Here is an 84,425-nt window from a genome sequence, read left to right as displayed (position 1 = left end):
CGCCCAGTTCCTGATCGACGAGGCCAAGCGTGGCCGCAAGAAGCCGATGGCCGGCTTCATCGCGGGCCGCACCGCGCCTCCGGGCCGCCGCATGGGCCATGCCGGCGCGATCGTCTCGGGCGGCCAGGGCGGCGCCGAAGACAAGATCGCGGCGATGGAAGCCGCCGGCATCCGCGTCTCCCCCAGCCCCTCGCTGCTCGGCGAGACGCTGCTGGAAGCGCTGAAGGGCTAAACTGCAACGGTAGCGCTCCTATATAGGTGGGGATGGGAGCGCTAACACGAACGGAAGCATGATCATGGGCTATGAAGGCCTCGACTTCGACGACATCGCCGGCGGTGTGAGCCCCGGCTTCGTCGAGACCCTGTACCGGCGCTACAAGAGCGATCCGGCCTCTGTCGAACCGAGCTGGCGTGCCTGGTTCGAGGGTCTCGAATCCACGGCCTCCGGCCCCAGCTGGCGGCGCGCCAACTGGCCGCTGACCGAAACCGACGCGCTGACGGCCGGGCTCGACCCCACCCAGATGGAGCCCGCGCCGAAGCCCGCCAAGGGCGGCGCGCCCGCAAAGCCGGCGACCCCCGCCGCCTCCACGGCGGACGTGACCAAGGCCGCGGAAGATTCGATCCGCGCGATGATGCTGATTCGCACCTACCGGGTGCGCGGCCATCTCGCCGCCAATCTCGATCCGCTGGGCCTCGCCCGCCAGAACCTGCCCGCCGACCTGACGCCGGAATATCACGGCTTCTCGGGCGCAGACCTCGATCGCCCGATCTATCTGGGCGGCGCGCTCGGCCTGCAGCACGGCACGGTGCGCGAGATCGTCGCGATCCTCCAGGCCAATTACTGCGGCAATGTCGGCCTCGAATATATGCACATCGCGGACGTGGAGGAGCGCCGATTCCTCCAGGACCGGATGGAAGGCAAGGACAAGGCGATCACCTTCACGCCTGACGGCAAGAAGGCGATCCTGTCCAAGGTGATCGAAGCCGAGCAGTGGGAAAAATTCCTCGGCAAGAAATATGTCGGCACCAAGCGGTTCGGCCTCGACGGCGGCGAATCGATGATCCCGGCGATGGAAGCGATCATCAAATATGGCGGCCAGCAGGGCGTGCGCGAGATCGTGTACGGCATGGCCCATCGCGGCCGCCTGAACATGCTCGCCAACGTCATGGAAAAGCCGTTCCGGGTGATCTTCCATGAGTTCGGCGGCGGTTCGGCCAACCCGGACGACGTCGCCGGTTCGGGTGACGTGAAGTACCACCTCGGCACCTCCACCGATCGCCAGTTCGACGGCATCAGCGTCCATATGTCGCTGGTCGCCAACCCGTCGCACCTCGAGGCGGCCGATCCGGTCGTGCTCGGTAAGGCGCGCGCGCTGCAGACGATCCGCGGCGACCTGGAAAAGCACGAGCAGGTGCTGCCGGTGCTGATCCACGGTGACGCGGCCTTCGCCGGCCAGGGCATCGTGTGGGAGACGCTCGGCTTCTCCGGCATCCGCGGCTACAATACCGGCGGCTGCATCCACTTCGTCATCAACAACCAGGTCGGCTTTACGACGAGCCCGCAGTTCGCGCGCTCCTCGCCCTATCCGTCGGACGTCGCCAAGGGCGTCCAGGCGCCGATCCTGCACGTCAACGGCGACGATCCCGAAGCCGTGACCTTCGCCTGCAAGGTAGCGATCGAGTTCCGCCAGGCCTTCCACCGCGACATCGTGATCGACATGTGGTGCTATCGCCGCTTCGGCCACAATGAAGGCGACGAGCCCGGCTTCACCCAGCCGCTGATGTACCAGAAGATCCGCCAGCACCCCGGTGTGAGCAGCATCTATGGCCAAAAGCTGATCGCCGAGGGCGTGGTCGACCAGGGCTTCATCGACGAGAAGACCAACCAGTTCAACACGCTGCTCGAAGGCGAGTTCGAAGCGGGCAAGACCTATCTGCCGAACAAGGCGGACTGGTTCGCCGGCCGCTGGTCGGGCCTGGGCGCGCCGTCCGACGGCGAGGGCGCGCGTCGCAACGTCGAGACCGGCATCGAGAAGAAGCTGTTCGACAGCATCGGCCGCACGCTGACTACGGTCCCGGAGGATCTCGAGATCCACAAGACCCTCGGCCGCGTGCTCGATGCCAAGCGCGAGATGTTCAAGTCGGGCGTCAATTTCGATTGGGCGACCGGCGAGGCACTGGCGTTCGGCTCGCTGCTCTCGGAAGGCTATACGGTTCGCCTGTCCGGCCAGGATTCGGGCCGCGGCACCTTCTCGCAGCGCCATGCCGTCTGGGTCGACCAGAAGACCGAGGCCAAGTACGTGCCGCTCACCACGGTGCCGCATGGCAGCTTCGAGGTGCTCGATTCGCCGCTCAGCGAATATGGCGTGCTCGGCTTCGAATATGGCTATGCGCTGGCGGACCCGAAGGCGCTGGTGCTGTGGGAAGCGCAGTTCGGCGACTTCGTGAACGGCGCGCAGATCATGATCGATCAGTTCATCGCGTCGGGCGAGTCCAAGTGGCTCCGCGCCAACGGCCTGGTGATGCTGCTGCCGCACGGCTATGAAGGCCAGGGCCCCGAGCACAGCTCGGCGCGTCCGGAGCGCTTCCTCCAGCTCTGCGCGCAGGATAACATGCAGGTGGTGAACATCACCACGCCGGCCAACTATTTCCACCTGCTGCGCCGGCAGATGCACCGCAACTTCCGCAAGCCGCTGATCCAGATGACGCCCAAGTCGCTGCTCCGCCACAAGCTGGCGGTCTCCAGCGCCGAGGAATTCCTGGGCGACAGCCACTTCAAGCGCATCCTGTCGGACCCGAACGCGCCCGCGGATACCGAGGTGAAGCGCCTCGTGCTCTGCACCGGCAAGGTCGCCTACGACCTGATCGAGGCGCGAGATGCGGCCAGCGACCAGAACACCGCGATCGTCCGGATCGAGCAGCTCTACCCGTTCCCGGGCGAGCCGCTGACCGAGCGGCTGAAGCGCATGACCAACCTCGAAGAGGTGGTGTGGGCCCAGGAAGAGCCGAAGAACAACGGCTACTGGTTCTTCGTCGAGCCGCTGATCGAGCAGTGCCTCATCGATGCAGGCACGAAGGTACAGCGTCCGCGCTATGCCGGTCGCGCCGCGGCGGCATCGCCCGCCACCGGCCTGATGAAGCGCCACACCGCAGAGCAGGGCGCGCTCGTTGCCGACGCGCTCGGCCATAATGTCCGCGAAGAAATCCGCCGCACCCGGAAAGGTTGAAAATGGCCACCGAAGTCAAAGTCCCTGTACTGGGCGAATCGATCACCGAAGCCACCGTCGGTGAATGGCTGAAGAATCCGGGCGATCCCGTCCGCGCCGACGAGCCGATCGCCAGCCTCGAGACCGACAAGGTCTCGGTCGAAGTCCCCTCGCCGGTCGCCGGCGTGATGGGCGAGCAGATCGTCAAGGTCGGCGATACCGTCGAAGTGGGTGCGGTGATCGCGATCATTGCGGGTGAAGGTGCTGCGGCCGCTCCGGCTGCAGCCCCCGCCGCGGCTGCTCCGGCCGCCGCCCCGGCACCGGCGCCCGCCGCTGCCCCGTCAGCCGATGCCGCCGCGCTGTCGCCGTCGGTGCGCCGTGCGGTGCTCGAAACGGGCGTCGATCCCTCGACCGTGCAGGGCACCGGCAAGGATGGCCGCCTGACCAAGGACGACGTGATCGCCGCCGCCAGCAGCAAGCCTGCCGCTGCCCCGGCGCCGGCCGCTGCCCCGGCAGCCGCTCCGGCTTCGACCGGCGGTCGCAAGGAAGAGCGCGTGCGGATGACCCGCCTGCGCCAGACCGTCGCCAAGCGCCTCAAGGAAGCGCAGAACACCGCCGCCATGCTCACCACGTTCAACGACGTGGACATGACCGCGGTGATCGAGGCGCGCGCCAAGTACAAGGACCTGTTCGAGAAGAAGCACGGCGTCCGCCTCGGCTTCATGGGCTTCTTCGTGAAGGCCGCCTGCATGGCGCTGAAGGACATCCCCGGCGTCAACGGCTCGATCGAGGGCGACGAGATCGTCTACCACGATTATTGCGACATCTCGGTCGCGGTGTCGGCCCCGCAGGGCCTGGTCGTGCCGGTGATCCGCGACGCGCAGGACCTGTCGGTCGCCGGCATCGAGAAGACGATCGGCGATTTCGGCAAGCGCGCCAAGGACGGCACGCTGAAGATGGACGAGATGAAGGGCGGTACCTTCACCATCTCCAACGGCGGCGTGTTCGGCTCGCTGATGTCGACCCCGATCATCAACCCGCCGCAGTCGGCCGTGCTGGGCCTGCACCGCATCGAGGAGCGCCCGGTCGTGCGTGACGGCCAGGTCGTCGTCCGCCCGATGATGTACCTCGCACTCAGCTACGATCACCGCCTGATCGACGGCCGCGAGGCGGTGACCTTCCTCGTCGCGATCAAGAACGCGATCGAGGATCCGACCCGCCTGCTGATCGACCTGTAAGAATGGGATTGCCGATCGTGTCTCCTTCACGCCTGAAGCCCGCGCGCATCGAAGAGGTCAAGATCGGCAATTTTCGTTCTCTTCAAAAGGTGCAGTTCAAGGACATTACGCCCTTGACTGCACTGCTGGGGGCGAACGGCAGCGGCAAGTCTACTTTCTTCGATGTATTTGCATTTCTTTCGGATTGCTTTTCCGAAGGCCTCCGCCGCGCGGTAGATAAGCGCGGTAAATTTTCGGATCTGCGGAGCAGGGGACAAAAAGGTCCGATCACGTTTGAACTTGCTTACCGCGAAGGCGGCCGCCTTGATGGTAAAGAACCAAGCTTGGTTCGTTATCATCTTGAGATAGATGACATTGACGGGAAACCCGTAATTGCATCTGAGTGGATGCACTGGAAACGAGGCAGCTGGGGCAAACCCTTCCGGTTTCTGGATTACAAATTTGGCTCCGGATCTGTGGTCTCTGGCGAGCTCCCGGAACAGCATGATAAAAAAATCGAACTCCCGCTGGCTGGTCCGGATGTTTTAGCGGTTAGCACGTTGGGCCAGCTGGCGGATAATCCGCGCGTCAAGTCTTTGCGTGACTTCATTGTAGGCTGGCACCTTTCCTACTTGTCGGCTGGAGACACTCGAGTGGTGCCGGAGGCTGGGCCACAAGAGCATCTTTCGCGCAACGGGAACAATCTAGCCAACGTAATTCAGTTTCTCGGCGAGCGTCATCCCGACCGCCTAGAGCGCATCTTTGGCACATTGCGCCGGCGTATTCCTAAACTCGAATCCGTGAACCCGGTGGCACTGCCTACGGGGCATTTGCTGCTGACAGTCAAAGATGCCCCCTTCGAGGAGGGGGTGCAGGCGCGGTACGTATCGGATGGTACACTGAAGATGCTCGCGTACTTGATCCAATTGCACGATCCAGCGCCGCCACCCTTTCTGGGTATCGAAGAACCCGAAAATTTCTTGCATCCGAAGCTTCTCTACGAACTTGCGGAAGAATGCGAAGTCGCATCTGCGCAAATGCAGATGGTGGTGACGACCCATTCCCCATTCTTCATTGATGCACTTGAACCCAAACAGGTCTGGGCCTTACGACGGAATGAGCGCGGCTATACCGAAGCTATCCGTGCTGCCGACATGAGCGGCGTTTCGCACCAAATAACTGCAGGCGCAAAGCTTGGACAGCTGTGGCTGGAGGGCTACTTCGAGGCAGGCAACCCTTGAGCCGCGAGATACATATTCATGTCGAAGAACCGTCGATGGAGGCCTTCCTAAGAGATTTCCTCCCCCGTGTTCTACCGAATACTGCATTATGGCGTCCGATCAACCACGGCTCCAAACCCCAACTGCTGAAAGAGTTGCCAAAGCGCTTACGTGGCTATGCGAGTACGCCACCTGCCTTTCGCCCGCTCGCGCTGGTTCTGATTGATCGCGACGAAGACGACTGCAACGCATTGAAAGCGCAGCTTGCAGCAGCCGCTCAAGAAGCCGGTTTGATACATAAGTCTCAGGCAGACGGAGTCGAATTCGACGTCGTCAATCGCATTGTTGTTGAGGAACTCGAAGCTTGGTATTTCGGCGACGCAATTGCCACAGCTGCGGCTTGGCCTGGGGTTAAGCCGACCTTTGCAAATTCGGCCCGCTATAGAAACCCAGATGCGATAAAGGGCGGTACGCATGAAGCTTTCCTGCGGGTGCTGCATGGCGCCGGACATTGGAAAGATCAGACGCGTCTTCCGAAGGTTGAGAGCGCGCGGCGAATGGCCGCCCATATGGATCCCGCGCGAAACTCTTCCCGCAGTTTCCAACATTTCCTGTCCGGCCTGAATGCGCTGGTCGAGCTTACTTAGGAAAGACAAAATGGCTGAATATGATTTCGACGTCCTGATCATCGGTTCCGGCCCCGGCGGCTATGTCGCGGCGATCCGCGCGGCGCAGCTGGGCCTCAAGACCGGCTGCGTCGAAGCCCGTGAGACGCTGGGCGGCACCTGCCTCAACGTCGGCTGCATTCCCTCCAAGGCGCTGCTGAACGCGTCCGAGCTGTTCCACGAAGCCGCCTCGGGCGCGCTCGCCAAGCATGGCGTCAAGCTGGGCAGTGTCGAACTCGACCTGCCGGCGATGATGGCCGACAAGGACAAGGCCGTGAAGGGCCTGACCGGCGGCATCGAATTCCTGTTCAAGAAGAACAAGGTGGAGTGGGTGAAGGGCCTCGGCACCTTCATCGACGCGCACACCGTGCAGGTGGGCGAGCGCACCGTCACCGCCAAGAACATCGTGATCGCCACCGGCTCGTCGGTCACCCCGCTGCCGGGCGTCACGATCGACCAGAAGGTCGTCGTCGACTCCACCGGCGCGATCGCGCTGGAGAAGGTGCCGGCGAACATGGTCGTCATCGGCGGCGGCGTGATCGGGCTCGAGCTCGGCTCGGTCTGGCAGCGCCTCGGCGCCAAGGTGACCGTGGTCGAGTATCTCGACCAGCTGCTCCCCGGCATGGACGGTGAAGTCCGCAAGGAAGCCGCCAAGATCTTCAAGAAGCAGGGCATGGAGATCAAGCTCTCCACCAAGGTGACCGGCGTTGCCGTCAATGGCGACAAGGCGGCCGTCACCGTCGAGCCCGCCGCCGGCGGCACGCCTGAGACGCTCGAAGCCGATGTCGTGCTCGTCGCGATCGGCCGCCGTCCGAACACCGAGGGCCTGGGCCTCGACAAGATCGGCCTCGCCACCAACCAGCGCGGCCAGATCGAGACCGATCACAGCTTCCGCACCGCCGTGGACGGCGTGTGGGCGATCGGCGACGTGATCCCCGGCCCGATGCTCGCGCACAAGGCCGAGGACGAGGGCATCGCAGTGGCCGAGAACATCGCAGGGCTCACCGGCATCGTGAACCACGCGGTGATCCCGAGCGTGGTCTACACCCACCCCGAAATCGCCGGCGTCGGCCTCACCGAGGAGCAGGCGCGCGAAAAGGGCGAGGTGAAGGTCGGCAAGTTCCCGATGGCGGGCAACAGCCGCGCCAAGGCGATCGACGACACCACCGGCTGGGTGAAGGTGATCGCCGACGCCAAGACCGATCGCGTGCTCGGCGCCTGGATCATCACCGCGCCGGCCGGCACGATGATCGCCCAGGTCGCGCAGGCGATGGAATTCGGCGCGACGTCCGAAGACATCGCCTATACCTGCCATGCCCACCCGACGCATTCCGAGGCGATCAAGGAAGCGGCGATGGGCGTGCTGGGGAAGCCGATTCACATCTGAGGAGTCACGAGTCCCCCTCACCCTTCCGCCGCTTCGCGGCTCCCTCCCTCTCCCACAGGGGGAGAGGGAGCGGGGATCGAAACTCCCTCTCCCCCTGTGGGAGAGGGAAGGGGCCCGCCGCCGAGGGCGGTGGGAAGGGTGAGGGGGACATCCTCGACGCAAAACGCCGCCGGTCTCCCGGCGGCGTTTTGCTGTTCGGAGCCCCAGAACCGCGCTAACGCCCTTCCATGCAGCACAACCTCGGCACCCATGACGCAATCCTTCTCGGCGCGGGCGCGGCGGGGATGTTCTGCGCCGCCACGGCGGGCCAGCGTGGCCGCCGGGTGCTGCTGCTCGACCATGCCGAGGCGCCGGGCAAGAAGATCCTGATCTCGGGCGGCGGGCGGTGCAACTTCACCAATCTCGGCACCGCGCCCGATCGCTACCTCTCCGCCAACCCGCATTTCGCCAAGTCGGCGCTCGGCCGCTACACCGCGCAGGACTTTCTCGCGCTGGTCGAACGGCACGGCATCGCCTGGCACGAGAAGACGCTGGGCCAGCTGTTCTGCGACGGCTCGGCGCGGCAGATCGTCGACATGCTGCTCGGCGAATGCGCAATGGGCGGCGTGCCCCTCCAGCTCGGCGCCAGCATCACCGCCGTCGACCATGCCGATGGCCGCTTCCGGGTGACCACCAGCAAGGGCGTGGCCGAGGCCCCCGCCCTCGTCATCGCCACGGGCGGCCCGGCCATCCCCAAGCTCGGCGCGACCGGCTTCGCCTATGACCTCGCCCGCCGCTTCGGCCTCAAGGTGGTCGAGCCGCGCCCCGCGCTCGTCCCCCTTACCCTCGGGCCCGATCAGGCGCTGTTCCGCGATCTCTCCGGCGTCTCCACCCCCGTGGCCGCCAGCGCCGGCAAGGCAAGCTTCCGCGAGGCGGCGCTGTTCACCCATCGCGGCCTCTCCGGCCCTGCGATCCTCCAGGTCTCCTCCTATTGGAGGCATGGCGAGCAGATCGCGATCGACTTCCTGCCCGAGCAGCCCAAGGGCTGGCTGCGCGAGGCCAAGCGCAGCGAACCCCGCCTGGGGCTGCGCAGCCTGCTCAACCGCCAGCTGCCCGAGCGGCTTGCCACCACCCTGGCCGAACGCATTGCCCTGCCTAGCGAGCTCGGCAATTGCCGCGATGCGCTGCTGGAACAGGCCGAGGCGCAGCTCGCCGGCTGGCGCTTTACCCCCAACGGCACCGAGGGCTTCGCCAAGGCGGAGGTGACCGTGGGTGGCATCAGCACCGCCGATCTCTCCTCGCGGACCATGGAAGCGCGCCGCGTGCCCGGCCTCTACGCAATCGGCGAGGCGGTGGACGTCACCGGCTGGCTGGGCGGCTACAATTTCCAATGGGCCTGGGCCAGCGGCTGGGCGGTAGCACAAGCGCTTTGAACCGCATTGTTGCCCGGCGGCAACGCCGGTTCGGGGAAAATCCGGGTCTGCGCTTTTCGTTTGCGCACGCCGCCCACGTTGCTTCAAAGTTCATGAAGGCTTCCAGCTATCACGCTGGAGCTAGGGGGTCTTCTGAGTCAAATGAGGGTTCGTTGCGTGTCTGCGGTCGCCGCGGCGATCTGCCCCGGAACCGTGCTGGCGCAACCGCTGCCCACCACCCAGCCTGAAGCCACCCACGCGACCACCACGCAACAAGGCGTGATCGTCTATGGCCCCGAATTCTTCAGCGCCACGGCCCTGGCCACCGCGCTGGAGGTGGTACAGCGGCTGCCCGGCTTCGCGCTCGACGTCGGCAATGGCGACGCGCGCGGCCTGGCCGGCAACACCGGCAACGTGCTGATAGACGGGAAGCCCCCCGCCTCCAAGACCGACGGCCTGGGCGAAATTCTGCGTCGTATCACCGTTGCCAGCATCGCCCGGATCGAGCTGATCCGCGGCGGCGCGCCGGGCATCGACATGCAGGGCCGCGCGGTGATCGCGAACATCATCCTGAAACGGACGGCATCGACCGAGAAGCTGATCGACCTTCAGGGCTATGCCTATCGCGACGGCTATATCGGCCCCGACCTGACGATGCAGTACACCCATCGCAACGGCGATGCGCGCGAGGAAATATCCATCGAAGGGGTCAGCGATCGAACCCCCGGCACCGCCTATGGCACACGCACGCGCCGCGACGCCGCCGGCAGCCTGCTTCTGCGCCAGAAGCTCGATCTGTGGGACCATGTCCGCAATCTCGTCGCTCGCGGGCTCTTGCAGCGCCGGGCCGGCGGCGGCCTGCTGACCGTCAATGGCCGCATCGACTATCTGGACTATCCCACCAGCCAGGCCACGACGCTGCTCGCCGGCCAAGGCAATGACGGCCGCAACGAAGACCTGACCCGGCAGTGGAAGGCTGAACTCGGCGCCAACTGGACCCGCACGCTCGGTGCGAAGGGCGAGGTGGAACTGATTGCCCTGCAACGGCTGGGGCAGCTGCGCTATACGTCCTCCGCCGTCTCGGGCGATTTCTTCGCCGGCTTTGGTTCCCGATCGAAAAGCGGCGAATCGATCGTCCGCCCGATCCTGCGCTATAAGCTCAATCCGGCATTGTCGCTCGAAGGCGGCGGGGAAATTGCATACAACTTCCTCGACAACCGTACCGACTATAGCGAACAGGGCGTGCCGGTGGCGCTGCCGGATGCCAAAGTATTCGTGAACGAAGTGCGGGGAGAATTGTTCGGTCTGGCCCGCTGGCAACCGATACGCAGGCTGACGATCGAAGCGGGGATGCGGGCGGAAGTTTCGCGCATCGCCGCCAATGGCGATACCCCACGCAGCCGTTCCTTCTTCTACCCCAAGCCGCGCGTGCAGCTTACTTGGCGCCCCGGCCAGCGCGACCAGGTGCGGCTACGCATCGAACGCACCGTTAGCCAGCTTGATTTCAACGATTTCGTCGCCGCGACCGAGAACAACCTGGGGACGGTGCGCGCCGGCAATGGCGGGCTGGTGCCCGAACGGGCACTGACACTGGAGGCGGTGTACGAACACCGTTTCTGGGGCAAAGGGGCGCTGGAACTGAGTGCCAAGCACGAAGCCACGCGCGACGTGATCGATTACATCCCGCTGCCCGACGGGTTCGATGCCGCTGGCAATATCGGCAAGGGCACCCGCGACACGCTTTCGAGCAACCTGACGCTGCCGTTCGACAAGATCGGCATCCGCAACGCACGCCTGCGCGCCAACGCCGCGGTCGTGCGCTCGCGCGTCACCGATCCGCTGACCCGCGAACGCCGCCGCTATGCCAACGAGATTCCGGTAACCTGCAGCGCAACGTTCAGCCACGACATCTTCGGCGGCCACTTCACCTATGGCGCCCATGCCAGCTGCGGCAGCCGCCCCTATCACCTCTATCGCATCGCGGAATATCGCACGACCGAGATCGAACCCCTGTTCGAAATCTTCGGCCAATGGAAGCCGAACAAAAAGCTGACGCTCCGGCTGGACCTGGGCAATATCAACAACGCCGCCCGCATCTATGATCGCGATATCTATGCGGGCCCGCGCAATCGCACGCCACTGCTGTATCGAGAGCGTCGCGAGCAGCGGAGGGGACAGTATCTCTATTTCCAGATCCGTCGCCTGTTCTGAAGGGGAGGACTCACTCCCCGCCGTCGCCGCCACCACCTCGTTGCGTGTAGGTGATGCGGATACGGACCCAGCTGCCGACCATCGCCTTGCCATTGAGCTGCGGCGGCTTGACCAGGAACTGGAATGCCGACTGTCGCACCGCACCGGCATAGCCCGAACCGCGCGGAAATTCGCCGAGTTCCTGGCAATCCGTCACCTGGAAGCGCGAAATGGTGCGGCAAGCGATCTCGCCCCAGCCATCCCGACCCTGTGCCCGCTGGGGCAGATAGGGCGAAAGCTGCGCCTGGGTCGGCCGGCGATACCATTCCGCGGCATAGAGCGTTTCGCCATGCGGCCCGGTGCCCGCCCGCGGCGTATCCCCCGCACTGCCGCCGCCGCTCGACGCGACGGTCTCCGCATCGCCTTCGTCGCCCGCCTTGGACGCCGTCGCGCGCGACACATCGGACGCAGCATAGTCCGAACGGCTCAGTTGGAGAAAGCTCGGCGGCCCGTTGGCAACCGGCGGTAGAACCGGCGGCGGCGGGGTATCGGCGGTCGGTGGCTGCTTCGGGGCCTCGGCGCGGGCACCGGCAGGCTTCCGTGCGCGCTCCTGCGCCTTTTCCGCCTCCGGCTGGGAAGAATCCCTTCCGTCCGAAGCTTCGATACCGAACACGACCGTCTTCGGCTTCTCCTTCGGCGTGACCTTGGGCGCCATCCACAGCAGCATCAACGCGATGAGCAGCTCGATCGCCAGCGCCAGCAGAATGGCCGTGCCACGCCCACGCAGCGAAACGCGCAGCCGGCGCGCGGGCGAGGCAGACGTAATCGATGACATCGATGCGGGACCGGACACTCAGACAGGGGGCGAACAGGGGGAATCCCGCATCGCCGCGCAGACGCCCTACACAGCGTTGCAAGAACGGCAAGAGCTGGGCAAAACCATGTCGTGATTTGCGCAGGCACACGAAATTTGTCGCGGCGTTTGGCATAGGTGCGTTGCAGCCGAACCCGCCAGAAAAGCCGCCGGTTGAGAAGCTAGCTGTTTGGTCCCAGCATGGGATGGTGCAGATTTGTCGCCGTCGCAGCGGACGGCGCTATGGGCCAGATTCTTCGCGGCAGCGCCAAGACCACGCACGCCATTCGACGCGAGCGACAGCGATCACAAGCTTCGGTCGCGAGCACGCCCCAGCGCAGCGTCATCACCGCCTGGATGCGGCTGACCCGCGCCAGGCCCTTGGCGAGGCGCAGCCCGGCGAGCATCTGCTTGGCCTGGTGGATGATGATGAACAGCAGCTCGTCATGCCGGTCCGACAGCGGATGCTGGGCGGCGAGCAGCTGGTCGAGGGCGAGATAGCGCCCATAGGTCATGCCTTCGGTCATGGCCGCGACGCTAGCAGCGGGGCGGGAAACGGCAATGGGGGAGGGTTGCAACTTCAGGAATGATCGTAAAGAATTGCGCGTTCACGAAAGTTCTGTGCCGATCGCGGTTGGCATGGCAATGGTTCTATGTAAATAAAAAGGGGCTAGTCGAGTTTTTCCTAGACCAGCCCAAGCTAAGCTCGATGAGCCTACTGGTTGTTGCCTGTCAAAAAATACAGGAAATTGGCGCTTCTTCGACCACGGCATCAGGGTGGCTGCCGGTTTTTGCGTCTTGGATATCAACCGAGCAAAATTTTGGGCTAGATGCAAGTGCCTCTTGAGTAATTAGATAAGATTTTCCCGCTTCCGGCGTAAAAGTAAATACGCGCGTGCAGGTGTGCCAGTTGTCCGTAAAGCCAGAAGCGTATCCGACGGAACCTTTCTTCAGTGTCGTTGCTATGAAGGTCAATGGTTTGCCGGCCTCTACGTTCACGATCTTTTCTTTGGTGTTTCCACCTATGCCGGCATTATAAATGATTAGCCTTTTCGTGTTTTTGCAAGTAGGGCCTTCCTTGATGCCGTAATATTGTGCATCGCCGTCGCCAAATATTGTCAAGCGTAAATTGCCCTTCGGGAATTTAACGTATGCAATTTGTTTGGCTCCTGCTGGAACTTCATATTTTGCTCTACTCAGGCCGTCATCTGAAAGCGCCGTGAGCATGAATAAGGCTGGCGCGCAAATCATTATCCTTTTCAAATCAACTTCCCCCGTTGAAATGTGCTCTTTCCAATCAATCGTCTGACTCGGCAGATAGCTTGCTAAGCAGTCGCTTCTAATCGACGGTAAGCTATGATGCCCGAAAAGTGCAAGGTGCTCATAGGAACTCAAGCTCAATCGAAGACTTTGGCGGAGGTCATTGACCGCTTCTGAGTGAGTGATGGCTCGTCTCACGGATCACACCGTCGCGGAAGGGATGGCTGCTTTGCCGAACCGATGGCTCGGAACCGTTACCGCTATCACCACCCATCGCCCTACCAACGTCCCCTTTCCCTCCCCCCAAACCCGCGCTAAGGCCCCTCGCGAATCTTCGCATTCGCAGCACCCCGACGGTGCGCCCGCGCGGCCTATAATGGGCTGCGTCCACCGAGCGCCCGGCGGACCAGATCAGGGAAAGGACCCCGCGCCTCATGACCGCCATCGGCAACGATACGCTCGGCACGCGTGACTCGCTCACCGTCGCCGGCAAGACCTACAGCTTCTACTCGCTCCCCAAGGCGGCGGCGAAGCTCGGCGACGTCAGCCGCCTGCCCTTCTCGATGAAGGTGCTGCTGGAGAACATGCTCCGCTTCGACGACGGCGTGACCGTCACCCCCGAGGACGCCCAGGCGATCGTCGACTGGCAGCAGAACCCCAAGGCCCCCAGCCGCGAGATCCAGTATCGCCCCGCGCGCGTGCTGATGCAGGACTTCACCGGCGTGCCCTGCGTGGTCGATCTTGCCGCGATGCGCGACGCGATCACCAAGCTCGGCGGCGACGCGGCCAAGATCAACCCGCAGGTGCCGGTGCACCTGGTGATCGACCACTCGGTGATGGTCGACGAGTTCGGCACGCCCCAGGCCTTCGAAGACAACGTCAAGCTCGAATATGAGCGCAATGCCGAGCGTTACGAGTTCCTCAAGTGGGGCTCCAAGGCGCTCAACAACTTCTCGGTGGTCCCGCCGGGCACCGGCATCTGCCACCAGGTGAACCTGGAATATATCGCCCAGTCGATCTGGTCGTCGCAGGCGCCCGATGGCGCGACGATCGCCTATCCGGATACGCTGGTCGGCACCGATAGCCACACGACGATGGTCAACGGCCTGGGCGTGCTCGGCTGGGGCGTGGGCGGCATCGAGGCGGAAGCCGCGATGCTCGGCCAGCCGGTGTCGATGCTGATCCCCGAAGTCGTCGGCTTCAAGCTCACCGGCAAGCTGCCGGAAGGCATCACCGCGACCGATCTGGTGCTCACCGTCACCCAGATGCTGCGCGCCAAGGGCGTCGTCGGCCGCTTCGTCGAGTTCTACGGCCCCGGCCTGCACGCGATGACGCTCGCCGACCGCGCGACCATCGCCAACATGGCGCCGGAATATGGCGCGACCTGCGGCTTCTTCCCGATCGACGACAAGACGCTCGATTACATGCGCCTCACCGGCCGCAGCGAAGAGAATGTCGCGCTGGTGGAGGCCTATGCCAAGGCGCAGGGCATGTGGCACGACGTCAGCGGCCCCGAGCCGATCTTCACCGACACGCTCGAGCTCGACATGTCGACGGTGCGTCCGTCGCTCGCGGGTCCCAAGCGTCCGCAGGACCGCGTCAGCCTCGACAGCGTCGACGAAGTGTTCAACGGCGACCTGACCAAGGTGTACAAGAAGGAGCAGCCCGCGCGCGTGAGCGTCGAGGGTCGCGACCATGACATCGGCGACGGCGACGTCGTGATCGCCGCGATCACCAGCTGCACCAACACCTCGAACCCGTCGGTGCTGATCGCCGCCGGCCTCGTCGCCCGCAAGGCGCGCGCGCTGGGCCTGACCCGCAAGCCGTGGGTGAAGACCTCGCTGGCGCCGGGCTCGCAGGTCGTGACCGATTACCTCAACAAGGCGGGCCTCACCGAGGATCTCGACGCGATCGGCTTCAACCTGGTCGGCTATGGCTGCACCACCTGCATCGGCAATTCGGGTCCGCTCGCCGAGCCGATCAGCCAGGCGATCAACGGCAACGACATCGTCGCCGCCTCGGTGCTGTCGGGCAACCGCAACTTCGAGGGCCGCGTCTCGCCGGACGTCCGCGCCAACTTCCTCGCCTCGCCGCCGCTCGTCGTCGCCTATGCGCTGAAGGGCACGGTGACCGAGGACATGTACGAGACTCCGATCGGCCAGGGCACCAACGGCCCGGTCTTCCTCAAGGACATCTGGCCCTCGAACGAGGAAATCCAGGGCCTGATCACGGCGAACATCGACGACGAGATGTTCCGTTCGCGCTACGGCAACGTCTATCTGGGCGACAGCCACTGGCAGGGGATCAGCGTCACCGTGTCGGACACGTACGCCTGGCCGACGAGCTCGACCTATATCCACAACCCGCCCTATTTCGAGGGCATGTCGATGACCCCGGCGCCGGTGCAGGACATCGTCGACGCCAAGCCGCTGGCGATCCTGGGCGATTCGATCACCACCGATCACATCTCGCCCGCCGGCAGCATCAAGGCGGATTCGCCCGCCGGCGCGTTCCTCCAGTCGCACCAGGTCGCCAAGAAGGACTTCAACAGCTATGGCGCGCGCCGCGGCAACGATGAAGTCATGGTCCGCGGCACCTTCGCCAACATCCGCATCAAGAACGAGATGGTGCCGGGCGTCGAAGGCGGCATGACCAAGTATGCCGGCGAGGTGATGCCGATCTACGACGCCGCGATGCGCCATAAGGCCGACGGCACCGCGCTCGTCATCGTTGCGGGCAAGGAATATGGCACCGGCTCGTCGCGCGACTGGGCAGCGAAGGGCACCAACCTGCTCGGCGTCCGTGCGGTGATCACCGAGAGCTTCGAGCGCATCCACCGCTCGAACCTGGTCGGCATGGGCGTGCTGCCGCTGCAGTTCGCCGAGGGCGTGACCCGCGAGACGCTGAAGCTGGACGGATCGGAAACCTTCACCATCACCGGCGTCGCGGGCCTCCGCCCGCGCCAGGACGTGGAAGTGAAGCTCACCCGCGCCGATGGCTCGTCGGAAACCTTCCTCACCCGTTGCCGGATCGATACCGTCAACGAGCTGGAATATTTCCTCAACGGCGGCATCCTCCACTACGTGCTGCGCAAGCTCGCGGCCTGATTTTCCTTTCCAGGGGCCGGCGACACTCCGTAATCGGGCTGTCGCCGGCCCCTTTTTCGTGTCTGGCGACTCCGTCGACATCGCCACGATGCAGGCTTGTTCGGCGTTTCATTCAATCTGGACGCTTTTACCCGCAGGAACATCCCTTGTGCCGTGCACAATTTGTCTTGACGGCAAGCATTCCCTCCAGCACTTTGGTTAACGTTGATTAACTTAGGGCAGTGATCGACGTCCATCATCGGCCAACAGGGGGTTCTGATGAAATCCAATACTATGAAGCTGCTGCTTAGCGGCGCGATGGCGCTTGCCTGCACCACAGCACTTTCTGCACCTGCCGCCGCGCAGACCAAGATCATCCTCAACGACATCGGCGGCGTTACCGGATCGCCGGCGGAACTCGGATTCAAGATCGCCGCGAGCTATTGGGAAAGCGTGCTCACCAACAATGTGACGCTGCATTTCGATGTCGGCTTCTCGGCGCTCCCGCCAGGCGTCTTGGGGGGCACCTCCAGCGCGCTGCGAACCTATGTTCCCGTTTCCGATTACTACGCCGCGCTGGCGGCAACCGGGAACAGCGCGCTCGATGCGATCGCCGTTGCCAACCTGCAGCCGCTGAGCAGCAGCGGCAGCCTATCCGCCATCGTGCCGAACTATTATAATCCCGCGACCACCGACGGCGTTGCGACGTCCGGTACGCGTGTCGCACCGGATGGAACGGCCATCAGCAGCACGATCGCCCTTTCCTCCGCCAACTGGCAGGCGCTTACCGGCCAGGCGGCGGCTGTCGATGGCCAGATCCAGTTTTCGAGCAATTTCGCGTTCGATTTCGATCCGACCGATGGCATCGCCAACAACAGCTACGATTTCATCGGCGTCGCGATCCACGAAATGGGGCACGCGCTCGGCTTTCTGAGCGGTGCCGACGATTTCGATTATTCCGTCGGCCCCGGCTTCCAGACCGACGATTATTGGTGGGCCTATGCATCGGACGTGTTCCGCTACAGCGCACCGGGCCAGCTCAACTGGGCGTTCAACCAGCCTTCCTATTTCTCGATCGATGGCGGCGCCACGGTGTTCCAGGGCGACTCCTATTTCTCGACCGGCGAGAATTTCGGCGACGGGTGGCAGGCCTCGCACTGGAAGGCACCCGGTACGTGCACCGGCCTGGTCGGGATCATGAATCCCTATACCTGCGACGGATTCGGCGACGAGATCACCTCGGCAGACCTCGCATTGTTCGATGCGATCGGCTGGAACGTGAACGTCAACGTCCTCGCCAATAGCGGCTATAAGGTGACGTCGAGCCAGGTCTACAGCGCCTTCTTCGCCGGCGGCCCGGTTCCGGAACCGTCTAGCTGGACGATGCTGATCCTCGGCTTCGGCGCGATCGGCGGCGCGATGCGCTATCGCAGCCGAAAGGTGCAGGTCCGCTACGCCTGAGGCGCCTGCGGTTGCCGAAGAAAGCGGCCCCGCTCCACAGGGAGCGGGGCCGTTTCGCGTCAGGCGCCGCCGATACCCAGCAGCTCGATCTTGAACAGCAGCGTCGCGCCGCCGGGGATCGGGCCCTTGCCGCGGAAGCCATAGCCAAGTTCGGCCGGCACCGCGATTTCGATCGTGTCGCCCACGCCCATCAGCGGCACCGCGATCTGCCAGGCACGGATCAGCCGATCGAGCGGGAAGCTGGCGGGCGGACCACCATAGGAACTGTCGAACTCGGTGCCGTCGACGAAGGTGCCCGCATAGTGCAGCGTCACCATGTCGGTGACAGCGGGATGCGCGCCCGATCCGTCGCCCTTCACCCGGCGCCAGCGCAGGCCGCCTTCCAGCACGCGCCAGCCCTGCACCGAACTGCGGGTGGCCAGCGCGAGCGACTGGGCGCTCTGCCAAGCCAGGTCCTGCGAGCGATCGACCGGCGCTTCCTGCGCCAGGGCGGGGGCGGCGGCGAGCAGCGCAGCGGCTGCGAGCAGTGCGCCCCGCATCAGCCGAGCACCCGGCCGGCAACGGCGTCGAGCTTCGCCAGCAGCTCCGGATCGCGCGCGGAGGGCGCGGTGATCAGCGCGGTATCGAGGCAGGTATCGATCGGGCTCGGCGCTCGTTCCTCCGGCAAGGCGCGGAGCAGGTGCATCACCATCCGCCGCGCCTTTTCGGCATTGTTCGAAAGCTGGGCGATCACCTGCGCCACGTCGACGGCCTCCTCGCCTTCGCGCCAGCAGTCATAGTCCGTCACCATGCCGACCAGCGCATAGGGCAGCTCGGCCTCGCGGGCGAGCTTGGCCTCCGGCATCGCGGTCATGCCGATGATGTCGCAACCCCAGCTGCGATAGAGATTGCTCTCGGCCCGCGTCGAGAATTGCGGGCCTTCCATCGCCAGATAGGTGCCGCCGACATGCGTCGTGGCACCCGCCGCCTGCGCCGCCTCGGCCGCGAGTGCGGAGAGGCGCGGGCAGACCGGATCGGCCATCGAGACATGCGCGACCAGGCCGGTGCCAAAGAAGCTGGAGGGGCGGCCCTTGGTACGATCGATGAACTGATCGGCGATGGTGAAGGTGCCGGGCGCGCGTTCCTCGGCCAGCGAGCCGACCGAGGATACCGCGAGCACATCGGTAACGCCCAGCCGCTTCAGCACGTCGATATTGGCGCGCACATTGAGGTCCGAGGGGCTGATGCGGTGCCCACGCCCGTGGCGCGGCAGGAACGCCACCTTTACATGGCCGACATGCCCGACGAAGCAGGCGTCGGACGGCTGGCCCCAGGGGCTCGCCACCTCCACCCATTCGCCGCCTTCGATGCCCTCGACATCGTACAGGCCCGAACCGCCGATGATTCCGATCGTCCAACCGCTCATGCGTCACCCTTTGCTGCGTTGCGGCGGGCATAGGCGAAATAGACCACCAGACCCAAGAGGTTCCAGCAGCCGAACCACAGTTGCGTCTTGGTCGGCAGGCTGAGGAAGAGGTAGAGGCAGCCGAAGATCGCGCCGAGGCCGACGACCCATGCGGCCGGGGTGCGGAACGGGCGGGCAAGCTCGGGCGCGCGGCGGCGCAGCACCAGCAGGCACAGGCCCACCGCTGCGAAGGCCGTGAGCGTCCCGGCATTGGCGAGGGCGGCGATCTCGTCGATCGGCAGGAAGGCAGCGAAGAAGCTCACGATCGCGGCGGTGAACAGCGTGATCCGGACCGGCGAGCCTCGGCGCGAGACCTTGGCGAGGCTCTTGGGCAGCAGCCCGTCGCGCGCCATCACGAAGAAGATGCGGCTCTGCCCGAACAGGAAGCCGAGGATGACGGTGGGCAGCGCGACGATGGCGCTGAGCGCCAGGAACTTGGCGACGCCGGGCTGGCCGATCTCGCGCAGGATCAGCGCCAGCGGCTCGGGACTGTCGGCGAAGCGGGAATAGTGGAGCGCACCTACCGCGGTGAGCGCCACGATCATGTAGATGGCGACGCAGGCGACCATCGATCCGACGATGCCGATCGCCAGGTCGCGGCCGGGATTCCGGGCCTCCTCGGCGGCCGTGGAGATCGCGTCGAAACCGTAAAAGGCGAAGAAGATGATCGCGGCGGCCGCCATCATGCCGCGCTCCACCCCGCCGCTGGCATGCTTGGCATAGCCGAAGGGCGCGAAGGGATCGAAGTTGGCGGCGTCGAAATAAGGCAGCGCGACCGCGACGAACACGGCGAGCGCAACCAGCTTCACAACGACGAGGATCGCGTTGAGCGTGGCGCTCTCACGGGTGCCGAGGATCAGCAGCCCGGCGACCAGCCAGACGACGAAGAGCGCGGGGACGTTGACGCCCCAGGCGGCGACCTGGCCCGCGACCATCTGCGGCCCATGGGTCAGCTCGGGCGGCACGCCCAGGCCGAGCAGGAAGGGCGTGGCATAGCCCGACCAGCCGACCGCGACGGTGGCGACCACCAGCGTGTATTCGGCGAGCAGGCTCCAGCCGACCACCCAGGCGACGATCTCGCCCAGCGCCACATAGCTGTAGGTATAGGCGCTTCCCGAGGCGGGGATGCTGGTCGCGAGTTCGGCATAGGCGAGCGCGGCGCAGGCACAGATCGCCCCCGCGACGACGAAGGACAGGATCACGGCGGGCCCCGCCCGGTCCACGCCGACGCCGATCAGGGTGAGGATGCCCGTGCCCACGATCGCACCGACCCCCAGCGCGACCAGATGATACCAGCTGAGCGTGCGGGCGAGCTGGTGCCCATGCGGCTGCTCCGCCGCAGCATGGATGGGTTTGAGACGGAACAGACTGGCCATGGATCCTCCCCTATGTTCTTGGCCAGCCGGTGATAGCGGCGCACGCCACGGGAGCAAGCACAGGCCGCCTCAGCACCACTCTGCCAGCACGTCCGGATCGGACTCGCCGACCATCCGACCGGCACGCTCGGCAGCCCACCGCGCCGGATCCAGCTGTGACAACGCCCATACCGCCGCGCCGCGCACCACCCCAGCCGGATCGTCGAGCAGGGTTGCGACCCGCGCCACCAGCGCGGCACTGCCGCTATTTCCCGCCGCGATCAGGCAATTGCGCAGCATCCGGTCACGCCCGATCCGCTTGATCGGCGATCCGGCGAACACCTGGCGGAAGCTTGCGTCGTCCAGCGCCAGCAGGTCCGCCAGATAGGGCACGGTCAGCTCGGCGCGGGGGTGGAAGGCCAGGTTCGCCTGCGCCGCAGCCGCGAACTTGTTCCACGGGCACACCGCAAGGCAATCGTCGCAGCCATAGATGCGGTTGCCGATGCCGGCACGGAATTCGCGCGGGATCGGACCCTTGTTCTCGATCGTGAGATAGGAAATGCAGCGCCGGGCATCGATACGATACGGGGCCGGGAACGCATCGGTCGGGCATACCGTCTGGCACGCATCACAGCTGCCGCAGCCGCCCCTGCCGGGGCCGTCGGGCGACAAGGCCAGCGTGGTATAGATCGCCCCCAGGAACAGCCAGCTGCCATGGCTGCGGCTCACCAGATTGGTATGCTTGCCCTGCCAGCCTAGCCCGGCCGCCTCCGATAGCGGCTTTTCCATTACCGGTGCGGTATCGACGAACACCTTCACGTCCGCCCCCGGCGCGGCTTCGACCAGCCAGCGCGCCAGTTCCTTCAGACGCCGCTTGACGACATCATGATAGTCGGCACCCTGGGCATAGACGGAGATGCGCCCCACCTCGCCCTCGTGCGCCAGTGCCAGCGGATCAGCGGCGGGCGCATAGCTCATGCCCAGCGCGATCACCGATCGCACGTCGGGCCACAGCCCGCGGGGGCTGCCGCGCTGTTCGGCGCGCTCCTCCATCCACAGCATGTCGCCATGGGCGCCGTCGTCCAGCCACGCACGCAGCCGTTCGGCGGTCCGCGGCGCCGCGTCCGCATCGGCGATGCCGCAGGCCGCAAAACCGATTTCCGCCGCCTTGGCCTTCAGCCGCGCTTCGATGGGCTTGTCTTGTCGCACCGGCCCCCGCTACCACGAGTGGCAATTCATGGGGGAGGCGAAAATGCGCGATCTGGCCGTCAGCGCTTCCGGGCTCGTCAAGCGCTTCGGCGAGCGGATCGCCGTGAACGGAGTCGACATCGCCGTGCCGCGCGGGCAGATTTACGGCGTGCTCGGCCCCAATGGTGCTGGCAAGACCACCAGCCTGCGGATGCTGCTGGGCATCATCGAACCGGATGAAGGCGAGCGGACGCTGCTTGGCAGCGCCAGCCCGCGCGATATGAGCGATCGCGTCGGCTACCTTCCCGAAGAGCGCGGCCTCTATCCCAACATGAAATGCCGGGAGGCGATCGCCTTCATGGGCGCGTTGCGCGGCCTGCCCTGGTCGGTCGGACGGAAACGGGCGCGCGACCTGCTCGACTCGGCCGGGCTCGGCCACGCCGCCGACGACAAGATCCGCAAACTCTCCAAGGGCATGGCACAGCTGGTCCAGCTACTGGGATCGGTGGTGCACGCACCCGATCTGCTGGTGCTGGACGAACCCTTTTCGGGCCTGGACCCCGTCAACCAGGAACGGCTCGAACAGTTGATCCGCGCCGAGCGCGATCGCGGCGCCACCGTCCTGTTCTCCACCCATGTGATGGCCCATGCCGAGCGGCTGTGCGAGCACATCTCGATCATTGCCGGCGGCACCGTGCGGTTCGAAGGGACCGTGGATGCGGCCCGCGCCTTGCTGCCCGCGCGGGCACAGTACACGCCTCGCCAGGATGCGCCGGAAATCGCGGCGATGCTGCCGCCGGATGCGCTGCATGAAAAGGGCGCCTGGCGCTTCACCGTACCGGAAGACGGCATCGAATCGCTGCTTGTGCAGCTGATCGAGGCGGGACACGGCATTTCCGGCCTCTCGATCGAGCGACCGGGGCTGCACGATGCCTTTGTCCGCATCGTCGGCGCCGATGCCCTGGCCGATGCCCAGACGGAGGCCGACGCATGAGCACCGCCCGCTTCCTGCGCCAGGCACTGACGATCGCCCGGCGCGACATCACCGCGACGGTGATGACGCCCACCTTCCTCCTGTTTCTGCTCAGCCCGTTGCTGATGATCAGCTTTGGCGTGATCGGCAGTATGAGCGCGACCAGCGCCGCCAGCAGCGGCGAAGCGCGCCAGCGGCTCATCGTCATCGCACCCGATGCACAGCGCGAACGGATCGTTCGCATCGACCGTGAACTGCGCCGCGTCTTCACGCGCGACGATGTGCGACCGAAGCTGCAAGTCGATAGGGCGAACGGCGATTCGGCGCGCCAGGCGCGGGCGCTGTTCGACGATGCGGCAATCGAACCGACGGCTATCCTCTATGGCCCGATGGAGCGGCCCACCATTGTGCGGCGCGTCGGCGCGAAGGCGGAGGGCCGCTATCTCGCAGTGCTCGCCGCCCAGCTGCTGCGGGCCGAACGCGCCGGCGATGCCGTCACCAGCACACCGCGCTTCGAAACCGTCGGGCGCGAAGTGCCCAGCGAAAGCGGCAAGGGCCAGTCCGCCTATTTCGCTACCCTCGGCATTTTCTTCCTGACGCTGATGCTATCCGGCCAGGCGGTAGGCGCGATGGCGGAAGAGCGATCGAACAAGGTGATCGAAGTGCTGGCAGCCGCCGTGCCGCTGGAAAGCGTGTTCTTCGGCAAGCTGCTGGGCGCGTTCGGATCGGCTTTGCTCTTCGTCGGCTTCTGGGGAACCCTGCTCGTCAATCTGCCGCGGCTGCTGCCACCCGATGTCGCCGGCTTCGTCTCCAACCTCGGGGTTGCGGTGGGGCCGCTCTTCCCGCTGCTGTTCATCGGCTATTTCGTGATGTCGTATCTGCTGCAGAGCGCGGTCTTCCTGGGCGTGGGCTCGCTCGCCTCCACCCAGCGCGAGATCCAGATGCTGTCGCTGCCGATCACCATCTTCCAGTTCGCGATGTTCGGCCTCGCTTCCTATGCGGCCGGCAACCCGCAGAGCCAGGTGGCGGCGGTGGCGGCGATCGTCCCGTTCAGCTCGCCGATGACGATGGCGGCGCGGGCAGCGACGATACCGGCATTGTGGCCGCACCTGCTCGCCTTTGTCTGGCAGGCGCTATGGGTTGGGATCACGCTCACGATCGCGGCACGGCTGTTCCGACGGGGCGTGCTGAAATCCGCAGGGCCGAAGCGGCGCCGCAAGGCCCCTGCCTGAATCCACCGGGGAATTTCGCGCGGCGCTGCATCCTTTCGACCGGGCGGATCGAACCTATATCAAGGTCCATTTCCGACGAGGTTCGCCATGCTGATCGATCGCCGCCAGTTGCTCGCCGCCGCAGGGTCCGGTGCCATCGCGCTGCCGCTGTTCGCCTGCAGCAGCGCCCCCGCTGCGCCGCTTCCCGACTTTCCGTTCAAGCTGAGCACCGCCGAATGGAAAAAGCGCCTGACCCCTGCCGCCTATAACGTGCTGCGCAACGGTGGCACCGAATATCCCTTCACCAGCGCGCTCAACAAGGAACATCGCAAGGGTATCTTCGGCTGTGCCGGGTGCGCGCTGCCGCTGTTCGATTCGGCAACCAAGTTCGATAGCGGCACCGGCTGGCCAAGCTTCTATGCCCCACTCAGGAACGCGGTGGTGACCCGCAGCGATCGGAGCCTGGGAATGGAACGCATCGAAGTGCTTTGCCGCCGCTGCGGCGGCCATCTCGGCCATGTCTTCGACGATGGCCCGAAGCCGACCGGCAAGCGCTATTGCATGAACGGGGTCGCGCTGCGCTTCACCCCGCGCGGATGAAACCGATCAGTTGACCGCGACCAGGGTCGGCAGCGACAGCGAGGCGACCTGCACATTCGCCCAGTCGGTGGTGGGTGCCGCGTCCGGGTAGATGAAGCCGTTGACCGGATAGACCGACGTGCCCAGGCCGGCGACCGGGCCGTACCAAACCCGCACTTCGCTCCAGTCTCCATTGGCCGAAACGTCGATCGCGCGAACATCGCGCTCGACGGCGCCGGGGCGCGACCAGTTGGCGTGGGTAAGCAGCACTTCACGGGAGCTGATCACTTCCGAAACCATCGCGACATGGCCCATCGGCATCCGTGCAGTGCGCTGGAACGACATGACCGCACCGATCTTGGGGGTTTCACCGCGCTGGTAGCGGCCCTCGGCCTGGTTCCACCAGGTCCAAGCATTGCCGCGGAGCTCGACGCCCGACGCCTGGCGCGCGAACGTGACGCACTGCCAGAAGGTGCCCTTCGCCTGGGCGGGTACGACAGTCATCAGGGCGCACGCGGCCATCAGCGCGAAACGCGCTGCGATACGAGTGAACATCTTTGGACCCCCCGGTCAGGAAAGGAAGTGGTTGAGGGTTGCTAGCCAAACTATAGGACGTCCGTACAGCCCTGCGGCCCACCGATCCGACGAACCGTTGTAATGCACCGACGAGGTGCGCTGAACCGTTGATGAACCGGCGGAACCAAGAGCGAGGCCGCGTTGCCCTGCCGCGTGGATACGATTGCCCATTTTGGCACCGCAAAACCCCTATCAGGAAAAATATCTTTAAATATCATGACCATAAGGATATTTCCCTAGTCGTTGCCATTCGCAGCAACCCTGTGTTGCATCGCGGCAGATTTTGGGTTCCAATGCTCGTGCAGATACGGAGTTCGTGGGGATACGGAGGGGGTCATTAAGTTCTGCGTTAACCAGTGCGGAGCATGATCCTTGCCACGGGACAAAAGGAACCGAGCGGAGGTATCGAAATGGCTGCAAGAGCGAAGCCGGCCGAAGGTGCGATGACATTGGCCGAAATGAAGGAATTCGCAGGCTTCGCCGCCGGCACCCAGCGTTATGTGCGCCGGTCGCTCGACGTGGGCCTGGAGCGGGACGACGCACTGTCGCGCTGGTCGCGCGATGTGGTGGAAGCCGCCAGCATCCGCGCACAGGCCCGTGTGTATGAGCGCCTTGCCAGTATCCGCGCCATGCTGCCCAACGACAGCGACCTAAATACCATCGAGCCGTTCATGGCGCCGCTGGTGACGCTTTCCGCCTTCGATCTCGGCCAAGGTCGGCTGACCAGCTTCTCGTCCTATCGCTTCCTTTACGAGCGGCTGCTCGGCGCGGAAGTCCGCCCCTGGCTACCGGCGGCGTTCTGCTCGGCCTCGGCGCTGCCGCACCTCCACCCGGATCTGCGCCGCAAGCTGCTGCAGTCGATCAGCGAAGCCGCGGCAACCGCCTCGGGCTGGTCGAACCGCCAGCCAAGCTTCTTCCCGCAATGGGTCGAGAAGATCGACACCAACGCCCTGCCCAACTGAACCCGGCCGCCGCTGAGCCCCGCTCAGCGGCAGGCCCGCCACCCCATCTCGCCACGTGCAGCCTGGTCGAGATGGAGGTGGTCGCGATGGGCGGCGTTATAGTCGGGCGACAGCACCGTGGAAAACAGCCGGCAGGCACCGTCGCGAACCGCGTGCAGAAAGGCCGGCTTCTCCCCCTCCCCTTTCCAATCGTTCAGCACGCTGATCCGGCGCCCATCCGCCAGCACGAAGGCGGCAATGTCGACGGCGTTGGCGCGGGCATGTTCACTCCAGTCGCCGCTGCTGCGGCCATACATTCGGCGGCACGAATAGCTGCCGAAATGCTCGATCCGCACGACGCGGGAGCCGAAATGCTTCTGCGCTGCGGGCTGCACGATGTTCCATTCCCACAACACCAGACCCACCGCCACCGGACAGGCGGTACCCAGCGGCGCCGGGCTGAAGCCGATCGTCTGCGCTCCGCCGCTCGTCAGCCGGACGCCGTTGGCATAGCCGCATTCCCCCTGCCGCAAGACCGGCGCGAGCGTCTCGTAGCGGATGCCGGCCCGGGCGAGCAGCGCCTGGCATTGGCCGAAATCCCCGCCCAGTCCGGCGATCTTGCGGCCGGTAAAGGCACCGATCGGCTGGGCGAGATCCAGCGGCGTCCATGGCACATCCTGCGGGCGACTCCGCGCCAGCATCAGCATCAGCAACGCGCCGCCCGCGATCGCCGCGAACAGCAGGACGATCCACACCGTCTGCTTCAGCGCCTTCACGCGCGTATCGCCCGATCCATCCGCTCGGCGGTGACGGGGTAACCGAGCCCTTCCGGGATGCACAGCCAGTCGACGCCGCCACGGAACTCGACGAACGGCGTGATCGGCTCGATGGGAAAGCGGCGGGCATGGGCCATGGCCGATTCGAAACCGTCGAACTGCGCCAACCGTTCCAGATTACGGCGGGTAGGATAGATCAGCATTGCCTGACCGCGATCGGCAAGGTCCAGCGCACGCTGCGCGCTTATCCAGCACAGCCGGACATTCTCGCTGCCGTCGACCTGCGGTGCGGCGCCCTCGGGGGCGCGGGCGAGGTAGAAGCGCGTGTCGAACACGCGATGCGGCAGGCCATAGGGCAGCCAGCGCGCGAACGGCACCAGCGCCTCGAGGTCGAGCGCCAGCCCCGCCTCGGCAAGCAGTTGGACGAATGGCGTGCCGGCATGAAGTTCGGCCCGCAGCGCAGCGAGGGCATCGCCCGCACAGTCCAGCCCGATCGCGAGGCCTGCCTCCTCGATCGTCTCGCGAATCGCCGCGACCCGGGCGGCGGCATCGGAATGGCTGTCGGTCAGAAGATGATCGCCCGGATCGATGCGTCCGCCGGGAAACACCAGCGCACCACCGGCAAACGCCATCGCGCGCGAGCGTTCGACCATCAGAATTTCCGGGAGCCCGCCCGGCACATCGCGCATCACCACGACGGTTGCGGCGGGGATCGGATCGGGCGTGGACATGGCGCCGGCTCTACGCCTGCGCGTGCCCGCTTACCAGCCGGAGGCGCGCAGGCGCAGGCGGAACACCTCGTCGCTGGAGGTGATGAACAGCGTCCTGCCGTCCTCGCCGAAGCAGCAATTCGCCGCCTTCTTGCCGGTGGAGATCAGCCCCAGCCGCCGCCCGTCCGGCGCCACGACATGGATGCCGCCGGGGCCGCTGGCATAGAGATGCCCGCTCGCCGCCACCTTCATCCCGTCGGCATGGCCCTGCAGGCCGGCCGCCGTGCCCGCACGGTGATCGAGGAAGATCTTCCGTCCCGTCGCCAGCCCGTCGTCGCCGAGGCTGTAGGCCCAGGTGTACGGTGCGACATCGTCGGACACCGAGACGTAGAGCGTCCGCTGGTCCGGCGAGAGGCCGATGCCGTTCGGCCGCGTCAGCTTCGATTCGATCAGGTGCACCGTGCCGTTGGTGTCGAGACGGTAGACGCCGTTGAACGGCAGTTCCTTGAGCGGCGACTGGTCGCCCTCCGTGAAGCCATAGGGCGGATCGGTGAAATAGATCGCGCCGTTCTTCGCCTGCACCAGATCGTTGCAGCTGTTGAAGCGCTTGCCCTGATATCGGCCGGCAAGGATCGTCTTTTCCTTTGTCTCCAGATCGACCGCGGCGATGGCGCGGGTACCGCTGTCGGCCATCAGCAGCTCGCCCTTGCGACCCTGGATCATGCCGTTCGATCCCGCCTCGCGCACGCCCTTGGGGATCGGCCCGGCAAGGCCGGAGGGCACGAGGAACGGCTTGGTCTCCTTGCCGTCCCAGCGATAGGCGATGTTCGCCGGCACGTCGGAGAACAGCAGATAGCTCCGGTCGAACGCGCTCGCCCCGCCCGAAGCGCCGCCGGTCACCGCCCCGTCGCGGATCCATACCGGCCCCTCGGCCCATTGGATGCCGCTGGCGATCGCTTCGAGCGGCGATTCGACGTCGAGCAGCGCGTCCAGTTCGGGATCGAGCCGGGTGATCGTTCCCTCGCCCGCCGCATATGCAATGCCCGGCAGCAACGGCAGCGCGGCAAGGCCGCCCAACAGGGTGCGGCGGGTGGTAGCGAACATGGTCAGCATCCCCTCAGACGAACGGCCACAGCAGCAGCGCCATAGCGAAACTGGTCAGTCCCGCGATGGTGGCACCGATGGTCCAGCTGCGAAAGGTCTGCGCTTCGGTGAGGCCGAGATATTGCTTCACCAGCCAGAAGCCGGTGTCGTTGACATGGGAGGCGATGGTCGCGCCCGATCCGATCGCCACGGTGACGAGCGCGATCCGGTCGGGCCCCAGCCCGGCTGCGGTGATCAGCGGCGCGGCGAGCCCCGCCGCGGTGACCATCGACACCGTCGCCGACCCTTGCGCGATGCGGACGAAGGCGGAGAGCAGGAAGGCGAAGACGGGAATCGACACCTGCGCCGCCTGCACGGCCATGGTGATCTGCTTGCCCGCGCCCGAGTCGATCAGCACTTCCTTATAGGCCGCGCCCGCGCCGATGATCAGCACCATCAGGCCGGCAGGCTCCAGCGCGCGGGTGCTGATCTTCGAGAGCGTTTCGAACCCCGCCCCCGCCACGAAGCGCAGCCACGCCATCGCGCCCAGCACCGCGAGGATCAGCGCGGTGAAGGGATGGCCGAGAAAGACGAGTGTCGAGCGCGCCAGCCCCGGCGCCATCGTCTCGCTCGCCACCGTGCCGATCAGGATCAGCGCCAGCGGCAGCAGCATCGCAGCGAGCGCCGGGCCGAAGCCCACCGCATTGGTCTGCGGCGCGCCCTCGTCGAGCATCGGCGGCGCCCCGATCGCGCCATAGCCGGGCGCGCCATGCGCCAGCTTGGCGAACACGGGGCCGGCAAGGATCGCCGAGGGGATACCGCAGATCAGGCCGTACAGCGCCATCCGCCCATAATCGGTGTGGAGCAGCTCGGCGACCGCGACGGGCCCCGGATGCGGCGGCAGCAGCGCGTGCATCGTCATCAGGCCCGCGAGCAGCGGCAGCGCGAAATAGGTGACGCGCCGCTCCGCCCGCACCGCCAGCGTGGTGAGCAGGGGTGCCAGGATGATGAAGGCGACGTCGAAGAAAAGCGGCACGCCGATGATGATGCCGATCGCGGTCAGCGCCCAGGGGACGCGCTTCTGCCCGAACAGGTCGAGCAGCCGCCGCGCGATCGCCTGCACGCCGCCCGAGGCTTCGAGCATCCCGCCGAGTACCGCGCCAAGCCCGATCACCACCGCGACCGAGCCGAGCGCCTCGCCCGTGCCTTTCTTGATCGCCGCGATAACCGCCTGCGGATCGTTGCCGAAGACCAGGCCGGTCGCCAGTGCCACCAGCAGCAGCGCAACGAAGGGCTGGAGCTTGAGGCGCAGAACCAGCAGGATGACCGCAGCGATGCTGCCGGTGACGATGAGCAGCGTATGCCAGGGCTCGCCCATCACGCGACCTCCACCTTGGTGGCGAGCGAGGCGGCGGGCGCCTGCCCCTCCGTGCCGGCCGTGATCCGGAACCTGGCGTCGCTCTTCAGGTCGGCCGAGGAAGCGCCGGCCATCAACCGGATATCGCCCGCCTCGATGATCCACTTGCCGTCGCGCCAGAAGGCGAATTGCTCGGGCGTTAGGGTGAAGCGCGCAATTCGGCTCTGCCCCGGCTTGAGGGCCACGCGGGCAAAGCCGCGCAGTTCCGCCACCGGTCGCGAGACCGAGGCGACGGGATCGTTGGCGTAGAGCTGCACCACTTCCTCCACCGCCATGGTGCCGCGATTGGTGACCTGGACCGAGGCGGTGATGCGGCCGCCGGGGGCGACGGTCTCGCCGCTCAGCGTCAGCGGGCCATAGGCGATCTCGCCATAGGTGAGGCCATGGCCGAAGGCGAAAAGCGGGCCGATATCGGTATCGTGATAGCGTGCGCTGTCCACCGCGAGATCCGAATTGGCCGGGCGACCGGTGGGCAGATGGGCGTAGCTCTGGGGCGACTGGCCCGTCCGGCGCGGCATGCCGATCGGCAGGCGACCACCGGGGGATGCCTTGCCGGTGAGGATTTCCGCGATCGCGGGCCCGCTCTCGATGCCGAGCAGCCAAGTCTGCAGCACGGCGGGCACGCCGGTCAGCTCGCGTTCGAGCGCCAGCGGGCGGCCGCCCATCAGGATCACGACGATCGGCTTGCCGGTGCCCTTTAGCGCCTCCAGCAGCGCCGCCTGGCCGTCGGGCAGGCCGATGTCCGCATAGCTGCGCGCCTCGCCGGTGCGATTGAAATCCTCGCCAATCGCGACGAGCACCACGTCCGCCCGCTTGGCGGTCTCGACGGCTGCCGCGACATCGGTGCCCGGCTGATAGTCGGCACCTGCCAGCGCCACCTTGAGCGTCACCGCGTCGGTCGCCTGCCCCCGCGCGCGCCATGACCCAATCGCCGAAGAGGCGTCGTCCGCCAGCGCGCCGATCAGCGCGAGCTTCGCGCCCGGCTTTAGCGGCAGCACCGCGCCCTCGTTGCGCAGCAGCACCACGGATCGTTTCGCGAGATCGCGCGCCTCGGTCCGTCGCAGCGGGGCCTTGTCGCGCGCCGAATCGCCGAAGCCATAGGGATCGTCGAACAGCCCCAGCCGCGCCTTGGCGGCGAGGATGCGGCCCACCGCCTCGTCGATAAGCGGTACCAGCGAAGCGTCCGCCGTCGCGGCTTCGGCGAGGTAGGTGGCGTAGCTGCCGCTCGCCATGTCCATGTCGACGCCGGCCTTGAGCGCCAGCACGGCAGCTTCGCGCGCATCGGCGGCAATGCCGTGGTTGACCAGCTCACGGATCGCGTTCCAGTCGCTCACCACCAGCCCCTGATACTGCCACCGGGCGCGCAGGAAGCCACGGACGAGCTCGGCATTGGCGGTCATCGGCACGCCGTCGAGCGCGTTGAACGCGGTCATGAAGCTGCCCGCCCCCGCCCGCGCCGCGGCATGGAAGGGCGGCAGATAGACTTCGTTGAGCGTGCGCGGCCCCACCTCGGCGCTGTCATAGTCGCGCCCGCCTTCCGCTGCGCCATAGCCGACGAAATGCTTGGCGCAGGCCATCATCCGCATGCCCTTGCCCAGATCCGCGCCCTGGAAGCCGGCGACCTGCGCCTCGGCGATGCGGGAGCCCAGATAGGCGTCCTCGCCCGCGCCCTCGACCACCCGGCCCCAGCGGGGATCGCGCGCGACGTCGACCATCGGGGTAAAGGTCCAGTGCAGCCCCGCCGCCCAGGCCTCTTCCGCCGCGATGCGCGCGGCCTGTTCGGCCACCTTCGGGTCCCAGCTCGCCGCCAGCGCCAGCGGCACCGGCAGGATGGTGCGATAGCCATGGATCACGTCCATCGCGAACAGCAGCGGGATCTTGAGTCGCGATTCCTCCACTGCGACGCGCTGCAGGTCGCGCAACGGCTCGGCCCCGGCGACATGGAGGAACGAGCCCATCTCGCCCTTGCGCACCCGGTCGAGCATCGCCGCGTCGAGCTTCGAGTTGAGCGATTTCTGCCGCCCGCCCGCGATCTGGTTCATCTGCCCGACCTTTTCGGCGAGCGTCATCTGCCCGAGCAGCGCCTGGATCCGCGCGCGGTGGTCGGCACCCAGCGGCCGGGCGGCGCGGGCGAGCGGCGTCCAGGCAGAAGCGGCGAGCATCGCGCCCGCCGCCAATATTTCCCGTCGATTCATGCGTCCGTTCTTCATGCAAGGGTTATGGCGCGATGCTCGCGGGCCGCGCGGTAGACCGCCTCGATCAGCCGCATGTCGCGTAGGCCTTCCTCGCCCGAGACGATCGGCTCGCGCCCGCTCATGATGCATTCGGGCAAGTGATCGAGCTGGCGGACGAACTGGTTCTTGGCCGGCTTGGGCAGCACCACCTGCTCGCGCTTGCCGTCGAGCCGGGTCCACATCTCCTGCCCCTCATAATTGGTGGCGGGTTCCAGCTCGACCCAGCCCTTCCGGCCGGTGACGCGGTAATGATTGTGGTTCGAACTGTAGCTCGACACGCAATCGGCGATCAGCCCGCTGGGGAAGCGGAACTGCCAGTCGATGCGGTCCTCCACGGTCTTGAAGCGCGGGTCGCTGCGATCGGTAACTTCCATCGCGCTGACCTCAACCGGCTCCTCGCCGGAGAGATAGCGGGCGGCGTTGAGGCTGTAGATGCCGATGTCCATCATCGACCCGCCGCCCGACAGCGCCTTGTCGAGCCGCCACTGGTTGGGCGAGGCATAGAAGCCGTGTTCCGCGAAGATCAGCGTCGGCTTGCCCAGCGCGCCGGACTTCACCGCCTCGATCGCCTTGAGGTTGTACGGCTCGAAATGGCAGCGATAGCCGATCATCAGCTTCTTGCCGGCCTTCTTGGCGGCGGCGATCATCGCCTGGCATTCGGCGACCGAGACCGCCATCGGCTTTTCGCACAGCACATGCTTACCGGCCTGGGAGGCGCGGATCGAATATTCGGCGTGCATGGCATTGGGCAGCACGACATAGACGATGTCGATGTCCGGATTGTCGCGGATCCGGTCGTAATTCTGGTAATCATACCAGTGAGACTTGGGAATGCCGTACTCGGCGCCGTATTTCTCGAGCTTGGCGGGGGTGCCGCTCACCAGCGCCTTGAGCTCGGCGAACTCGCAATCCTTGAGGTTGGGCATGATCTGCCTGGTGGCGTAATAGCCGAGGCCGACCACCGCATAGCCGAGCTTGCGCTTGGGCGCTGCCTGCGCCGTCGATCCGCCGAGCATGGCCAAGACCCCGGCGCCGATCCCGCCGAGCACGTCGCGTCGCGTCCCCATGATCCTGCTCCCTCATCGTCGCGGCGCTTGTCCGCCGTACATTCGGTAGCGTTATCAACAAAGTTGGGGGCGAACCAGCAAGTCGAGGTCGTAGATCGGGGCCCTGCTCCGCTCAGCGCGGCAGGGTCACGATGGCGATCAGGCCGCCACCGGGGCGATTTTCCAGTTCGATGTCACCGCCATGGGCCCGCGCCGTGGCCCGCGCGCTCGCCAGGCCAAGACCCATCCCACCCGTATCCCGGTTGCGGGATCGTTCCCCCCGGAAAAAGGGATCGAACACGCGCTCCACATCCTCGCTGGGAATGCCGGGGCCACGATCGGCGACGGTGATCACCGCCTCGCTGCCGTCCCGCAGTGCCACTTCGGCGGTACCCGCATATTTCACGGCGTTGCCGACAAGGTTGGCGACCATCGCCTTCAGCGCGATTGGATCACCTTCGATCACCAGCGGATCGCCGGCAGCCAGTGTTACTTTCGCGCCACGATCGGTCGCCTCGTCCACCACCGTCTCGGCCAGCGAGCGCAGGTCCAGCGTTCGGCGCATCCCGATCCGGCTGGTTTCGCGCACATAGGCCATCACCGCGGAAAGCATGGCCTGCATCTCGCGGATATCGCCTTCGCAGGCGGCGCGGATGCCGGGTTCCGCATCCTCGATGCGCAGGCCGAGCCGCATCAGCGGCGTGCGCATATCGTGCGCGACGGCGGCGATCATTGTCGCGCGATCGTCGACATACCGATTCAACCGGGCCTGCATGTCGTTGAAGGCGCGGGCGGCCTCGGCGATCTCGGCCGGCCCGTCGAGCTCGATCGGCGGCGCGCGGGGATCGCGCCCCAGCCGGTCCGCCGCCGCCGCAAACGCACCGATCGGCCGGGCAAAGCGCTGCGCCAGGGCCCAGGCAAACGGCGCAACCGCGACGGCGGACAGGACGAGCCAGGCCAGGATGAGCAGCCGCCATGGCTCCACCCCTTCCCGGGTGGAAACCGTCCGCCAGCCTCCGTTGGGCAGGCGCAGCGAAGCCTCGAACGGGCCTGCGATCACCACATCCTGCGCCGCCGCGCGGCTCGCCAGCGGCGGCGTGCGCGGCACGCTCGATCGATCATAGGTCGGCTCGCGCTGGAGAAAGCCCGGCGGAAAACGGAAAACCACGCGTTCGGGCGCAACCCCCAGCGCGGTGGCGAGCGCCAGTTGGGTGCGCTCGATCCGGGGATTCCAGGGCTGCGGATGCACGTCGGCGACGAGATACACGCTGAACCCGGCCGACGGCGCGTCCGGATGGCGCATCGCCTGGGCGACGTGGCCAACGGTGTATAGCTTCGCCCGCGGCAGCTGGATGGCGAACAACAGCCCCAGATTGAGCAGCTGGACGACGCCGACGCACGCCAGCATCCGCAGGAAGATCCGCAGGAACAACGGCGATCGCGCCGTCGTCCCCTTGCTCATGCGCGCAGAACGCGCGGCACGAAGAGATAGCCCTCGTTGCGCACCGTTCGAATAATCTCATCCCCCCCGGCGCGCAGCTTGCGGCGCAGGCGGCTCACCTGCACGTCGATCGCGCGATCATAGGCATCCGAATCGGGCCCGCGTGCCGCCGCCAGCAGCGCTTCCCGCGAAAGCACCCGGCGCGGACGTTCGATAAAGACGCGCAGTACGGCGAACTCGCCGTCGGTCAGGCCCACCAGCACGCCCTGCGGATCGAACAGCTCGTGGCTGCCCAGGTCGATTCGCCATCCTTCGAAGCTGTAAAGATCGCCGCTGGGCGGAGTCGGCGCTGCACCGCGCTTACGCAACGCGGCGCGCACCGTGGCCAGGATTTCGCGCGGGCTGCACGGTTTGGACAGATAATGGCTGGCACCGACTTCGAGGCCGAGGATCCGATCCTGCTCCTCGCCCAGCGCGCTGAGCAGGATCACGTCGGGGCCGTCCGGCGTGGCGATCCGGCGGCAGGCGGACAGCCCATCCTCGCCGGGCATCATCACGTCCAGGATCACCAGATCGACCGAGGTGGTTTCGAGAATCTGATCCATGTCGCGCGCATTCGACGCGGTTTCCACCCGATATCCCCGCGCGCCCAGGCTGTTGGCGAGGAGCAGGCGAATATCACGGTCATCATCCACCACCAGCAGGGTAGCGGGATCGTCAATGGCGGCATGGGTTGCGAGCATCGTTACGCGACCTTACTGTTTTTTGTACGCCCCCGCACGGCGCTCCTATGAACGTTCGCGCGCTCGGGTTCAATTGTTCGTATTTGGGGTATCAGCGGCCGGGTGCCGCGCGGCCACCGAAGCCGACCAGACTCTCGGCGCGGTCCGCGGCGATCGCGGATACGCCCACGAACGTGTCGTCGACGATCACGCCCTTCAGCGTCGCCCGGGTCTGGCTGCCTGGTACGTCGCGATGCCGTGCCCAGCCATCGGCGTCGGCGTCGCGCCAATAGACCCGGTACTTCGCCGCACCGGGCACGGCCGCCCACTGCACGCTGGTATCGGTGGCGAGCGCACCGCCGATCACCACCGGTGCCGGCACGGCGGGCGCGCTGGCGAGGCGGCGCAGCGTGGCGATGTTTAGCGCCGTCACCCTGGCCAAATAGGGGAAGTCCATCCGGTCGACCGTGTCGCCATAGACCTTGCCGCCGTCGGTCCGCAGATCCTGGTGCTGCGCATCGTAATTCTCGACGCCCACCGAAAAGCGCACTGCCGGATAGCCGAGCGCGAGGAACGGCGAATGATCGCCGCCGCGCCCGAAACGGTCCGGGCGCCGGACCATCAGCACCTTGAGCCCCTTCGGATCCGCCGCCGCGATGCCGCGGATCGCCTTGGCCAGCGCGCGGCTGGGGCCGTCATCCTCGCCGCCATCGGCGCGACGCGCCTTGGCTTCGGCCAGCGTCTCGGAATCGCGCGCGCCCTCGGAGAATACCCGCACCCGATCCGCCACCCGGCGCCCATCCTGACCGATCGTGTTGCCGACGATATCATTGTTGAGCACCGCCGATACGGTCCAGCCGCGTTCCTTGGCGGTCTCGGCAAGCAATTGCCCGCCATATAGCCCCTGCTCCTCGCCGGAGAGCGCTGCATAGACGATCGTCGCCTTGAACTTGTGCTTCGACAGGATTCGCGCCGCTTCCAGCACCAGTGCCACGCCCGAGGCATCGTCGTTGGCGCCAGGCGCATCGGCAATGGCGTTCATCACGTCCGACACGCGACTGTCGATATGCCCCATCACGATCACGACGCGGTTCGGCTCGCTGCCGCGCTGGATGCCCAGCACATCGACGATCCGCACCCCGTTCGGCGCGCGGGGGCCCTTGAACTCGCGGGCGACCTCGCTCGTCTCGATGCAGCCGCCGCACGCCGCGCCAATCTTGGCGAGTTCGCCGCCGAACCAGCGCCGCGCCGCACCGATGCCGCGGGTGGGGTTGTCGGGATCGGACAGCGTGTGCCGCGTGCCGAAGCTAACCAGCTTCTCGACGGTCGCCTTCAGGCGCGCAGGATCGGGGCGCTCCTGCGCGGCGACAGGGGTTGCGAACAGGGCGAACGGCAAAACAGCGAGGATGCGCATGGGCTTATGCTGACGCGCCCGGCCGCGCGGGTCAATCGACTCAGCTCAGCCGGTCGATCGCATCCATGTCGAGCGAGCCGGGGATGATCATCACCGGCACCGCCAGCTTGCCGGCATCGGCACCAGTGAAATGGGCGACCAGCTTGCCCGGCGCCCCGCTCGGCGCCGCGCCCAGCACCAGCGCGGCCACGTCCGGGTTGGCGGCCAGCATCTCGCGGACGACTTTCGGCCCGTCGCCCTCGCGCACCGTGATCGACGGGGTCAGCCCCGATTCGGTGAACAGCGTGCCCGCCGCCCGCGCGACCAGCGCCTCGGCGCGTTCGCGCGCTTCCTCCTCGATCGTCGCCATCACCCCGCCCCATTGGACGAATTCGGCCGGGGGGATCAGTGCCAGGATTTCGACATTGCCGCCGGTCTTCACCGCCCGCCGCGCGGCAAAACGCAGCGCGATCTCGGCCTCGGGCGAATCGTCGATCACCACCAGATAGGTGCGCATGGAAGCCTTCCTTGTAATGCCACGATTAGGTGGACCGGTACCACCTCCGGCGCAAGAGCGGGGCTTGACCCTAGGGACGGCGGCGGCAAAGGAGAAGCCAGCCACCCCAGGACCAACGACGGGAACCTTCATGGGAATCGAAATCAAGATGCCGGCACTTTCTCCCACCATGGAGGAAGGCACGCTTGCCAAGTGGCTCGTCAAGGAAGGCGACACGGTGAAATCCGGCGACCTGCTTGCCGAGATCGAAACCGACAAGGCGACGATGGAATTCGAAGCGGTCGACGAAGGCGTGATCGGGAAGATCCTGGTCGCCGAAGGGACCGACAATGTTAAGGTCGGCACCGTAATCGCGGTGATCGCCGGCGAAGGCGAGGACGTCTCGTCCGCCAGCGCCGCCCCCGCGCCGAGCCCGGCCCCTGCGCCGGCGCCGACCCCGGCCGCCAGCGCACCGGCGCCCGCGCCGACCGCCGCCCCGGCCCAGCCCGCCGCTGCCGCCGGTTCGCGCGTCAAGGCGAGCCCGCTCGCGCGCCGCGTCGCCGCCGACAAGGGCGTCGACCTGTCAACGGTGACGGGCTCGGGCCCCAACGGCCGCATCGTCAAGGCCGACGTCGAAGGCGCCAAGCCCGGCGCTGCGCCTGCTGCCGCCCCGGCTGCCGCTGCCCCGGCGCCGACCGCTGCTGCGCCCGCCGCCGCCCCCGCCGAGACCAAGGCCGTCTGGTTCGACGACTCGATCCCGCACGAGGAAGAGAAGCTCTCGAACATCCGCAAGACGATCGCGCGTCGCCTCACCGAGTCGAAGCAGACCGTGCCCCACATCTACCTCACGGTCGACATCCGCCTCGACGCGCTGCTCAAGCTGCGCGGTGAGCTCAACAAGGCGCTCGAGGCGCGCGGCGTGAAACTGTCGGTCAACGATCTGCTGATCAAGGCGCTCGGCGTGGCGCTGGCGCGTACGCCGAAGTGCAACGTCACCTACACGGGCGAGAAGCTGATCAAGTACAGCCGCGCCGACGTGTCGGTCGCGGTGTCGACACCGACCGGCCTGATCACCCCGATCATCAAGGACGCCGCGAACAAGAGCGTCTCGGCGATCGCGACCGAGATGAAGGACCTCGCCGCCCGCGCCCGCGAGGGCAAGCTGCAGCCGCACGAATATCAGGGCGGCACCGCCAGCCTGTCCAATATGGGCATGTACGGCATCAAGCAGTTCGAAGCGGTGATCAACCCGCCCCAGGGCATGATCATGGCGATCGGTGCGGGCGAGAAGCGCCCGTACATCATCGACGACGCGCTGGGCGTGGCGACGGTGATGAGCGCCACCGGCAGCTTCGACCACCGCGCCATCGATGGTGCCGACGGGGCCGAGTTGATGAAGGTCTTCAAGGAACTCGTCGAAGCCCCGATGGGCATGATCGCCTGATCGGAGCCGGGCGGTGCGCGTTCTCGTAGAAGTGATCCATATCGTGGTCGGACTGATCGCGGCGTGGATCATCGCGTCGCTCGCCGCCTGGTCGTACCGCCGCGCCACGCACGACATCTGGCTGGTCGCCTATGTCGTGATGGTGGCGGTGGTGGCGATGGGCATCGGCCCCTTGCGCCGTGCCTATGCGGAAGACCGTGCAAAACTGCGCCACACGGAGGAGTCGCGGGACGATGATTGATCAACAGGGCGGCCCGCCCGATCGCCAGCCGGCAATCCGCGTCACGGCGATGCCGGCCGATACCAACCCGTATGGCGACATTTTCGGCGGCTGGCTGATGAGCCACATGGACATGGCCGCCGGCCTGGTTGCCTCCCGCTATGCGCGCGGCCGCGCCGTGACGATCGCGGTGGAGGGGATGAAGTTCCACTCTCCCGTGGCGGTGGGCGACGAAGTGTCGGTCTATGCCGAGCTGGTCAAGGTCGGCCGCACCTCGATGACCATCGAGATCCAGGCCTGGCGCCGCGGCCGGCATGTCGAGGAAAGCTGCCTGGTCACGCAGGCGCAGTTCGTGTTCGTCGCGGTGGACGAGCACAAGCGCCCGCGGCCGGTGGAGGCGATTGCGTGATGATGGGAATGGATAGCGAAGGAACGGGCATCGAGCCCGTCCCTTCGCTGCCCCCTCTCCCCGGCCCTCCCCCGCAAGGGGGGAGGGAGCGTCGTGTTGCAGCCGCTAATCCTTCTTCTTCCCCCTCCCCCCTTGCGGGGGAGGGAGGGGCCCGCCGCCGTCAGGCGGTGGGAGGGAGAGGGCGCGCGCTCGCCAGAGCGCGTGAAATGCGCAAGAACCCGACCGAAGCCGAACGCCGTCTCTGGTCGCTCCTCCGCGCCAAGCGGCTGGCGGGCTGGAAGTGGAAGCGCCAGCAGTCCCTCGGCCGCTACATCGTAGACTTCGTGTGCCTTGAAGCCCGGCTCATCATCGAGGCCGACGGGTCGCAGCACATCGACAGCGCGTACGACGCCACCCGCGACGCATGGATAAAGGCGCAGGGTTTCAGCATCTTGCGCTTTTACAACAACGACATCCTCGCCGACACGGACGCGGTCGCCACCGCCATCCTGTCGGCCCTGACCGCGGCCGCCGGGGCGTCGAGCCCCGCCGCCCGCACCCCTCTCCCCAGCCCTCCCCCGCAAGGGGGGAGGGAGCAGAAGGAAGCACACCTTGGCTGAATCCTACGACGTCCTCGTTCTCGGCTCGGGCCCCGGCGGCTATGTCGCGGCGATCCGGGCGGCCCAGTTGGGCCTGAAGACCGCCATTGTCGAGCGCGAGCTGCTCGGCGGCATCTGCCTCAACTGGGGCTGCATCCCCACCAAGGCATTGCTGCGCTCGGCGGAAATCTTCCACTATATGCAGCACGCCAAGGACTACGGCCTGATCGCCAACCAGATCAGCGCCGATCTGGATGCGGTGGTCAAGCGCTCGCGCGGCGTTGCCAAGCAGCTCAATCAGGGCGTCACGCACCTGATGAAGAAGAACAAGATCGCGGTGCACATGGGCACCGGCGTGCTGACCGCGAAGGGCAAGCTGACCGTCACCGCCGCCGACGGCAAGAAGACCGATCTGGAGGCGAAGAACATCATCGTCGCCACCGGCGCGCGCGCCCGCGACCTGCCCTTCGCCAAGGCCGACGGCAAGCGCATCTGGACCTATCGCCACGCGATGACGCCCACCGAGATGCCGACCAAGCTGCTGGTCATCGGCTCGGGCGCGATCGGCGTGGAGTTCGCCAGCTTCTACAACGACATGGGCGCCAAGGTGACGATCGTCGAGATGCTCGACCGGATCGTGCCGGTGGAAGACAAGGACGTCTCCGCGCACCTGGAAAAGGCGTTCAAGAAGCAGGGGATGACCATCCTCACCCAGACCGGGGTCGAGAAGCTCGACGTGACGGCGGGCGGCGTGAAGGCGTCGATCAAGGGCAAGGACGGCAAGGTCACCGTCGAGGAATTCAGCCACGTCATCGTCGCGATCGGCATCGTGCCGAACACCGAGAATATCGGCCTCGAGACCCTCGGCGTGAAGACCGAGCGCGGGCATATCGTGACGGACGGTGCCTGCCGCACCAATGTCGACGGCCTCTGGGCGATCGGCGACGTCACCGCGCCGCCTTGGCTCGCGCACAAGGCCAGCCATGAGGGCGTGATCGCGGTGGAAGCGATCAACGGCGGCCACCCGCACGCGATGGACCCGCGCAACATCCCGGGCTGCACCTATTGCCACCCGCAGATCGCCAGCGTCGGCCTCACCGAAGCCAAGGCCAAGGAAGCCGGCTACGAGGTGAAGGTCGGCAACTTCCCCTTCATCGGCAACGGCAAGGCGATCGCGCTCGGCGAGCCGGAAGGCTTTGTGAAGACGGTGTTCGACGCCAAGACCGGCGAGCTGCTCGGCGCGCACATGATCGGCGCGGAAGTGACCGAGATGATCCAGGGCTATACGATCGGCAAGACCGGCGAGCTGACCGAGGCCGAGCTGATGGAAACGGTGTTCCCGCACCCGACGATCAGCGAGACGATGCACGAGGCCGTGCTCGGCGCCTATGGCAAGGCACTGCACATCTGATCCGGCAGCGGCGTCATACAACGCCGCAAGCCGCTGAACGAACATCGGGCCGGGATGGGTTTCCCGGCCCGATGCCGTTTGGCCGCATTCTCCGAGCCGCCGACCGTCAACGAGCCACGCGGAGATGCGCTGGCGTATCAGGCGTCGGCCAATGCGATCTGCACCGAAGGTTCCAGTTTGAGGCCAATCGGGCCTTCACCCTCATATTTCATCTTGCCTTCGATCCCGGCTTCGAAGGCAGCCTCGATCAATACGGCGTTCTGGTTGGTGCGGCAGCCCAGCACCCAGGTGCCGCCGGGAAGCCAGGACTCACCCTCATAAGTTCGGTTCACCACACTATAGGTGTTCGCCGCGATCAGCGTGCCCCGGAATTGGAGTGGACCATCGCCCAGATAGGACATGGTTCCTGCCAGCGTGCGACCCTGGTCGTCGCTTTTGACATTGAGCGCGGTAACCGGCGCGGTCGGCCCGCGATTACCTGCCACCCATTGGCCACCCGGATGCCAAGGATGTCCCGCCCCACTCCAATGGTTGAGCGCGTTATAGGTGATGGCGCCGATCTGCACCGCCCCCTTAACGCTGATGTCACCTTCGCGCTGATAGCGCATGGTGCCGTTCAGGGTGTCGCCGCCATCATCCGACTTGAGGTCGAAATAAACCGCATTCTGGCCGTTGCGTGATCCCAGCAGGAACAGGCCGGCTTCGTGCCAGGGCGCTCCCTCGCCACCCCAATGATTTTCCACGCGGTAGCAGTTCGTCGTCACCAGCGTCGCGCGTACGCTGATCGGGTCTTCGCCCTGATAGGTCATGGTGCCCGAAAAGCTGGTTCCGCCGTCGCCGGATTCGATCTTCAATGCGATCGGCTTTTGATCCGGACGGTTGCCGATGTTGAAAATGCCACCTTCATGCCAGGGCGCTCCGTCCCCGCCCCAACGGTTCTGAATCGCATATACCGTCATTGCATCTCTCCTGCCTGCTTTGGACATAACATTCCGTTCGCCGCGCCGTTACGCGTCGCGATGGAACGAAAGACAATAGACCCGATCGTTTCCATCGAGTCTTTTGAATGGTTTATTTAATTTATCGGTGCCACCCAGCGGATACGACGACTCGTTTCCACATCTTCATTTTACGCTTATTATTAATCTCGGCAACATTGACTCTATTCAACTTGCATCATTCATCACGAAGACGGACCATGCGCATGTGCCCGCAGGTCCTTCGCGCGTCGACGAAGCGCCCTGCTCTCACGCGCGGGCGTGCTGGTATCGCGGTGCGATCCCCCCTAAGGTTTGCCGGTTATCTACTCCTGAAGACGAGGAAAACCGGGTCGATGGCCATGTATCGTTCGCGTTCCACGGGCTTTGGCGCGCAGCCGCGCCGCGGCACGACGCGAGCCTTGCAGCGGAAACCGATCGGCACGCGGCGCCAGGCGATCGCCGCCTGTCTCGTCGCGGCGCTCCTTGGCGGCATCACCCTCGCCTTCTTCTGGCCGGGGGTCGCAAGCTATGACAGCGTCGTGCAGTACCGTCAGGTACTGAGCGGCGACTATGACGATTGGCATCCACCCGCGATGGCGCGGCTGTGGGCGCTGTTCCACGGTCTGGGGTGGCACGGCCAGACGCCGATGTTCGTCCTGCAGATCCTGCTCTACTGGGGCGGGCTTGGCCTGTTCGCGGCGGCACTGACGCGCAGCGGCCGTTCGCTTGCTGCGCTGATCGTGCTGCTGGTCGGCATCTGGCCGCCCTTGCTCGGCTGGCAGATCGCGGTGCTGAAGGACGGCCAGATGGTGGGCGCGCTGGTCGCCGCGGTCGGGCTGGCGAGTTGGTGGCGCGTCGCGGGCCGCCCGCTGCCCATCTGGGCGGCCGGCCTGGTCGTGCTGCTGCTCGGCTACGCCACCCTCGTCCGGTTCAATGCCGCCTTCGCGAGCGTTCCGCTCGCCTTCGGCTTGCTCGGCGGCTTGCGCTGGGAGCGGCCGTGGCTGCAGGGCGGGCTGGTGCTGGCGGCGATCGCCGCGGTGATCGCGGTGCTCACCCCGATCAACCAGCGCCTGCTCGATGCCGCCCCCAGCGGGGTGGAGCGGTCGCTGCCGTTGTTCGACCTTGCCGGCATCGCCCATCATGCCGGGCCGCAGGCCGTGCCGCAGGTACCCGCATCCCTGTGGCGACGCGCCGAGGCGAAGGGCTGCCTCACGCCGATCCTGTGGGATCCGATCGGCGACGAAAAAGCGTGCGGCTATATCGTCGACACGCTCCAGCGCACCGCGCCGGGCAAGAGCTTGCGCAGCGTCTGGATCGAAACGATCGCAACCCATCCGCTCGCCTATGCCACGCATCGCATCGCCCATTGGAACAGCGAGATGCGGGCCTGGATGCCGGCGACGATGCCCGGCACGGGCCCGCTTGCCGGATCGGAGCCGAACACGCTCGGCCTGCCGTCGCCGGCCAAGCGGATCGCCGGGTTCCAGACGCTGGGCAACACGCTCGCAAGCAGCGTGGCGGGGGCGCCGATCCTGTGGTTCGCGGCGGCGCTGGCCGTGCTGTTCTGTGCCTGGCCCGCCCGCGACGGTGCCGGCAGTATCGCGGTAACGCTTGCCCTGTCCGCCATCGTCACCGAACTGGCCTTCGGCGTGGTCGGCGTCGCCTCCGACTATCGCTATCATTGCTGGGGGATGCTGGCCGCCGGACTGGCGGTGCTGGCCGCCACCGGCACCCGGACATCGCCGCCGCGCGTATTCGCCGCCGCGCTTGGGGTCGGCATCGTGGCGCTATTGGTGATCGCGGCACGCTGGACGCTGCCCCCAGCCCTCCCCCCGTTGTGAGATCGGCACTTTTGTCGGAGTAGAATTCATGGCATTGGTCTCCTAGAAAAGAAAGGGAGGATCGATGCTTCGAAAGACACTGCTCGCCGGAGCGGCGCTGTTGTTCGCCCCGGCGCCCGCGCTGGCGCAGGCCAGGGAAGCGCAGATTGCCGTAACGGTTAATGCGGCAAGGCCCGGCCCCACGATCGACCGCCACATCTTCGGCCAGTTCGCCGAGCATCTCGGCAGCGGCATCTATGGCGGCATCTGGGTGGGCAAGGATTCGCCGATCCCCAACACCCGCGGCATCCGCAAGGACGTGGTCGCGGCGCTGCGCGCGATCAAGGTGCCGGTGGTGCGCTGGCCCGGCGGCTGCTTCGCCGATGAATATCACTGGCGCGACGGCATCGGCCCGCAGGACAAGCGCCGCAGCAGCGTCAACACCAACTGGGGCGGCGCGGGCGAGCCCAACAGCTTCGGCACCGACGAGTTCATGGACTTTGCCGACCAGGTGGGGGCCGAGGCCTATGTCTCGGTCAATGTCGGCTCGGGCACCATCCAGGAGGCGGCCGACTGGCTCGCCTATATGACCGCCGATCCCTCCAGCACCGCAGGCAAGGAGCGCGCCGCCAACGGCCATGTCGCGCCCTATAAGGTGAAGTGGCTGGGCCTGGGCAATGAAAGCTGGGGCTGCGGCGGATCGATGCGCCCGGACCATTATATCGATCTGATGAAGCGCTTCGCCCGTTTCACCCATAATCTCGATCCCAAGCAGGGCGAAAAGGGCCCGGAGCCGATGCAGCGCATCGCGGTGGGTCCGAACGACGGCGATACCACCTATACCGAGGCGGTGATGGCGGCCTGGAAGGGGCATGACTGGGCCTGGAACATCGAAGGCCTGTCGATGCACGCCTACACCACCGGCGGCTGGCCCCCCTCCTTCCCCAGCGTCGGCTTCGACGAGACCGGCTATGCCAAGCTGGTCAAGGCCGCGCTGGCGATGGACGGGATGATCGCCAAGCACTCGGCGGTCATGGACAAATATGATCCCGAGAAGAAGGTGCCCCTGATGATCGACGAATGGGGCGTGTGGCTGGCGCCGCTACCGGGCTCGAACCCCGGCTTCCTCTACCAGCAGAACTCGCTGCGCGACGCAGTGATCGCCGCGCTGCACTTCAACATCTTCGCCCGCCACGCAGACCGGGTGCGGATGACCAACATCGCCCAGATGATCAACGTGCTCCAGGCGATGATCCTCACCGACAAGGACAAGATGGTCCTCACGCCCACCTACCACGTGTTCCGCATGTACGTGCCGTTCCAGGATGCGCAGGCGGTGCCGGTGTCGTTCGACGCGGGCACCTACACCCAGGGCAACGTGACGATGCCGCGCGTTGATGCGATCGCGGCGCGGGGCAAGGACGGCAAATTGTGGCTGGCGGTGACCAATCTCGATGCGGGCAAGCCTGTACGGATCGAGGCGAAGTTTGCCGGCGCCACGCCGAAGAGCGCCAGGGGCGAGGTGCTGACCGCCGCGAAGGTGGATGCGGTCAACAGCTTCGAGGCGCCGAACGCGGTGGTGCCGAAACCGATCAGCGGCACCGTCGCCAAGGGCGCGGTGACGCTGGAGCTGCCGGCCAAGTCGGTCGCGGTAGTGGAAATCGGGGGGTAGCGCCCCGGTTCGTTCGCACCCCTCCCGCTTGCGGGAGGGGAACCGAGGTCAGAGCGTCTTCACCACCGTCAGCCCGGTGTCTTCCACCTGCGCCAGCGGGTTGCGCAGCGGCAGGGTGAAGGGCGCCGCCTCGATCTCGAACGTATCGCCCACTTCCGTTTTCACGCCATCGCTGAACGACAGCGTCGCGGTGCCGAAGAAATGGACGTGCACGTCGCCCGGCTGACGGAACAGCCCGTATTTGAAGTGGTGATGCTCCAGATTGGCGAGGCTGTGCGACATGTTCGTCTCGCCGGACAGGAACGGCTTTTCCCAGATCGTCGCGCCATCGCGCACGATCCGGCTGGTGCCGCGCACGTCCGCGGGCGCCTCGCCGACCAGCAGCTCCGGCCCGAGCGCCGCCTGGCGCAGCTTGGAATGTGCCAGCCACAGATAATTGTGCCGCTCGGTCACATGGTCGCTGAACTCGTTGGCGAGGCACAGGCCGAGGCGATACGGCGTGCCGTCCGGGCCGATCAGATAGATGCCGGCCAGCTCGGGCTCCTCGCCGCCGTCCTGCGCAAAGCCGGGCATTGCCAGCGCGTCACCGGGGCCGACGAGATGGTGGCCGTTGCCCTTGTAGAACCATTCGGGCTGCTGGCCGATCGCGCCCGCCGCCGGCTTACCGCCCTCGACACCTTCGAGGAACATCCGCATCGAATCGGTCTTGTGCTCGGCCGCCGCCGCGTCGCGGTGCATCTTGTCGCGTCCCTCGGCCGAGCCGAGATGGGTAAGGCCGGTGCCGGTCAGCACCAGGTGCGCGCCATCGGGATGATCGATGGGCGCCAGCAGCTGGCCCGCCGCCAGCGCCTCGGCCGGATCGACCGCGCCTTCGCGCCCTGCCGCGGCCACCGCCTCGGCCAGCGACTGGCCCGCTTCGATCGCGTGCAGCGCCAGGCTGCGCACATCGGCGAAACCGCGGACGAAGCTCGCCCCCGATTCGTCGGCAGCGATCACGCGCCGTACGCCATCGCTTCCCAGAAACTGCATCAGCCGCAACGCCATTCCACTGCTCCTCGACCTCGGTTTAGTCCGACTTATTCGCGTCCGTCCGGAATGGCAATCGCACATCGTTTGCCGGACACCCCCGCTTCGCGCTACACGCATGGCCATGCAGGAGAGCGAGCGGATGGCAGCGGACGAGCAGGCGGATAGCGTGGACGAAGCAGGCGTACAGCCGATCACGCGGACGCCCAAAGGCTCTGGCCGGCGCCTGCGCGGGGCCATTGCCCATTATCTCGGCACCCAGATCGTTTCCGGCCGGATCGCACCCGGCGAAAAACTCACCGGCGAAGTCGCCAATGCCGAAGCGCTGGACGTGTCGCGTAGCGCCTATCGCGAGGCGGTGCAGGTGCTCACCGCCAAGGGGCTGGTGGAAAGCCGCCCCAAGGCCGGCACCCATGTGCTGCCGCGCAGCCGCTGGAACATGCTCGATCCGCAGGTACTCGCCTGGGCCTTTTCGGGCGAGCCTGACACCGATTTCGTCCGCGACCTGTTCGAACTGCGCGCGGTGGTCGAGCCCGCGGCGGCGCGCCTCGCCGCCGAGCGCCGCGACCGCGACGATGTGAAGGCGATGCGCGATGCGCTCACCAAGATGCGCCGGCATACGCTGGCGACCGATGCCGGCCGCGCGGCCGACCGCGACTTTCACGACGCGCTGCTGGCGGCCACCCACAACCATGCATTGATGGCCCTGAGCGCCAGCATCAGTGCGGCGGTAAGTTGGACGACCAAATACAAGCAGCGCGCCCGCGCGCTGCCGCGCGATCCGGTGCCCGATCATATCAAGGTGTTCGATGCGATCGCTGGCGGCGATGTGGATGCGGCCGCCGCGGCGATGCGCACGCTGGTCGACCTCGCGCTGGAAGATACCCGCCTCTCGATGTGAGGCGGCAAAGCTCCCCGGGCCGAGGCCCGGGGAGCCGCTTCGATCAGTCTTCGATCGCGTTGGTGGGCTTGGCGCCCCACAGCGCGTAGAACAGGATGTAGAGTTCGCAGATCGCGGTCAGCAGGAACGAGTTCTGCAGGCCGTACTGGTCGGCAAGCCAGCCCTGCACCGCCACCAGCGCACCGCCGGCGATCGCCATGATCAGCAGCCCCGATCCTTCCTCGGTCAGCGGGCCGAGGCCCTTGATGCCGAGCGTGAAGATGGTCGGGAACATGATCGAGTGGAACAGGCCCACCAGAATCAGCGACCACATCGCCACTTCGCCCTGCGTGAACACCGTGATCACCATCACGATGAACGCGCCGATCGAGAAGGCGGCGAGGACGATGGCCGCATCCACCTTCTGCATGATCGCCGAACCAACGAACCGGCCGACCATCATGCCGCCCCACAGCAGGGTTAGATAGCGCCCCGCCTGTTCGGTGGTCATGTTGCCGATCTCGGGACGACTAACGAAATTCACGAACAGGTTGCCCACGCCGATCTCGGCGATCAGGTAGATGAAGATCGCGCCGATTCCGAACACGAGGTTGCGGTGGTTCCAAAGGCTGTGACGCTTGCGATCTTCCTTGGCGACGCGACTGGTCGCCGAGCCCATTGCCGGCAGCGGGAAGCGGGCGATCACGATCGCGAGCACCAACAGCACCGCCGCGACCAGCACATAGGGCAGGATCACGGCATGGGCGTCGGCCAGACGCTCCGCCTGGGTTAGCGCAGCCGCGCCGGCCTCCGCCGTGCCGCCCTTCGAGCGGCCAAGGATCAGATAGGCACCGAACAGCGGCGCAAGCATCGTGCCCATCGAATTCATCGCCTGCACCAGGTTGAGGCGCGACGAGGCGGTCTCGGACGGGCCGATCACCGCGACATAGGGATTGGCCGCCACCTGCAGCAGCGTGATGCCGCTCGCGATCACGAACAGCATGAACAGGGTTACGCCATAGGACGGCAGGCTCGCCGCCAGCGTCATGCCCAGCGCGCCCGCGGCCATGATCAACAGGCCGACGACCAGCGACTTCTGATAGCCGATCCGTTCGATCAGCTTGGCCGATGGGATCGAGGCAAAGAAATAGGCAATGAACCAGACGCTCTCGATCAGCGCCGCCTGGAAATAGCTGAGTTCGAACACGCTGCGCAGGTGTGGCAGCAGCGTGCCGTTGATCACGGTGATGAAGCCCCACATGAAGAACAGCGTGGCGAGCAGCGCCAGCGCACGACCATATTGGGTGGGGGGAGCGGCTTGCCCGGCCCCCGCCGGAGCAGCCTTTGACGTTGGCACGACCGCCATGCTGGTAAGATCCTCTCGAAATTGCCACGCTCGTCGCGCAGCGGGGTTGCTCTTCGCTTTCTAGTCGGAGTATTCAAGCCGACGTCCAGCGTCAACGGGCGCGTCGCCACGTGGCAGCGATAGCCGACAGGGAGAGGTTTTGCATGAATTATCTTATCAAGGGCGCACTGCTCGCCACCGCGATGATTCCGCTTTCGGCACAGGCCGGCGAAGCGACTCGCGCCAGCTTCGGCAAGACGGCCGACGGAAAGGCGGTCGAGGCGATCACCCTCACCAACGGCCACGGCATGCGCGCGACCGTCCTCAGCTATGGCGCGATCCTCCAGTCGCTCTCGGTGCCCGACCGCGCCGGCAAGTCTGAGGATGTGACGCTCGGCTACAACGACATGCAGGGCTATCTGGTCGCGCCGAACTATTTCGGCGCCACCGTCGGCCGCTATGCCAACCGCATCAAGGGCGGCACCTTCGCCATCGACGGCAAGACCTATACGCTGGCCAAGAACAACGGCCCGAACGCGCTGCACGGCGGCCTGAAGGGCTTCGACAAGCGGTTGTGGACGGTGGAGAAGGTGACGAGCGGCGACACCGCCAGCGTCACCCTGCGCTACATCGCCGCCGATGGCGAGGAAGGCTATCCCGGCCAGCTCACCGTCACCGCTACCTATGCGCTGAACGAAAAGAACGAGCTGTCGGTCGAATACACCGCGACGACGACCAAGCCGACGATCGTCAACATCACCAATCACAGCTTCTTCAACCTGGCCGGCGAAGCCTCGCAGCGTTCGATCTACGACCATGTCGTGACCATTCCCGCCGAGACCACGACGCCGGTCGACAAGACGCTGATCCCCACCGGCCAGTTGCGCCCCGTCGAGGGCACGCCCTTCGACTTCCGCAAGCCGACCGTGATCGGCAGCCGCATCCGCGACGGCCGCGATCCGCAGATCGTGTTCGGCCAGGGCTATGACGAGAATTTCGTGATCGCCAAGGCGCCCTTGGCCCAGCCCGTGCTCCATGCCCGCGTCGAGGATCCGTCGAGCGGCCGGGTGATGGAGATCCTCTCCAACCAGCCGGGCGTGCAATTCTATACCGGCAATTTCCTCGACGGTACCGCGATCGGCAAATCGAACCACGCCTATCGCCAGGGCGACGCGCTTGCCCTCGAACCCCAGGTCTTCCCGGACACGCCCAACCAGCCGGCACTCGGCTCGGCGCGGCTCAATCCGGGGCAGACCTATCGCAATGCCATCGTCTATCGCTTCTCGACCACCAACTGACCTCCCCTCCCGTAAGGCTTTTCCGATGACCGACACTGCCCCGAAGCTGCGCAGCCGCGCTTGGTTCGATAACCCTGACAACGTTGATATGACCGCGCTCTATCTTGAGCGGTACCTCAACTACGGGCTGAGCCTGGAGGAGTTGCGCTCGGGCAAGCCGATCATCGGGATCGCCCAGACAGGCTCGGACCTCAGCCCGTGCAACCGCCACCATCTCGTGCTTGCCGAACGCATCCGCGAAGGCATTCGCGAGGCGGGCGGCATCGCGATCGAGTTCCCGGTCCACCCGATCCAGGAAACCGGTAAGCGCCCGACCGCGGGCCTTGATCGCAACCTCGCCTATCTGGGTCTCGTCGAGCTGCTGTACGGCTACCCGATCGACGGCGTGGTGCTCACCACCGGCTGCGACAAGACCACGCCCGCCTGCCTGATGGCGGCGGCGACGGTGAACATCCCGGCGATCGCGCTGTCGGTCGGGCCGATGCTCAACGGCTGGCACCGCGGCGAGCGCACCGGCTCGGGCACGATTGTGTGGAAGGCGCGCGAGCTGCTCGCCGCCGGCGAGATCGACGATGAGGGCTTCATCCGCCTGGTCAGCTCCTCGGCGCCGTCGACCGGCTATTGCAACACCATGGGCACCGCGACGACGATGAACTCGCTCGCCGAAGCCCTGGGCATGATGCTGCCCGGTTCGGCCGCCATCCCCGCACCCTATCGCGATCGCCAGGAAGCCGCCTATCGCACCGGCAGGCGCATCGTCGAGATGGTCGCCGAGGACCTGAAGCCGTCCGACATCCTGACGCGCGAAGCGTTCCTCAACGCGATCGTCGTCAACTCGGCGATCGGCGGGTCGACCAACGCGCCGATCCACCTCGCCGCCATCGCCCGCCATGTCGGTGCCGAGCTCGCGCTCGACGACTGGCAGACCCACGGCCACAAGGTGCCGCTGCTGGTCAACCTGCAGCCGGCCGGCGAGTATCTCGGCGAGGATTACTATCGCGCCGGCGGCGTGCCCGCGGTGGTTGCCCAATTGATGCAGCAGGGGCTGATCCACGAGAACGCGATCACCGCCAACGGCAAGACCATCGGCGAGAATTGCCGTACCGCCACGATCGAGGACGAGAAGGTGATCCGCACCTTCGACCAGCCGCTGGTGGAAGAAGCCGGTTTCCTCGTGCTGCGCGGCAATCTGTTCGACGCGGCGATCATGAAGACCAGCGTGATCGGCCCCGAGTTCCGCGCGCGGTATCTCTCCAACCCGAACGATCCCGAGGCGTTCGAAGGCCCGGTCGTGGTGTTCGACGGGCCGGAGGATTATCACCACCGCATCGACGATCCCGCCACCGGCATCACGCCGGATACGCTGCTGGTGATGCGCGGTGCCGGCCCGATCGGCTATCCGGGCGCTGCCGAAGTCGTGAACATGCGCGCGCCCGCCCATCTGATCCGGGAAGGCGTCCACGCCCTGCCATGCATCGGCGACGGCCGCCAGTCGGGCACCTCGGCCTCGCCGTCGATCCTTAACGCCTCGCCCGAAGCGGCGGCGATGGGCGGCCTGGCGCTGCTCCAGACCGGCGACAAGGTGCGGATCGACCTCAAGCGCGGCACCGCCGACGTGCTGATCCCCGCCGACGAACTCACCGAGCGCCGCCGCGTGCTGGCCGAGGCGGGCGGCTTCGCCTATCCCGCGTCGCAGACGCCGTGGCAGGCGATCCAGCGCGCCGTGGTCGGCCAGATGAACACCGGCGCGATCCTGGAGGGCGCCGAACAGTTCCAGCGCATCGCCCAGACCCACGGCGTACCTCGGGACAATCACTAAGAGACCAGTTGGGAACTCGGCGGCGGAAAGAACACGGCAGCCCGACCCGACCGAGTTCTCAAAAGGCCTCGAAGGCTTCATCATCCTCCCCGCCCCCCAGGGGAGGATGGTGCTCGCGACGCCGCCTGCGGCACGCCAAAATCATGGTTGTGCAGGTGGGCGTCGCGCCAACGCGTCGAATCCGTGCCGCTCGGGGGCAGCGTGCGGCTGGCCCCAGCCTATCCTCACCGCGCCAGCGGCGTCGCCCATTCAGCGGTCTGCGGCACCACGCGCTGTTCGATCGCCGCTTCCGCGAACACGTTCAGATAGAGCTGCGCCGATCGATCGATCGTGAACCGCTCCAGGAACGCGCGGACCTCGGCCCGGTCGGCCATCGGCGTCGGCGCACGGATCGCCGCTGCCAGCGCCGCTTCGTCCTGTGGCACGATCACGCCGAATCGGCCTTCCCCGAGCAGCCCGTGCACGCCGCGGCCACAATCGGTGGTCACGACCGCCAGGCCAGCCGCAAGCGCTTCGATGATCGCCGCCGGAATGCCTTCATAGCGGGAAGACATCAGCAGCGCGTCGAATTCGGCCAGCCGCGCGGCCGCGTCCGGCACATGCCCGGCAAACTGCACCTGGCCGGCGATGCCAAGCTCGCCCGCCAACGCCTCCAGCGCGGTGCGTTCCGCCCCGTCGCCCAGAATGGTCAGTGTCTCGCCGGGCCGCACGGCCTTGGCGAAGGCACGCAGCAGCAGCGCAAAATGCTTCTGCGCGACCATCCGCCCGATCGCAACGAAGCGCCGCGGCCCGCCATCCGCCACGCGCGGCGCGGTAACGATGCGATCCAGTTCGATCGCCGGATCGTGCACCACCCGGCTGCGCCGGGCCATCACGCCCGGCAATTCGGGCAGCATCGATTCGTCCATCACCACCCAGAAACGCGCGCAGCGCGCCTGAATTCGCAACCACGCCCGCCAGAAGAAGCGGGGAATCACCGGCAGATCTCGCCGGGCAAGATCGTTGCTGATCTTCACCACGATCGGCGGGCAGCGGCGCCCGAGCAGCAGACGCATCATCACGGCGACGATCGTATAGGTCGAGCCCGCCACGAACAGGATATCCGGCCGCAACCGCCGAATCGCCGCCGGCAGCGTAAGGATCATCCACAGGGTTTCCCAGCCGGCCTGGCTGCGACGCGGCTGGCGGGGCACGTCGAAGGCGATATCGGCGAATTCCTCGCGCATTGGCCCGGTCTGCCGGCCGACGAACAGGGGCGCATCCACGCCGGCCGCCCGCCAATGCCGCACCAGCCGCAAAGCAACACGCTCCACCCCACCCGGTTCGAAACTGTGGAGGAACGTCAGGACGCGAATACGTCCGCTAGAATTCTGTGGGCGCAACCGCAACTCCCCTGCACCGCGTGCGTTCTTCTGCCCCGACTGTGCCACCGATCTTCGACCGGCGATAGTAAGGGCCGCCCGCAATTCTCCAATTATCTTCGTCGTGACTTCACCAAAGGATCAGACGAAGGGATACACCATTAAGACGACACGGCCGAACGAAACCCGCACTTCTCGAACGCAGAAAAAATCCTTTGGCGCTTCAGGCACGAAAAAGCCCGCCGGCGCAGTCGCCGACGGGCTTCTTAAATGGTGGGCGCGGCAAGGATTGAACTTGCGACCCCTGCGATGTCAACACAGTGCTCTACCACTGAGCTACGCGCCCGAAACTCGGGAAGCGCGCCTTTAGCGAGGCTTATCCCCGCGCGCAAGCGCCTATTTCAGTTCCGGCCGACATTCTCCGATTCAAACATGCGGTCGACTTCCAACACCAGGTCGCGCAGGTGGAAGGGCTTGGAAAGAACCCGTGCCTGCGGCACCTGCTGGCCCGCCCGCAGCGTCACCGCGGCGAAGCCGGTGATGAACATCACCCGCATTTCCGGCGCCATCTCACTGGCGCGCTGGGCGAGTTCGATGCCGTCCATCTCCGGCATCACGATATCGGTCAGCAGCAGGTCGAATCGCTCGGTCTCGAGCAGCGGGATCGCCGCAGTGCCGCGATCGACCGGACTGACGGCATAGCCCGCACGCTCCAGCGCTCGGGTGAGGTATTCACGCATGACACGGTCGTCCTCGGCCAGCAGAATCCGGATCATCATTTCCCCAATGCGTATCGACGGCCCGCCCTTATGCGCAAACCCCTTAAGAAATTCCAGCGGGATGGCACACCGTTGCCGATCCCTGGCCGCGCTTCTAGAGTACCGGGTGTGAACAGCCCGCCCAGCTTCGAGCGGCACGGCCCGCTGCCGCCGGAAAGCCCCGTGGTGCTCTCCGCGCCTCATGCCGGCCGCGAATATCCGCCAGCACTGGCGGCGGCGCTGCGCGTGCCGCTGCCCGCCCTGCGCGCACTGGAGGATCGCCATGTCGATCTGCTGGCGCTGCATGCACGGCGAGAGGAGACGCTGTTCGTCGCCAGCCGCGCGCGGGCCTGGATCGATCTCAATCGCTCCGAGCAGGAACGCGATCCGATGATCGATGATGGTGCGCAGCGCATCGGCCGGCCGCCATCGGCGAAGCTGCGCAGCGGCTTGGGGATCGTGCCGCGGCGGGTGGGAACCCTGGGACAGCTCTGGTCGCGGCGATTCTCCGATGCCGAAATCGTCGCGCGAATCGAGCAGGATCACCGCCCCTATCACGCGGCGCTCGCCCAGGCGCTGGCGGCGGCCCATCAGCGCTTCGGGATCGCGGTGCTGCTGGACATCCATTCCATGCCGCCATTGGGAAGCTTCGGCGCCGTGCCGCAACTGGTGGTCGGCGATCGTTTCGGGCGGGCCGCGGCCGCTCGGTTCGCGTCCTGCGTCGCGGGCGTCGCGCGGCGGCACGGTGTCGCGGTGGCAGCCAACGTGCCCTATGCTGGCGGCCATATCCTGGAACGGCACAGCAGCCCGCGTGGCGGCATTCACGCGCTGCAGCTCGAATTCGATCGCGCGCTTTATCTCGATGCCGGGTTCGACGGGCCCGGCGCAGGGGTGGCAATGACGACGGCCCTGCTCCGCGCGATCATCGATGCCGTCACCGAAGAGGCCCTGCCCCGCGCACTCGCGGCGGAGTGACGGCGAGCATCGCTCCATAAAAAAACCACCTCGCGGTTTCCCACGAGGTGGCCAAGGTTCAGGGAGGAGACACGCCCGGAGGCGCGTCGTACGACCTCGCGAAAGGGGGGACACGAAGCCGCACAAGAAACATATAGAGGGCACGCAACCGACTTCAAGGGCGCTCGCCGCAACTATTCCTCCGCTGGTCGGCGACCAACGAAAAAGGGCCCGCCGATCCGCATCGGCAGGCCCTCGCTTCTCTGCCGCCGCGGCGGCGACGGCTCAACCGACCAGCTGCACTTCCGGCTGCCAGCCCGACCGCATCTGCCGCGCGAACAGCTCGCGCATCTGGCCCAGCGAGAAGAGATGGGCATAGATCAGCGGCAACATGCCGTTCTGAACGATCTTGCGCAGCTGATCGCCGCGCATCTCGTTCAGCTTGGCCTCGTCCACCATCATGAAGCCGCGATAGAGGAAGGGCTGACCCGCGCCCTCGGGCTGGATCGATACTTCGCCGTCCATCAGCAGGCCCAGATCCTTCAGCTCGCGCATGAACTGGCTGGTACGGGCGCCGGCCTGCTCGAACTGCTCGTTGAACTGCAGGATGTTCTTGGTGATTTCGCTCGGCTCGCCATTCTCGAACAGCGCCTCGCCTTCCTCGAAATTGCCGACGACATCGGAGGTCGGATCGAAGCAGAGCGACAGTTCGTCGCTATCCGGGCGCAGGCGCGCCAGCAGGAACGGGTAGCGGCGGATATAGGCCGGCACGTAGAAATTCGGATCGACGAGCTTGCCTTCGCCGTCGAAGAAGGTGTTCACGCCTTCATTCAGGCCCATCAGCGCCAACGGGACCGGATCCTCGCCCACCGAAAAGACGATCGGCATGAAACGCTGCACCAGCGGGAATTCCTCGACCGTCACCGGCACCGCGTGCTGGCCGGCAAGAAAAGCGGCACGGTCGGTCGAACGCGTGCGGAAATCGGCATGGACCTGGCTCGAGAGCGGCTCGATCTGATTGTAGAACAAGGGAAGCGATTGCGGCGCGCTGGCCATGATGATCTCCTGACGGCGTAGATTTGCGTCGAACGCTGGTTTCAACGGTTCGGCGGTCTATGTCCTGCCCGTTTCCGGCGCAAGCGCGACAAGCTTTCCGGGATTCAGAATATGGCGGGGATCCAGCGCCGTCTTGATCGCCCGCAACGCCGCGATGCGGGCCGGGGGCGAAAGCCGCGCGAGTTCATCGCGCTTCATCTGGCCGATGCCGTGCTCGGCCGAAATCGATCCGCCGGCGGCCACTACCATGTCGTGCACCAGCCGCGTGATGCGCGGGCCGTCCTCGGCATACCAGCGATCGTGATCGGCACCCTGCGGTGCGCGGACATGGAAATGGACATTGCCGTCGCCAAGATGGCCATAGGCGATCGCATGGGTGCCCGGAAAGCGCGCCTCGGCCTCGGCGCCGCCTTCCACCATGAAGCGGGGCATGTCGTCCACCGGCACCGAAATATCGTGCTGCACCGCTGGCCCCGCCGCCCGCTCGGCCTCGGAGATCGAATGGCGGATGCGCCAGAAGGCCTCTGCCTGCGCCTCGCTTGCGGCAAGCACGGCATCCTGGGCGAGATCGGCAGCGAAGGCGTCGGCGAGCAGCCGCTCCAGAACCGCCGAGGGAGCTTCGGCAGCGACGTCACTCGACACCGCCTCCACCAGCACATGCCAGCGGTGGCGGCCCGAAAGCGGCAGCCGGGTGCCCGGCACATGCTCCAGCACCAGCGCCACGGTGTCGTCGGGCATGATCTCGAAGCTTTCGATCATGTCGGTCGCCGCTTGCAGCCGGCGCAGCAGCGTCAGCGCCTTGGCCGGGCTGTCCAGGCCGATCCAGGCGACCGCGCGCGCCGCCGCTGCGGGCACCAGCCGCAGCGTCGCCGCGGTAACGATGCCCAGCGTACCTTCGGCGCCGATCAGCAGCTGGGTAAGATCGTAGCCGCGATTGTCCTTCTTCAGCGCCGACAGGCCGTCATGCACCGATCCGTCGGGCAGCACCGCTTCGATGCCGGCGACCAGCGCCCGCATCGTGCCGAAGCGCAGCACCTGCACGCCGCCGGCGTTGGTGGAAACCAGCCCGCCGATCGTGGCACTGCCGCGCGCGCCCAGATCGAGCGGGAAACGCCGCCCGGCGGCTTCGGCGGCGTCGCGGAACGTGGCCAGGATCACGCCGGCTTCGGCGATCGCCAAATTGGCCTCGGGGCTGATCGATCGAATCCGGTTCATGCGGCGGGTGGAAAGCAGCAGCGCCGATCCGTCGACGGGCGGCACCGCGCCGCCCACCATCCCGCTATTCCCGCCCTGCGGCACCAGTGCCACTCCCAGGTCGTTCGCCAGCGCCACCAGCGCGCTTACCGCTTCGGTGGAGGCGGGGGACAGGATCGCCGGCGCCGCGCCACGATAGCGGCGTCGCCAATCGGTGAGCCAGGGTTCGATATCGGACGGGTCGGTGGTGACCGTCTTCGGGCCGAATTGTTCGGCGGCGAACTCGACGATGCGCTTCTGCTCGGGTGTCATCACCATTGCGCGATAGCATGAGCTGCGGCAGTTCATCCACTGTTCAAGCCCGAGTGCCTAGCCTTTAACGTCGTTATGCCCAGCCTGCCGTTCGCCGCCACCGGTCTTATCTTGCTGTTTGCCGTTTCCGCGGCGACGCCGGCCGTGCGCGCCGATCCCGCGATCGAAATGCTGCAGCAGCATGTCTCGATCCACGTGCCGCGCATGACGGTGACGTCGACGACGATCATCGTCCGCAGGGAGGCCGAATCCCGCCTGGTGGAGCGCCGCGCCAATGATTGCGTGAAGATCGAACGAATCGAAGGCTTTACGGTGAACGCGTCCGACAGCGTCGATCTGATTCTCGATGATGGATCGCTGCTGCGCGCGAAGCTCGGTTCGGAATGCCCAGCGCTCGGCTTCTATTCCGGCGCCTATCTTCGCCCGCGCCCGGACAAGAAATTCTGCGCGGGGCGCGACTCGCTGCGGTCGCGCTCGGGCCGTTCCTGCCCGGTCCAGGCGTTTCGAGCCCTGGCACGCGCACGCTAAGACTTGACTTTTGCGCTTGAATCCGCAAGCGCGTTAGCCTCTCTGAGGTGCGGTAAACGCGCCCGTTTTCCGGACATTTGCATGAGCTTTGCCGATCTCGGCCTATCCGACGAACTACTCCGCGCGGTCAGCGATGCCGGCTATACCGAGCCGACTCCAATTCAGCGCCAGGCGATCCCGTCGGTGCTGATGGGCAAGGATCTGATCGGCATTGCCCAGACGGGTACCGGCAAGACGGCCGCTTTCGTGCTGCCGATGATCGATGTGCTCGGCGAAGGGCGCACCCGCGCGCTGATGCCGCGCTCGCTGATCCTGGAGCCGACGCGCGAGCTGGCCGCGCAGGTTGCCGAGAATTTCGAGAAATACGGCCTCAACCACAAGCTCTCGATGGCGCTGCTGATCGGCGGCGTGCAGATGGGGGATCAGGTCAAGGCGCTGGAAAAGGGCGTCGACGTGCTGATCGCGACGCCGGGCCGGCTGATGGACCTCTATGGCCGCGGCAAGATCCTGCTCACCGGTTGCAGCCTGCTGGTGATCGACGAGGCGGATCGGATGCTCGACATGGGCTTCATCCCCGATATCGAGGAAATCTGCACCAAGCTGCCCAAGAACCGGCAGACGCTGCTCTTCTCCGCGACGATGCCGCCGCCGATCAAGAAGCTGGCGGATCGTTTCCTTACCGATCCCAAGACGATCGAAGTGGCGCGCCCCGCCACGGCGAACATCAATATCGCCCAGCGCATCGTGCAGGTGCCAGCGACGGCCCATGTGAAGCGGCAGGTGCTGCGCACGCTGTTGCGCCAGGACGAGGTGTCGACCGCGATCATCTTCTGCAACCGCAAGACGACGGTCCGCGATCTCAACAAGAGCCTGAAGAAACATGGCTTCCGCTCGGCGGAAATTCATGGCGACATGGACCAGCCGGCACGCATCGCCGAACTGGACCGGTTCAAGAACGGCGATGTGAACATCCTTGTCGCATCCGATGTCGCTGCGCGCGGCCTGGACGTGAAGGGCGTGAGCCACGTCTTCAACTTCGACGCTCCCTGGCACCCGGACGACTATGTCCATCGCATCGGCCGCACCGGCCGCGGCGGGGCCACCGGCATCGCCTACACGCTGGTCGCACCCGACGATGCCGAGAACATCGCCGAGATCGAGAAGCTGACCGGCCACAAGATCGACCGCGTGCCGAGCCCGGTCGCGTCCGACGGCGCCGAAGAAGAAGCGGCACCGAAGCGCGAACGCGGCAGGAAGCGCGAAACCAAGAAGGCCGAGCCGCGCCGCGAGGAGGCAGCCGCCGAGACCGCTCCCGCCAAGCCCAGGGCTCGCCGTGCGCCCTCTGCCCGCGAGGAGGCGACGCCCGCACCCGCCCCGTGCGAGGAAAGCCGCGCACGCCCGGCGCGCGATGAACGGCCGGCCCGGGATGAACGCCCGATCCGCGACGAGCGGCCCGTGCGCGACGACCGCCGCCGCCGTCGCGATCAGGAGGACGGCCCGGACGAAGGCTGGAACGGCCCGATTCCGGACTTCCTGAACTACACGATCGAAGCCTGAGCGGCGCCCAGCCGCTCCGGGGCTAGGGGCGGCCACCGCATACGCGCCGTTCCTCCCGCGCGCCCGGGGGGGGGCCGCATCCGGGCGACTCACCGTCGCCCAGTGCGGCTGCCGCTGCGGGAATCAGGCGGGCTCGGCCGCCTTCTCCGCCTCGGCGACCAGGGCATCGTCCATCGCCGAGGCGCGCTGATAGGCCTCGCGACTCTGCACCCGTTCGACATAGGCCAGGAACGAGTCGCGCTTGGGCAGCATCCCGAACATGGTCGTCCAGCCAATCTGCGAGCCGAGATAGACATCGGCGGCCGTGAAGCGTTCACCGGTGGCATAGGGGCGGGACGACAGCAGCGTGTCCAGCACATCGACCACCAGATCGTACGTGCCATAGCCGAACATCCGGCTCTGATCCTCGCTCGCTACGAATTGCGCGAACTGGTTGGTCGTCGCCTGCTCTACCGGCCCGGCCGCGTAGAACATCCAGCGATAATAGTCCGCCCGCTCCTCCGGCAACGGCGCCAGGCCCGCCTCCGGAAACGCCTCCGCCAGATAGGCGCAGATCGCCGCGCATTCGGTCACGATCTTGCCGCCATGCACGATCGCCGGCACCTTGCCCATCGGGTTGATCGCCCGATAGGCATCGTCCTTCATGGTCGACGCATAGTCGAGCACCTCGACGCGGTACGTCGCGCCGACTTCTTCCAGCATCCACCGCGCGATCCGGCCGCGCGATTGCGGGTTGGTATAGAGAATCAGTTCCGCCATGGCCGCATACCCCTGTTGCCCCCGACTCGATCCGCCGAGAACAGGAAGGGAACATGGCGCGGCAGACAGGTCAACCCATCAAAGTTCGGAAAAGGTCTGGAGCAATCGATCCCATGCCCGTTCCGCCTGGGGCGGGTTGTACACGCGGCTGTCCGGCGGGCACCAGCCGTGCATCGCGCCGGCATAGACCTCGACCTCCGCCGGCACCTTGGCAGCGGCAAAGGCGGCGCGCAGGGCATCCTTGTCGGTGGGCGCCCGCGCATCGTCATTCTCGGCGATGGCGACCAGATAGCGGCCCTGCAACTGCGGCACGAGCTTGTGCGGGCTATCGGCGGCCTCCGTCACCAGCGCAGCGCCGTGGAAGCTGCCGCCTGCCTTCACTCGCCCCGGCAACGCGGCGGCGGTGCGCAAGACGAACGGCCCGCCCATGCAATAGCCCGTGCTGCCCATGCCGCGCCGGCTATCCACTTCGGGCTGCGCGTCGAGGAACGTGGCGAAATGCTTGGCGTCGACGGTGATCGCGGCGGGCGTCAGCGGCTCGCGCCACGGCATGATCATCGCCCGCACCTCCGGCTGGTCGAACGACTGGCCGGGCTTCAGGAACGGCGCCTTGGTGGCGCGATAGAACTGATTGACGGTCAGCACCGCGAATCCGGACTGCGCCAATCGGTCGGCCATCTGCCGGAAGGCGGGGCGCAGCCCCATGATATCGGGCCACACCAGCACGGCGGGATGCCTTCCGCGCATGGGCGCCACGAAATAGGCGTCGGCGATGCCATCCGGGGTGCGAATCGAAACGTCGCGGCCCTTCACTGCCGCCGCATTGGCGGGGACCGGCAGCAGCGCCATCGCACCCACCGCCGCGGCGGCAGCGGCGAAATCGCGGCGGTTCACCCCCGCAATATGCCGCGCATTGTCCGCAGCGGTCGATTCGTCACACATGGCGATCCTCCTCCTGGCGCAGGGCCACGATGCTTGTAGCGTCGCGGGTGGCAGGCGCAACGGATGATGGCCGCAGGTACAGCCCACCCGGTATCGGAGGAGGAAAATGGCGCGCCCGGAACGATTCGAACGTCCGACCCTCAGATTCGTAGTCTGATGCTCTATCCAGCTGAGCTACGGGCGCATTGGAGGGGCGCGCCTACCCCAAGCCCGGGGGTAGCGCAAGGGGTTTCAGCATCGTTTCGAGAAAAGAATTGCGAGGGCCGACGCATCCCGGCCCCCGCACCTCCTGTCAGGCGATCACGGTGCGTGGTGCGCGGCGGGGGCGCAGCGCACCACCCGCCATGGCGGCGCCCGCGATCCTCATGCCCCATGCGCCCGGTTCCGGCCCCGCGAGTGGTAAAACGCGCCTTATCTTTGTCGAAGCGGGGTGGAGATATCACCGCTCCTGCCGCATCCTCCACCCCGTTCGGATCAGCCGCGCAACGCAGCGCCCAGCTTCGCCGCCGCCGCGACGATCTTGTCGGCCAGCGCCTTCAGATCCGCATCGGTGAAGCTCTTCTCGCCGGGCTGGAGCGTGACCTCCACGGCCAGGCTCTTCTGCCCTTCGGGCACGCCCTGGCCGGTGAAGACGTCGAACAGCCGCGCATCGACGATCGTCGCCTTGTCCGCGCCCTTCACGGTGCGGACAAGGTCGCCCGCCGCAAGCGCGGTCGGCACCAGGAAGGCGAAATCGCGCGTCACCGCCTGCAGCGCCGGGGGCGTGAAGGCCGGGCGGGTGAAGCCGTTCGCCTTCTTCGCCGGCAGCGCGTCGAGATGGATCTCCACCGCCGCAACCGCGCCATCGAGGTCGAACGCCTTGAGCACGCTCGGATGCACCATGCCGAAGCTGGCGAGGACGTTCTTCGGCCCCAGCCGCAGCGTCGCCGACTGGCCCGGATGATAGGCGGCACCCGCCTCGCCCATCACCTGCAGGTTGGCGACCGGCGCGCCGGCAGCCTCGAGCAGCGCCAGCGCCTCGGCCTTGGCGTCGAACGCGGTGAAGGGCTGGGCCTTGCCGCCCTGCCAGCCGCGCGCGGCTTTCGATCCCGCCAGCACTACGCCCAGCGTCAGCCGTTCCTTATCTGCCAGATAGCGGCGGCCGACCTCGAACAGGCGGACGCTGGTCGCGCCGCGCTTGAGGTTGCGCTCCGCCGCCGCCAGCAGGCCGGGTAGCAGCGAGGGGCGCATGACCTTCATGTCCTCGCTGATCGGGTTGGCAAGCGTCCAGGCACCGCCGCCGAAGACCTCGGCCTGCGCTTCGGGAAGGAAGCTCCAGGTGATCGCCTCGTTGAGCCCGCGCGCAGCCGCCGTGCGACGCATCCGGCGCTCGAGCTTCTGCTCGGGCGTGGCGGTGGGCGTCGCGACACCGGGGGTGCGCGGCAGCGGCGTCGAGGGGACGTTGTCGATGCCGGCGATGCGGATCACTTCCTCGACGATGTCGGCCGGGCCGTCGATGTCGCGGCGCCAGCTCGGCGCGGTGACGCGGAAGGCCTCGAAGCCGCCGCCGAGGTCGACCGGATCGCCATTGCCGTCGAGCGGCTGCACCGTGAAGCCGAGGCGTTCGAGGATTTCCACCTGCTGCGTCGCGGGCACGGCGAGGCCGCCCAACGTCTCGGCCAGTGCCGGATCATAGCCGACGACCGCGCCCACCTTGGGCGGCGTGCCGCTGCGGGTGACCTCGCTCGGGGTGCCGCCGCACAGCGCCAGCACCAGCCGGGTGGCGATCGCCAGCCCGTCCTCAAGGAATTCGGGATCGACGCCGCGCTCGAAGCGGGTGCGCGCATCGCTGGTCAGCAGCAGCTTCTGGCCGGTGCGGGCGATGTGCTCGGGATCGAAATAGGCGCATTCGATCAGCACGTCGGTCGTGTCATCCGAACAGCCCGAATGCTCGCCGCCCATGATGCCGCCAATGTCGTGCACCGCCGCATCGTCGGCGATCACGGTCATCGAGTCGGTGAGCGTGTAGCTCTTGCCGTTCAGCGCCAGCACGGTCTCGCCGTCCTTGGCCTTGCGCGCGACCAACCCGCCCGAGAGCTTCGCCATGTCGTAGACATGGAGCGGGCGGCCGAGCCCGAACATCACGAAGTTGGTGATGTCGACCAGCGCGGAAATCGGCTTCTGCCCCACCGCCTTGAGGCGCTGCTGTAGCCAGTCCGGCGACGGGCCGTTCTTCACGCCGCGCACGACCTGACCATAGAAGGCCGGACAGCCTGCCGCATCGTCGGTGCGTACGTCCGGCCCTGCGCCCTGCGGCACGATCGCCGGCAGGTCCGCCACCACCGCATCGAGCGGCTTGAGCGTGCCGAGCCCCGCTGCGGCGAGATCGCGGGCGATGCCGCGCACGCCCATGCAATCCTGGCGGTTCGGCGTGATCGACACGTCGATCACCGGATCGTCGAGGCCGGCATAGTCGGCAAAGGCCGTGCCCACCGGCGCATCGGCGGGCAGCTCGATGATGCCGTCATGGTCCTCGCCGAGCTCCAGCTCGCGGGTCGAGCACATCATCCCGTTCGATTCGACGCCGCGCACCGCCGCGACCTTCAGCGTCATGCCATTGGCCGGCACCACCGCGCCGGGCAGGCCGAGCACGCCGACCAGCCCCGCACGCGCATTCGGCGCGCCGCACACCACCTGCAGCGGGCCCTCGCCGAAATCGACGCTCAGCACCTGCAGCTTGTCGGCCTGCGGATGCCGCTCGGCGGTCAGCACGCGGGCGACGCGGAAGCCGGCCAATCGCTCGGCGGGGTTCTCGACGCCCTCGACTTCGAGGCCGACGCGGGTCAGCGCCTCGAGGACCTCGGTCAGCGAGGCCTCGGTCTCCAGATGCTCCTTGAGCCACGAAAGGGTGAACTTCATGCGCCGACTCCCCCGCTCAGCGTGGGCACGTCGAGGGCCGAGAAGCCGTAATGCTTGAGCCAGCGCAGATCGCCGTCGAAGAAGGGGCGCAAGTCGTCCATCCCATATTTGAGCATCGCCAGCCGGTCGACGCCGGTGCCGAAGGCGAAGCCCTGCCATTCGTCCGGATCGAGCCCGCAGGCCTCGATCACCCGCCGGTGCACCATGCCGCTGCCCAGCACTTCCATCCAGCCGCCGCCGGGCGCGTCGCCGCTGCCGCCGATCACCCGCTTGCCGTCCTTCCAGGTGAAGCCGACATCGACTTCGGCCGAAGGCTCGGTGAAGGGGAAATAGCTGGGGCGCAGGCGCAGCACGATGTCGTCGCGCTCGAAGAAGGCCTTGAGGAAGGTCTCCAGCGTCCACTTGAGGTGGCCGAGCGTGATGCCCTTGTCGATCACCAGGCCTTCGATCTGGTGGAACATCGGCGTGTGCGTCGCATCCGAATCCGACCGATAGACGCGGCCCGGCGCGATGATGCGGATCGGGGGCTTCTGGCTGGTCATCGTGCGGATCTGCACGGGGCTGGTGTGCGTGCGCAGCACCATCGGCCGCGCGTGTTCGCCGGCGATGTAGAAAGTGTCGTGCATCGCGCGCGCCGGATGCGTCTCCGGAATGTTGAGCGCGGTGAAATTGTGCCAGTCGTCCTCGACCTCGGGGCCGGTGGCGACGGCGAAGCCCAGATCGGCGAAGATCTCGGCCAGTTCGTCCATCACCTGGCTGACCGGATGGACCGAGCCGGGGGCAACGCGGTCGACCGGCAGCGTCATATCCACCGTCTCGCTGGCGAGGCGGGCATCGAGCGCCGCCTGTTCGAGGGCGGCCTTGGCGGTCGCAATGGCTTCGGTGACGGCCTCACGGCGCGCGTGAATCGCCGGGGCGACGGCCTGCCGCTCCTCCGGGCTCAGCTTGCCCAGCGTCTTCAGCTCGGCGGTGATGATGCCGGCCTTGCCGAGCAGTTCGACGCGAATGTCTTCCAGCGCGGCAAGCGTGTCGCACTGCCGGATACGGTCCAGGATCGCTTCTTGCGGGTCCAGCTCTGCCACAATCTACTCCGTCATCCCCGCGGAGGCGGGGATCCATTTGCCAGTCGGTTGCCGGGGCTCGAACCCTAGTCCGATCGCGAGGTCAACCCATTGCGGGTTGCTGCGTTCGATCAGGGCCAGCTTCCAGTCCCTATTCCACTTCTTGATCCGCTTTTCCCGAAGGATGGCGGCACTCATGTCTTCATGCGCTTCGAACCAGACGAGGCGGGCGATATCGTGCTCGGCGGTGAAGCTCTGGGTGACCTTCTCGCGATGCTGGTAGAGGCGGCCCAGCAGGTTCGACGTCACGCCGGTGTAGAGGGTCCCATGCCGTCGGCTGGCGAGGATGTACACGCACGGTTGCTTGTCCATTCCACCACCTCCCCTACACCGTCATCCCCGCGAAGGCGGGGATCCATTCGCCGTGCCGATTCAGCAGGAGCCGCGACCGATGAGTCAATGGATTCCCGCCTTCGCGGGAATGACGACTGGGGTGGGGTGGGTCCGCTACGCCCGGCTGCCGAGCAGCGCGGCACCGAACGCCATGAACACGCCGCCGGTCACCCGGTTGAACATCCGCTGGCGCGCCGCCGGTGCCAGCCAGGCCGCGAGCGAGCGGCCGCCCAGCGCATAGACCGAGAACCAGAAGGCCTCGATCACCGCGAAGGTGGCGATCAGGATCGCCAGCTGCGGCAGGAACGGGCGGCCTACGTCGAGAAACTGCGGGAACAGCGCCGCCGCGAAGACGATCAGCTTGGGGTTGGACAGCCCCGTGCCGAGCCCGGTCAGGTAGCGCGCCCGCACTGACTGGCGCACCGGCACCGGGGCATCGGCATGCGCTTCCGCCACCGGTGCACGCCAGGCCTTGATGCCCAGCCACAGCAGATAGGCGACGCCCGCATAGCGCAGCACGTCGTACAGCCCCGGCGACGCCTTGAGCAGCGCGCCCAGCCCCGCCGCCGAGGCAATGAGGCAGAACATATTCGCGCTCATCAGCCCCGCGGTGGTCGGCAGCACGCTGCGCGCGCCCTCGCGGATGCTCTGCACCATCACGTGGAGCATGTTCGGCCCCGGCGTCATCGACACGAAAAACACGGCGGTGACGTAGAGCCACCAGGTCTTCATCGCCACGGGATCGTCCCTCCCGGTTGGAATGAAAAAGGGCGCCGAAGCCGCAGCCTCGACGCCCCTTGTTCAGCTTGCGCGCAGGTCCGCTCAGGCGGCCTGGGGCAGTGCCGCCTTCGCCTGCGCGATGATGGCGGTAAACGCCTCACCCTCGTTCATGGCGATGTCGGCCAGGACCTTCCGGTCCAGTTCGATACCGGCCAGCTTGAGGCCGTGCATGAACTGCGAATAGGTCAGGCCTTCGGCGCGGACGCCGGCGTTGATGCGCTGGATCCACAGGGCGCGGAAGCTGCGCTTCTTTACCTTGCGGTCGCGATAGGCGTACTGGCCGGCCTTTTCGACGGCCTGGCGCGCGATGCGGATGGTGTTCTTGCGACGGCCATAATAGCCCTTCGCCTGATCCAAAATCCGCTTATGCTTCGCCTTGGTGGTCGTACCACGCTTCACTCGTGCCATTTGTCAGGCCCTCCTTACTTCAGACCGTAGGGCGCCCAGGCCTTGACGTGATCCACGTCGGCCTTGGCGAGCACGGAGGTGCCGCGGTTCTGGCGGATATACTTGGCGTTATGCGAAATCAGGCGGTGGCGCTTGCCGGCCACGCCATGCTTCACCTTGCCGGTGGCGGTGAACTTGAAGCGCTTCTTCACACCGCTCTTGGTCTTGAGCTTGGGCATTTTCGTCTCCTTCTGGTTCGACGATTGCAGACAGCCGCGGCAGCCCTATTAGCCGGACGGTCCCTCGATCGCGGAAAGGCGGCCCCTTAAACGAAGCCTGGCGGATATGCAACCATCCGGGAACCGCAGCGGCAGAAGGGATTTGGAGCCCCATGGCCGATCCGGACGCACCGCTGCTCGTCGCCGATCCGGCGCCTCCCCCGCGCCGGCCGCTTCGGGCCATGGGCACGCCGCTTGCCGCGACCATCGCGCTGTTCACCAGCCTGATCGGGCTGGTGGTGCTCGCCTGGGCAGTGCTGCTCGTCACCAAGGGCCGCTTCCTCAAGAGCACGTTCGAATCGATCGCGAGCGGCAGCACGCACCGCAAGGTGCAGGTGGCCGGCGATTTTCAGCTCTATTTCGCGCCGTTCAACCTGAAATTCGTGGCCGAGGGTCTGCGCGTCGAAAACCCGGACTGGGCCGGCACCAGCCCCTTCTTCACGGCGAAACGGATCGACGCCCGAATCGCCACCTTCTCGCTGCTGGCGCGCCAAAAGCGCTTCCAGTGGCTCGGCCTCACCGACGGCCGGATCGACCTGCAATGGGATCGCGACGGCAAGCAGAACACGTGGACCTTCGGCAGCGGCGGCGGCCAGCCGCTCACGATGCCGCGGATCCAACGCGCGCGCATCACCGGCACGCAGATCCGCTACCTCGATCCGCGCCACCTTCTGGATGCCGCGATTCGCGTCGACACGGTGGCGGCCGAAGACAATCGATTCGCCGATGCGATCCGATTCGACGGCAACGGCACCGCGCGCGGTGCCCGGTTCACGCTGGCGGGCGCGCTGCTGTCGTCCAACAAGACGCTGGCGGGCGGCGAGAACCGGTTGCGCCTCCATGCCGAGGGCGTGCGCAGCCGGGTCGACATCGCCGGCACGCTGCCGGGCGCCACAGTGCTCGAGGGCGCGAAGCTGCATATGGACCTGCGCGGCCGGAATCTGGCGGACATGTTCATGGTTGCCGGCATCGCCGTGCCGGATACGCGCAGCTATCGCCTGACCTCGGTCGTCACCAAGGCAAGGGACGAGTGGCGCTTTACCGGCATGAAGGGGCGCTTCGGCGATAGCGACCTTGCCGGCAAGTTCACCGTCAAGCTCTCGCAGCCGCGCATGTTGGTGGCCGCCGACCTGTTCACGCAGGTGCTCGACATCGTCGATGCCGGGCCGTTCATCGGCTACAATCCCGATGCGCTGGCGGCCCAGGGCGCGCAGGCGGCGGTGACGCAGGTCTCCGGCACGCCGCGCCTGCTGCCGGACGCGCCGTTGCGCGTGGACGCGCTCAAGAATTTCGACGCCAGGCTGCAATGGCAAATACGCAGCGTGCGCGCACCGAACTTGCCAGTTTCCAACATTGAACTGGGCCTGGATCTCAACGATCGGCTGCTGACGCTGAGCCCGCTCAATTTCAGCCTGGCACGCGGGACCGTGACGTCCGATATCCGGATCGACGCCCGCCGAACGCCGGTCTTCACCACCTATGACATTCGCCTGTCGCCCACGCCGATGGGCGTGCTCCTGGCCGGCTTCGGCGCCGACCAGGCCGGCACGACAGGGGTACTCAAGGCCCGCATTCAGATGGAGGGCACCGGCAACAGCGTGCGCGAGTCGCTCGCCAGCGCCAATGGCCGCATCGCCGTGATCCTGCCCAAGGGCGCCTTCTGGACGCGCAATACCGAACTCGCCGAATTCGATATCGGCACCTTCGTCCAGAAGATGTTCGAGCGGAAGCTGAAGGAACCGGTGCAGATCAATTGCGGATTGATCGGCTTCACCGTGCGGGATGGCGTTGCGGCGGCCGACCCGATCCTGATCGACACACAGAAGAACGTGATGCTGGGTCGCGGCGGGTTCAGCTTCCGCAACGAAACAATCGATCTTGCCTTCCGCGCCGATTCGAAGCGGTTCAGCCTGTTCTCCGGCCAGTCCCCGGTCGGCATCGGAGGTACCTTCGCCACCCCATCGATCACCATTCTCAGCCCCGAACTGCTGGCGCGGGCCGGTGGGGGGCTGGGCCTGGGACTGGTCGCCTCGCCCATTGCCGGCGTGCTCACTTTTGTCGATTTCGGCGATGCGAAGGCCGCCGATTGCGGCCCCGTTCTGGCCGGCGCCAATGCCGCCAGCCAATATGATCGCAAGGGCCGCCCCCGCGACGATGTCGGCCGCGGCACCACCGCCAAATCGGAAAGCGGGAAAAGCAGCACCGGCGAGGCGAAGCGCCAGCGCAAGAAGTTCCTCGGGATCTTCTAGAACGCCCCCTCGCCTCTCCGCAGGGCAGCCGGCAGCAAGGCGCCGGGTTGAAGATTCAGCCCGCCGCCGCGAATCCGGCGGCGCGGGTCCGCGAGGACCAGCCCGTCAATGTCCCTCGCAGGCCATGGCTTCCAGGATATCGTCGATTCGCGCCGGATCGCCCGCCGCGATCACCTCGCCCTTGCTACCGGCATGGAGCGGATCGCCCTGCCAGTCGCACATCCGGCCGCCGGCACCTTCGATCACCGGGACCAGCGCGGCGAAATCGTGCAGCTTCAGCCCGGCTTCGACGACGATATCGAGCCAGCCGCTGGCAACGCAGCCATAATTATAGCAATCGCCACCCAGCACGGTGCTCATCACCTTTGCGTCCAGATGCTCGAAGGCGTGAAGCTGGTTGTCGTCGAACAAGGCCGGGGACGTCGTTCCCAGGATCGCATCCTTCAGCTCGCGACAGATGCGGGTGCTGGCGGGCTTGCCATTGAACAGCGTCTTGCGCCCGGTAACGCCCAGCCAGCGCTCGCCGATGATCGGCTGATCGATGATGCCCAGCACGGGCCAGCCATCTTCCAGCAGCGCGATCAGCGTGCCGAATACCGGGCGGCCGGCGATGAAGGCGCGGGTGCCGTCGATCGGGTCCAGCACCCATTGCCGGTTGCTGGTGCCTTCCCGAACACCGAATTCCTCGCCGATAATCCCGTCCATCGGTCGTTCGGCGATCAGCAGCTTGCGGATCGCCTCCTCTCCGGCGCGATCGGCCAGGGTGACGGGGGACTGATCGTCCTTCGCCTCCACGCCATGTTCGGCGCGGAAATAGGGTCGGATGGCGGCCCCGGCGGCGGCGGCGAGGCGCTCCGCGAGCGCGATATCGGTCTGGGAAACGGGCATTGCACTGCCCTACCCGGCCGGATTTGACTCGCCAAGGTCACAAACGCCTGTCACTTCCCCAACCATGCGTCTGCTTGCCGCCCTTCTCCTGGTCCTTTCCCCCTTTGCCGCGCCTGCCGCCCATGCCCAGATACGCGCGGTGCCGGCCCAGCCCGCTTCCGAGCAGGCGGCGTTGCGCGGGGTGGAGGTGTTCCTCGTCAACGAAGGCGAAGCGCCGCTGGCCGAGGAAGGCCCGCGCCAGATCGAAGTAACCGCGGCCGACGGCACCCGGCTGGTGCTGGAACGGACGCCGGGCCCGGTGCCGACGATTCCGGCGCATGGCTTCGCCAAGGCACGCTACGTGCCGGTGGGCATCGCGGGCCTCGCGCTGCCGCCGGCCGCGCAGCATAAGCCGGCGGAAATCCCGCAGCAGGAAACGGTGGTGCAAAGCGCCACCGGCAGCTCCTCCGCTTTCCTCGATCGGTTCGAACCCCACGAGCCCGTCTATGGCGCGTTCGGACTGAAGGACGCCGGCGGCAAGCTGCAGGTCAGTTTCGCCGTTCGGCCATTTGCGGAAGAGGCACCATTGCAGCTGGGCCATCTCCGCTTCGCCTATACCCAGACGATGTTCTGGGCGCTCAACACGCCTTCCGGCCCGTTCCGATCGACCAACTACAGCCCGGAACTATATGCCGACATACCCTATGATGAGACGACGCGGGTCGCGCTGGGCTGGCGGCACGATTCGAACGGGCGCGGCGTAACCGATTCGGTGGACCTCAACCGCATCTTCGTACGCGGCGAGAAGCGGTTCGATCTCGGCAAGAACTGGCGGATCGACCTGGCACCGCAGGCATGGGTCTATGTCGGCAGCAGCGGCACCTTCCACGACATGAAGGACTATTTCGGCTACACCGCGCTCACCGCCGCCCTCCAGCACAAGGACGGGATCAAGATCGCGATCACCGGGCGCGGCAATTTCCGCACGGGGCGCGGCGCTGGCGAGCTGTTCATTTCCTATCCGCTCACCCGCATCGGCGGCGGCCTTGGCATCTACCTCTTCGGACAGGCGTTCAGCGGCTATGGCGAAGCGCTAGATCGATACAATGCCGAGGATACGCACGCACGGCTCGGCATCGCCTTCACCCGCTAGCCCTCCGCCTTGGGCCAGCGTACAGAACAAGCATATCGATCCGGGAGAATGCCATGCGCCTGAAACTTGCCCTTGCCGCCCTCGTCCTGCCCTTTGCCCTGCCCGCCCAGGCGGAGCTGGCACCCAACGCCAAAGCGCCGATGTTCATCGCCCGGGGTGCCGTCGCCGGCAAGCCGACCACCGTGGACCTGAAGGCCGCGCTCAAGAAGGGGCCGGTGGTGCTTTATTTCTTCCCGGCCGCCTTCACCTCGGGCTGCAATGCCGAGGCGCACGCATTTGCCGAGGCGCTGGACGATTTCACCAAGGCCGGCGCCACCGTGATCGGAATGACCGCGGGTAATGTCGACCAGCTCGAAAAATTCTCGAGCCAATATTGCGCCGGCAAGTTCGCCGTCGCCGCTGCCACGCCCACGGTCGCCAAGGGCTATGACGTGATGATGCAGAACGCCAAGTACACCAAACGCACCAGCTATGTGATCGCGCCGAACGGCAAGGTGCTGTTCGTCCATTCGGATGCGAATCCGGCCGATCACATCCGCCAGACGCTCGCCGCCGTACAGAAATATCGCGAGTCGCACCGCCATTGATCGCTCCGCGGCGCGGCCGACGATCATATCCACTCCGACAAGAATTAATTATTCAATGCGGAGGAGTATTATCCAAGGCCGCGCAGCCTGTTGAGAAAGAACGGCTTTCCCTCGACCATAAGGTTACGGCACCGCAACAAGGCCCCGGTAGACCGAGGTTTAACAACCAGATTTTAGCACTCTTCGCCTACCCACTGGCGGCCATATAGCGGCCATGTATGCCGTGATTTCGCACGGGGGATTTGGAGCGTATGCGCATCGCGCGTGCCGTTCATGGAGAAGCAACGCAGGAAGACGGCCGAAGGCTGTTCGAACGCATCGGCGAGTTCCTGACGGATCAGCGGCTGCCGCCCAGCCCCACCCACTATGCGTTCGCCTATCGTCTGTTCACCGATCCCGACGGGCAGCTTGCCCGCGCGGTGGAAATGATAACCGAACGCGGCGTGCGGTTGACGCCGCGGGATATCCTGACGCTCAATGCCGATCATGATACAGCCGATACGCCCGTCGACGTGAAGGAACGGGCAGAAGGTCTCGTCGCACGCACCCAGATGCAGGTCGAAGGCTTTGCCGACATGGTGACGGCGATGCGCGCCGAGACCGCCGATTTCGGCCGGGATCTCGCGGCCAGCGCGGAAGCGATGTCCGCCGTCGGCCAGCCGACCCGGCAATCCGACGATGCCGTCCGCATTACCGCGGCGATGCTGGAACGCATCCGCATCGCGGAGGAAAAGCTGGAAACCACGACGCGCGAAGCGAAGGATCTCCGCGAAAAGCTCGAGGAAGCGCGCGACAATGCCCGGCGCGATCCGCTGACCCAATTGCCCAATCGCCGGGCGTTCGAGGAAGCCTTCGCCGCGCAGGAGGGAGCCGGCGGACGGATGTGCCTGGCGGTTTGCGATATCGATCACTTCAAGTCGGTGAACGACCGCTTCGGCCATGCGGTCGGCGATCGGGTATTGAAGGCGATCGCCGACGCGCTCAGCCATAGCTGCCGGGGCCACCTGGTCACCCGGTACGGCGGCGAGGAGTTCGCAGTGCTCTTTACCAATATTTCCCTCGAAAAGGCACAGCAGACGCTCGATCAAGCCCGCGGCAAGGTCCAGGCCAAACGCTACAAGTTGCGCGACACCGATGCCCCCCTCGGCGAAATCACCTTTTCGGCGGGTCTGACGCCGGTTTTGCCCGGCGAGATGCACCAGACGGCCTTCCACCGTGCGGACCGCCTGCTCTACGCCGCCAAGAGCGCCGGCAGGAACATGGTCCAGGTCGGCACCACCACGCCTGGCGAGAAATATCGATAATTGGCGAATTTCGCCAATTTGGTGCGCGAAATACACCAATATCAGGCGAGCCAGCCGACAGTAAGTACAGTTTATCAACATCTTATGTGAATTGGCACGCTCCCTGCTCTTGATGTGGCATCGGCGCCGGATGGTCCGGACGCCGCATCAGGGAGTAGCCATCATGACCCTTCGCATCGACACCCTCCACCGCACCCTGGCCACCGGCGCCGCGTTGCTCTTCACCGCCGTTCTGCTGGCGATGTCCACCCCGATCGTTCCGATCGCGTGATGTCCCGCACTTCGCAGGAGAAGATTTCCATGGCACGCAGCGTCATGATCGGGATGGCATCGTTCGCGATCACCACCGTTTTGATCCTCGGCAGTGGCTTCCAGGGTAGCAGCCTGATCGGTTGACCCGGGAAGCCGCTCCGGCGGCCCCGTTTTTCAGGAACTTACATCCTGTCGCACCGGTTCGTTCGGCACCCTCCCCCGTTTGCAGGAGCCGTGCCGATGCCCGAAGATCACACCATCGAGAGAATCCAGGAAGATGCGCTGCCCGGTGAGGAGCGCACGCTGGAGCCCAGCCCCGAATGGCAGCCACGCTATCGCGGATCGGAGCGGCTGAAAGACAAGGTGGCCATCGTCACCGGCGCCGACAGCGGGATCGGCCGCGCAGTCGCCGCGCTCTATGCCCGCGAAGGCGCAGACGTCGCCATCGTCTATCTGAACGAGCATCGCGATGCCGAGGAGACCGCCGAATCGGTCCGTGCCGAAGGGCGCCGCGCAATCACCATTGCCGGCGATGTCGGCGACAAGGCGTTCTGCGAAGACGCCGTTGCCAAGGTAATTGCCGAGTTCGGCCGACTAGACATCCTCGTCAACAATGCCGGGGAGCAGCATCCCGACAAGGACATCACCGACATCACCGAGCAGCAGCTCCGCCGGACCTTCCAGACCAACATCTTCGGGATGTTCTTCATGGTGCAGGCCGCGTCGCCGCACCTCAAGCAAGGCGCCGCGATCGTGAACTGCACCTCGGTGACCATGTACCAAGGCGAGCCCGAGCTATTGGATTACAGCTCGACCAAGGGCGCGATCACCGCATTTACCCGCAGCCTATCGACGAACCTGATCGAGAAAGGCATCCGGGTGAACGCCGTCGCGCCGGGACCGATCTGGACGCCGCTCAACCCCAGCGGCGGTGCTTCTCCGGAGAAGCTCGCGCATTTCGGCGAAAGCGTGCCGATGGGCCGCCCCGGCCAGCCAAACGAAGTGGCCCCCGCGTTTCTGTTCCTCGCCTGCGAGGATTCGAGCTATATGTCCGGCCAGGTGCTGCACCCCAACGGCGGCACCGTGGTGAACGGCTGAGCCCAGCCGCGCCGGCCGATCAGACCGGCGCGGTTTCGCCGACCAACCCGGCCGGCGCCTCTTCCCCGCGCGAATAGACGCCGGTGAGCAGCCCGGCTGCGAGCACATGCCCCGCCATCGCCTTCACCAGCGCGCTTCGCCCCGGATTGCGGCCGATCTCGCAACCGCGGCTCAGCGCGAACAGCTGGAAGGCATAATGGTGCGGACCATGGCCGGTCGGCGGATCGGGCGGCAGCCAGCCCTCACCGAAAAAGCTGTTGCGGCCGACATCCCTTCCAGCGGCGTCGCCGACGCCGTCCGCGCAAATCGCGCCTTCCTTGAGATCGCCATCGACCGGCAACCCCCATATCACAGCGTGGACCAATGGCTGCGGCGCCGGGGCATCGGAATCCTCGACGATCAGCGCCAGGCATTCGGTGCCCTCGGGCACGTCCGTCCAGAACAGCGGCGGCGATACGCCCTCACCATCCGCCGTGAAGCGCTCCGGCAGACGCCCGCCATTGGCGAAGGCCGGGCTGGCGAGGTGCAGCACCGCGAAGCTGCCCAGTTCGGGCTGGACGATCGCCAGCTTCCCGGCGCCTGCGCGCAGGCCTTTCAGGGCGCTTCCCAGCCAGTGGGGTACATGTTCGAGCATCGCGGACTCTCCCGTTTGGCAGCCCAACGCGTCTCCGCCTGCGATTATCCCCGCATCTAAAGGTCGAGCTTCTCGTAATCGGCGGGCGGCGTGATTCCCTCCATCCGCTCGGCGAGCAGCTGGCGGAAGCTCGGGCGGCTCTTCATCCCGATATACCAGCGCTTGGCGAGTTCGTGGCTCTTCCAGTCGATCCCGCCCAGATAATCGGCGACCGAGATCTGCGCCGCTGCGGTGATATCGGCCAGACTCATCGTCGCGCCCGCCAGCCAGGTGCGGTGATCGAGCAGGTAATCGATATAGTCGAGATGGCCGACCGCCGCCTTCATCGCATCGCGCAGCGCCTTGGCGTCGGGCGGCTGACGATAGACGATGCGCTTGATCATCCGCTCGTGGAGCAGCGGCGCGGTGATGTCGCTGTAGAAATTGTTGTCGAACCACACCACCAGCCGGCGGATCTCGGCGCGGTCCACCGCCGATCCGTTGAGCAGCGCGTTCTTGTTCACCGTCTCCTCGAAAAACTCGCAGATCACGGTGGAATCGATCAGCGTCACATGGCGCTCGGCGTCGATCATCACCGGGGTCTGGCCGGTGGGATTGAGGTCGAGGAATTCGTCGCGCCGCTGCCAGGGCGATTCGCGCACCGGCTCATAGGCGATGCCCTTCTCGCCCAGCAGGAGCCGGACCTTGCGCGAGAAGGGACAGAGCGGGAATTGAAGGAGCTGCCACATGAGACAAGCCATAAGCAGCGGAAATGAGGCGGGGAAGACTCGTTGTAGCGCGCGCCGCATTTCTATATTTTAGAAGACATTCTAGAACGGAGCCGCAGCATGGCGCTCAGCATCAAGGACGAAGAGACCGACCAGCTGGTCCGCCGCTACGCGCGGGCCAAGGGGGTGAGCTATACCATGGCGATCCGGATGGCGGTGCGCGAGGCCATGGATCGCGACCGCAGCGGTGCAGATAGCTTCGCCGATAGGCTGAAGCGCGCGCAGGCCATCGCAGCCAGTCAGCCGCGCACTGACCGCACCGCCGACGACATAGTGGGATACGACGAGCACGGCCTACCGCGGTGATCGCGATAGACACCTCGGCACTGGTCGCCGTGCTCTTCGGCGAGCCCGAGGCGGACCGCATCGCGGCGCTGTTGGATGCGACCGACACCGTGCTGATCGGCGCACCGACGGCACTGGAATTTCGCATGGTGGTACTCGGGCAATCGACCCGCGCGGCCGCAGACGCCGGCTTGGCACTGATCGCCAAGCCGCCCTTCGTGGTCGTTCCGTTCGGCGAGGAGCACCTGCAGGTCGCCACCGACGCGTTCGACCGCTTCGGCAAGGGCCGACACCCCGCCCGGCTGAACTATGGCGACTGCATGGCCTATGCGGTCGCGGCGCTTGCGGATTGCCCGCTGCTCTTCAAGGGCGACGACTTCCGCCATACCGACGTGGCCGCCGCCCTCGATTGAGCCTTACTCCGCCGCCACGGCCTCGACCGTGTCGTTGAGCGGATGCGGCAGCCGGGTGAGCATTTCCTTCGGCACCACCTGCCAGAACTTGCCCGCCTCGCGGTCCCAATCCTCCAGCAGGCCCTTCGACCATTTGCTGTCGGTCGCCTCGGCATGCGCCTCGACCAGCGCCTTGAGCTTGGCTTCCCAGTGACTCGAGGCCAGCCGGTTCCAGGTGATGTTCTCCGGATTGGCGTGGCGTTCGAAGCTGCCGTCGACATCGTAGACGAACGCCATGCCGCCGGTCATGCCCGCGCCGAAGTTCATGCCGACCCGGCCCAGCACCACCGCGGTGCCGCCGGTCATATACTCGCAGCCATTCGCGCCGCAGCCTTCGACCACCACATCGGCACCCGAGTTGCGCACCGCGAAACGCTCGCCCGCCTGGCCTGCGGCGAACAGCCGGCCCGAGGTCGCGCCGTAGAGGACGGTATTGCCGATGATCGTGTTGTTCCACGATTCGATCGGCGAGCTGACCATCGGCCGCACCACGATCACCCCGCCCGACAGGCCCTTGCCGACATAGTCATTGGCGTCGCCGAACACTTCCAGCGTGATGCCCTTGCACAGGAACGCGCCCAGCGACTGGCCCGCCGAGCCGCGCAACCGGACATGGACGTGCCCGTCCTGCAGCGTCGACATGCCGAAGGTATTGGTCAACTCCGACGAGAGCCGCGTGCCCACCGCGCGGTGGGTGTTGCGCACCGAATAGGTGAGCTGCATCTTCTCGCCGCGCGCGAACACCGGCGCCGCATCCTTGATCATCTGCGCGTCGAGGCTGTCCGGCACCGCATTGCGGAAGGTGCTGAGGCTGAAGCGCCGCTCGGCATCGTCCGCATCCACCTTGGCGAGGATCGGGTTGAGATCGAGATCGTCGAGATGCTCGGCGCCGCGGCTGACCTGGCGGAGCAGCTCGGTGCGGCCGATCACCTCGTCCAGGCTCTTGCAGCCGAGCTTGGCCAGGATCTCGCGCACCTCCTCGGCGATGAAGGTCATCAGGTTGATGACCTTCTCCGGCGTGCCGACGAACTTGGCGCGCAGCTTCTCGTCCTGGGTGCAGACGCCCACCGGGCAGGTGTTCGAATGGCACTGGCGGACCATGATGCAGCCCATCGCCACCAGGCTGAGCGTACCGATGCCGAACTCCTCGGCGCCGAGGATTGCGGCGATGACGATGTCGCGGCCGGTCTTCAGCCCGCCATCGGTGCGCAGCTTGATGCGGCCGCGCAGGCCGTTGAGCGTCAGCGTCTGGTTGACCTCCGACAAGCCCATTTCCCAGGGCGTGCCGGCATATTTGATCGAGGTGAACGGCGACGCCCCCGTGCCGCCATTATGGCCGGCGACCAGGATGACGTCTGCGTGGGCTTTCGCCACGCCCGCCGCGACGGTACCGATGCCGGCGGAGCTGACCAGCTTCACGCACACCCGCGCGCGCGGATTGATCTGCTTCAGATCGTAGATCAGCTGCGCCAGATCCTCGATCGAATAGATGTCGTGGTGCGGCGGCGGGCTGATCAGCGTCACGCCCGGCGTCGCATGGCGCAGCTTGGCGATGAATTCGGTGACCTTGAAGCCGGGCAGCTGCCCGCCCTCGCCGGGCTTGGCGCCCTGGGCCACCTTGATCTCGATCTCGTCGCAGGCGTTGAGATATTCCGCCGTCACGCCGAACCGGCCCGAGGCGACCTGCTTGATCGAGGAGTTGGCGTTGTCGCCATTGTCATAGGGCTTGTAGCGCGCCGAATCCTCGCCGCCCTCGCCCGAGACGGCGCGCGCGCCGATCCGGTTCATCGCGATCGCCAGTGTCTCGTGCGCCTCGGGGCTCAGCGCGCCGAGCGACATGCCCGGCGTGACGAAGCGCTTGCGGATCTCGGTGATCGCCTCGACCTGGTCGATCGGTACGCCGGTTTCGGGGAAGTTGAACTCGAGCAGGTCGCGCAGATACACCGGCGGCAGATCGCGCACGCCGCGCGAGAAGGCGAGATAGCTCGAATAGCTGTCGTTCGACACCGCGGTCTGCAGCTGGTGCATCAGCTGTGCGGAATAGGCATGCGCCTCGCCGCCCGCCCGCTGGCGATAGAAGCCGCCAATCGGCAGCGTCGCCACCGCCGCGTCATAGGCGGCATCATGGCGCATCATCGCGGACAGGTGAAGCGAGGCATAGCCCTCGCCCGAGATCTTGGCCGGCATACCGGGGAACAGATCGTTCACCAGCGCACGGCTGAGACCCACGGCTTCGAAATTATAGCCGCCGCGATAGGAGCTGATCACCGCGATGCCCATCTTCGACAGGATCTTGAGCAGCCCCTCGTCGATCGCCTTGCGGTGGCGCTTGAGGCAGTCCGCCAGGCTGATGTCGCCGAACAGGCCGCGCGCGTGGCGATCGGCGATCACAGCCTCGGCCAGATAGGCGTTCACCGTGGTCGCGCCGACGCCGATCAGCACCGCATAATAATGCGTATCGAGGCACTCGGCCGAACGGACGTTGACGCTGGCATAGGAGCGCAGGCCACGCCGGACGAGATGCGTGTGCACCGCCGCCGCCGCCAGCACGCCGGCGATGGCCGCCTTGTCCGGGCCGCTATGCTCGTCGGTGAGGAACAGCTCGGTGCAGCCGGCGCGGACCGCCTGCTCAGCCTCGTGGCGGATGCGCTTGATCGCGAGCTTCAGCGACTCCGGATCGCCATCGGCCGCGAAGGTGCAGTCGATCTCGGCCGCGCTCGACCCGAAATGCGCGCGCAGCCGGTGCCAGTCGGCATTGGTGAGCACCGGGCTCTCCAGCACCAGCACCGGGCTGCCCGCCCCCTCGGTATCGAGGATGTTGGCGAGATTGCCGAACCGCGTCTTGAGCGACATCACATAGCGTTCGCGCAAGGGGTCGATCGGCGGGTTGGTCACCTGGCTGAAATTCTGCCGGAAGAACTGGCTGATCAGCCGCGACTTGGACGAGATCACCGCCAGCGGCGTATCGTCGCCCATCGAGCCGATCGCTTCCTTGGCCGTCTCGACCATCGGCGCGAGGATCAGTTCCATGTCCTCCAGCGTCTGGCCGGCGGCAACCTGGCGGCGCGACAGTTCGGCGCGCTCATAATAGGTCTCGGCCGGCGCTGGGGGCAGGTCGTCGATCGACAGGAAGCCCTGCACCATCGACGCGTAATCGGCCTCACCGGCGATCTGGTCCTTGATCGCACGGTCAGAGAGCAACTTGCCCTCGTCTAGATCGACCGCGATCATCTCGCCCGGCCCGAGCCGGCCCTTGGCGACGACGTTCGCCTCGGGCACCGGCACCATGCCGGTTTCCGAACCGACGATCAGCAGCCCGTCCGAGGTCTGGGTATAGCGCAAGGGACGCAGCGCGTTGCGGTCCATGCCGGCGACCGCCCAGCGGCCGTCGGTCATCGCGAGCGCGGCGGGGCCGTCCCACGGCTCCATCACGGAAGCGAGATACTGGTACATCGCGGCGTGCGCCGGCGGGGTATCCTCGTCCTGCTGCCAGGCCTCGGGCACCAGCATCAGCTTGGCAGTGGGCGCATCGCGGCCCGAGCGGCAGATCGCCTCGAACACCGCATCGAGCGCCGCCGTATCGGACGCGCCGGCAGGGATCACCGGCTTGATGTCCTCGCTCTGCTCGCCGAACGCGATGCTCGCCATCTTGATCTCGTGGCTGCGCATCCAGTTCTGGTTGCCGCGGATCGTGTTGATCTCGCCGTTATGCGCCAGGCAGCGGAACGGCTGCGCCAGCCACCATTGCGGGAAGGTGTTGGTGGAATAGCGCTGGTGGAAGATCGCGACGCGGCTCTCGAAGCGCGAATCCTTGAGGTCCGGGTAGAAGTCGGACAGCGATTCGGCGAGAAACAGCCCCTTGTAGATGATCGAGCGGCACGACAGCGAGCAGATGTAGAAGCCGCCGACCTGGGCCGCGATCACCCGCTTCTCGATGCGGCGGCGGATCAGGTAGAGCTGGCGCTCGAACTCAGCGGCATCCATCGCATCGGGCATCGGGCCCGCGATCATGATCTGCTCGATCTCGGGGCGCGTCGCCTGCGCCTTCATGCCGATCACCGACACGTCGACCGGCACCTGGCGCCAGCCATAGATGGTGTAGCCCGCTTCGATGATCTCGCTCTCGACGATGGTGCGGCAGGTCTCCTGCGCACCGAGATCGGTACGCGGCAGGAAGATCATGCCGACCGCGAGGCGGTTCGGCAGCACGCGGTGGCCGCTGCCGACGATCTGCTCGTCGAAGAAGCGCAGCGGCAGGTCGACATGGATGCCGGCGCCGTCGCCGGTCTTGCCGTCGGCATCGACGGCGCCGCGGTGCCACACCGCCTTCAGCGCATCGATCGCCGACTGGACGACGCGGCGCGACGACTGGCCGTCGGTGGCCGCGACCATGCCCACGCCGCAGGCATCGCCTTCATATTCGGGGCGGTACATGCCCTCGCGGGCGAGGCGCTCGCGCTCGGTTGCCAGCGTCTTGGTCATCACTTCTTGTCCTGTTCTGCGGCGAGCTTCGCCACCATCGCCTGGGCGCGTTCCATCGTGCTGCGGATCGACTTTTCCATCACCGCACGCTGTGCGGCGAGGACGTCGGGGTCCGTCATGACGGTGGAAGCCTGTTCGGCGTAGAGCTTGCCTGAAGGGGTATCGAAAAAGGCGCTGACATCGTGCAGCTGCGCGACGGTGAAGCGGCGTGCATAGGCACGCGCCATCGCGTCCAGCATCGTCGGCATCGATTCCTTGGTCAGCGCGACCGAATGCTTGAATTCATCGCCGACGAACCCGTCCAGCAGCGCCTCCGCCTTCGGATTGCTTGCGAACACCGCCTGCATTTGCGGCGACTGCACCATGGCGTTGCGAAGGTTTTCCATCATCGGCCGCATCATCTGATCGATCATCGAATCGATCCGCTCGGGCGGCATCGTCTTGGCGATCAGCGCCTTGGCGGCGGCGAGGCGTGCGGGATCGGGGGCCTGCGCGACGGGCGTGGCAGGCGCAGTCTGCGCCATAGCCCCAGCCGGCGCAGCCATGGCGATCAGCAGCGTGACGGCCAGCATCTTCATGCCAGGCTCGCTTCGCGTGCGGGGGCCTTTGCCTTGGCATGCGCCTTCATCCACGCATGCATATGCGCCGCCACGTCGCGGCCGTCGCGGATCGCCCAGACGACCAGGCTCGCGCCGCGGACGATGTCGCCGGCAGCGAACACGCCGTCCATGCTGGTCATCATCGTCTTGCCGTCGGTGCGCAGCGTGCCCCAGCGGGTGACGCCCAGTTCCTCGGCGCCGAACAGCTTGGGCAGATCCTCGGGCTCGAAGCCCAGCGCCTTGATGACGAGATCGGCCGGCATCTGCAGCGCGCCGCCCGGGTCGACTTCCGGCGCACGGCGGCCCGAGGCATCGGGTGCCCCCAGCCGCATCTTGGAGGCGCGGACGCCGGTCACCTGCTCGGTGCCTTCGAACGCCTCGGGCGCGGAGAGCCAGACGAACTCGACGCCTTCCTCCTCGGCATTGGCCACTTCGCGCTGTGATCCCGGCATGTTCGCCCGGTCGCGGCGATAGAGGCACTTCACCGAGGCCGCGCCCTGGCGGATCGCGGTGCGCACGCAGTCCATCGCGGTATCGCCGCCGCCGACAACCACGACATGCTTGCCCAGCGCATTGAGGCTGCCGTCCTCGAACGCCGGCACGCTGTCGCCGAAGCTCTTGCGGTTGGAGGCGGTGAGATAGTCGAGCGCATCGACAACACCCTTGGCCCCCACGCCCGGCGCCTTGATGCCGCGCGGCTTGTAGACGCCGGTGGCGACCAGAATCGAATCGTGCCGCTCGCGGAGTTCGCGCAGCGTCGCGTCGCGGCCGACCTCGAAATTGCGGTGGAAAACGATGCCGCCCTCCTCCAGCCGCTGCACACGGCGCATCACTACGTCCTTCTCCAGCTTGAAGCCGGGGATGCCATAGGTGAGCAGCCCGCCCGACCGGTCGTAGCGATCGTAGACATGGACTGCGTAGCCATAGCCGCGCAGATATTCGGCGGCGGCCAGGCCCGCGGGGCCCGCCCCGATAATGCCGACCGACTGGCCGCGGTCGCGCCCGACCTGCACCGGCTCCACCCAGCCTTCGGCCCAGGCGGTATCGGTGATGAACTTCTCGACCGAGCCGATCGTCACCGATCCGTGGCCCGAGAATTCGATCACGCAATTGCCTTCGCACAGCCGGTCCTGCGGGCAGATACGGCCGCAGATCTCGGGCATGGTCGAGGTGCTGTTGGAAAGCTGATAGGCCTCCTGCAGCCGCCCCTCGGCGGTCAGGCGCAGCCAATCGGGAATGTGGTTGTGCAGTGGACAGTGCACCGAACAATAGGGCACGCCGCACTGGCTGCAGCGGCCCGCCTGCGATTCCGCTTCGGGTACCGCATAGCGTTCCGCGATCTCGCGAAAGTCTTCCGCACGCAGCTGGGCGGGGCGCTTGGCCGGATACGCCTGCGCGCGTCCGACGAATTTGAGCATGGGATCGTCAGCCATGCCGTCCCCGTACAGGAGAGCGGCAGAACGATAAAGACAGCAATACTTACCTATCTGGGTTCAGAGAGGCAAAATGTGCAGGGAGAGGGTTCTTTTCTCGCAAAAATAAGGCCATTTCGGCCCTATCGAACGGAAAGCCAAATCAACGCAGCGACTCCCGCAACAATACGATAATAGGCGAAGGGCGTGAAGCCGTGCTTGCTTACGATGCCGACAAACCATTTGATCACCGCCAGCGCGACCACGAACGCAACGACGAACCCGACGCCGATCTCACCCCAGCCCACGCCGCTCGTAACCAGCATCTCGCGATTCTTGAGCAGTTCCAGCGCGGTCGCGCCCAGCATCGTCGGGATGGCGAGGAAGAAACTGAACTCGGCGGCCGTGCGACGCTCGACGCCCAGTGAAAGCGCGCCCATGATCGTCGCGCCGGAGCGGCTGACGCCCGGCACCATCGCCAGACACTGGACGAAGCCGATACCGATCACGCGCACCACCGGGATCTCGGCGATGCCGTGGATCGTCGCGGCCTTGACCAGCCGCTCGATGACGAGGATCGCGACGCCGCCAACGATCAGCGCCCAGGCCACCACCTTCGGCGCACCGAGCAGCGCCTCGATAT

Annotated in this window: 72 protein-coding genes, 2 tRNA genes and 3 pseudogenes (1 of these 77 only partly in view); 35 read left to right on the top strand and 42 right to left on the bottom strand. The window is 66.3% G+C overall.

The features are described 5' to 3' along the window. From DD559_RS04695 to DD559_RS04660, 8 genes and pseudogenes are all read left to right on the top strand, one after another. A pseudogene (locus DD559_RS04695) lies at positions 1-232 on the top strand (succinate--CoA ligase subunit alpha); the annotation flags it as partial. Between the two features lie 64 nt (positions 233-296). Then, positions 297-3,227, top strand: coding sequence for a 2-oxoglutarate dehydrogenase E1 component (locus DD559_RS04690; RefSeq protein ID WP_206364553.1), 2,931 nt, complete (start codon positions 297-299; stop codon positions 3,225-3,227). A gap of 2 nt (positions 3,228-3,229) precedes the next feature. Beyond that, positions 3,230-4,444 (top strand): 2-oxoglutarate dehydrogenase complex dihydrolipoyllysine-residue succinyltransferase, encoded by a 1,215-nt coding sequence (odhB, locus tag DD559_RS04685; RefSeq protein ID WP_116468157.1) that lies wholly within the window; start codon positions 3,230-3,232, stop codon positions 4,442-4,444. Positions 4,445-4,446: 2 nt separating this feature from the next. Beyond that, complete coding sequence (locus DD559_RS04680) at positions 4,447-5,664, top strand: AAA family ATPase (RefSeq protein WP_116468156.1); 1,218 nt, start codon at positions 4,447-4,449, stop codon at positions 5,662-5,664. Continuing rightward, the gene (locus DD559_RS04675) at positions 5,661-6,290 is read left to right on the top strand and encodes a DUF4276 family protein (protein WP_206364443.1); all 630 of its coding nucleotides are present in this window, start codon (positions 5,661-5,663) and stop codon (positions 6,288-6,290) included. Before DD559_RS04680 ends, DD559_RS04675 begins: the two co-directional genes overlap by 4 nt. A gap of 10 nt (positions 6,291-6,300) precedes the next feature. After that, positions 6,301-7,695: a dihydrolipoyl dehydrogenase gene (gene lpdA / locus DD559_RS04670; protein ID WP_116468155.1), complete on the top strand. Its 1,395-nt coding sequence runs from the start codon at positions 6,301-6,303 to the stop codon at positions 7,693-7,695. 227 nt (positions 7,696-7,922) lie between these two features. Further along, complete coding sequence (locus DD559_RS04665; protein ID WP_116468154.1) at positions 7,923-9,107, top strand: BaiN/RdsA family NAD(P)/FAD-dependent oxidoreductase; 1,185 nt, start codon at positions 7,923-7,925, stop codon at positions 9,105-9,107. Positions 9,108-9,263: 156 nt separating this feature from the next. Beyond that, positions 9,264-11,297: a TonB-dependent receptor plug domain-containing protein gene (locus DD559_RS04660; protein ID WP_116468153.1), complete on the top strand. Its 2,034-nt coding sequence runs from the start codon at positions 9,264-9,266 to the stop codon at positions 11,295-11,297. 10 nt (positions 11,298-11,307) lie between these two features. Here the strand turns inward: DD559_RS04660 and DD559_RS04655 are convergent, their stop codons facing one another. Continuing rightward, a complete protein-coding gene (locus DD559_RS04655; protein WP_116468152.1) occupies positions 11,308-12,111 on the bottom strand; it encodes a hypothetical protein in 804 nt (267 codons plus the stop codon). Positions 12,112-12,372: 261 nt separating this feature from the next. Here DD559_RS04655 and DD559_RS04650 point away from each other — a divergent pair. Then, positions 12,373-12,468: pseudogene (locus tag DD559_RS04650) on the top strand (IS481 family transposase); the annotation flags it as partial. A gap of 80 nt (positions 12,469-12,548) precedes the next feature. Here the strand turns inward: DD559_RS04650 and DD559_RS20245 are convergent. Next, positions 12,549-12,644 (bottom strand): annotated as a pseudogene (locus tag DD559_RS20245) (tryptophan 2,3-dioxygenase); the annotation flags it as partial. A gap of 217 nt (positions 12,645-12,861) precedes the next feature. After that, positions 12,862-13,530, bottom strand: a complete 669-nt coding sequence (locus tag DD559_RS19570; RefSeq protein ID WP_165830975.1) for a hypothetical protein — start codon at positions 13,528-13,530, stop codon at positions 12,862-12,864. 293 nt (positions 13,531-13,823) lie between these two features. Between DD559_RS19570 and acnA the strand changes: the two genes are divergently transcribed. Together acnA and DD559_RS04635 are read left to right on the top strand one after the other, a co-directional pair. Beyond that, on the top strand, positions 13,824-16,496 hold the full coding sequence (acnA, locus tag DD559_RS04640; protein WP_116468151.1) for an aconitate hydratase AcnA: 2,673 nt from the start codon (positions 13,824-13,826) through the stop codon (positions 16,494-16,496). Positions 16,497-16,754: 258 nt separating this feature from the next. Then, positions 16,755-17,936 carry an NF038122 family metalloprotease gene (locus tag DD559_RS04635; protein ID WP_116468150.1) on the top strand — a complete coding sequence of 394 codons (1,182 nt, stop codon included), beginning with the start codon at positions 16,755-16,757 and terminating at the stop codon, positions 17,934-17,936. A gap of 59 nt (positions 17,937-17,995) precedes the next feature. On the opposite strand, the gene DD559_RS04630 is transcribed toward DD559_RS04635, so the two are convergent. The 4 genes from DD559_RS04630 to queG all read right to left on the bottom strand — a co-directional run bounded on the left by DD559_RS04630 (position 17,996) and on the right by queG (position 21,944). Further along, positions 17,996-18,475, bottom strand: coding sequence for an FKBP-type peptidyl-prolyl cis-trans isomerase (locus DD559_RS04630; protein WP_116468149.1), 480 nt, complete (start codon positions 18,473-18,475; stop codon positions 17,996-17,998). Beyond that, on the bottom strand, positions 18,475-19,341 hold the full coding sequence (locus DD559_RS04625) for an S-methyl-5'-thioadenosine phosphorylase (RefSeq protein WP_116468148.1): 867 nt from the start codon (positions 19,339-19,341) through the stop codon (positions 18,475-18,477). Before DD559_RS04625 ends, DD559_RS04630 begins: the two co-directional genes overlap by 1 nt. After that, complete coding sequence (locus DD559_RS04620; RefSeq protein WP_116468147.1) at positions 19,338-20,756, bottom strand: amino acid permease; 1,419 nt, start codon at positions 20,754-20,756, stop codon at positions 19,338-19,340. Before DD559_RS04620 ends, DD559_RS04625 begins: the two co-directional genes overlap by 4 nt. Before the next feature lie 69 nt (positions 20,757-20,825). Next, entirely contained in the window at positions 20,826-21,944 is a 1,119-nt protein-coding gene (gene queG, locus DD559_RS04615) for a tRNA epoxyqueuosine(34) reductase QueG (RefSeq protein WP_116468146.1), read from the bottom strand. A 43-nt stretch (positions 21,945-21,987) separates the two neighbouring features. Between queG and DD559_RS04610 the strand changes: the two genes are divergently transcribed. From DD559_RS04610 to msrB, 3 genes are all read left to right on the top strand, one after another. Next, positions 21,988-22,917, top strand: a complete 930-nt coding sequence (locus DD559_RS04610) for an ABC transporter ATP-binding protein (protein ID WP_116468145.1) — start codon at positions 21,988-21,990, stop codon at positions 22,915-22,917. Further along, positions 22,914-24,128 carry an ABC transporter permease gene (locus tag DD559_RS04605; protein ID WP_116468144.1) on the top strand — a complete coding sequence of 405 codons (1,215 nt, stop codon included), beginning with the start codon at positions 22,914-22,916 and terminating at the stop codon, positions 24,126-24,128. The genes DD559_RS04610 and DD559_RS04605 overlap by 4 nt, the downstream gene beginning before the upstream one ends. 87 nt (positions 24,129-24,215) lie before the next feature. Beyond that, positions 24,216-24,707: a peptide-methionine (R)-S-oxide reductase MsrB gene (gene msrB, locus DD559_RS04600; RefSeq protein WP_116468143.1), complete on the top strand. Its 492-nt coding sequence runs from the start codon at positions 24,216-24,218 to the stop codon at positions 24,705-24,707. Between the two features lie 6 nt (positions 24,708-24,713). Here msrB and DD559_RS04595 read toward each other — a convergent pair whose 3' ends face one another. Beyond that, positions 24,714-25,241: a CHAP domain-containing protein gene (locus DD559_RS04595; RefSeq protein WP_116468142.1), complete on the bottom strand. Its 528-nt coding sequence runs from the start codon at positions 25,239-25,241 to the stop codon at positions 24,714-24,716. Between the two features lie 431 nt (positions 25,242-25,672). On the opposite strand from DD559_RS04595, the gene DD559_RS04590 reads away from it, so the two are divergent. Then, positions 25,673-26,224, top strand: a complete 552-nt coding sequence (locus tag DD559_RS04590; protein ID WP_116470718.1) for a hypothetical protein — start codon at positions 25,673-25,675, stop codon at positions 26,222-26,224. 23 nt (positions 26,225-26,247) lie between these two features. On the opposite strand, the gene DD559_RS04585 is transcribed toward DD559_RS04590, so the two are convergent. The 10 genes from DD559_RS04585 to DD559_RS04540 form a co-directional block, all read right to left on the bottom strand. Beyond that, positions 26,248-26,979, bottom strand: coding sequence for an extensin-like domain-containing protein (locus DD559_RS04585; RefSeq protein ID WP_438270372.1), 732 nt, complete (start codon positions 26,977-26,979; stop codon positions 26,248-26,250). Then, entirely contained in the window at positions 26,976-27,710 is a 735-nt protein-coding gene (locus tag DD559_RS04580) for an NUDIX hydrolase (RefSeq protein WP_116468141.1), read from the bottom strand. Before DD559_RS04580 ends, DD559_RS04585 begins: the two co-directional genes overlap by 4 nt. Before the next feature lie 30 nt (positions 27,711-27,740). After that, on the bottom strand, positions 27,741-28,793 hold the full coding sequence (locus tag DD559_RS04575; RefSeq protein ID WP_116470716.1) for an SMP-30/gluconolactonase/LRE family protein: 1,053 nt from the start codon (positions 28,791-28,793) through the stop codon (positions 27,741-27,743). A 13-nt stretch (positions 28,794-28,806) separates the two neighbouring features. Next, positions 28,807-30,150 carry a GntT/GntP/DsdX family permease gene (locus tag DD559_RS04570; RefSeq protein ID WP_116468140.1) on the bottom strand — a complete coding sequence of 448 codons (1,344 nt, stop codon included), beginning with the start codon at positions 30,148-30,150 and terminating at the stop codon, positions 28,807-28,809. Continuing rightward, complete coding sequence (locus tag DD559_RS04565) at positions 30,150-32,384, bottom strand: glycoside hydrolase family 3 N-terminal domain-containing protein (RefSeq protein ID WP_116470715.1); 2,235 nt, start codon at positions 32,382-32,384, stop codon at positions 30,150-30,152. The genes DD559_RS04570 and DD559_RS04565 overlap by 1 nt, the downstream gene beginning before the upstream one ends. A gap of 11 nt (positions 32,385-32,395) precedes the next feature. Next, positions 32,396-33,490, bottom strand: a complete 1,095-nt coding sequence (locus DD559_RS04560; protein ID WP_116468139.1) for a Gfo/Idh/MocA family protein — start codon at positions 33,488-33,490, stop codon at positions 32,396-32,398. 112 nt (positions 33,491-33,602) lie between these two features. Continuing rightward, the gene (locus tag DD559_RS04555; RefSeq protein WP_116468138.1) at positions 33,603-34,931 is read right to left on the bottom strand and encodes an ATP-binding protein; all 1,329 of its coding nucleotides are present in this window, start codon (positions 34,929-34,931) and stop codon (positions 33,603-33,605) included. Beyond that, positions 34,928-35,653, bottom strand: a complete 726-nt coding sequence (locus DD559_RS04550; RefSeq protein WP_116468137.1) for a response regulator — start codon at positions 35,651-35,653, stop codon at positions 34,928-34,930. Before DD559_RS04550 ends, DD559_RS04555 begins: the two co-directional genes overlap by 4 nt. Before the next feature lie 91 nt (positions 35,654-35,744). Continuing rightward, positions 35,745-37,046 (bottom strand): M28 family metallopeptidase, encoded by a 1,302-nt coding sequence (locus tag DD559_RS04545; RefSeq protein ID WP_116468136.1) that lies wholly within the window; start codon positions 37,044-37,046, stop codon positions 35,745-35,747. 40 nt (positions 37,047-37,086) lie between these two features. Next, the gene (locus DD559_RS04540) at positions 37,087-37,542 is read right to left on the bottom strand and encodes a universal stress protein (RefSeq protein WP_116468135.1); all 456 of its coding nucleotides are present in this window, start codon (positions 37,540-37,542) and stop codon (positions 37,087-37,089) included. Positions 37,543-37,672: 130 nt separating this feature from the next. Here DD559_RS04540 and DD559_RS04535 point away from each other — a divergent pair, with 130 nt between their 5' ends. The 5 genes from DD559_RS04535 to lpdA (DD559_RS04515) all read left to right on the top strand — a co-directional run bounded on the left by DD559_RS04535 (position 37,673) and on the right by lpdA (DD559_RS04515) (position 41,583). Next, positions 37,673-38,965 carry a pyruvate dehydrogenase complex dihydrolipoamide acetyltransferase gene (locus DD559_RS04535; RefSeq protein ID WP_116468134.1) on the top strand — a complete coding sequence of 431 codons (1,293 nt, stop codon included), beginning with the start codon at positions 37,673-37,675 and terminating at the stop codon, positions 38,963-38,965. 13 nt (positions 38,966-38,978) lie between these two features. Continuing rightward, positions 38,979-39,206, top strand: a complete 228-nt coding sequence (locus DD559_RS04530; protein WP_116468133.1) for a hypothetical protein — start codon at positions 38,979-38,981, stop codon at positions 39,204-39,206. Beyond that, on the top strand, positions 39,199-39,594 hold the full coding sequence (locus DD559_RS04525) for an acyl-CoA thioesterase (RefSeq protein ID WP_116468132.1): 396 nt from the start codon (positions 39,199-39,201) through the stop codon (positions 39,592-39,594). The genes DD559_RS04530 and DD559_RS04525 overlap by 8 nt, the downstream gene beginning before the upstream one ends. A 206-nt stretch (positions 39,595-39,800) precedes the next feature. Then, complete coding sequence (locus DD559_RS04520; protein ID WP_240610121.1) at positions 39,801-40,193, top strand: endonuclease domain-containing protein; 393 nt, start codon at positions 39,801-39,803, stop codon at positions 40,191-40,193. Further along, entirely contained in the window at positions 40,186-41,583 is a 1,398-nt protein-coding gene (gene lpdA, locus DD559_RS04515; RefSeq protein WP_116468131.1) for a dihydrolipoyl dehydrogenase, read from the top strand. The genes DD559_RS04520 and lpdA (DD559_RS04515) overlap by 8 nt, the downstream gene beginning before the upstream one ends. Positions 41,584-41,720: 137 nt before the next feature. On the opposite strand, the gene DD559_RS04510 is transcribed toward lpdA (DD559_RS04515), so the two are convergent. Then, on the bottom strand, positions 41,721-42,542 hold the full coding sequence (locus tag DD559_RS04510) for a lectin OAA family protein (protein WP_116468130.1): 822 nt from the start codon (positions 42,540-42,542) through the stop codon (positions 41,721-41,723). Positions 42,543-42,916: 374 nt separating this feature from the next. Here DD559_RS04510 and DD559_RS04505 point away from each other — a divergent pair, with 374 nt between their 5' ends. Both DD559_RS04505 and DD559_RS04500 read left to right on the top strand, forming a co-directional pair. Beyond that, the gene (locus DD559_RS04505) at positions 42,917-44,404 is read left to right on the top strand and encodes a hypothetical protein (RefSeq protein WP_116468129.1); all 1,488 of its coding nucleotides are present in this window, start codon (positions 42,917-42,919) and stop codon (positions 44,402-44,404) included. A 64-nt stretch (positions 44,405-44,468) separates the two neighbouring features. Then, positions 44,469-46,055 carry an alpha-N-arabinofuranosidase gene (locus DD559_RS04500; protein ID WP_116468128.1) on the top strand — a complete coding sequence of 529 codons (1,587 nt, stop codon included), beginning with the start codon at positions 44,469-44,471 and terminating at the stop codon, positions 46,053-46,055. Positions 46,056-46,103: 48 nt separating this feature from the next. Here the strand turns inward: DD559_RS04500 and araD1 are convergent, their stop codons facing one another. Beyond that, the gene (araD1, locus tag DD559_RS04495) at positions 46,104-47,099 is read right to left on the bottom strand and encodes an AraD1 family protein (protein ID WP_116468127.1); all 996 of its coding nucleotides are present in this window, start codon (positions 47,097-47,099) and stop codon (positions 46,104-46,106) included. A 124-nt stretch (positions 47,100-47,223) separates the two neighbouring features. Here araD1 and DD559_RS04490 point away from each other — a divergent pair, with 124 nt between their 5' ends. Beyond that, positions 47,224-47,982 (top strand): FadR/GntR family transcriptional regulator, encoded by a 759-nt coding sequence (locus DD559_RS04490; protein WP_116470713.1) that lies wholly within the window; start codon positions 47,224-47,226, stop codon positions 47,980-47,982. A 43-nt stretch (positions 47,983-48,025) separates the two neighbouring features. Here DD559_RS04490 and DD559_RS04485 read toward each other — a convergent pair whose 3' ends face one another. After that, the gene (locus tag DD559_RS04485) at positions 48,026-49,327 is read right to left on the bottom strand and encodes a sugar MFS transporter (RefSeq protein ID WP_116468126.1); all 1,302 of its coding nucleotides are present in this window, start codon (positions 49,325-49,327) and stop codon (positions 48,026-48,028) included. A gap of 143 nt (positions 49,328-49,470) precedes the next feature. Here DD559_RS04485 and DD559_RS04480 point away from each other — a divergent pair, with 143 nt between their 5' ends. Together DD559_RS04480 and DD559_RS04475 are read left to right on the top strand one after the other, a co-directional pair. Then, a complete protein-coding gene (locus DD559_RS04480; RefSeq protein ID WP_116468125.1) occupies positions 49,471-50,604 on the top strand; it encodes an aldose epimerase family protein in 1,134 nt (377 codons plus the stop codon). A 25-nt stretch (positions 50,605-50,629) separates the two neighbouring features. Further along, positions 50,630-52,423, top strand: a complete 1,794-nt coding sequence (locus tag DD559_RS04475) for an IlvD/Edd family dehydratase (RefSeq protein ID WP_116468124.1) — start codon at positions 50,630-50,632, stop codon at positions 52,421-52,423. Between the two features lie 224 nt (positions 52,424-52,647). Here DD559_RS04475 and DD559_RS04470 read toward each other — a convergent pair whose 3' ends face one another. The 3 genes from DD559_RS04470 to cpdR form a co-directional block, all read right to left on the bottom strand. Next, positions 52,648-53,805 (bottom strand): glycosyltransferase, encoded by a 1,158-nt coding sequence (locus DD559_RS04470; protein ID WP_240610120.1) that lies wholly within the window; start codon positions 53,803-53,805, stop codon positions 52,648-52,650. A 250-nt stretch (positions 53,806-54,055) separates the two neighbouring features. After that, positions 54,056-54,130: transfer RNA gene (locus DD559_RS04465), tRNA-Val, on the bottom strand. A gap of 55 nt (positions 54,131-54,185) precedes the next feature. Then, positions 54,186-54,560: a cell cycle two-component system response regulator CpdR gene (gene cpdR, locus DD559_RS04460; protein ID WP_116470711.1), complete on the bottom strand. Its 375-nt coding sequence runs from the start codon at positions 54,558-54,560 to the stop codon at positions 54,186-54,188. A 111-nt stretch (positions 54,561-54,671) separates the two neighbouring features. Between cpdR and DD559_RS04455 the strand changes: the two genes are divergently transcribed. Next, the gene (locus DD559_RS04455; RefSeq protein ID WP_240610118.1) at positions 54,672-55,517 is read left to right on the top strand and encodes an N-formylglutamate amidohydrolase; all 846 of its coding nucleotides are present in this window, start codon (positions 54,672-54,674) and stop codon (positions 55,515-55,517) included. Between the two features lie 264 nt (positions 55,518-55,781). Here the strand turns inward: DD559_RS04455 and DD559_RS04450 are convergent, their stop codons facing one another. Both DD559_RS04450 and DD559_RS04445 read right to left on the bottom strand, forming a co-directional pair. Continuing rightward, on the bottom strand, positions 55,782-56,552 hold the full coding sequence (locus tag DD559_RS04450; RefSeq protein WP_116468122.1) for a SapC family protein: 771 nt from the start codon (positions 56,550-56,552) through the stop codon (positions 55,782-55,784). A gap of 57 nt (positions 56,553-56,609) precedes the next feature. Further along, positions 56,610-58,064 (bottom strand): FAD-binding oxidoreductase, encoded by a 1,455-nt coding sequence (locus DD559_RS04445; RefSeq protein ID WP_116468121.1) that lies wholly within the window; start codon positions 58,062-58,064, stop codon positions 56,610-56,612. 69 nt (positions 58,065-58,133) lie between these two features. On the opposite strand from DD559_RS04445, the gene DD559_RS04440 reads away from it, so the two are divergent. Together DD559_RS04440 and DD559_RS04435 are read left to right on the top strand one after the other, a co-directional pair. Continuing rightward, entirely contained in the window at positions 58,134-58,586 is a 453-nt protein-coding gene (locus DD559_RS04440; protein ID WP_116468120.1) for a hypothetical protein, read from the top strand. A gap of 81 nt (positions 58,587-58,667) precedes the next feature. After that, positions 58,668-60,143, top strand: coding sequence for a DEAD/DEAH box helicase (locus DD559_RS04435; protein WP_116468119.1), 1,476 nt, complete (start codon positions 58,668-58,670; stop codon positions 60,141-60,143). 123 nt (positions 60,144-60,266) lie between these two features. Here the strand turns inward: DD559_RS04435 and DD559_RS04430 are convergent, their stop codons facing one another. The 9 genes from DD559_RS04430 to rpmI all read right to left on the bottom strand — a co-directional run bounded on the left by DD559_RS04430 (position 60,267) and on the right by rpmI (position 67,602). Next, entirely contained in the window at positions 60,267-60,902 is a 636-nt protein-coding gene (locus DD559_RS04430) for a glutathione S-transferase family protein (protein WP_116468118.1), read from the bottom strand. Positions 60,903-60,980: 78 nt separating this feature from the next. Further along, positions 60,981-61,844, bottom strand: a complete 864-nt coding sequence (locus DD559_RS04425; protein WP_116468117.1) for a dienelactone hydrolase family protein — start codon at positions 61,842-61,844, stop codon at positions 60,981-60,983. A gap of 107 nt (positions 61,845-61,951) precedes the next feature. Beyond that, positions 61,952-62,028: transfer RNA gene (locus tag DD559_RS04420), tRNA-Arg, on the bottom strand. 290 nt (positions 62,029-62,318) lie between these two features. After that, entirely contained in the window at positions 62,319-64,742 is a 2,424-nt protein-coding gene (pheT, locus tag DD559_RS04410; RefSeq protein WP_116468116.1) for a phenylalanine--tRNA ligase subunit beta, read from the bottom strand. Next, complete coding sequence (gene pheS / locus DD559_RS04405) at positions 64,739-65,824, bottom strand: phenylalanine--tRNA ligase subunit alpha (RefSeq protein ID WP_240610117.1); 1,086 nt, start codon at positions 65,822-65,824, stop codon at positions 64,739-64,741. Before pheS ends, pheT begins: the two co-directional genes overlap by 4 nt. A gap of 3 nt (positions 65,825-65,827) precedes the next feature. After that, complete coding sequence (locus DD559_RS04400; RefSeq protein WP_116468115.1) at positions 65,828-66,175, bottom strand: GIY-YIG nuclease family protein; 348 nt, start codon at positions 66,173-66,175, stop codon at positions 65,828-65,830. Between the two features lie 135 nt (positions 66,176-66,310). Then, a complete protein-coding gene (locus DD559_RS04395) occupies positions 66,311-66,928 on the bottom strand; it encodes a LysE family translocator (RefSeq protein ID WP_116468114.1) in 618 nt (205 codons plus the stop codon). 90 nt (positions 66,929-67,018) lie between these two features. Continuing rightward, positions 67,019-67,384, bottom strand: a complete 366-nt coding sequence (rplT, locus tag DD559_RS04390; RefSeq protein WP_116468113.1) for a 50S ribosomal protein L20 — start codon at positions 67,382-67,384, stop codon at positions 67,019-67,021. 14 nt (positions 67,385-67,398) lie between these two features. Next, entirely contained in the window at positions 67,399-67,602 is a 204-nt protein-coding gene (gene rpmI / locus DD559_RS04385; RefSeq protein WP_116468112.1) for a 50S ribosomal protein L35, read from the bottom strand. Positions 67,603-67,754: 152 nt separating this feature from the next. Between rpmI and DD559_RS04380 the strand changes: the two genes are divergently transcribed. Then, a complete protein-coding gene (locus DD559_RS04380) occupies positions 67,755-69,890 on the top strand; it encodes an AsmA family protein (RefSeq protein WP_116468111.1) in 2,136 nt (711 codons plus the stop codon). A 105-nt stretch (positions 69,891-69,995) separates the two neighbouring features. Here the strand turns inward: DD559_RS04380 and hisN are convergent, their stop codons facing one another. Beyond that, positions 69,996-70,778: a histidinol-phosphatase gene (hisN, locus tag DD559_RS04375; protein ID WP_116468110.1), complete on the bottom strand. Its 783-nt coding sequence runs from the start codon at positions 70,776-70,778 to the stop codon at positions 69,996-69,998. A gap of 64 nt (positions 70,779-70,842) precedes the next feature. On the opposite strand from hisN, the gene DD559_RS04370 reads away from it, so the two are divergent. From DD559_RS04370 to DD559_RS04355, 4 genes are all read left to right on the top strand, one after another. Further along, positions 70,843-71,910 (top strand): phospholipase A, encoded by a 1,068-nt coding sequence (locus DD559_RS04370; protein WP_116468109.1) that lies wholly within the window; start codon positions 70,843-70,845, stop codon positions 71,908-71,910. Between the two features lie 53 nt (positions 71,911-71,963). Beyond that, positions 71,964-72,497 (top strand): peroxiredoxin, encoded by a 534-nt coding sequence (locus DD559_RS04365; protein ID WP_116468108.1) that lies wholly within the window; start codon positions 71,964-71,966, stop codon positions 72,495-72,497. A gap of 251 nt (positions 72,498-72,748) precedes the next feature. After that, positions 72,749-73,801 carry a GGDEF domain-containing protein gene (locus DD559_RS04360; RefSeq protein WP_116468107.1) on the top strand — a complete coding sequence of 351 codons (1,053 nt, stop codon included), beginning with the start codon at positions 72,749-72,751 and terminating at the stop codon, positions 73,799-73,801. A 492-nt stretch (positions 73,802-74,293) separates the two neighbouring features. After that, on the top strand, positions 74,294-75,151 hold the full coding sequence (locus tag DD559_RS04355; protein ID WP_116468106.1) for an SDR family oxidoreductase: 858 nt from the start codon (positions 74,294-74,296) through the stop codon (positions 75,149-75,151). 19 nt (positions 75,152-75,170) lie between these two features. Here the strand turns inward: DD559_RS04355 and DD559_RS04350 are convergent, their stop codons facing one another. Together DD559_RS04350 and DD559_RS04345 are read right to left on the bottom strand one after the other, a co-directional pair. Continuing rightward, positions 75,171-75,785 (bottom strand): YbhB/YbcL family Raf kinase inhibitor-like protein, encoded by a 615-nt coding sequence (locus tag DD559_RS04350; protein ID WP_116468105.1) that lies wholly within the window; start codon positions 75,783-75,785, stop codon positions 75,171-75,173. Between the two features lie 56 nt (positions 75,786-75,841). Further along, positions 75,842-76,513 carry a glutathione S-transferase family protein gene (locus tag DD559_RS04345; RefSeq protein ID WP_116468104.1) on the bottom strand — a complete coding sequence of 224 codons (672 nt, stop codon included), beginning with the start codon at positions 76,511-76,513 and terminating at the stop codon, positions 75,842-75,844. Between the two features lie 99 nt (positions 76,514-76,612). Between DD559_RS04345 and DD559_RS04340 the strand changes: the two genes are divergently transcribed. Continuing rightward, positions 76,613-76,858: a type II toxin-antitoxin system VapB family antitoxin gene (locus tag DD559_RS04340; protein WP_116468103.1), complete on the top strand. Its 246-nt coding sequence runs from the start codon at positions 76,613-76,615 to the stop codon at positions 76,856-76,858. Next, positions 76,855-77,250 (top strand): type II toxin-antitoxin system VapC family toxin, encoded by a 396-nt coding sequence (locus tag DD559_RS04335; protein ID WP_116468102.1) that lies wholly within the window; start codon positions 76,855-76,857, stop codon positions 77,248-77,250. Before DD559_RS04340 ends, DD559_RS04335 begins: the two co-directional genes overlap by 4 nt. 3 nt (positions 77,251-77,253) lie before the next feature. On the opposite strand, the gene gltB is transcribed toward DD559_RS04335, so the two are convergent. The 4 genes from gltB to DD559_RS04315 all read right to left on the bottom strand — a co-directional run. Next, a complete protein-coding gene (gene gltB, locus DD559_RS04330; RefSeq protein WP_116468101.1) occupies positions 77,254-81,771 on the bottom strand; it encodes a glutamate synthase large subunit in 4,518 nt (1,505 codons plus the stop codon). Further along, complete coding sequence (locus DD559_RS04325; protein WP_116468100.1) at positions 81,771-82,349, bottom strand: DUF2059 domain-containing protein; 579 nt, start codon at positions 82,347-82,349, stop codon at positions 81,771-81,773. The genes gltB and DD559_RS04325 overlap by 1 nt, the downstream gene beginning before the upstream one ends. After that, on the bottom strand, positions 82,346-83,803 hold the full coding sequence (locus DD559_RS04320; protein ID WP_116468099.1) for an NAD(P)-dependent oxidoreductase: 1,458 nt from the start codon (positions 83,801-83,803) through the stop codon (positions 82,346-82,348). The genes DD559_RS04325 and DD559_RS04320 overlap by 4 nt, the downstream gene beginning before the upstream one ends. 122 nt (positions 83,804-83,925) lie before the next feature. Next, positions 83,926-84,425, bottom strand: the 3' portion of a protein-coding gene (locus DD559_RS04315; protein ID WP_116468098.1) for an undecaprenyl-diphosphate phosphatase. 307 nt of this gene lie beyond the right edge of the window; the window shows 500 of its 807 coding nt (coding positions 308-807); the start codon falls outside the window, past its right edge; its stop codon occupies positions 83,926-83,928.

It is taken from the genome of Sphingomonas pokkalii, from assembly GCF_003096275.1.
Taxonomy (GTDB): domain Bacteria; phylum Pseudomonadota; class Alphaproteobacteria; order Sphingomonadales; family Sphingomonadaceae; genus Sphingomonas; species Sphingomonas pokkalii.
The sequence above is the reverse complement of the archived record's forward strand: the minus strand, read 5'-3'. Positions and strand labels throughout refer to the sequence as shown.

What these genes read in the sequence shown, in the direction of transcription:
- DD559_RS04690 (WP_206364553.1), top strand. Translation starts at nt 297, where the DNA reads ATGGGCTATGAAGGCCTCGACTTCGACGACATCGCCGGCGGTGTGAGC.
- odhB (WP_116468157.1), top strand. Translation starts at nt 3,230, where the DNA reads ATGGCCACCGAAGTCAAAGTCCCTGTACTGGGCGAATCGATCACCGAA.
- DD559_RS04680 (WP_116468156.1), top strand. Translation starts at nt 4,447, where the DNA reads ATGGGATTGCCGATCGTGTCTCCTTCACGCCTGAAGCCCGCGCGCATC.
- lpdA (WP_116468155.1), top strand. Translation starts at nt 6,301, where the DNA reads ATGGCTGAATATGATTTCGACGTCCTGATCATCGGTTCCGGCCCCGGC.
- DD559_RS04665 (WP_116468154.1), top strand. Translation starts at nt 7,923, where the DNA reads ATGCAGCACAACCTCGGCACCCATGACGCAATCCTTCTCGGCGCGGGC.
- DD559_RS04655 (WP_116468152.1), bottom strand. Translation starts at nt 12,111, where the DNA reads ATGTCATCGATTACGTCTGCCTCGCCCGCGCGCCGGCTGCGCGTTTCG.
- acnA (WP_116468151.1), top strand. Translation starts at nt 13,824, where the DNA reads ATGACCGCCATCGGCAACGATACGCTCGGCACGCGTGACTCGCTCACC.
- DD559_RS04635 (WP_116468150.1), top strand. Translation starts at nt 16,755, where the DNA reads ATGAAATCCAATACTATGAAGCTGCTGCTTAGCGGCGCGATGGCGCTT.
- DD559_RS04630 (WP_116468149.1), bottom strand. Translation starts at nt 18,475, where the DNA reads ATGCGGGGCGCACTGCTCGCAGCCGCTGCGCTGCTCGCCGCCGCCCCC.
- DD559_RS04625 (WP_116468148.1), bottom strand. Translation starts at nt 19,341, where the DNA reads ATGAGCGGTTGGACGATCGGAATCATCGGCGGTTCGGGCCTGTACGAT.
- DD559_RS04620 (WP_116468147.1), bottom strand. Translation starts at nt 20,756, where the DNA reads ATGGCCAGTCTGTTCCGTCTCAAACCCATCCATGCTGCGGCGGAGCAG.
- DD559_RS04610 (WP_116468145.1), top strand. Translation starts at nt 21,988, where the DNA reads ATGCGCGATCTGGCCGTCAGCGCTTCCGGGCTCGTCAAGCGCTTCGGC.
- DD559_RS04605 (WP_116468144.1), top strand. Translation starts at nt 22,914, where the DNA reads ATGAGCACCGCCCGCTTCCTGCGCCAGGCACTGACGATCGCCCGGCGC.
- msrB (WP_116468143.1), top strand. Translation starts at nt 24,216, where the DNA reads ATGCTGATCGATCGCCGCCAGTTGCTCGCCGCCGCAGGGTCCGGTGCC.
- DD559_RS04595 (WP_116468142.1), bottom strand. Translation starts at nt 25,241, where the DNA reads ATGTTCACTCGTATCGCAGCGCGTTTCGCGCTGATGGCCGCGTGCGCC.
- DD559_RS04590 (WP_116470718.1), top strand. Translation starts at nt 25,673, where the DNA reads ATGGCTGCAAGAGCGAAGCCGGCCGAAGGTGCGATGACATTGGCCGAA.
- DD559_RS04580 (WP_116468141.1), bottom strand. Translation starts at nt 27,710, where the DNA reads ATGTCCACGCCCGATCCGATCCCCGCCGCAACCGTCGTGGTGATGCGC.
- DD559_RS04575 (WP_116470716.1), bottom strand. Translation starts at nt 28,793, where the DNA reads ATGTTCGCTACCACCCGCCGCACCCTGTTGGGCGGCCTTGCCGCGCTG.
- DD559_RS04570 (WP_116468140.1), bottom strand. Translation starts at nt 30,150, where the DNA reads ATGGGCGAGCCCTGGCATACGCTGCTCATCGTCACCGGCAGCATCGCT.
- DD559_RS04565 (WP_116470715.1), bottom strand. Translation starts at nt 32,384, where the DNA reads ATGAATCGACGGGAAATATTGGCGGCGGGCGCGATGCTCGCCGCTTCT.
- DD559_RS04560 (WP_116468139.1), bottom strand. Translation starts at nt 33,490, where the DNA reads ATGGGGACGCGACGCGACGTGCTCGGCGGGATCGGCGCCGGGGTCTTG.
- DD559_RS04555 (WP_116468138.1), bottom strand. Translation starts at nt 34,931, where the DNA reads ATGAGCAAGGGGACGACGGCGCGATCGCCGTTGTTCCTGCGGATCTTC.
- DD559_RS04550 (WP_116468137.1), bottom strand. Translation starts at nt 35,653, where the DNA reads ATGCTCGCAACCCATGCCGCCATTGACGATCCCGCTACCCTGCTGGTG.
- DD559_RS04545 (WP_116468136.1), bottom strand. Translation starts at nt 37,046, where the DNA reads ATGCGCATCCTCGCTGTTTTGCCGTTCGCCCTGTTCGCAACCCCTGTC.
- DD559_RS04540 (WP_116468135.1), bottom strand. Translation starts at nt 37,542, where the DNA reads ATGCGCACCTATCTGGTGGTGATCGACGATTCGCCCGAGGCCGAGATC.
- DD559_RS04535 (WP_116468134.1), top strand. Translation starts at nt 37,673, where the DNA reads ATGGGAATCGAAATCAAGATGCCGGCACTTTCTCCCACCATGGAGGAA.
- DD559_RS04525 (WP_116468132.1), top strand. Translation starts at nt 39,199, where the DNA reads ATGATTGATCAACAGGGCGGCCCGCCCGATCGCCAGCCGGCAATCCGC.
- DD559_RS04520 (WP_240610121.1), top strand. Translation starts at nt 39,801, where the DNA reads ATGCGCAAGAACCCGACCGAAGCCGAACGCCGTCTCTGGTCGCTCCTC.
- DD559_RS04510 (WP_116468130.1), bottom strand. Translation starts at nt 42,542, where the DNA reads ATGACGGTATATGCGATTCAGAACCGTTGGGGCGGGGACGGAGCGCCC.
- DD559_RS04505 (WP_116468129.1), top strand. Translation starts at nt 42,917, where the DNA reads ATGGCCATGTATCGTTCGCGTTCCACGGGCTTTGGCGCGCAGCCGCGC.
- DD559_RS04500 (WP_116468128.1), top strand. Translation starts at nt 44,469, where the DNA reads ATGCTTCGAAAGACACTGCTCGCCGGAGCGGCGCTGTTGTTCGCCCCG.
- araD1 (WP_116468127.1), bottom strand. Translation starts at nt 47,099, where the DNA reads ATGGCGTTGCGGCTGATGCAGTTTCTGGGAAGCGATGGCGTACGGCGC.
- DD559_RS04490 (WP_116470713.1), top strand. Translation starts at nt 47,224, where the DNA reads ATGGCAGCGGACGAGCAGGCGGATAGCGTGGACGAAGCAGGCGTACAG.
- DD559_RS04485 (WP_116468126.1), bottom strand. Translation starts at nt 49,327, where the DNA reads ATGGCGGTCGTGCCAACGTCAAAGGCTGCTCCGGCGGGGGCCGGGCAA.
- DD559_RS04480 (WP_116468125.1), top strand. Translation starts at nt 49,471, where the DNA reads ATGAATTATCTTATCAAGGGCGCACTGCTCGCCACCGCGATGATTCCG.
- DD559_RS04475 (WP_116468124.1), top strand. Translation starts at nt 50,630, where the DNA reads ATGACCGACACTGCCCCGAAGCTGCGCAGCCGCGCTTGGTTCGATAAC.
- cpdR (WP_116470711.1), bottom strand. Translation starts at nt 54,560, where the DNA reads ATGATCCGGATTCTGCTGGCCGAGGACGACCGTGTCATGCGTGAATAC.
- DD559_RS04450 (WP_116468122.1), bottom strand. Translation starts at nt 56,552, where the DNA reads ATGGCCAGCGCGCCGCAATCGCTTCCCTTGTTCTACAATCAGATCGAG.
- DD559_RS04445 (WP_116468121.1), bottom strand. Translation starts at nt 58,064, where the DNA reads ATGGTGATGACACCCGAGCAGAAGCGCATCGTCGAGTTCGCCGCCGAA.
- DD559_RS04440 (WP_116468120.1), top strand. Translation starts at nt 58,134, where the DNA reads ATGCCCAGCCTGCCGTTCGCCGCCACCGGTCTTATCTTGCTGTTTGCC.
- DD559_RS04435 (WP_116468119.1), top strand. Translation starts at nt 58,668, where the DNA reads ATGAGCTTTGCCGATCTCGGCCTATCCGACGAACTACTCCGCGCGGTC.
- DD559_RS04430 (WP_116468118.1), bottom strand. Translation starts at nt 60,902, where the DNA reads ATGGCGGAACTGATTCTCTATACCAACCCGCAATCGCGCGGCCGGATC.
- DD559_RS04425 (WP_116468117.1), bottom strand. Translation starts at nt 61,844, where the DNA reads ATGTGTGACGAATCGACCGCTGCGGACAATGCGCGGCATATTGCGGGG.
- pheT (WP_116468116.1), bottom strand. Translation starts at nt 64,742, where the DNA reads ATGAAGTTCACCCTTTCGTGGCTCAAGGAGCATCTGGAGACCGAGGCC.
- DD559_RS04400 (WP_116468115.1), bottom strand. Translation starts at nt 66,175, where the DNA reads ATGGACAAGCAACCGTGCGTGTACATCCTCGCCAGCCGACGGCATGGG.
- DD559_RS04395 (WP_116468114.1), bottom strand. Translation starts at nt 66,928, where the DNA reads ATGAAGACCTGGTGGCTCTACGTCACCGCCGTGTTTTTCGTGTCGATG.
- rplT (WP_116468113.1), bottom strand. Translation starts at nt 67,384, where the DNA reads ATGGCACGAGTGAAGCGTGGTACGACCACCAAGGCGAAGCATAAGCGG.
- rpmI (WP_116468112.1), bottom strand. Translation starts at nt 67,602, where the DNA reads ATGCCCAAGCTCAAGACCAAGAGCGGTGTGAAGAAGCGCTTCAAGTTC.
- DD559_RS04380 (WP_116468111.1), top strand. Translation starts at nt 67,755, where the DNA reads ATGGCCGATCCGGACGCACCGCTGCTCGTCGCCGATCCGGCGCCTCCC.
- hisN (WP_116468110.1), bottom strand. Translation starts at nt 70,778, where the DNA reads ATGCCCGTTTCCCAGACCGATATCGCGCTCGCGGAGCGCCTCGCCGCC.
- DD559_RS04370 (WP_116468109.1), top strand. Translation starts at nt 70,843, where the DNA reads ATGCGTCTGCTTGCCGCCCTTCTCCTGGTCCTTTCCCCCTTTGCCGCG.
- DD559_RS04365 (WP_116468108.1), top strand. Translation starts at nt 71,964, where the DNA reads ATGCGCCTGAAACTTGCCCTTGCCGCCCTCGTCCTGCCCTTTGCCCTG.
- DD559_RS04360 (WP_116468107.1), top strand. Translation starts at nt 72,749, where the DNA reads ATGCGCATCGCGCGTGCCGTTCATGGAGAAGCAACGCAGGAAGACGGC.
- DD559_RS04355 (WP_116468106.1), top strand. Translation starts at nt 74,294, where the DNA reads ATGCCCGAAGATCACACCATCGAGAGAATCCAGGAAGATGCGCTGCCC.
- DD559_RS04350 (WP_116468105.1), bottom strand. Translation starts at nt 75,785, where the DNA reads ATGCTCGAACATGTACCCCACTGGCTGGGAAGCGCCCTGAAAGGCCTG.
- DD559_RS04345 (WP_116468104.1), bottom strand. Translation starts at nt 76,513, where the DNA reads ATGTGGCAGCTCCTTCAATTCCCGCTCTGTCCCTTCTCGCGCAAGGTC.
- DD559_RS04340 (WP_116468103.1), top strand. Translation starts at nt 76,613, where the DNA reads ATGGCGCTCAGCATCAAGGACGAAGAGACCGACCAGCTGGTCCGCCGC.
- gltB (WP_116468101.1), bottom strand. Translation starts at nt 81,771, where the DNA reads ATGACCAAGACGCTGGCAACCGAGCGCGAGCGCCTCGCCCGCGAGGGC.
- DD559_RS04325 (WP_116468100.1), bottom strand. Translation starts at nt 82,349, where the DNA reads ATGAAGATGCTGGCCGTCACGCTGCTGATCGCCATGGCTGCGCCGGCT.
- DD559_RS04320 (WP_116468099.1), bottom strand. Translation starts at nt 83,803, where the DNA reads ATGGCTGACGATCCCATGCTCAAATTCGTCGGACGCGCGCAGGCGTAT.